A 112641-nucleotide genomic window follows, 5' to 3' on the forward strand; every position below is an offset into this window, starting at 1 on the left:
GGCGAGCACGAGTTGGAAGAACGCCTCATCGTCGATGGTGTCGAACCCGAGCCGTTCCCACGAGCCGCGAATCACGTCCACCAGCAGCTGGGAACGTTTCCCCTCGATGACCGCCACCCCGGGACGCACGCCCCGCTCGCCGGGCAACTCCAGGGCCGGCTGGTTCGCGTGCAGCTTGTCCTGGCCGATCCGCAGCAGGGCCGCCAGTTCGGCCTCATCATGTGCCGAGCCGAGGTGCTCCAAGATCGTGCGGACCCCGCTCCGTTTCTCGACGATCTGCACGGCCGTGGCCCCCGAAGCGGTCTTCACCTTCCTCAGGAACGGGCTCACCCACCCGATCCTACCGGCCCCTTTAGTGCCCCAAACCCACGAACCAAAACTCTCCGACTAGCAGTGATATCGCCCGGAACCCCAGCAATCAGCTCAAGGTGTGCAAGTCAGGTCAGCGGATCAGCCCGTCACAACCGGGTGGAAATAGTCGAAGGGTGCGGACTGAATCGGGGCCTGGAAGTGGAGCGCCATACGGACGACGTCAAGTTTGGCGCCCTTGTCGTCACGCATCTTGGTCTCTTCGGCACCCGCTGAACGCGCCTGCCCGAGGTAGTAGAACTCAGTCCCCTCAGCGTCGTCCTTCTTGACGAAGACGTGGAGCGCGACGTCGTTGTCGACAATGGCCCGGACCTCGTCGCTCTCCAGCGTTCTCCGACTCCGGGTGTACCAGGTCATTGTGGAAGGATCCACAAGCTCGTCCTCGTAGGCCGTGCTGGCGGCAACGTCATGTGCCTTGTGGAGCGTGACAAAGATCGCGCAGGTCCCGGTCTCGCGATGGACCCGGTAGCCGTACAGGGTTGACGTCCATTTGCGGGGCCAACACAAAAGTCGCGTGACCTCCTTGCGCGAATACTGCCAGCCTGGAACGAACGGCTCCCCCTCGGCGTAGCGCCGAGCCACTAGCTGCATCCCCGTCGCGACGATGTCGTCGACTGCCTCGCGGAAGTGATCGGATCCGCGGTAGGACTGCAGAACCTCGCCGTCCAATTCGATGCCATCACTGTGTACCGTTGCGATTCCGCGCCCATAGCGCTGCTGGTCAACCTCAGCGTGCTCCGCCAGGGTGAAGGTATCGGCCGCGCTGGCAAGTTGACCGCGGTCAAAAGATGCTCCCTCCCGTTCAATCGCCTCACGGAGACCATCCATGGCAATCCAGCCCGAACCGAGCAGCTCACTTAAGACCACAAACTCGTGAACGCGCTTGGCAGTCAGGACTTCGTTCGAGAGCAGGTCGAGCACCTGACGCTCCCGAGGGCTAAACCCGTAGTCAACTTGCAGAAGGTGTTCGACCAGCGCTGGGTACCCCTTGCGCCGCGTCGCCAGCACGACGGGATCGACGGAATCAAAGCGCAGGAAGTCCGACAGATGAGGGATCTTCCCCAGCCGATCCCTCAGCAGTTCGATGGCCTTCTTCAGATTGACCATGCTGTCCAGCTTGGCCGCGGTGATGGAGCGAAGGACTCGCTCCTGCGAGATCTTGTCGAAGCGGACGCTGGCCAGGCCGGGCAGGACGCCCGCTTCCTCCGCGGCGATCATGCGTTGCCGCAGGGACTCCTTGTTGAGCGACTCGTCTCCGAAGAGCGCTGTGGGGATCAGGTAGTTGTTCGTGTAGTTCCCAATGAAGTCAAGGACGATGAGGTGATCCTTGTTGGGCGCCTTTCGGAGACCGCGTCCCAACTGCTGCACGAAGACGATCGACGACTGAGTCTGGCGGAGCATGATGATCTGGTTGACAGTTGGGATATCGACGCCCTCGTTGAAGACATCCACGGTGAGGATGTAGTCGAAGTCGCCCCGCTCCAGCGCTTCAACCGCCTGCTCGCGCACACCGATGGGATCGTCTCCGGTGACCGCGCGTGTCCTCAGCGGCACACCGCGCAGTGTCCGCCGATTCAGCGCGTCGGCGAGCTTGTGCGCTTCCTCCTTGCGCGAGCAGAAGATCAGGCCTCGCGGAGGAACACTGGCCTGCCCGTACACCTCGAGCGCCCGGATCAAGTGATCCACCCGCTCGGGGGAGATCAGCTGCCGCAGGTCCGACTTCTCGGTCAGCGTCTGCCCGTCGACCAACTCCACATCAGCCACGCCGAAGTAGTGGAAGGGGGCGAGCATGTCCTCCTCGAGAGCGCGGTTCAACCTGATTTCGTACGGGACGTTGTAGTCAAACAGTCCAAAGACATTCAGCCCATCCATTCGCTCGGGTGTAGCTGTCATGCCTAGGAGGAAGTCCGGCTTGAAGTGTTCCAGCACGCGGAGATGCCCTTGGGCGGCCGCACGATGTGCTTCGTCGAACACGATGTAGTCGAACGCCTCCGGGTGAAGTTGACGGAGCACATCTGGCCGCGAGAGCGTCTGAACCGTCGCGAACAGGAACCGCGCGTCAAGGTCCTTGGCACTGCCGGAGAGCTTGCCGTAGTCCTCTGGGTCACCGCCCAGCACGCGGCGGTACTCACTGATCGTCCGATCAATGATCTGCTCGCGATGGACCACGAAGAGCATGCGCTCCGGCCCGAATGCCCGCACGTCGAGAGCCGACAGGATCGTCTTGCCCGTGCCCGTCGCCGAGATGACAATGGCTCGACGTTCGCCCGAAGCACGAACCTGAGCAATCGCACGCAACGCCTCGGCCTGCATCCGGTTCGGCTGGATCGCCTTCTCCTCGCGGATGAAGGCTTGCTCGCCACGGTCCGCGTCCAAGATCACCCGGTGAACCCTTGGACGGGCACGCCGCGGCGGCGACACATACCCCGCCTCATAGGCGGCGATCCACTCGCTCGTCAGCGGTGCCGAGTGCGCCATGTGTTGGGCCTTGAGCTCCGCGAACTGGTTCGCCAGGTCACTTCCCGTCGCTGCTGTGACCTTGAGATTCCATTCGTGGTTGGTGACGAGCGCATTCTCTGTGAGATTGGAGCTGCCCACCATGGCGGTCACTGCGCCGGCATGCTGGAAGATGTAGCCCTTGGGATGAAACGCCTCGGCCTCGTGCACGCGCACTTCGATACCCAGCTGCCCGAGGTTGAACAGCTCCTTGAATGCACCGGGGGAGTTAAAACCGAGGTAATCGGAGGTCACGATGCATCCGCTGCCGCGGTAGTCGACGAACTCCTGCTTGAGGAGGGCGATCGCTCGCGGTGACACGAAGGCGACCGAGAACAGGAAGTCAGTGCAGGTGCTCAGTTCTTCGCGGAGGATGCGTAGGACTGAATCGCCCGAGCTGTTGACCACGACGCGTGGATTCCGCTTCCTCGGAGCGGCAATGTCGTTACCCAGGTAACCAAACGCAACATCCATTCCGAGCGGCTGGCCCCAGACCAGGTCGAGCCTTGTCACGCGCAGTCCATCATGATTCTCTCCACCGCTGGGACATCGGCTGGTGCCCAGGCAAGCGTTCGCAGTTGCGACGGCTCTAACCAGACACCAGCCTGGTGCTCAGACAGCTCAGGTCGCCCCTCGACGAGCGTGCAGTAGAACGTCGTAAGTGTCACTGTTGCGAACTCGTACTCATAGGTCGTGCTCTCCACCAGCCTGCCGACACTCACCTGACAAGCAAGCTCTTCCTTGATCTCTCTTGAGAGTGCTTGCTCGGGACCCTCTCCGTCTTCCAACTTCCCGCCGGGGAACTCCCAGTACCCGCGCAGCGCTCCTGAGCCTCGCTGCGTACAGAAAATGCGCCCGTCCTCGACGATCACGGCCCCCGCGACCTCAAAGTGCTTTCGGACTACTTCCCCTGCCAACTCCATAAGGCGACCCTAGCCGAGCCTCCCGCCAATTCCGTTCCAGACCGAGCCCCTAGACATCGGCCCTTACCCGTCGTTAGGTTGCGCATGTGTAATGCCGGCGCGCTCCCGTGCACCCGGTATAGGCCCCACCGGCCGCTGCGCTCCGGGCGCGAGGCCCCAACCGGCAGCGTCTCCGGGAGAGGGTCTGGACGATCGTGCGACTGTCGTAGGTCACCACGTCCCCGTTCGTGTGCCAGATGTACACCTGGTCATTGGAGGGTCCGATCACCTGAGAGCCCACGCCGGCGTCCAGCACCTCGACCGCCGCCGCTCCCGGGGGCCGAGCGTCCAAGCCGGACGCCTACCGACCCCGAAGCCGTCAGTCCTCGTCGAGGAGGCCTTCGACGCCGTACTCCTCGTCCTCGATGCCCTTGATGATGTTGAAGCGATCGGTGTAGATCCCGCCCTTGAACTCGGCACCCAGGAAGGCGTCGGTGATGGCGAACGCCATCTCGGGAGCGACCACGAACGCGCCGAAGGCGATGATTTGGGAGCCGTTGTGCTCCCGGGTGTGGCGCGCGGTGAACGGCTCCGAGCAGACCGCGGCCCGGATGCCGCGCACCTTGTTCGCCGAGATGGAGATGCCGATGCCGGTGCCGCAGATCAGGACGCCGCGGTCGACCTTCTCGTCCCGGATGAGGTGCGCGACCTGCTTGGCGTAGTGGGCCGAGTACTCGGCCTCCCCCGTGCCGTCCCAACCCACGTCGACGACCTCGTGCCCACTCTCCTCGAGGTGGGCGACGACCTTGTTCTTCAGCTCGTGCCCGGAGGAATCACACCCGATGGCGACCTTCACGACTACTCCCCCTTCAACGCGCGGTCGGCCGCGGCGCGGATGCCGTCGGCCACGATCGTCTCGGCGAACTCGACGACCCGGTCGACGAACTCCCCGTGCGCGACCAGCGCGTTCGGCAGGAACCCGCCGCCGAGGATGGCCCGCACATGAGCGCTCACGTCCACCGCACCGGCGGTGACCTCCCGCAGCGCCTCGATCTTGGGTTCGACCATCGCGGCGGCCACCGGACCCGGGTCGAAACCGGTCGGCGGGCACACGCAGCAGATCCACGCGGCGACGGTCAGGGCCAACTGCTCGGGCATCCGGCCCTTCTCCAGCAACTCGATCGCCGGGATCGGCACCCGCTGCACCAGCTTGGTCGAGCCGTCCGACCCCACGCGAGCGGTCTTGTCGCCCAGCACGGTGTTGCTCCACCGGGCGAACAGTTGCTCGATGTAGTGGTCGGGATCGAAGCCCGACGGCAGGTCGATGCTGGGCAGGTACTCGTCCACCAGTGCCGCCCGGGCGCACTGCTCGATGAAGTCCTGGCCACGCGAATCGGGGATGGTCTCTTGACGGTCCAGGCCGCCGAGGTACGCGATGAGCGAGTGACCGCCGTTCAGCAGGCGCAGCTTCACGAGCTCGTACTTCTCCACCTCATCGCTGAAGATCGCACCGGCCGCCTCCCAGCGGGGGCGTCCGGCCGCGAACTTGTCCTCGATGACCCACATGGTGAAGAGCTCGGCCGGCACGGGGCAGGCGTCCTCGACGCCGAGCACCCGGGCGGCCACCTCGCGCGTCCCGTCGGTGGGGGCCGGGACGATCCGGTCCACCATCGCGTTCGGGAAGGTGACCGACCCGGCCAGCCATTCCATGACCTCCGGCGCGGCGCCGGCCGCCTCGAGGAACTGCGTGAGCATCGCGCGGGTCTGGTGTCCCGCCGAGAGCATGTTGTCGCACGAGAGCACCGTGATCGGCGCCCCGCCCTCGGCGTGCCGGCGGACCAGCCCGAACGCGATCTGCCCCAGCGGCGACCGCGGGTTCGCCCCGCCGTCGGCCAGGTCGGCGGCGATGTCGGGCGACTGAGTGTCCAGCCGTCCGGTCCGCGAGTCGAGGTGGTACCCGGCCTCGGAGATCGTCAGCGTGAGGATCTTGTGGTGCGGGTCGGCGATCGCGGCCAGCACCTCAGGACCGTCCTCCGCCGCGACGAGGGTGCGGCGGTGGACGTCCACGACACCGACCTCCTCGGTGCCGGGGTCGAGCGTGACCACGCTGTAGCGGTGGTCCTGCGCCTCCATGGCGTCGATGACCTTGCGCGAGCGGTTCGCGATGCCGACGATGCCCCAGTCGCCGGGCTCCTCCGCCAGGGCGAGCGCGGTGTACACCGCCGCGTGTGCCCGGTGGAAGTTGCCCAGCCCGAAGTGGACGATGCCGGTCTGCTCCGGCGCGCTGGCCCCGATCTGGTGGCCCGTGATGTCGGTGGTGCGGTTGAGTCGAGTCATGGCTCGGTGTGCTTCCTAACGGTCGACGCGGGCGGAGCCTCCGCCGGCGAGCTTGAGGACTTCGGCCTTGGTGGCCATGGACGTGTCACCGGGCGTGGTCATCGCCAGCGCTCCGTGCGCGGCGCCGTACTCGACGGCCGTCTGCAGCGGCTGGCCGTCCAGCAGCCCGAAGATCAGGCCGGACGCGAACGAGTCGCCCCCGCCCACCCGGTCGAGGATCTCCAACTCCCGGAACGTCGAGGTCACCACCCCGGTCTCCCGCGACCACGCCAGCGCACCCCACCCGTTGCGGGAGGCCGAGTGCACCGTCCGCATCGTGTTCCCGATCACCTGGAAGTTCGGGTACTCCTCCGCCGCCCGCTCGATCATCCGTGCGAAGCTGTCGGTCTCCAGGTCGGCGAGGTTGTCGTCGACACCCTCGACCTCCAGGCCCAGGCAGGCGGTGAAGTCCTCCTCATTGCCGATCATCACGTCGATGTACGGCGCGATCGCCTTGTTGACCTCCTGCGCCTTCGCGTGACCGCCGATCGCGCTCCACAGGCTGGGCCGGTAGTTCAGGTCGTAGGACACCACCGTGCCGTACTTCTTGGCCGCCTTGACCACGTCGATCACCGTCTGCGCCGACGTCTCCGACAGCGCCGCGTAGATGCCACCGGTGTGCAGCCAGCGCACCCCGAGCTCACCGAACAGGTGGTCCAGGTCGAAGTCGGACGCCCGCACCTGGCTCGCCGCCGTGTGCCCACGGTCCGACACCCCCACCGCACCCCGGACGCCGAAACCACGCTCGGTGAAGTTCAACCCGTTGCGGACCGTCCGGCCGACGCCGTCGGAGGCCACCCAGTGCACGAACCGGGTGTCGACCCCACCGGCCAGCATGAAGTTCTCCACCAGCCGACCCACCTCGTTGTCGACCAACCCGGTCAACACCGCCCCACGCAGGCCGAAGCACGCGCGCAGGCCCCGGGTGACGTTGTACTCACCGCCCCCCTCCCAGGCGGCGAACTGGCGAGCCGTCCGGATCCGACCCTCACCCGGATCCAGACGCAGCATCACCTCACCCAACGACACCGCATCGAAGGCGCACTCCTCCACCGGACGCAACGTGACGGACATGACTCAGGACTCCTCGATCGAACGGACCAGCGCGACCGCCTCGCGCGTCAGCTTCTCCAGGGCGGCGTAGTCGCCGGCCGCCAGCAGGTCACGCGGGCACATCCACGAACCCCCCACCGCCGCGACGCTGGCCACCGCCAGGTAATCGGCCAGGTTCTTCGGCCCCACCCCGCCGGTCGGCACGAAGCGGACGTCGCCGAACGGCGCCGCCAACGCCTTGATCGCCGCCACCCCACCCGACGTCTCGGCGGGGAAGAACTTCACGGTGTCCAAGCCCAACTCCGACGCCGCCTGCACCTCCGTCGCGGTCACCGCACCCGGCAACACCGGGACGCCGAGCTCCTGGCAACGCCGCACGACGGCCACCGACAAGCCCGGCGACACGATGTACTGCGCACCCGCCTCCACGGCCTGGTCGACCTGAGCCGGCGTCCGGACCGTGCCCGCGCCCACCAGCACTCCGCCATGGGCGGCCATCGCCTTGATCGCGTCCCGCGCCGCGGGCGTCCGGAACGTCACCTCCGCCACCGGCAGGCCACCGGCCATCAGGGCCTCGGCCAGACCCGTCGCCGTGCCGGCATCGTCAACCACCACCACCGGCACCAAGCGGTGCTCGAACAATGCTGCCAAGGGCGTCATCGCATGCTTTCCTGTCTGTTCGTTCGTCCGTGCTTGCGGTCAGCGCAGGTCGGTGACCGGCCTGTGGTCCATGTCGTCGAAGTCCTGGTTCTCCCCGGCCATCGCCCACACGAAGGCGTAGGCGCGGGTGCCCACACCCGAGTGGATCGACCAACTCGGGGAAATGACGCCCTGCTCGTTCGCGACGACCAGGTGCCGGGTCTCGTCCGGCTGCCCCATGAGGTGGACCACCCGGGCGTCGTCGGCGACGTCGAAGTAGAGGTAGGCCTCCATGCGCCGGTCGTGCGTGTGGGCAGGCATGGTGTTCCACATGCTGCCCTCGTGCAGGACGGTCACGCCCATCGAGATCTGGCAGCTTCGGATGCCGTCGGGGTGGATGTAGCGGTTCAGGGTCCGGCGGTTGGACGTCGCCTGCTCCCCCAACTCGCGGATGTCGCTCTCGCCCGGGTTCACGCCCACGGTGGGGAACTCGGCGTGGGCCGGCGCGGAGAACAGGTAGAACCGGCCCGGGGCGGCGAAGGTGACCTCGCGCGCACCGCGTCCGACGTAGAGGCACCCCTTGTTGCGGACGGTGTGCCCGGTGCCGTCCACGGTCACGACGGCGTCCGGGCCGACGTTGACGATGCCCAGTTCGCGACGGTCGAGGAAGTGCTCGGCGCGCAACTCGGCCGGGGCCGTGAGAGCCAGCGGCTGCGCCTCGGGGACGACGCCACCGATGATCACCCGGTCCTGGTGGCTGTAGACCAGCGTGACCTCGCCGGGCACGAACAGCTCCTCGATCAGGAAGCGCTCGCGCAGTTCGGCCGTCCTCATCTGCGCGACGTGTTCGGGCGCGGTGGCGTAGCGGCTCTCCATGGTGTCTCCTTCGTGGGGTGGGACGTCAATCCCGGGACTGGTCGATGTGACGCTGCATGGCCGCGATGTCGAGATCGCCGAGGCCGGCAGCGTTCAGGTCTTCGTAGAGCGTGCGCAGGAAGGTCGTCACCGGCATGGGTGTCTGGCTCGCCGCGCCGGCCTCGAGGGCGAAGCGCAGGTCCTTGGCCATGAACTTCGCCGGGCCGGACACCGTGTAGTCGAAGGAGGTGAACTTCTCGCGCTTCTGGTCGAGCACGGCCGAGGCCGCCAGGCCGCGGGACAGCACGTCGAACAACGTGGCGAGGTCGATGCCGGCGTCCCGGGCCAGCAGGGACGCCTCCGCCAGGGCCGCCACCTCGGCTGCCACGATCAACTGGTTGCAGGCCTTGGTGACCTGCCCGGCGCCCAACGGTCCGAGGTGGGTCGGCGTCCCGCAGGCGGACAGCACGGGCCAGACCTTCGCGACCTCGGCGTCCGTCCCGCCGACCATGATCGACAAGGTGCCGTCGACGGCCTTCATCTCCCCGCCGCTGACCGGGGCGTCCACCACGGCGACGCGGCCCCCGGATCCGGCTGCCGCCGCGCCGGCGAAGGCACGGAGGGCAGCCGGGGAGACGGTCGACGAGATGACCAGCGTGAGGTCACCGGAGACTCCCGCCCACAGCCCGTCGGGGCCATCGAGCAGGCCCTCCAACTGGGGCAGGTCGGGCAGCATCGAGATCACCACGTCGCTGGACGCCGCCACCTGCGCGGGGGTGCCCACCGCGGCGATCCCGTCCACCGCCATCGCGGCCGCCACTTCGGGACGCCTGGCCCACACCGTGACCGGGAGCCCTGCTCGAGCGATGTTGGCGGCCATCGGGCCGCCCATGATCCCCGGGCCGAGGAGTCCGACCCGAGGCGTCGGCCGCGTGTCCATCAGTAGAACTCCACGGTGTTCACGGCGTTGACCAGCGGCTCGCCGTCGAGCAGGCGGCGGGCGTTCTCGGCGAACATCTCCGCGATCGCCCGGTCCTCACCGGCGTTCAGGGCGGCCGTGTGGGGTGCGATCACCACGTTGTCGAACCCCCACAGGGGGCTGTCGGGCGCCAGCGGTTCCACCGAGGTGACGTCGAGGGCGGCGAAACCGACCTGGCCGGACTCGAGCCGACTGATCAGCGCGTCCTCGTCCAGGGACGAACCCCGGCCCACGTTGACGACGATGACACCCGGAGCCGCGGCGTCCAGTGCCTGCTCACCCACGAGTCCCTCGGTGGTGGCCGTTCCCGGCAGCGCCAGGACGATGGCGTCAGCACCACGGCACGCCTCGACCAGTTCGTCGGTGGTGTACAACTCGTCGACGTCCACGTCCTTGATCGACCGGTTGACCCCCACCACGCGGGCACCGAGCGCCTTGAACCGGCTCACGATGCCCTGCCCGATGGCTCCCAGGCCGACCACGACGACGGTCATCTCGTGGACCTGACGCATCGCCCAGCGCGTCGGCCACGAGCGTTCGGCCTTGAGTGCCTGCAGGCGGTGGAGATCCTTCGCGCCGGCGAGCACGCCGAACACCGCGAACTCGGCGAGCGGCCCCGAGTGCGGCCCGGCGGAGGTGCTCCACGCGATGCGGTCGAGGTCCTCCTGCGCCAGGCCGGCGGCCTTGATCTGGCCCCCGCCGCCGGCGGCCATGGTGTGCACCCACCGCAACCTCGGGTTGGCCGCCACGGTCCGGGCCAGCGCCCGGGGGTTCGTGTCCGGAATGCCGTACAGGGCGTCCGCGCTGTCCACGAGGGCGTCGAAGGCGGCCTGTTGGTCCGGCGTCCGGCTGAAGGTGGGGTCACCCTCGTGGTCGCCCGGCCACCGCATGGGCGGCAGCAGGTCCTGGTCGACGAGGAGTTCGATCCGCGGCTCGCGCTCGGCGAGCAGGTCACACAGTTCGGGGATCAGGGGGGTGGCGACCACGACCCGCAGCTTCTCCGTCACGTCACTGGTCCCAGACATCGATCAGGACCTTTCCGGATGCGTCGGAGTCCTTGGCGACGGCGAAGGCATCGACGGCCTGCTCGGCGTCGATGACGTGGCTGATCACGGCCTCGACGTCCGGGGAGGCGGCCAGCAGCGCGACCGCCTCATCGATCTCGTCGTCGAACCTGAAGCAGCCGCGCCACTCGAGTTCCTTGGAGACCAGCCCGGCCAGCACCAGTTCCATCGGCCGGTTGGGGAACATCCCGACCTGGGCGAGGATGCCGCGCGGCTTCAGGGCGTCGATGCAGGCGGCGATCGAGGATCGGGCGGCCGAGCACTCCATCGCCACGTCGAACTCGCCCGTGGGCAGCGGGGATTCGCCCGCCCGGTGGGTCTCGGCGAAGCCCATCTGGTTGGCCCGGGCCAGCGGGCCGGCCAGGACGTCGGACACGGCCACCCGGGCAGCCCCCCGGGCGCGGGCGGCGAAGGCGACGAGCAGCCCGATGGGGCCGGCGCCGGACACGGCCACCGAGCGGCCGGTCAGGTCCCCCGCGATCGTGCAGGCGTGCAGGGCGACCGCCAGCGGTTCGGCGAGGGCCGCCCGCTTGAGGTCGAGTTCGGGGGGCAGGACGCGGATCATGTCCCGGCCGACCAGGAGGAACTCCTGCAGGCCGCCCTGGGTGTGCGGCCACGTGGACGCGCTGCCCAGGTAGGAGCCACCCGGACGCAGGTGGCGCAAGCGCTCCATGCCGGGCCGGTCCGGCCCGAAGGTCGCCGGGTGCACCGTGACGGGGGTTCCGGGGGTCCACTCACCGCGCGGGTCCAGGTCGATGACCCCGGACAACTCGTGTCCGGGAACGAGCGGCTCCTTCACCACGAAGGCACCGTTGGCACCCTCGAAGTAGTAGTGCAGGTCGGAGCCGCAGATCCCCACGTAGCGGACGCGGATGCGCACCTGGTCGGCCGAGGGTTCCGGCGCGGTGGACACCTCGACGGAGGCGTCCTCCTTGCCCCGGATGGCGAAGGACTTCATGAAAAGCCCCTTTCTTTTGTCAGCGAGAGATTTCGCCGCGGATCAGCGGATCAGGCCGAACTGCCGCGGCAGCCAGAGCGAGAGCTCAGGCACGAACTGGACGATGAGCAACGTCACCATGAGGGCGACGAAGAAGGGCAGGAGCGGCATGATGACGTCCTCCACCTTCTTGCCGGCGACGCGGGCACCGACGAACAGCACCGGCGCCGATGGCGGAGAGATCACCGCGAGGCACATGTTGAAGACCATCATGATTCCCAGGTGCACCGGGTGGATGCCGAAGTACTGCGTCGCGATGGGCAGGAAGATCGGCGTGAAGATCAGGATGGCCGGCGTCGCGTCGAGCGGGATGCCGATGATGAGCAGGATGGCCATCATGATCAGCAGGAACACCACCTTGGAGTCGGTGACCGACACCATCCACTCGCCGATGAGCCGCGGGATGCGGGAGTAGGTCATGACGTAGCTCATGATCGAACTCAGGGCGATGAGGAAGATGACCACGGACGAGGTGCGCGTGGCGTCCAGCAGGATCTTCGGGAAGTCGTGGAGGGTGATCGTCCGGTAGACCAGCGACAGGGCCACGGCGTAGACCACGGCGATGGCCGCACCCTCGGTCGGAGTGAAGAACCCGAAGACGATGCCACCGATGACGACGATGACCAGGCCGAGGCTGGGCGTCGCGCGCCACAGCGCCACGAGGGCTTCCTTGGGCTTGGGCCAGTGGGACCCGCGCAGCTCGGGGCGCCTTCGGGCATACAGCCAGACCATCAGCATGCAGGTGAACATCCACAGGATCCCGGGGATGTAGCCGGCCAGGAACAGGGCGCCGACCGACACCTGGGAGACCAGGCCGTACACGATCAGCACGTTCGACGGCGGGATCAGCATGCCGGAGGGGGCCGAGGCGACGTTGGTGGCCGCGGCGAAGTTCATGTCGTAACGGTCCCGGCGCTGGGCGGGGGCCATGACCGCACCCACGGCGGAGGCGCCGGCGAGGGCCGATCCGGAGATGGAGCCGAACATGGCGTTCGCGATGACGTTGGTCTGCGCGAGGGCGCCGGGCATCTTGCCGGTCAGGGCTCGTGCGAGGTCGATCAGCCTGCCCGCGATGCCGCCCTGGTTCATGATCGTTCCCGCCAGGACGAAGAACGGGATGGCGAGCAGGGGGAAGGAGTCGATGCCGTTGTAGATCTTCTGGGCCGCGGTGTAGAGCCCGCGTTCGCTGCCCATCAGGATCACGGCGCAGATGGCGGAGGGGAGGCCGATGGAGACCGAGACCGACACACCGATGGCCATGAGGCCGAACATGCCGATGACCAGGATCAAGCCGACCAGGAGAGGTTCGCTCATCAGATGGACTCCTCACTCAGCTTGGAGACGTCGATGGCGTCGTCGTCGACGACTTCGACGGGGTTCACGATGGTCTGGATGATGTGGAGGATCGAGTAGAGGACGATGATGACGCCGCTGATGGTGACCGCGAGGAACAGCGCACCCGCCGAAACCGGCAGGAGCTGCACCACGTCGTCCCAACCGGCGGCCACCACGCGCATGCCGCCGTACACCATGACCCAGCCGGCGAAGAAGCCGACGATGGCGTGGGCGAGGACCTCGACGGACTTCACCACGCCCGAGGGCAGCTTGCGCACCAGGAAGTCGATGGCGACGTCGTCCTTCTCACCGATCACGTAGGCGGCGCCGATCAGGCCCTGCCAGATGAACACGGTGCGGGCCGCGACCTCCGTCCACGGGTCGCCGGACTGCAGCACCAGGCGGACGAAGACCTGCCAGACGACCAGCCCGACCAGGACGACGAACAGGATGATGCAGAACCAGCGGAGGAAGGCGTCCAAGCCCTTCTTGAATGCCGCGAGATAGCGCATGAGGGTTCCTTTCGACCCGTGCAGGGGGCCGATGCCGGCCGTGTGGCCGGCACCGGCACCGATGGGGCCGATGGCCCCGATCGCCCTTACTTGGCCGGGTAGGCGGCGTTCGCCTTCTGGACGGCGTCGAAGAGGGCCTGGCGGACCGGGTTGTTGATGGACTTCTGGACCAGCGGCTGGACGCGGGCCTTGAAGGCGGCCGTGTCGACGTCCGTGACGAACTCGGCGCCGGTGGCCTCGGAGCGGCTCTTCGACTCATCGACGAACTTGACGAAGCCCTCGTTGGCCTCCTTCACGGTCTCCGGGATGAGGTCGAGCAGGATCTTGCGATCCGCCTCGGGCATCGCGTTGAGCGTCTGGGTGCTCATGAGCAGGTAGTCGGGGATCATCAGGTGCTTGGTGTAGGAGTAGAACTTGGCGACCTCGTCGTGCTTCAGGGCGTTGAACACGGTCTCGTTGTTCTCGGCGCCGTCCAGCACGCCGCTCTGCAGGGCGGTGTAGACCTCGCCCTGGCCCATCGGGGAGGCGACGCCGCCCATGTCGTTGATCATGGCGACCTGCGAGTCGGACTGCTGGACACGGATCTTCATGCCCGCGAGGTCCTCGGGCGAGCGGACGGCCTTGGTGCCGTACACGTTGCGGACGCCGGAGTACAGCGCCGACAGGACCGTGATCTTCTTGGGACCCTCGATCGACTTCTTGAGGTCACCCATGACGGCCTCGTCCGAGAAGACCGCCTGCTGGGCCTCGACGCTGTCGAACATGTACGGCAGGTTGAAGACGATGAAGTCCTGGTTGAACGACTCCATGACCGGGCCGCCGATGTACATCATGTCGACGGAACCGTCGGAGACGTTGTTGACGACGTCGCTCTGGGTGCCGAGGGTCTCGTTGGCGTAGACCTCGATGGTGTACCGACCGGCGGTGGCGTCCTTGAGCTTCTTGCCCAGGCTCTCCGCGGCCTTGTACTGCGGGTGCTGCTCGGTCTGGTTGAAGGCCAGCCGGAGGGTCGTGGTCTTCTGGGCGGGCGCCGACCCCCCGGGCTGCGCCGCAGCGCCGCCGCAGGCGGAGAGGGCAACAGCGGTGATTCCGGCGATCAGTGCCGCACCGATGCGCTTGGCTTTCATGGTCACTCCTTTTGCTTCGTTGCAGGGACTCATCGGCGAGCCCCGGTTCGGGTCCTACTCATCGCCCGCGTGCCCGGATGACACACGGCTGGCTTGGTGGGGGACGTCCAGCACTGCGCTGTTGACGACGTTCCTGGGCTCGGCACCGGTCAGGATGCGAGCGACGTTCTCGACGGTTCGGCGCTTCAGCTCGCCGTAGCTCTCCTCGCTGTACCAGGCCATGTGCGGGGTGACCGTGACCTGGGGGAAGGACAACAGCTCGTGCTGGCGGGGCAGGGGCTCGACCTCGGTGACGTCCAGCGCCGCGGCGCGGATCGTCCCGGTGCGCAGCGCGTCCACCAGTGCCTCGGTGTCGATGACGCCGCCACGAGCCGTGTTGACCAGGACCGCGTCGGGACGCATGAGGGCGAATTCATCGGCTCCGATGAGGTGTCGCGTGACCTCGGTGAGGGGCACGTGGATCGACACCACCGAGCTGCGCATCAGCAGTTCCTGGAGGCCGACGCACGCGTAGCGGCCGCCCGACATCCCGGGCCCCAGGGGGTCGTGGTAGAGGACCTCGAAACCCAGGCCGCGGGCCTTGTCAGCCGTGGCGCGTCCGATGCGGCCCAGCCCGATGACGCCGAAGGTGCGGCCGCGCACCAGGTGCAGGGGCCGGACGGACGGGAAGTCGAAATCGCCCGCACGCACCGCCCGATCCAGCCGGGCGACCTCGCGCACGGAGCCGAGGGCCAGCGCGATGGCGTGGTCGGAGACGGCCTCGGTGCCGTAGTCGGGGACGTTGCAGACCACGACGCCCCGCTCGGTCGCGGCGGCCAGGTCAATGGTGTCGACGCCGACCCCGTACCGGCCCACGGCGCGGACCGTCGGCAGGGCATCCAGGACGGCGCCGTCGATGCGGGCGTACTGGACCACCAGGCCATCAGCGCCCTGGGCGTTCGCGATCAGCTCCTCGGTGGAGCGGGACTGGCAGACCACCAGTTCAACTCCGGCCGCTGCCGCTGCCTCGAGCTCCTGCTCGAAAGCGTCGTGATCGCACTCCGTGATGACGATCTTCAAGGTCCACCTCCCCTCGCCCCGTTGCGAACTTCGAGCATCGTGGCACAAAGATGCTACCTTTCACAAGACGTTTCAACCCAAAGATGCGATCTTTCTTCGGGATAGCATGACGGGGGAACGCATGCCCCAGGAGAATGAGATGCCGGCACCCGTGTTGCACCAGGCAGTCGTTGAGCAGATCGGCCAGGCCATCGTCAACGGAGAGCTCTCCGCGGGGACGGCGGTGATCCTCGATGACGTCATGCAACGGACGCAGTCGTCCCGGACCGTGGCCCGTGAAGCCGTCCGGGTTCTGGAGACCTTGGGGATGGTCGCCATGAAGCGCCGCATCGGCAATGTCGTGCTGTCCCGGTCGAACTGGCGGGTCAGCGATCCCCGGGTCATCCGCTGGCGCCTGAGCGGAGTCCACCGCACCGAGGAACTCGATCAGCTGATGCAGTTGCGTGCCGGCATCGAACCGATCGCCGCACGGCTCAGCGCGTGCTCGGCACCCGCCGACGTGGGCCCCCGCATGACGGAGTTGGCCGAGACGATGACCCGGATGGGGCTGCTGGGCCAAGGGATCAGCGAGGAGTTCCTGGCCGCCGACCTCGAGTTCCATCGCCTGCTGGTCACCTCGAGCGGCAACGACCACATCATGGCGTTCTCCGACACCTTGGCCGTCATCCTGACCGAGCGGAACCGACTCGGGCTGCTCGGCGACTTCCCCGATCCACGCTCCATGGCGGCCCATCGAGCCCTGGGAGAGGCGATCACCCTGCGCTCCCCCAGTGCCGCCGAGGCGGCCACCCGCACCATGGTCGACATCGTCCACGCCGAGGTGCTCGCCCCGGATCAGGACCCGGGCCAGGACAGCGGGCCCGAGGAACCTGCCCTCCTGTCCGGCTGATCCGGCCGTGGGGGCCCCTTGCGTCCCACCCCTGGTGACAGCAACTGTTCACTTCCACCCCACGTGATGGTCACCCGGCTGCACGATAGTCGGAACGTCCTGTTCGGCCACCACGAAGGATCACCATGCGCATCTCGAAGGCATGGGCGACGACCGCGATCGCGGCGCTCGCCCTGACCGCAGCGGCGGCACCCGCCCACGCGGCCCCGAACCTGCGTTCGGAACAGACCGCCCAGATCACCCTGCTCTCCACCACGGACACGCACGGGAACGTCCTCAACTGGGACTACTTCAAGAACGCTCCCTACAAGGGCAATGAGGTCGGTGTCGCCCAAGCCGGCACGGTCATCGAGCGCATCCGCGCCGAGGAGGGCGCGGACTCCGTGGTGGTCGTCGACAACGGTGACACCATCCAGGGCACGCCGCTGTCGTACTACTACGCCAAGCAGGAGCCCATCACCGAGACGGGCCTGGACCACCCCATGGCGCTGGCGTTCAACACGGTCGGCTACGACGCGGTGAACATCGGCAACCACGAGTTCAACTACGACCTGCCGATGCTGGGCGCCTACTCCGACGACCTCGACGCCCCGCTGCTCGGCGCCAACGTCGTGGACGCCACCACCGGCAAGCCGCTGCACACCCCGTTCACGGTCGTCGAGCGCAAGCCCGAGGCCAACAAGTCGGTCAAGATCGGCATCCTCGGCCTCACCACCCCGGGCTCCATGGTCTGGGACAAGGGCTACCTCGAGGGCAAGGTGCACATCGAGGACATGGTCGAGGCCGCCCAGAAGTGGGTGCCGCAGGTCAAGGCCGCCGGCGCCGACATCGTCGTCGTCCTCTCCCACTCGGGCAAGGCCGGCACCCAGTCCGTCGCAGCGGGTGCTGAGAACGCCTCCGACCTCATCGCCAAGCAGGTCCCCGGCATCGACGCCATCGTCATGGGTCACAGCCACCGGATGGTCGCGCACGAGCAGGTCACCAACGACGTGTCCGGCGAGCAGGTCGCGCTCGTCCAGCCGCGCTACTGGGCGTCGTCGGTGAACGAGCTCACCTTCGACCTCAAGAAGGTCAAGGGCCGGTGGGACGTCGTCGCCACCGCGGGCACCAACCACCCCGTCGCCGGCGAGACGCCGCTCCCCGCGCTCGCGCAGGCCATCGCGCAGTACCACGCCAAGGCCGTGGAGTACGTCAACCGGGTCATCGCCACCTCGGTCCAGGAGCTGCCGGCGTCCGAGTCGCGTTACAAGGACACCGCGATCATCGACTACATCCAGATGGTGCAGACCGACACCGTGAGCAAGGCACTGGCCGGCACCCAGTACGCCTCCCTGCCGATCGTCTCGATCGCCGCCCCGTTCAGCCGGACCGCGGTCTTCCCGCAGGGCGACATCACGATCCGCGACATGGCGGGCCTCTACATCTACGACAACACGCTGCACGCGTCGACCCTGACCGGCGCCCAGTTGGACGACTACCTCGAGTACTCCGCCGCCTACTTCAAGCAGGTCACGGACGGGACCTTCGACCCGGCGAGGGACACCAACGCCCCGGTCGACGGACGGTCGCAGCCGGATTACAACTACGACATCGCCGCGGGCCTGACCTACTCGATCGACCTGACCAAGCCGGTCGGCCAGCGCGTCACCATCACCGCCAACGCGGACGGCTCCGCGTTCGACACCGCCCAGACCTACGTGGTCGCGGTCAACAACTACCGCCGCTCCGGTGGCGGTTCCTTCCCACACATCGCCAGTGCACCGCTGGTCTACGACGAGGGCAAGGAGATCCGCCAGTTGCTGATCGACTGGGCCGTCGAGCACCAGGTCATCGACCCGGTCGATTTCTACGTCGAGAACTGGCACCTCACCCTCGGTGACACGGTCGTCAACCCATGAGCACCTGCTCCTGATGCCGGTCGCATCGGCGGCTCCCCTCGTGGGGGCCGCCGATTGCGTTCCCCCTGGGCCGTGGCCGTCTGTCCTACCTCGGCCCGGCCGCGGCGTCGTGGATCGTCCCATGCTCCGGGGTCGCGCTGGCCGGGCCCCCACCGGCCGGCGTCGTCGGCATGTCGTTCGCCCTGGCCTCCCTGCCGGCCTGGGCGTGCTGTGCGTGCCGGCCGGACGCCACCTGCTCCACCTGGCCCGGGAGTGACAGTGCCTGGTCGCGCTGGTCGCCGCCCCCCAGCCGACCGGCGGCGGCGACGATCGCGCGGCAGTCGTCGACGATGCGAACCCCCGCCGCCGTGAGGGCACCCACCCCGTCCGGCCCGCGCGTGATGAGTTCGGCACCGACCACGCTCTCCAAGCGGCGCAGGTGTTTGGAAACCGCCGAGATGGACAGGTTCAACTCCTCGGCAGCACGACCGAAGTGACGGTGGGTGTGCACGGCCAAGAACACGCGGAGAGACAACACCTCGACATCCACGCGCACTCCTGACCCGCACGAGGCAACGGCGTTTCCGATGGGGAAAGACCCATTCCACCGGAGCACGATGACGACTTAGCGTAGGTCCGCTGGCTTATGTCTGTCATCACCCCCAAGAGCCGCGGCGCAGGCCGCCCACGGCCCATTGCACCGCCCGCCTGAGAACGGCCCGGCGGTCTCCTTCATGGCATCGACCCACCCCCCGAAAGGTCACCCCATGTCCCGATTTCTGCGCGCCCTCGTGGCGCTCGCCCTGGTGGGCGGGCTCACGCTGGTCGCCCCACCGTCCGCCAACGCAGCCCCGTCCGAGCGCGTCCGCGTGATCGTCGAACTCCACAACCTCGACGCCGCGCGATCCGTGGCGCGGAGCACGCCCGCGGCGTCCGACATCAAGACCACGACCTACTCGCCGTACCTGATCATGGAAGTCCCGCGCCAAGCCCTGCAGGGCCTGCGGCGCAACCCCAACGTCCGCGCGGTCACCGAGGATTTCGCCCAGGCGCCCAGCCTGGTCAGCTCCCTTCCGGTCATCAACGGCGACGACGTGCACACGCTCGGGTTCACGGGGAGCGGCGCCACGGTGGCCGTCCTGGACACGGGCATCGACACCGACCATCCGTTCCTGGGCGCCGGCGGCAGCCGCATCGTCGCCCAGCACTGCTTCTCGACCGACAACGCCTCCAGCGACACGCTGTGTCCGGACGGGACCTCCGAGGACACCTCGGCCGATGCCACCACCGCCCAGTGCCTCAACGGCACGGCCAACCTCTGCACCCACGGCACCCACGTCGCGGGGATCGTGGCCGGCAGTCGCGGCAGCGACCCGGCCGCCGACGCCACCGTCGGCGACGGCGTGGCGCCCGCGGCCCAGGTGGTCGCGGTGCAGGTCTTCTCGCGGTTCAATGCCGCGGCGGACTGCGCCCCCGGCGCGGCACCGTGCGTGCTCACCTGGTCGTCGGACCAGATCCTCGCCCTCGACTGGGTCCGGGGACAGGCCGCCGCGCACCCGACCTGGAACCTCGTGGCGTCCAACATGAGCCTCGGGGGCGGCATGGAGACCGCGGCGTGTGACTCGGACAGCCGCAAGGCCGCCATCGACGCCAACCTGACCGCCGGCATCGCCACCGTGGTCGCGGCCGGCAACGACGGCTACCTCGACGCGGTGGGAGCGCCCGGCTGCATCTCCTCGGCCTTCACCGTGGGGGCCACCGACGACGCGGACGCCCTGGCGGGCTTCAGCAACCGCGGCCCCCAGGTGGACGTGCTCGCGCCGGGCGTCGGCATCGTGTCATCCGTCCCGGACGACACCTACGGCAGCAAGAGCGGCACCTCGATGGCCACCCCCATGGTGGCCGGCGCGCTGGCCGTCCTGCGGGCGGCCAGCCCCACCCGCCCGCTCGGCAGCCTGCTCAGCGACATCACCAGCACCGGCGTCCCGGTCACGTACGCCACCAACTCGGCGGGTACGACCACCCGGACCAGCCCGCGGCTGAACCTGCTCGCAGCACTCCAGGCAGCCGACCAGCCGCCGACCGTCGCCGTGACGCAAGCCGCCGTGACGGTGGCCGAGGGATCCCCTGCCACCAACGGCGTCACCGCCTCGGACACCGACGGAACGATCGCGTCCGTGAGCGCCAGCCTCGGCGTGCTCGCCGCCACCGGCAGCGGCACCTGGAACTGGTCCTACACGCCGCCGGACGGTCCCGCCACCGAGACCGTGACGATCACCGCCACCGACGACAAGGGCGTGTCCGCCACGACGTCGTTCACGCTGACGGTCACCAACGTGGCGCCCACCGTCACGATCGACTCGCTCAGCGGCGCCGACGAGGGCGGCCTCGTGACCCTGACCGGTCACTTCACCGATCCGGGTACCGACACCCACACGGCCGGCGTGGACTGGGGCACCACCCAGGGCACGGAGGTTTCCCTGACGGTGACCGGGACGTCGGTCATGGCCACCTACCGCTACGGCGACAACGGCAGCTACGGGCCGGTCACGCTCACCGTCACGGACAGCGACGGTGCCAGCGGCTTCGCCACCGGGGCCTCTGCCGCGGTCGCGAACGTGGCACCCACGGCCGCCATCACCGGTCCGGGCGCGACGACCTGGAACGGCCAGCAGATCATCTTCGGGACGGCCGGCACCGCGATGGACTTCACCGCGGCGTCCAGCGACCCCGGAAGTGACGACCTGACCTTCGACTGGGCGTTCGGCGACGGGGGCACGGCGAGCCACACCAGCCTCGTCAACGCTCCCGCGACCGATCCGGCCGACAGTCCGACGAACCAGCCCAGGACCGACGTCCCCGACACCGCGCCGCACACCTATTCGATCGCGTGCGCCGCGACCCTGGGCCTGACCCTCACCGACGATGACGGCGGTAGCGGCAGCGACACCGCCCAGGTCGTCGTGCTGGGCACGTCGACGGACGCCGGCACGCTGGGCGTCTGGCAGACCGACTTCCGCGACAAGCGCAGCAAGCTCCACACCGCAGCAGAGAAGGAGTGTCTGCTGTCGGTGGTCCGCGTGCTGAGCAGCGAGTTCAGCGAGGTCCGTACGTTGGACACGATCAACGACGCCGCCACCGTGCTCTACCCGAAGAACACCGCCAACCCGACCGACCAGTTCGACGCCATGCTGCTCGCGCTGTGGCTGAACGTCGCCGATGGTTCGATCAGGCTCTCCGACGGCGTCGACAGCGACAACGACGGCACCGTCGACACCACGGTCGGTGCGGTCCTCCAGTCCGGCGAGGCGCTCCGGTTGAGCCCCAGCCCGGATCGATCCGAACTGCTCCGCTACAAGAGCCTCTACGAGGCCATCAACGCGGCGCACTGACACATCGGGCCCGGATCCATCGGTGCTCCTCCGGTGGGTCCGGGCCCTCCCCTCGGCTCTCCCCAGGCAAGGTGACTCCATGACACGCCGCGGCCTCCTCGCACTGACGATCGCGCTGCTGCTCGCCGCCTGCGGCGGCCCCGGCAGCGGGGCGCCCCAGACATCCGGCGCCAGCGCGCCGAGCCCGACCGCGCCGAGTCCAGCCGCGCCGTCCGCCTCGGTCGCGGCGTCGGCACCCGCGTCGGCCGCCCTCAGCCCACCTGCACCCAGCACGGCGAAGTCCACTCCTCGGCCCACACGGAGCCCCTCGACGTCCCCGACTCCTGCCCCGCGCGACCTGGTGCGGGTGATCGTCGAGCTCGACGACGCCGCGTTCGCCGACGACGTCCTGGCGGCCTTCCCGGACGCGACCAACGTCCGCCGGACGCAGTACTCGCCCCTGATCATTCTGGAGGTGCCCGAGTCTCGGTTGCCCGCGTTGCGGCGGCAGCCCCACGTCGAGCATGTCACCATCGACGCCGCCGACCCGCCCTCCGGCTGACGCGCCGGCCCGGCCTCATCCGGTCGAAGGAGGCACCTTCGGCGTCCGGGGCGGGTGACCGGCCAGTTCGGACGCCGCCAGTCCGGCGAGCAGCAGGGTCGCGCCGAGGGGATAGGCGACGGTCCACAGGGACCGCTCGTCGGTGGGGCCGCCGAACGCGAACACGCCGATCCCACGGCCCTCACCGTTGTCGTACCGCAGGGTGAGCAGCATCATGAACGTCGCCCATCCGGCCCACCACGGCCAGCGACGATCGCGGTGGACGAAGCCCACGATCGCGGCACACAGCGGCCACCAACCGAGGATCACCAACCAGATCCAGTGGTGCTCCCAGGAGAAGGGCGCGGCGAAGGCGGACGCCACCCCGACGACCCCGGCGGCGAGGACGGGCGCCCCTCGCCGCATGAGGCGTCCGGCCAGCAGGATCGCCAGCCCGCACACGAGGGAGGCACCCACCACCCAGACCCAGCCCGGGGCGTCCGGCCAGAAGCGTGCCAGCACCCCGTCGAGGGACTGGTTGACGATCCACTCCGAGGGCGCGATGCGGGCGGTGTCGAGCATGGCGTGGGTCCAGAAGGCGACGGCGTCCCGCCAGAGGAGGACGAGCCCGAGCGCGACCGTGACCGCGAAGGTGATGAGGGCCGTGAGGGCGGCGCGCCACTGGCGGGTCCACAGGAGGAGAAGGACGAACAGCAGTGGCGTCAGCTTGATGCCCGCGGCGAGGCCGATGAGGAGACCGGCCCACTTCTTGCCGCCCTTGACGGCGACGAGGTCGGCGACGACCAGCGCCATCAGGACGATGTTGATCTGGCCGAGGAACAGGGTGTCCGCCAGCGGGAGGAGCAGGAAGGTGTAGCCGAGTCCCAGGCAGGCCGCGGTGCCACGGGTGATGATCGAACCCGCCCCGCCGGCCTCGCGCGCGATCATCGCGACGGTCCAGATGACGAGCATGAGGTTGACCGTGATCATCGCGATCGACAGGACGGTGTCGCTCATCAGGACCATGGGCGTGAAGAGCAGCGCGGCGAACGGCGGGTAGACGAAGTAGAGGGGGCCGTGGACGGGTTCGTACAGCGGACGCCCTTGGAGCATGGCTTCCACGCCGCCGCGGTAGACGAACACGTCGATGCGGAACGCCTCGTGGGGCTCGTTGAGCACCATCCCGAACCAGTAGGCGAAGGACACGACCGCGAACAGGAACGCGACCAGTTCGATGCGGCGCCGGATCGTGGGGATGTCTCCGCGGGTGGCGGTCAGGTGGCGGCGCATGCCCCCACTATGTCGGACCCGGAGGGTCGCGACGAAGGTCGGACGCCCGCCGCGAGGCCGCCGTGGCAGCCGCCGCGAGGAGGGCGACGCTACAGCCGATCGCGACCGGGACGACCACGCCGATCCAGCCGAAAGCCATCCACGAGAAGCCGACCGCCCAACCCAGCACCGCGGAACCCGAGTAGTAGAAGACGTTGTAGAGCGCGGTCGCCTGCGCTCGGGCCTGCGCGGGCGCCCGGTGCCCGGCCCAGGCGGAGGCGACCGCGTGGGCACCGAAGAAGCCGGCGGTGAAGATCAGGAGGCCCGTGATGATGACGGGCACGGGGTCGGCGAGCATGATCGCCAGGCCCGCGGCCATCACCAGGGTGGAGCCGACCAGCGAGCGGTAGCGGCCGAACCGCGGCACGAGGCGTCCGACCCAGGCGGCGCTCATGGTGCCGGCGAGGTAGGAGACGAACAGCCAGGAGACGACCGTGGTCGGGAGGTGGTACCCCGGCCCCTCGAGCCGGAACGCGAGGTAGTTGTAGACCGCCACGAATCCACCGAAGAGCATGAAGGCGGTCAGGTAGAGCGCGAGGAGCCCGGGATCCCGAAGACAGGAGATGACCCCCCGGGTGACGTCGGTCAGCGACGCCGGGCGTGCGGTGTGGCCCCGCGCCGGGGGCATGAGCGCGAAGAACGCGGCGGCGGCCCCGACACAGAGGAGGGCGACGACGGCCAGACCCGGACGCCAACCCCAGAACCCGGCGACGAAGCCGGCCACGAGGCGTCCGCTCATGCCACCGATGGAGGTGCCCGCGATGTAGACCGCGGCCGCGGACGCCGTGAACCGCGCGTCGATCTCGTCGTGCAGATAGGTGACCGCGAGGGCGGGGAGTCCGCCGAGCGCGAGCCCCTCCAGGAAGCGGGTGGCCAACAGGAACTCGAGCCCGGGGCTGAACGCGGTCAGGACGCCGAGGACGGCTGACGCGGCGATGGCCACCCGCATGGCGGCCAGGCGGCCGAACCGGTCGGCGGCCCACGACCACGGGACGACCGCGAGCGCGACGCCGAGCATGGCGAGCGACACCGTGAGCGCGACGTCGCTGGGCGCCGCCTCGAGGTCGGCGCTCAGCACCGTCAAGAGGGCTTGTGGCGAGTGGAGTTGTGCGAACGTCGCCACACCGGCCGCGCCGAGCCCGATCAGGATCCGTCGGTACTCGTGCGAGTCACGGTGGTGACCGATCCAGTGGTGGCCATCTGTTGTCAACGCTGCGCTCCTCTGGTCGCAGTCTAGGGGTGTGGGTGGGGCTGGGGTTTCGAGGAGGGCTGGTCTGCCTCGGGTTCAGCGGACGACGACCGCCTGGAGCTCCCCCACAGGGAGGTCCCGGGAGTCGTCGATGTCGAGCGGGATCGTGCCGGAGTAGCCGATCGCAGACCAGTTGATCGCCCAGTGTGCGGTCGCCGTGACCCGGTAGCTGCCCTGCGGGAGGGAGGCCTTGGAGTAGGTGTGGCCGCAGGTGGGTGAGGGGGTACCCGGCTCGACCCCGACGGGGTACGGGGTCGTGGCCGAGCACCGGACGACCGCGCCATCCCCCATGGCGAAGGACAGCCCCACGCGACGGGCGTCCATCCGGATGGTGACGCCATAGCCGGACACGTTGGTGTTCACCTGCGTGGGGCCCTCCACCCACAACCACAGGGGATGTCCCACCACGGCCATGTTCCACTCGTTCACCGACGGGTCCGGGCCGACCTGTGGCACGGCATCGGGCAGTCGCAGCCGTGCCACCAGCGAGCGCACCACGGCCTCCACCTGGGCTCGCGTGGGCGGTGCCGGGGCCGCGGCGCCGCCGGCACCCGGAGCGGTCGGGTCGCCGGGAATCGACGGGAGGCACTCCGCCAGTTCCACGCCGGCGTTCCAGCACTCGGGGATGAAGGCTCGGGAGTACAGCGCGGCCGGCGCGTTGTTCTGGAGGGGGTCGTACTCAGGAAGCGGGGCGGGGGCGCCTCCGCCAGGGCCCCTCTTGAGAGTCTGGGTTGACCCGGCCGGGATGTCAGACTGTGAGGCACCATCCTGACCCGAACGGCTTCCCGAGGAAGTCTGCTTCTTTGCCTGCCAGCGAACGGTAGCGTCCCGCAGGCCAGCGTGCCCGGAAACTTCTTCTGCAAAGAGCGCAGGAGCTCCGTAGATGGTCAGAGTTCCCATGACCACCAGCACTCCAACACTGCGGCTCAGCACGTCACAACCTTCTTGAAACTCGAAGTGACAATCTTGAGCGCGTGCCCCTCGCGCGAAAAGTAGAAGCTGTACTCGAATGCCGCTCCTGGTGTCGGGGCAGTAACAGTCTCTGTCACGTAGTCCGCCTGAGTGCCATCCATGCATGCACGGAGCGTCGCGATCGACCCATTCTTTGAATCTTGCGGGCGAGGTTTCACCCAAACTATCGGCGCCGGCCCGGTGACTCGCTTGGCCTTGTCGCGCCGATCTAGCTCGATCAACTGGCGATTGAATTCCGTAAAGTCTCCGGTTGTCGTCGCTTCGAACTCCGACGTCATCTCGCGTAGATGCCAGTCGACTTCCTGCCTCTCAACTTCTGCTTGGTAGCGACGCAAGACCTCCTCCGCCTCTTCGTACAACGCCCTCTGCTCAGCCAACGACTCGAAGTCGGCCTGCGTACAAGGGAACGGCGTCGCACCGTCGAGCGGAACACAGACAGGGACGGTCGGGGTTGGGGTGGACGCCGCAGTCGGCGGCTGAGCCGGGGAACAACCGGCGAGGATCAGGAACCCGGCGAGCGGGATGACGGAACGAACGAAGATGGGCATGGGGTGCTCCTCGTTGGGGTCACCCCCAGCTTGCCATCCCCCGGTGGGGCCCCACCGACTGTCCACAGGGCGACGAGTCCGCGGGCGAGTTCTCCACAGGCACGCCATTGCACTGACCGTCGTTGGTGAGGCAGCCGACCCCGGAGTGGCCCCCCACGCGACCCGGTCTGAGGTTGAGCAACTCTCCCATCGACAGCGCAACCACCCGGTGCGACGATTGCGCCATGAATGCGGTTGCGCGGTTCTACACCGGCCCGGGGCAGCTCGTGGCAGGCATCACCGCAGCGCTGGACGCCGCCGGCCTGGACCGGGCCACGCTGCGCACGACCGACCTGGCGCCCTTGGATGAGTTCCACATCCGGGGTCGCGCAGCGTCCTTGGAAATCGCCGAGGCACTCGACCTCTCCACCGACTCCCACGTGCTCGACCTCGGCAGCGGCCTCGGGGGCCCGGCCAGGACGCTCGCCGAGGTGTCCGGGTGCCAGGTCACCGGCGTGGACATCACCCCGGAGTTCTGCGAGGTGGCCTCCCTCCTGTCGCAGTGGACGGGCCTGTCCGATCGCACCCACTTCCAGGTGGGGGACGCCACGGCCACCGGACTGCCCGACGCCACCATGGACGCCGCGTTCACCGTGCACGTGGCCATGAACATCCCCGACAAGCCGGCCCTCTACGCCGAGGCGTTCCGGGTGTTGAAGCCGGGGGGCAGGTTCGTCGTCTATGACGTGCTCCAGGGCGAAGGCGGTCCGGTCCGTTACCCGGTGCCCTGGGCCGAGGACCCCTCCACCAGCTTCCTCGCCACACCGGACGAGACAGGCGACATGCTCTCCGCGGCAGGGTTCGACGCCATCCGTGCGGTCGATTCCTCCGACGAGGGCCTCACGTGGTTCCAGCAGGTGCGGGCCCGGATCGAGAGCGAAGGACCGCCGCCCATCACCTTCGCGGCCTTCCTCGGGGACTCGTTCGGCACCATGGCCGCCAACCAGGTGGCGAACCTCGCCGAGCGACGCATCCGGACGGTGATGTTCAGCTGCGAACGCCCCCGGACGCCGCGGGTTTGAGGTGGTCGGCGCCGGCGGCTCGCGCCGGGATCACCCCCTGCGCCCCAGCTTGGGGACGAGGACGGGTGTGGCCTTCTTGTACGCCTCGTAGTCGGCCCGACCCTCCCACCTGGCTTCGGCCTTCTTCTCCACCAAGGGGACGCCGCTGACGCGGGTCAGGAGCAGGGTGACGAGCGCTGTGCGGTCGGTGGGCTCCATCGGTCCTCTCATGACGTGGACGGGGCAAACGCAGGTCTTTAGTCAAAACGGTTTGATTTTCCATTGGCTTGAGCTTACTCTCGAGTGGTCCACGGCGAAAGGCGCACCATGGCTCCCCCTTATCAACCAGAGGCGTTCGCGATGCAGGCGATCATCTTCAAGTCGAACGAGCTCGAGCGGGAGCTGGCGCGTCTGCTCGGAGTCAACGCAACGGACTACCGCGCCCTGTCCACCCTCCTGCAAATGCCTCGTGACAAGGCCGTCACGCTCTCAGCGCTGGGGACGGCGCTGGGTACGTCGGCGGCCACGACCTCCGCCCTGGTCGACCGGCTCGAGCGCGCCGGCTACGTGGTGCGGCGCCGGGGTGATGTCGACCGCCGCCAGGTGACCCTTGAGGCCACGCCTCTGGGGTGGACCCGGATCATGACGCTGATGCGCCCGCTCATGGACGACAGCGACGACTACCTCAAGACACTCACCCCGGAGGAACTCCGCGCCGTGGGCGCGTTCCTCCGCTTCATGAGCTGGTGCCTGAACGACCGGCTCGAGGCGCTCGCCGCCCTCGAGTCCGCCGAGTGATCCCCCACCCCGCACCGCACCGCACCGCCCACCGATTCGCCCAGGAGAACCCCATGCCCACCCCTTCCCTCTTCATCGACCGTCGGCGATCGTGGTTCGTCGCGCTCTTCTTCGTCCTCGTCGCAGGCCTGTTCATCGGCTTCATCCCGGAGGCCGAGCGTGACGCTTCCCCGACCGACTCCCTCGCCCAGGGCTTCGAGAGCACGCGCGTGGTCGACCTGTCGGGGCGCTTCCCCCAGGAGGGCGACGCCACGGCCCTGATCCTGTGGACGTCGGCCGACGGGACGGAGCTGACCGACGAGCAGGTCGCAGCAGCCCGCGAGTCGCTGCTCAGCCGCCTCCCCGCGGACGCCATCCCCGCAGGCCCGCCCCCCGGCGTGGGCGGTACGGACGCCGCAGGCCCGCCCCCCGGCGTCCCACCCCTGCCGATCGTGAGCGAGGATGGGACGGCCGCCTTCGGCACCATCAGCGTCGAGGCCGACTCCGCGACCGAGAACCGCGACGCCGTCGAGACCCTGCGCGCCGAGCTCCGCGCGGAGGCCGGCGAGGGCGTGGACGTGCAGGTGACCGGCCCCGCCGGCATCCGCGCAGACCTGGGTGCCGTCTTCACCGGGGCCAACGTCCGGCTGCTGGCCGCCACCGCCGCGGTGGTCGCCCTCCTCCTGCTGCTGACCTACCGCAGCCCGGTCCTGTGGATCATCCCGCTGCTCGTCGTCGGCCTGGCCGACCGGCTCGCTGCCATCCTGGCCACGCACACCCTTCGCCTCACCGGGGTGCCGTGGGACGAATCCACCGTCGGCGTCCTGTCCGTGCTGGTGTTCGGTGCGGGCACCAACTACGCCCTGCTCCTCATCTCGCGCTACCGCGACGAACTGCGGGGCACCGCGGATCGCTTCCAGGCGATGCGCACGTCACTGCGCCACTCCGGGGAGGCCGTGCTCACGAGCGCCTCCACCGTCGTGCTGGGCGTCCTGACCCTCCTGCTGTCCGTGTTCCCGGCCACCCGCGGCCTGGGCCTGGCCAGCGCGGTCGGCATCGTCATCGCCGCCGGGTACGCCCTCGTCGTGCTGCCGTCGGTGCTGGTCCTCTTCGGCCGCTGGGTGTTCTGGCCCCTGATCCCCCGCGTGGGGGACGCCGCGCTCGTCGACAGCGGCCGGTCGGTGTGGGCGCGGGTCGGCACCCAGGTGGCGCGCCGTCCCATCGCCTTCGTCGTGGCCAGCCTCGCGCTGCTCGCGGTCCTGGGTTCCGGCCTGTTCCGCATCGAGACCGGGCTGGGCCCGTCCGACCAGTTCCTGCGGAAGCCGGAGGCCATCGTCGCGCTGGACCGCCTCGGCGAGTCCTTCCCCGCGGGCCAGTCCGACCCCGCCCTCGTCATCACCGAGGACGACGGGGAGCGCGTCGCCGAGATCGCCGAGGGCGTGCCCGGCGTCGTGTCGGCCACCGTGGCCGGGACGGCGGACGAGCTCACCCAGGTGCGCGTCGTGCTCGAGCCCGAGCCGGGCAGCAATGAGGCGCGGCAGGTGGTGCGCGACCTCAGGGCGGCGTTCGACGGCCTCGAACCCACCTTCGTGGGCGGCACCGAGGCCCAGTCCGTCGACAGCCGGGACGGCGCGGCCCAGGACCAGCGCACGATCATCCCCCTCATCCTCGCCCTGGTGCTCGGCATCCTGGTCATCCTGCTGCGATCCCTCGTGGCGCCGCTCGTGCTCGTCGCGACCGTGCTGGGGACGTACGTGGCAGCGCTCGGCGCCTCGTGGGTGTTGTTCGTCCAGGTGCTCGGCTTCGAGCGACTCGATTCCAGCGTGCCCCTGCTGACCTTCCTGTTCCTGGTGGCACTGGGCATCGACTACAACATCTTCCTGGTCACGCGGGCCAGGGAGGAGGGCCGCTCGCACGGCAGCAAGCGCGGCATGCTGAGGGCCCTGACGGCGACCGGTGGCGTCATCACCAGCGCGGGCATCCTGCTGGCCGCGGTGTTCGCCGTGCTCGGCGTGCTGCCCCTGGTGGTGCTGGCCCAGATCGGCGTGGTGATCGGCGTCGGCGTCCTGCTCGACACCCTGCTGGTGCGGACCGTCCTCGTCCCCGCCATCGCCATCCTGCTCGGCGACGCGTTCTGGTGGCCGCGCCGGAACCAGCCGCGTCACGCGGTGGTCGCCGGGGCCGGGGACACGAACCGTGAGGTCACCCCCGAGGAGCGACCGGAGCGGGAGCCGGTGGCCTGACCCCGGGGCGGTTCCGGCGGCGGATCTCCCCGGTGAGGACCGTCGCGAAACTGCACCACACCGCGTAGGGCGCCAGGGCGAACACCCCGCTGCTCCCGGTTTGCCCTGCGCGGCGGGCCAGATCCCACGAACTGGCGGCCAGGAGGCCGGCGAGCGCCGTCGCCGGGCCGAGCCTGTGTGCCTTGAAGAAGACCCAACTCCACCCCTGGTTCAGCACCAGGTTCACCACGAGGGCCTTTCGGTACCGGTCTGCGGAGGACGAGGCCCCCTCGGCCTCGAGGTCCTCGATCACCTTGGCGCTGGCCACCGCGATGCTGGAGTAGAGAGCCATCCACACCAGGGGGAACACCCAGCCGGCGGGTTTCCAACGGGGCTTGTCCAGCGCTTGGTACCACGTCGAACGGGGATCGGTGGCGAGCGACCCCGACACGGCGGTGGCGGCCGTGAGTGTGCTCGTCAACGCCAGCGGCCGCTCGAGCCATTCCCTCATCGCCATGACGATCTCCTTCCGAGCGTGTCACGGCGGTCTTCGGGTGGCGCAGCGTCGTCGCCGCCCAGCGGTACCGGCGCGGCGTCGCGGGCATCGACCCCCAACGCACCGGCCAAACGCTCGGCCAGCATGCGGACGCTCCCCGCCGCATCGGTCAGGACCGACCTGCTCGGGATTCCACTCCCGTGCACCACCGCGTTCCGCAGCCGCCACATCCGCTCGAGTTCGCGGACGTCGTCCGGGTCGAGCAGGCCAGAGCCGGCGAGCACCTCCCCCCGCAGCGGATGGGAGCCCTGGTCCAGGGGCGGCAGGACGCGTCGGAGCGTTCTCTCCAATGTGATCCACTCCGACAAGAAAGTGGCTGCGACCTCGTGGTCGTGCCGATCGGCCGGCGGGTCGGGGAGGTCCCGTCCGCTCCGAGTCTCGACGACCTCCCCGTGGCGGCTCCCGCTTTGAGCCAGGATCGCGTTGATGACCTGTTCGGCCAGGGGCCGGCGATCAATGTCGCCGTGCAACTGCTGAAGGTAGGGCGCCACCCCGTGCGGGGTGCCGAGTCCCAGGCGACTGAGGAGTTCGAAGAGCAGGTCGACCCGCCCCAGACCCTCTTCGGGCACCGAGGTCAGGTGGTGTTCATCCTCGGCGAGTTGGACGAGGTGCGCGGCGAGGTCGTAGTGGGAGCGGAAGGGGCGGTGCAACTCACCCACCCGCTCCTGTCCGGCCGCCTGCAATTGCTCCAGTGCTATCTCCCCGGCGATGACGAGCCCGTTGAGTTGGTCCAGCAAGGCCAGTTCGCGCGCGGACAACCCGCCTTGGGTCGGCTTGTAGGCCAGGTCGTGCTCAACCTCGGCCCACCCGTGCATGAGGACGGAGGCCACCTGGATCTCGATGGTGGCGCCCGCCCGGCGCCCCGCCGGATCCTCCTCATCGCCGGGCAGGCGGACCCGGTAGTGCGTGGCGGCATAGCCGGAGAACTTCTTCAGGGCTGATGGCTGCCTCGCACTCGGGAACTCCCGTTCCGGTTCCACCTCCACGAAGTTCCGCTTGATGATGCTTCCGACCAACTCCCGGTCCCCGGGAAAGTACAGCGCCACGCGGACACCGGCCAGGTCGACCACGTCCTCGTACATGTCGTCGACGCACTGGTAGTCCTTGTCGAGCACACGCTTCCTCAGCTTCTCCTCGAGCCTGACGGGACTCTTGGCGCGGTGAGTGACGATGGCGCGCACACCGGCTTCCGCCAGGCTGCCCTCCAGGCGCGTCGCGGCCAGACGGGCCACCTCGGCGAAGAGGTCGAGTTCTTTCGTGTAGCGCTCGACGCACTGACGGATCAGGTCCATGTGACAGTCCCCTCATCGGGAGTTCCGCGAGACGTGAACAGAGTCGACGTGGGTACGACCATACCGGGGAGCCGAGAGGCGGTCTCCCCTGCCCGAGGGGCTGCCCTGGCCACCTCTCGCCCAGGACTGCCGGTGTGCACATCTCCGCGATCCTGGCGAAGATGGCGAGCAAGAAGTACGCGATCGAGTTCGCCGAGGACGCTGCCTGACTCGACACCCGCGGTCGACCGAGCGGATGGGCCCCGGCCGGATCGGCAAGCGCAGCCGGACGCCACCACCGGGTGAAGGGACACGGAGCCGGGGACCCATGCGTTGGGTGGGCCCCCGGCTCCCGAGCGGATGGGTTAGACGAGCGTGTAGCCGCCGTCGACCACCACGTCACTCCCGGTCGTGTACGAGGCAGCAGGGCTGGTCAAGTACAGCAAGGCGGGGACCAGCTCGTTGGGATCGGCCATGCGTCCCATGGGAAACAGGGGCTCCCAAGCCGCGCGGAGGTCGTCGGGCGTGTCCGTCGACATTGGCGTGGCGACGTACCCGGGGCTCAGCGCGTTCACCCGGATGCCCGTGCCCACCAACTCGTAGGCGAGCGAACGTGAGAGATGGATCAAGCCGGCCTTGGAGGCGTTGTAGGACGCCTGCATCTGCGGCGTGTTCACGATCGTGCCCGAGATGGAGGCGACATTGATGATGGAGCCCGGCGTACCTGCGGCCTTCATGCTGGCCGCCACCACGCGAGCGGTGATGAACGGACCGGTCAGGTTGGTGTCGACGACGCTCCGGAAGTCGGCCACCGTCCCCTCGAAGGAGGTCTGATGGATGCAGGTGCCAGCGTTGTTGACCAGGACACGGATCGGGCCGAGCCTGCGCTCCACTTCGGCGACCGCCCCCTTCACCGACTCCTCATCGGTCACGTCACAGGGAACCCAGACCCCGCGGCGTCCGGCCGCCTCGACGAGGGCGACCGTGTCCTCGGCCGAGCCCCGGGACAGGATGGCGACATCGCTGCCGGCCTTCGCCAAGGCCTCGGCGAGCACCTGCCCGATTCCCCGGCCACCGCCCGTGACGATCGACACCGCCTCGTCGAGGCCGAACAACTGGTTGAGGTACACGATCGGGCTCCTCAGCGCCCACCCAGGCCGCGCGCGCCCGGCACCACGACGCGCTTGAGACCGCCGTCCGCGACTGGGGCAGCGAGCGCTGTCTCCACCTCGTCCAATCCGTAGCGCTCGGTGACGAGGGCATCGAGTTCGATGAGACCGGCTTCGAGCATCCGGATGGCCACAGGCCAGGTCTGCGTGTAGCGGAAGATGCCGGTAACGCTCAATTCCCGCATCGTCACGGCCCCGACGGGCAGGGGGAGGGTGTCAGCACCCATGCCGACCAGCACCACGACGCCGTCGGGTCTGGTGCGGTTGATGCCGTCCACGATGGCCGGTGTGGCGCCCGAGCAATCGATGAAATTGTCGAACGTGCGGCCCCCCAGCGCGGCCGGGTCGAGCGACTCGGTCGCGTAACGGGCGGCGATGTCGCGGCGGGTCAGGTTGGTGTCGGTGATCACGATCTCCGTGGCGCCATACACCCTGGCCACCTGCGCCGTGATGATGCCGATGGGCCCTCCGCCGGCGATGAGGAGCGACGAACCTGGCGTCACCTTGGCCTTGCGGATCGAGGCGATGCCCACGCTGAGCGGCTCGATGAGCCCCGCGGCGTCGTCGCTGATGGAATCGGACACGGTGAAGGCGAAGTCGGCTTGGATCGTCACGTACTCGCAGAACGCGCCGTCGATCGGGGGGGTGGCGTAGAACTCCATGGACGGGCACAGGTTGTAGCGGCCGCTGCGGCAGTACTCACACACGCGGCAGCAGCGTTGAGGCTCGATCGCGACGCGCTCACCAACACGATCGGCGGGGACACCCTCGCCAACAGCCACGATGGTGCCGCCTGCCTCGTGGCCCAGGATGAGAGGCGCCTCGACGACGAAGTCACCGATGCGTCCCTCCTTGTAGTAGTGCACGTCGGAGCCGCAAACCCCGACGCTGCCCACCTTGATGAGTACCTCGTCGGCGGCGGGCTTGGGCGTCTGGCGCTCTTCGAGCACGATGCGACGATCCGGCGTCAGGACGCTGGCCCACATCGTCTCCGGGTACTGCTGGGACATTCTCATTCCGTTCGTTCGAGTCAGGTTTGGGGGATGGGGCGTGGCGGGCGGCACCACGAAGCGGATGCCGCCCGCCTCGGGCGGCCCTACTTGAGCAGGCCGGCCTTCTTGTACATGTCGATGTACTGGTCGACGTTGGTGGCATCGATGACCGGGTTGTCGATGTTGTCGTCGACCTGGGTCTCCTTGCCGGTGAGCAGGTCATGCACCGCCTTGATGTTGAGCTGTGCGAGGGTGCCTGCGGCTTGCAGGGTCGTGGCCTTCATCTTGCCGCTCTTGATCAGCAGGGTGGCCTCGGGGGTGCCGTCAACGCCGTAGGCGAGGATGCCGCCCAGGTCACCCTTCGTCCCCGCCGCCTCGAGTGCGCCAGCTGCCATGTTGTCGTTCATCGAGATGATGGCGTCGATCTTGCCGTTGGCGACGATCCAGTCCTCCATCATGCGCATCGCCTCGTCCTTGTTCCAGTTGGCGATGTTCTCGGCGACGATCTGCACGTCGGGGCGCTTGGCGAAGAACTCGCTCGCCCATGCCTTGCGACGCTCAGTCGCGTGGAAGTTGCCGGCCGGACCGTTGAGTACGACCACCCGAGCGTTCTGGGGCACGTCGTTCACGGCACGCTGGGCGACGACCGCGCCCTGGTCGTACGGGTTGGCGTCCACCGAGGAGGCACCCTGGATGTCCGAGACGCGGGGGTTGGTGGTGATCGTCTTGATGTTCGCGGCGACGACCTTCTCGATGTAGGGCCGCTGGGCCTCGCCGTTGTTGGGCTGCACGATGACGGCGTCAAAGCGGTTCGCGATCGCGTTCTCGATCATGGTGTTCTGCTTCTCGTCGTTGGCCTCGCCATCGAAAACCTCGAGCTTCATGTCGGGGTACTTCGCCGCTTCGGCCTTCATCTCGTTGGCGAGCCACGCCGCGAACGAGTCAGCCTGGGCCCGGGCGATGTACGCGACCCGGTACTGCTTGGCTCCGCTGGAGGCGTTGGACGCGGCCGGGGTTCCGGAGGCGGCGCACGAGGTGAGCGCCAGGGCCGCTGCGATGGTTGTGACGAGGCCGGCGACCATGCGACGGTGCTTGAACATGTTGGGTTCCTTCGTGGTTGTGGGTTGCTGGAGTGGCAGGCGCGCCCTTCGGGTGCTCTGCTCTAGGCATTGCGGGATGGAGCTTCTCAGCCCTTCACTGGACTGACAGATGCCCCTGTAGGCGGGCTGCCGTCCACACTTGAGGACGTCTGGTGCGGAGGCCCCTCCTTGAGGATGACCCGGGTCTTCTTGCCCTTCTTGCTGGCGATGTCGTAGATGACCGCGATCGCGATGATCGCGCCCTTGGTGATCTGTTGGACGTACGAGTCGACACCGGTCAGATTCATGATGTTGTTCAGCAGGCCGATGATGAAGGAACCCGCGAGGGTACCCATCGTCGTGCCGATGCCGCCGGTGAAGCTGGTGCCGCCGACGATGGCGGACGTCAGGCCCTCCATCTCGTAGCCGACCGCGCCGTTCGGCAGACCGGCGTTGACACGCGACATGAACAGGACTCCCGCCAGGCCCACCAGCAGGCCGTTCAGGATGTAGGCCTGATACTTCGTCCTGATCACGTTGATGCCGGACGCCCGGGCAGCGGCCTCGTTGCCTCCGATGGCGTAAAGGGCACGGCCGTACTTGGTCTGGGTCATCAGGTACCAGACGATGGCGGTGACACCAACGAGGAAGAGGACGGGGATCGGGATGGGACCGAGGGACCCTTGGCCGAGCTTCGTGTAGTCACCCAGCTGCAGGATGTTCTGGCCCTTGGTGTAGAGGAGCACCGCACCGCGAGCCACCATCGCCATGGCAAGCGTCGCGATGAAGGGAGGCGTGTTGAAGTTGGCCACCATGACGGCATTGATGATGTTGCACGCCACCCCGATCAGCAGGGCGACGGCGACCGCCAGCCACATGCTGCCCGTGGCTTTGAACGTGACCACCGACAGCACACCCGCCAGGGCCAGGACCGATCCGGCAGAGAGGTCGATCATCCCGCAGACGATGAGCATCATCGCGCCGAAGGCCAGGATGGTGGTCACCGCCAGCTGGCGCGGGATGTTGACGAGGTTCGCCTCGGTGAGGAAGTTCGGGCTCAGGAACGATGATGCAACAATCATCAGGAACAGGATGATGTAGATCGAGTAGCGCTGCAGGTCGATCTTTTCGCGCAGTGAACGCATTGTTTTCACCTCCTCCCCTTCAGTCGATCTCTGCCATGGCGAGCCTCAGGATGCGCTCCTGGCTGAACTCGCCTCGCGCGAGTTCGCCGGTGAGGCGCCCTTGGCTCATCACGTAGATGCGGTCACACATCCCGATGAGTTCGGGGAGTTCGGATGAGATCATCAGGATGCCTTTCCCTTGGCTGGCCAGATCGGTCATGAGTCGGTAGATCTCGAACTTGGCGCCGACGTCGACGCCGCGGGTCGGTTCATCGAGGAGCAGCACGTGGGGGTCGGTCAGCATCCATTTGGCGAGAAGCACCTTCTGCTGGTTGCCTCCCGACAGCGAGGCGATCGCGGTCTCGAGGCTGGGGGTCTTGACGTTCATGCGCTTGAAGTAGCTCGCGACGATGTCGCGCTCGACCTTCGGGTGGTTGAGCCCACGGAAGATGACCTTCCCGAGGCTCGACAGGGTCGCGTTGAGCTTGACGCTCAGCATCGGGATGATGCCCGCCAGCCGCCTGTCCTCCGGCAGCATGGCGACCCCCCTCTTGATCGCCTTGGCGGGAGTGGCCCCGTTCAGGATTTCGCCACGGACGAGCACCTCGCCGCTGTCGTGGCCGGCCAAGCCGAACATCGTCTCGACGAGCTCGCTGCGTCCGGCTCCCACGAGGCCGGCCAGACCGACGATCTCCCCTTCGCGCACGTGCAGGTTGACGTCCGTGAACGTGTCTGCCCGGTGCAGGTCACGCACCTCCAGAACCACGTCCCCGAGCGGGAGTTCCTCCTTGGGGAACTGGTTGTCGAGCCGGCGCCCCACCATGCGGGCGATGACGGTGTCGAGGTCCAGGTCCTTGGCGCGATCGGTGCTCACGACCTCGCCGTCTCGCAGGACCGTGATGTCGTCAGCGATCTGGAAGACCTCGTCCATCTTGTGGGAGATGTAGATGATCGACACCCCCCGCTCTCGCAGGGTGGCGATCTTCTCGAACAGCGCGACGACCTCGCGGTGGGCGATGGCCGACGTGGGCTCGTCCATGATGATGACGTCGGCCTTGTGGTAGACCGCGCGCAGGATCTCCAGCATCTGGATGTCGGACACGGTGAGCGTGTTGAGCTTCTGGTCCGGCGAGTAGGGCAGCCCCTCGGCGGCGAGCAGCTCGCGCGTTTCACGCCGGACGCGGCCCCAGTCGATGCGACCCGCCTTCAGGGGCAGGCGTCCGAGGAACAGGTTCTCCGCCACAGTGATGTGGGGGACGTAATTGAGCTCCTGGGCGATCATCGCGATGCCCAAGTCGTGTGCCTGAATCGGATTCCTGATGGTCACCTGGTGGCCGTCGAGGTAGATGCGGCCAGCATCGGGCTGGTACAGCCCGTTGATGATCTTCATGAGTGTCGACTTGCCGGCCCCGTTCTCCCCGCAGAGCGCGTGGACGGTGCCGCGACGCACCTCGAAGCTCACGTTGCTGAGGGCCCGGACGCCCGGGAACGACTTCTCGATGTTCTCGACGCGCAGCTTGGTGTCAGTCATGTGACTCTCCTCCTTCGGTCACGCGCGCTCGGACACCAGGGGGCAGACCTCCTGGTATCGCTCCTGGATGAAGGGGAGGTGCTCCCCCACGAACTGTGACGAGAGACGGGGCACCCAGGCGGGCGGCTGCTCCGCGCCTGACAGCACCCAGGCCGCTTGGCGGGCAGCGCCGTCAGCGACGTACTCGCCGTGCTCCGGCACGGTCACGGGCAGGTCGAGGACCAGCGGCGCGATGCGCCGGACGGCGTCGCTGCGCGCCCCGCCCCCGATCAGACGGACACACGAGACCGGGACACCCAGGGCCCGCATGGCGCGGATGCCCTCGCCGACGCCGCAGAGCATGCCCTCCACAGCCGCCCGGGCCAGGTTGGCGGGGCTCATGTTCCCCAGCCGGACGCCATGAATCGCCCCCGCCGCGTTCGGCAGATTCGGCGTCCGCTCCCCCTCGAGGTAGGGGATGACGACCAAGCCCTCGGCGCCGGGTGGCGCCGACAGCGCCAACTCGCTGAAGCCGCGGTGGTCGACGCCCAGCAGGTCGGCGAAGACGTCGACGACGCGCGAAGCGTTCAGGGTGCAGACGAGGGGCAGGTACTGACCAGCCGCGTCGGCGAACCCTGCCACCAGCCCGGAAGGGTCGTGCGTGGGCGCTGCCGAGACAAGGGACACCACTCCGGACGTTCCGATCGACATGGCCACGTCGCCCGGACGCAGATCGAGCCCGAGTGCCGCACCGGCGTTGTCCCCCGCCCCGGCACCCAGGACCATCTCACGGCCGTCGATGACGACCCGGCCCGCCTCCTCGCGGTGGCCGACCACGGCCGGTAGCGTCAACTGCTGTTTCGACCCCATGGCCAGCTCGAGGATGTCGGGGCAGTAGGTGTTCGTGACGGGGTCGAAGTAGCCGGTTCCCGAGGCGTCCGAACGATCGGTGACGAGTGCGTCGATCGGGGCGTCACCCCTGAGGCGCCAGCTGAGCCAGTCGTGCGGCAGCGCGATGGCGGCTGTTCGCTTCATGTTGGCCGGTTCGTGGCGAGCCATCCACCGCAGCTTCGTGACGGTGAAGGAGGCAACCGGCACGACGCAGACGCGATCCGCCCACTGCTGGGCCCCGCGGTCGGCGTCCCCCGCACCGAGGTCGTTGATCAGGTCGTCGGCGTCCTGCCCGGACCGGGTGTCGTTCCACAGGATGGCATCGCGGACAACCTTGCCCGCCTCGTCGAGGGCCACCATGCCGTGCTGCTGACCCGCCACCGCGATGGCGGAGACGTCCGAGAGGCCGCCGGCCTGCCGGGATGCCTCCTTGAAGGCACGCCACCACACCTCAGGGTCGATCTCCGTCCCTGCTGTGTGACGCGCGACGCCGGAGCGCACCAGCGCACCCGTGTCGGCATCGTGGATCATCACCTTGCACGACTGAGTCGAGGAATCGACACCAGCCACCAACGTCCGCCCCATCGCAGAACCTCTCGTACAATCCAACTAGTTTGTTGCTGGCCACAACTTACGACGCGACGTAGGACGTGTCAAGACTGAGCGTAGATCAGGCCCCACCACCCCTCGAACCCGCACTCAGCGGTCGTGACGGCTAAGCCAAAGAGGAGCGTATTCTGCGTACCGCACAACTAAGATGGGTGGCCGGCCAAACGGTTGGGGTCGATACACTCGCTAACCAAGGAGGAGACACTGATGTTTCCAGCGCTGATCGTCGACACCGGCACGACCGACGCCGGTGCGCCCCGTGGAGGAGGCGTGCGGACCGAAATGGTGCGCCGCCACAACCTCGCACTCCTCGCCGCCGCGGCCGTGACGTCCGTAGATCCGCGCTGCAGGGCCGACTTGGCGCAGGCGACAGGGTTGAATCGCTCAACCGTCACGCGCCTCATCGAACACCTGATCACCCACGGCATCCTCGTGGAAAGGGGAACGCGGAGCCAGGGGAGCGGGCGTCCGTCGGTGCCGCTGCACCCTGCCCCGCACACACACGTGGCCATCGGGGCCGAGATCACCTCGGACGCATTCGAGGTGTGCGTCGTCGACTTGACCGGCGCCATCCTGAGCGAACACTACGAAGAGCTTCCCCAGAGCCGTCGAGGCTCAGAGTCGGTCCTCGACCACGTCGGAGCCACGTTCGCCCGCCTTGCGCAACAGATCAAGGCGGCCCAGATGAATCTGGTGGGCATCGCATGCGGTATCCCCGGGCTGCTCAACCGAGCGCAGGGCAAGCTACTGGCGGCGCCCAATCTGGGGTGGTGGGATGTCGACGTCCTCAGCCAAGTCCGACCGCACGTCGCCCCAGATGTCTCGTTGGTGTTCGACAACTCGGCCACACTCGCTGCCTTCGCCGAGCGCATGGCCAGGCGCCGGTCCGATCGGCCCATCGACGACTTCGTCTACGTCACGGGGTCCACCGGCCTCGGCTCGGCCTTGGTACGGAACGGCGAGATCGTCACCGGCTCGCGCGGATGGGCTGGCGAGTTGGGCCACATCGTGGTGACCGACTCACACGCACCGTGCTCTTGTGGCGCGACCGGCTGCCTTGAAACCGTAGTCGGGCGGCAGGCACTCTTGACGGCCGCCGGGCTCGATGCCAGGACTCCCGTAGGAAAGCTGTTTGCAGCGCTGCACCGCAATGATCGGCGCGCACTGCAGGCGGTGCACAATGCGGGCGTCCACCTCGGTCGCGGGTTGGCCGCTTACCTCAACCTGTGCGACAGCCCCGCCGTCGTCCTCGGCGGCTTGCTGGAACAGTTGTTCCCGCACATCGAGGAACCACTCCGCCGCGAGTTGGCCAGTCGCCAACTGAGCAGTCGATGGGCGCCCACCGAGATCAGCCGCGCCATTGCCGGACCGCACGCGGTCAGCGTCGGGGCGGGGTGGCGGGTCCTGCTCAGCTTCCTGAACGATCCCGACCGGTGGCGTGAACCCGCCCCCGAAGCACTGGCCTACTACTCGGTGACCGAGACCCCAGAAACCGTCATCACCTGAATGAGCAAGTGCCGGGACGGGCAGTCGAACGGGTGGGCGGGCCACGCTTCAGGACGCCACACACTCGACCCGTCCACGTACGTGACGGATCTGAAGGATGGTCCGCCCCCCGTCGCGCCGGCGTCCTTCGCCGCCCACTCCCACGGGTGGTGGATGGATCGCCGGGGTTGATGAGGCTCAGGGTCGCCCAAGCTGGCCAAGTCGTTGATGCATCTCTCGGGGGAGGCCCACGGCTGCGTCCAGAATCGCCCGGACCTTCAGCTGACCCGGCCGCCCCGGGCCCACTGCGCGACCGAGACCCAGCAGGAAGCCAGCGGCGCAAAAAGCCCCCCAGGCTGTCACCTGGGGGGCTATCGCGCGCTTGGAGGGACTCGAACCCCCAACCTTCTGATCCGTAGTCAGATGCTCTATCCATTAAGCTACAAGCGCATCGGCCAGCGACCGAGTCGTTACTTTACCCTCTCCGGCCGCCGACCGCCAATCCGGACCACGCGTACGGCAACAATCCCCTCCCCGTGAGCCCCCACGCCTCCCCCGAGGCCCGCTCGCGCCGGCAGCCGGCGACCCCGCTCGAGGCGTCCGGACCCGCCACGCCTTCGGCGAAGCCGACGCCGGCCTGGCAACCTGACGCAACCAAGCTTATTAGTTATTTAAACCACTTGACCTAGGGGGCTGGCCAGTGTAGTGCCCGGTCACATCGTTTGTGTGAAAAGCGCGCAGTTGGTGCACGATGAAGGCAGAGGAACTTGGTCAAAGAAGCCCCGGAGTCTCTCCGTCGGCCGCACGCAAAGGAGCACTATGACCGTCGAGACCATCCCGAACAACGCGCCCGCCCACGCCCCGGCAGACCTCGTCGCCTGGGTCGAGGACGTCGCCGCTCTCACCAAGCCGGACGCCATCCACTGGGTCGACGGCTCCGAGGCTGAGCGCGACCGCCTGAACCAGCAGCTCGTCGACTCCGGGGTGTTCATCAAGCTGAACGAGGAGAAGCGTCCGAACTCCTACCTCGCTCGTTCCGCCCCCTCCGACGTCGCACGTGTCGAGTCGCGCACCTACATCTGCTCCGAGAAGGAGGAGGACGCCGGCCCCACAAACAACTGGGCCGAACCGAACCAGATGCGCGCCATCCTCAACGAACGCTTCGACGGCGCGATGCGTGGCCGCACGATGTTCGTCATCCCCTTCTCGATGGGCCCCCTCGACGGCGACATCTCGCAGCTGGGCGTCGAGATCTCCGACTCCGAGTACGTCGTCCTCAACATGCGCATCATGACTCGCATGGGCTCCGAGGCGCTCGACCGGATCGCCAAGGGTGCCCCGTGGGTCAAGGCCCTGCACTCGGTCGGGTACCCGCTGGTGGACGCCCTGGGCAACCAGCGCGACGACGTCGCCTGGCCGTGCAACGACGACAAGTACATCACCCACTTCCCCGAGACCAACGAGATCATCTCCTACGGCTCCGGCTACGGCGGCAACGCGCTGCTGGGCAAGAAGTGCTTCGCCCTCCGCATCGCGTCGACGATGGCCCGCCGCGATGGCTGGATGGCCGAGCACATGCTCATCCTCAAGCTCACCCGCGAGGCCGACAACAAGGAGCTCTACCTGACCGCGGCGTTCCCGAGCGCCTGCGGCAAGACCAACCTGGCCATGCTCCAGCCCACGATCCCCGGCCTGAAGGTCGAGACGGTCGGCGACGACATCGCCTGGATGCGCCCCGGTTCCGACGGCCGCCTCTACGCCATCAACCCCGAGGCCGGCTTCTTCGGCGTCGCCCCCGGCACCTCCATGAAGACCAACCCGATCGCGCTGAAGTCGCTCGCCCACGACGTGATCTTCACCAACGTGGCGCTGACCGACGACGGCGACGTCTGGTGGGAGGGCATGACCGACGAGAAGCCGGCGCACCTCATCGACTGGAAGGGCCGCGACTGGACCCCCGAGTCCACCGAGCCCGCCGCGCACCCGAACTCGCGCTTCACCGTCAGCGCCGACCAGGCCGAGACCATCGCCCCGAACTGGGAGGACCCGGCCGGCGTCCCCGTCGACATCATCCTGTTCGGCGGACGCCGCGCGTCCAACGTGCCGCTGGTCGCCGAGGCCTACGACTGGGAGCACGGCGTCTTCATCGGCGCCACCGTCTCCTCGGAACAGACGGCCGCCGCTGAGGGTTCGGTCGGCTCGCTGCGCCGCGACCCCTTCGCGATGCTCCCCTTCTGCGGCTACAACATGGCCGACTACTGGCAGCACTGGCTCGACATGGGCAAGGTCCTCGGCGACAAGGCCCCGAAGATCTTCCAGGTCAACTGGTTCCGCAAGGACGAGAACGGCAAGTTCCTGTGGCCGGGCTTCGGCGACAACAGCCGTCCCATCGAGTGGGCGATCAAGCGCGTGCTCGGCGAGGTCGAAGCCGTCCCGGCGATCTCCGGCCAGCTGCCCAAGAAGGGTGACCTCAACGTCGACGGCCTCGCCATCGACGAGACCAGCCTGGACAAGATCTTCACCCTCGACGCCGAGGCGTGGGCGAAGGAGGCCGACCTGACCGAGGAGTACTTCAAGCAGTTCGGTCACAAGCTGCCCCAAGCCCTCAAGGACCAGCTCGACCACCTGCGCGATCGGATCGACCCCTCCTCCGACGCCGCTCGCTGATCCACCGGCTGATCAACCGAAGGCCCGGCCCCCTGTGTGGGGCCGGGCCTTCGGCGTCCGGCGCGGGGCGGGCCGTGCTGTCAGCTCTCGGGTCGCTTCTTCGCCTTGTGCAGCGCCCGGGCCAGGGCCCGGGCACGAATACCGCTGGCGGTCATGGGCTCCGCCGCGGCCGCGCCCATCGCCGAGCGGTCCACCGGCTTGGGTACCGGCCCGGGCGACGGGGACGCCGCCAGCCGCGATGCGCGCGGCGGCTGCCCCGGGAACGCTGCCGGGGGCTCACCGAACGCCCGCTGGGCCTGGGCGACGACGGCGCGCGCCTGGATCGACTCACCACCGGCCGCCAGCACCACCGCCAGACCGGTGTCGACGGCGGCACCGACGAGCCGGCCGACCAGCGGGTTCCCCACCCTCGGCAGCGACACCAACCGGCGCGCCCACGCCGCCCCCGATCCGGAGCCGACCACCGCCGAGGTGGCCAGCCGGGCCCCCTCATCGCCGAGCAGCACCGCCACGAGCAGCGCCTTGCGGCGATCGGGGTCGTCCAGGTTCACGCCGTGGAGGCGTGCCAACGCCAGCAGATAGACCATCGTGCGGTCGAGCGATGCCATCGGCTCCGGGCGCAGCGCCCCGACGACGCCTCCCACTCGTCCCGGCACGGCACGCACTCCCGCATCCGTCGCCTGCTGGCGCAGGTACCAGCCGTTCAACACCCGGATCGCCTCCGCGGGCGTCCGGTCCTCCCCGGACGACCCTCCGCGCACCACGCGGACGACGTCCGCGACGGCGTCCGCGTGTTCGGTGGCGACCCGCGTCAGCGTGCGGTCGAGCTCGTCGTAGCTGGCCATGGGGTCACGCTATCGGGCGTTGCCCGACATCGGCCGCCGAGAGCCGATGCTCCATGAGCACCACCTGGTAGGGATTCCACGTCGACAACGTGTAACGCAGCACGAGGTCGTCGCCGTCCAGGCGTGCGCCGTAGAAGTACGGGGCATAGGCGGCGCCGGTGGCGTCCCGCTGGCCGCGGAAGATGCGGTCCCCGACGGGGTCCGTGCCGTCGGCAACTGCCTTGATGAACCGCGCATAGGGGTCGTCGAACCACATGCCGCGGGCGACCCAGTCCAGGAGCCGCCGCCGCGGCGACCACGGGCCCCAGGGGTTCTGGGCCGTCCGCAACGTGACGGCGAGCCCGATCGGGTCCCCCGGGCCGGAGGCCGCGAGCAGCAGGAACCTCCCCACCTCGGGGACCCACCTCACCGACAACTCGCCGAACGCCCCCGGCTGGAGCAGCGGGCGGGCGTCCGCCTCGCGCTCCGACCACACGGGCTCGCCGTCGGTCAGGCCGGCGAAGTAGCGGACGCCCTCGGTGATGGTCCGGCGGTCGAGGCGTCCGAGCAGGGGGAACACGCGTCCCGGCCACGCCGCGACGCCCCGGCCCCCCGCGAGGGTGGCACGCACCGCGTCCGATCGGGGGTCGAGGACGGCCAGGCGCAGGTCGCCCGCGCGGTACGGGCCGGAACCGAACACCAGCAGAACCTCACCCTCCCCGCCGTAGCCGGGCAGGGACGCCGCGGGTACCGGCTGCACGGACACGTTGAGGAAGTACCGCCTGGAGAAGGTCCCCAGGTGGTCGAAGGCGACACCCCGCAGCCGTGCCCGCGGATTGATCGTGAGCGCCGGGTCGGCGGCCCGGGTGAGGACCGAGCGCCCCATCACCTGCCCGCCGGCGAAGTGGTTCGAGGTGAAGAACGCGTGGAAGTCCCCGTCGAGGGAGAACCCGTCCAGCGGGACGTCGTACTCACGCATCGTCACGCCCCCGCCGCGCACCACCAGCGGTGCGCCGTGGAACACCACCCGTGGCAGCCCGGGCACGCTCCCCTCCTCGGAGAGGACCTCCGCGATCGAGTCGCGCGTCGTGAGCCACGGGCGGCGGTCCCAGTGGGTGTCGCCGAACAGCAGGAAGTCGCGCCCGCGGTGGTGCACGTGCACGCCGAGGTCGGTCCCGAGCACGCCGGACGTCGTCCGGGACCGGCTGAGCGTCGACCGCCGCCCGCCCTCGCGGACCGGCTGGCTGTCCGCCTCCCCCGAGACCTGGGCGAGCTTGGTGGAGTCCCGGGGATCGACCACGAAGGGTTGGGTGTCGTGCAGCCGCAGGCAGTTCACGCGCAACCACCCGTTCGTGGGAGTCCGGCGGTGCTGGAACACCGATCCCTCCTCCGCGGTCACGGCCTGCACCCCACCGCGTGATCCGGCCACCAGCGCGACCCCGTCGATGCGGCCGGCTCCCCAGGTGAGCGTCGCGTGCGGCGCCCCCTCCCGCCCCCGGACGCGGTACGTCGCCACCACGCCCGCGCGCGGCACGGCGACCAGCCAAGCGGCGCCGTCCGCGACCAGGGCGGCGGGGGCACTGGGGACACCCAGGAGGCGGACGCCCCGGCGCCACGCCCCGGAGCGGGTGCGCTCCCAGAGGTGGAGCCCGGGGTCGCCCCCTTCACCCACCTGGACCAGCAACCCCACCGAGCCTCCCCGAACGGCCAGCGCCGGCGCAGAAGCACCCTCGACGGCGTGGTCCACCTGCCAGCGACCCTCCCGCAGTCGCCACACGGTCACGCCCCCCGCGTCCGCCACGGCCAGGACGACGTCACCGCGCACCGCGACGGCGCTGACCACGCGGCCCGGGACGGCCCATCCGCGCGACCCCCAGGTGGCGGGGTCGAGGGTGTGACCGTCCTCGGTCGCCCGGCGCGGGGCCGCGGATCGGATGTGGTGGGCGATGCCGCCGGGCTCGGGCACGAACGCGTTGAGGGCAGCTCCGGTGACCACGATCGCGCCGGGAGCCGTGGCGTCCGGACTGACGAGGTCACCGCGCGCCCAGCCGCGGTCGGGGCGGTCCTGGGCGCGCTCGTAGTGGCGGACGCCGCCGTCGGGGTCGCGGACGAGGGCGTGGAGCAGGCCGGGCGCGAGGAGACCGGTGACCCCGGACCGCCCGGGCCGCGGCGCGACGGCGAGTGCGGTGGGTCCGATCGCGGGGGGCAGGGCGTCGAGGGGCACGGGTCGCACTGTAGTGAGTCCCCCAGACAGGACGAGGGCCCGGACGCGACGAACGCCCGGACCACGGATCCGGGCGTTCACGCGGCGGAGGTGGCGGGATTTGAACCCGCGATGGGGTTAACCCCCAAACCCGCTTAGCAGGCGGGCGCCATAGACCGGACTAGGCGACACCTCCTCGACCGATCCGCAAGCCTACCGGTCGCCCAGCCGCTCGGCAAAAGGGCACACCGGCGACGAGTATGCTCGCGGGATAAACGCTGGGATGGAGGCACCCCCGATGACCGGGCCCAACGACCGCGAGCACCCCCACGAGGCGGTGTACGCAGCCGCGCGCGGCTCCTCCCCCGCCAGCGGACGCCCTGGCTCCGAGCGACCCCATCGCCCGCGGCGGGTGGTGATGGCCCGCACCTTCGGGGGCTCGCTCGGCTGGGCCGCCGCTGGCACGATCGTGCCGGGGTTGGGGCTGCTGCGGACGCGCGCCCGCCCGGTGGGGATCGTCCTGCTCTCCATCGCCCTCCTCGCCACCGCCTTCGTGATCGTGGGGGCCCTCTTCGCCCGCACTGAGGCGCTGTCGTTCCTGGTCATGCCGGGAGTCCTGACGGCCGTGTGGGTGGGGGTGGCCGTCTTCGCCGTTCTGTGGGCCGGCAGCATCGCCGCCACCCACCTCATGCTGCGCCCCTCGAACCCGACCTGGGGGCAGCGCCTGGTGGGCTCGCTGGCCATCGGGCTCCTCGCCCTGGGCGTCACCGCGCCGTCGTTCTTCGCGGCCCGGTCGATCCGCGACACCGCGGTCATGGTCGACAGCGTGTTCGGCAGCGAGGGAGCCACGCCCGCGGGTGGGGACGACCAACCGTTCGGCACCGTGACCGACCCGTGGGCCCGCAAGCAGCGCCTGAACCTGCTCATCCTCGGCGGTGATGCGGGCGCCGACCGCACCGGGACCCGCACCGACACCGTGATCCTCGCCTCGATCGACACCGCCACGGGCAACACGGTGCTGTTCTCGCTGCCCCGGCAGACGGCGCGCATGCCGTTCCCACCCGGATCCCCGCTGGCCAAGAAGTTCCCCCACGGATTCACCGCCGGTGACCCGCTCGACCAGAACTACGCGCTCAATGCGATCTACGACGCCGTCCCCCGGCTCGCCGACCCGGGCACGTTCGACAAGGCCGAGGATCCGGGCGCGGAGGCCCTCAAGCAGTCGGTGGGTGAGGCCCTGGGCCTCCCGGTCGACTACTACGCGATGGTCAACATGGAAGGGTTCGTCGAGTTCGTGGACGCCCTCGGTGGCATCACGGTGAACGTGAACGTCCCGATCCCGGTGGGGGGCAAGAACCCCACCCACCTCGGGGGCAACGACGGCTTCCCGCCGGACCGCTGGCTCGTCCCCGGTCCCTACCAGCACCTCAACGGCCAGGACGCCCTCTGGTTCGCGCGCGGCCGCTACCAGACCGACGACTACGCCCGGATGTCCCGGCAGCGCTGCGTGATCCAGGCCGTGGTCCAGCAGGCCCAGCCGACCAAGGTGCTGGCCAACTACGAGGCGCTCACCAGGGCCGGCAGCAACATCGTCGCCACGGACATGCCCAACAAGCAACTCCCCGCCATGGTCATGCTCGGCCTGCGCGTCAAGGACGCGACGATGACGTCGGTGTCCTTCCAGAACGACAAGGACGGCTTCTCCACGACCAGCCCCGACTGGACCCTGGTGCGGGAGCGCGTCCAATCGGCGATCAAGCCGCCGACGCCGGCCCCGACCGCCGCGCCCGGGACGACCGCCCCCGGGGCCACAGCCACGCCGGCCCCCTCCCCCACGGCCGCGGTCAGGCCGGGACCCAGCACGTCCACCCCGGCGTCCGCGTCACCCGAACCCTCGGCTCCGGCCTCGGTCGTGGACGAGTGCGCCTACAACCCCCAGCCGTTCCCGGAGGGCAACGGCTGATCGGGGGCCTTGGCCGAGCCTTCGCTCAGCCTTGCCAGACGTGGTAGCCGCGGTTGTCGTCCAAGCGCCTGCTGATCGCCGAGGCGATCGCGTGGAGCTGGGGCGTCTGGCCACCCGGCGCCACCAGGTGGACGCGCGCGTCGTCGCCCTGGTGCAGCGTGATGCGGCCCGGGGAGGCGGTCACGCGGGTCACGTCCTCCCACGTGCCGGTCCGGACGCCCGACGGGCCGTCCACCCGGTAGCCGGACCGGGTCAGTGCCACCAGCACCCGCTGGCGACGGGACGCGGTGAGCGCAGCCACCACGAGGACGACGGCACCCACGATGAACACGAGTCCGAGGATGATGAGCAGGGTCTGCCACTGCGCGGGCGCCGGGATCACCGCCACGATCGCTCCGACGACCGCGAGGGCCGCCGCCACCGCGAAGGCCCGCACCGGCGGGCGGGAGGTGATGACGAACTGGTCCGTTTCCTCTGCTGCCACGCGGCGAGAGTGGGATTCGAACCCACGGAGGGTTGCCCCTCGGCCGCTTTCAAGGCGGCTGCACTAGTCCACTATGCGATCTCGCCAGATCGGGTTCATCCTACCCAAGGTGCCCCGTCCCGCTGGGTTTGACCGCGGCCCACCCAACCCGTGCTGCATTTTGTGTCGGCAGAACTGGTCATGATGGGGGTACTTCGCCCACACAAAATGCAACACATTAGGGTGGGGCCATGCGCGCCGTGACCACCACCGAAGCCGGAGGGCCCGAGGTCCTCCTGATCAGCGACGTCGAGGCCCCCGTGGCCGGGCGGGGTGAATTGCTCATCCGCACCGTGGCCGCGGGCGTGAACCGTGCGGACGTCCTGCAGCGACAGGGGCACTACCCGCCCCCGAAGGGCATCAGCGACATCATCGGGCTGGAGGTCTCCGGGCACGTCGAGGCCGTCGGCGACGCCGTGGAGGGGTGGAGAGTCGGTGACCCCTGCGTCGCCCTGCTCGCCGGCGGCGGCTACGCCGAGTTGGTGGTCGTGCCCGCCGGCCAGGCCATCGCTCCGCCGCGGGGCGTCGACCTGATCACCGCGGCCGGCCTCATCGAGGTGGCCGCGACCGTGGTGTCGAACGCCACCCATGCGCACCTGCACCCGGGCGAGACGATCCTCGTCCACGGCGGCACGGGCGGGATCGGCTCGTTCGCCATCCAGTACGCCAAGTCCATCGGCTGCCGCGTCGCGACCACGGCCGGCTCGAGCGAGAAACTGCAGCTCTGCCGTGAACTCGGTGCCGACATCGCGCTGGACTACCACGACGACTGGGCCACCCAGCTCAGGGAGGCGACGCAGGGCAAGGGTGTCGACGTGATCCTCGACATCATGGGCGCCAAGTACCTCGAGCCCAACGTCCGGTCGCTCGCCCGTGGCGGACGCCTCGTCGTCATCGGCCTGCAGGGTGGCGTCAAGGGTGAGCTCAACCTCAACGCCCTGCTCACCAAGGGGGCGACCGTCACCGCGACCTCGCTCCGGTTCCGCCCCGTGAACGAGAAGTGCGCGATCGTGGCGCGGGTCGCCGCCGAGGTGTGGCCGCTCATCAACGAGGGCACGATCAGGCTGGCGCGCGAGACCCGGTTCCCGGTCGACCAGGTCCGCGAGGCCCACGAATTACTGGCCAGCGGCAACAATGTGGGGAAGATCATCCTGACCTTCTAGTCTTCTGCGGTGAACTTCACTGCGTATGCCGACATCTGGCGCCTGCCGGCCGTGCGGCAGGCGGTCCTGTTGGGCGCACTCGGGAAGGCGCCGTGGTTCGGTGCGGGAGTGGTGCTCACCCTGCACGTCGTCGGGTCGCTCGGCCAGACGTACGCCAGCGCGGGGCTGCTCACCGCCGTGTTCACCCTCGCGATCGCGCTCGCCTCGCCGCTGCGCGGTCGCCTCCTCGACACCGTGGGGCTGCGCCGGACGCTCGCTCCCAGCATCGCGCTGCTCCCGGTGGCCTTCCTGGCCGCGCCGTTCCTCTCGTACTGGCCCCTTCTCTTCGTCATGGGCGGGGTCGGCCTGCTCGCGGTGCCGTGGTTCGTCCTCACCCGGCAACTCATGCTCGCGGCCGTCCCGCCGACGCAACGGCGCGCGGCCCTCGCGCTCGACTCGGTGGTCACCGAGATGGCGTTCATGGCGGGGCCCACGATCGGCATCCTGCTCGCCACCTCGTGGGACACCGGCTGGACCCTCGCGATCCTCGCCCTCCTCTCCGTCGCCGCGGCGGCGCTCTTGGCGTTCCTGAACCCGGCGCTCGTCTCCGAGAAGCCGGACGCCTCCGCCCAGATCGGGGCCCCCGACGGGGATTCCCCCGCGGACCCCACCCGTGGGGGCATGCGGTCCTGGCTGACGGGACCGGTCATCGCCACCTTCGTGGCGACCCTGGCCACGTCGTTCATGCTGGCCGGCACCGACCTCGCGATGGTCGCGGCGGCGCGCTCGCTCGAGGCGGCCTCCGCCCTGGCGATCCTGATCGTGGTGTGGGGTTTCGGCTCCCTGGTCGGCGGCCTGCTCTTCGGCGGCCTCCCCCACGGGAGGCTCGGCATCACCCACCTGATCATCGGGTTGGCCGCCACGACCACGCTCGCGGCCCTGGGCACCAACCTCTGGCTGCTGGCCGCCCTCCTCGGCCTCGCCGGGCTCTTCTGCGCGCCCACCCTCGCCGCCACCGGCGAGCGGCTCGGCGACCTCGTGCCGGACACGTCGCGCGGCGAGGCGTTCGGTTGGTCCGGGACGATGGCCACCGCCGGGAACGCCATCGCCCCACCGGTCGTCGGCTACGTGCTCGACACGTGGGGCTGGCAGCTGGGCTTCATCACCACCGGGTTGTGCGGCCTCGCCCTGGCTGCGCTCGGCTGGGTGGCGCTCCAGGTCGGACGCCGGGGCGTCCGGCGTGTGCGGGCCCGGCGGGAGGACGCCGCGGTCTGAGGCCCGCCGGGCCGCACCGGTCGCCTCAGCGCAGGAAGAGCTGCCGCAGCCGCAGGGAGGCGGCGGTGATGCCGACGATGCTCATCACGACGAAGTACGCCACGTGCACCAGCGTCGCCCCGTCGAACCACCCCACGGACAGCTGGCGCATGAGTTCCACGCCGTGCCACAGCGGCATCGCCATGATCGCCCACTGCAGGGGCTCGGGGTACACCGTGATCGGGAACAGCGTGGCCGACAGCAGGAACATCGGCAGCAGCACCAGCGGCACCAGGTCGAGCTGCTGGAAGCTCCTCATGAAGCTCGTCACGGCCATGCCCAGCGAGGCGAAACCCAGTGCGATCAGCAGGGCCACCGGGATCATCGCCACCGCCCACCACGAGGTGACCAGCCCCATCGCGGTGATCACGCCCAGGAACCCGATCGCGTACAACAGGCCCCGGAACAGCGCCATGAAGATCTCGCCGATGGCCACATCCATGGGGCCCAGCGACGTCTGGAGCATGCCCTCGTACAGCTTGCTGTGGCGCAGCTTGAAGAAGACGTTGTTGACCGAGTCGTAGATCGCGCCGTTCATGGCCGACGTCGCCAGCAGTGCAGGGGCGATGTACATCGCATAGGTGATCGGCCGGCCGTCCGGCCCCGGGACCGCGCCGACGAGCGCACCCATGCCCATGCCCATGGCGAGCAGGTAGAACACGGGCTCGAAGAAGCCGGTGGCGATCACGCCCCAGTTCTGGTTGCGGATCACCCGGAAGCCCCGCTCGATCACCGCCCGTGCGTTGCCCGCATACAGGCCGCGACCGAACGCCGGACGCCGCTGCAGCCGCTCGTGGACCGGCGTCATCACGCTCATCGGACCAGCCTCCGCGAGAAGGTGCGGGCGGCGAGCAGGAGGCCCGTCACGGTGCAGCCCAGGAGGAAGACCACGTGCACGAGCGTCAGCCACCCCGGGTTCGCCATGCCGTACGAGACGATCCGTGCCAACTGCGTGCCGTGCCACATGGGCGAGAGCCAGCCGATCCACTGCAGGTACAGGGGCATGGAGGCCAGCGGGAAGAAGGTGCCCGCGAACAGGAACATCGGCATCACGATGAGCCGCTGCACGAAGTTGAACTGGAGGCCCTCCTCCTCGAGCGTCGCGGAGTACGCCATCAGCGGGGCGAACATCGCCATCGCGGCCAGCATCGCGATCGGCACGCACAGCAGGGACCCCGTGCTCGGCCACGCGCCGAACGCCAGCCCGACCAGCCAGAACAGGAAGGCCTGGACGAACAGGCGGACCGAGATCGCGACGCCCTCACCCACGGCCATCTGCCATGGCGCGATGGGGGTGGCCTGGGCGGCGAGGTAGTTCTTCATCCACTTGAAGCCCCCGAAGATCGGCCAGGTGCCGAACATGGCACCCGTCGCGACCACGGTGGCCACGAGCAGGCCGGGTGCGACGAAGGACAGGTAGCGGACGCCGTCGACCGGGACGTCCACGATCGACCCCAGGCCCATGCCCATCGCGACGAGGTACAGGACGGGGTTGCCGAGGGCGGTGACGAACGCCGTCCAGAAGAACGGCCGCTCGGCGGCCTGCCGGTAGGCGGCGTACTGGAGCCAGCCCCAGCGGCGCGTGCGGCGGGCCAGCGCGGCGTGGTCGAGTCCGGTGAAGGTGACGTCAGTCAATGAGTGACCTCCCGGTGAGGCGGAGGAACACGTCCTCCAGCGAGCTGCGCCGCACCAGCGAGGTGAGCGGGGGCGCACCGCGCCGGTTGATCTCCTCCAGCAGCGCCTCCCCGGAGTCGTCGTAGAGCAGGATGCGATCGGGCAGCACCTCGATGCGGTCGGTGACCTCGCGCAGGAGCGGCTCCATCTCGGCGTTGCGGGCCGACCCGTAGCGCACCTCGACGACCTCGCGCGTCGCGTACTGCCGGATCAACGCCTGCGGGGCGCCTTCGGCGACGATCCTGCCCTTGTCGATCACGACGAGCCGGTCGCACAACTGCTCCGCCTCGTCCATGAAGTGCGTGGTCAGCACGAGGGTGACCCCCTGCTCCTTGAGCCGGAAGAGCCGGTCCCACAGGATGTGGCGCGCCTGGGGGTCGAGGCCCGTGGTCGGCTCGTCCAGCAGCAGGATGCGCGGCTCGTTGACCAGGCCACGGGCGATGGTGAGGCGTCGCTTCATGCCCCCGGACAGCGCGTTCACCTTGGCGTTGGCCTTGTCGGTGAGTTGGGCGAACTCGAGGAGCTCGTCCGCCTTCGGCTTGAGGTAGCTCAACGGCAGGCCGAAGTAGCGGCCGTACACGATGAGGTTGTCGCGGGCGCGCAGCTCCTCGTCCAGGGAGTCCTGCTGCGGGACGACGCCCAGCGAGGCGCGCACCTCGGGGCCGTGGGTCTCGGGGTCGAGACCCAGCACGTCCAGCCTGCCGGACGTGCGCAGGGAGGTGCCCCCGATCATGCGCATCGTGGTCGACTTGCCGGCGCCGTTGGGGCCGAGCAGCCCGAACGACTCACCGGGTGCGACCTCGAACGAGATGGCGTCGACGGCGGTGAAGTCGCCGTACTTCTTGGTGAGGTCGCGGGCTTGGATCACGGGCACGGCGTGAACCCTACAAGCCGTCACCAACAGGATGGAACCCCTTGCCAAAGGACTGTCAGCGGCTCACGTGCGGCACCCTGCTGACCCGAACGGCCGGGTGCCCCACCTCAATGGGCGGAACGCCCGTACCGCAACGAGTTCGGACGGCAGGGCGCCTCGAACGCGATCTTGAGCGAGTCGGCGATCCTGCGCTCGTTGCGCAGCGCGAACAGCCGGTCCACCACCCGGTCGCGCAGCATGGTCGGTTCGATGGTGTTGAGGTAGATCTTCGTCGCACCCTCGAAGCCGGCCAACGTCGAGACGCGCCACTTCAGCATGACCCGCCACGGCATGGCGAGATCCACGTCGATCGGGCGGTGGTGCCACTCCTCGTTGCAGGGGACGTCGGTGCCCGTCGCTGCGTGCATGGCCTGGATCATGTCGCTCATGGCGCGCACCTCCTCGCGGGACTGCTGCCAGGGGTCCGACTCCTCGGACTTGCTGTAGATCTCGATCGTCGGGAACCGGTGCCCGAACCCCGCGAACGCCATGGCGTGGTCGTTCTCGGCGATCACGAGGTTCTTGTAGGAGGCGTAGTTCGTGGCGACCTCATTGAACAGGTTGGTGTTGACGCGCAGCTTCGCCAGGGTCGCCTCGTGTTGGACGCCCCGCTCGTCGATCGCGACCAGTTGCTTGTGCAGGTGGTCGAAGGACGCGCCCGCCGGCTTCAGCCAGTTCTGGAAGACGGTGACGTAGCGGGCGTAGCGGTTGAGGTCGTACATCCCCCTCACCGACTCGAGCGTGTACGCGATGAACTGCTCGTGCTCGTCCGGGGTGAGCGTGCCCGAGCCGGCGAGCTCGTCGTCGGCGGTGGCTCCGTCCACGAAGTGGCGCCGGGCGATGATCAGGTCGTGACCTCCTCCGAAGAAGCCGGACGCCGCGGCGATCCGCTCCTCCTCGCTCATCGCCGCCACCTCGGTGGCCGTCCGCCCGGACGCACGGAGCTTCATGCCGATCACGCCCAGCACGTGCTCGCGGCCCGCCGGTGAGGCGAGGTAGGCCGCCCGGCGGGCGGCGACCTGGGTCGGCAGGGTGTAGCCGTAGTTGAGGTTCCAGTACTCATAACTGAGGATCTCGAACAGGTTCGGTACGCGCCGGAAGTCCGCCACCGTGTGGAACATCTCCTCCGCCGGCGTCCGGTAGTGCGTCTCCCACACCGTGTTGCCGCGATGGACGACCCGCGACTTCTCCGGCGGAGTTTCCGTGTAGCGCTTCTCGCAGAAGGAGCAGTGCGCTCCGTGCGCGGCCGGGTCGAGGGGCGCCGGTTCGGCCTTCCTGACGCCCAGCGGACGGTTCCCGCGGCCCGGGACCGTCCACACCTCCGTCCCGGTGAAGGGGTTCAGCTGCTTCACGGTCCCGTCCGCCAACCTGGTCAGGTACTCGGGTTCACGGCTGTACGGCTCCATGGTGACCACCCTGCCCCACGTGGGCCCCGGTCAGAACCAACGCGCCAGTTCCGTGACCAAACCGCCTTGTTGGAAGGTGCCGGTCACCGCGTCCGCCACGGCGAGCAGCTCGGCGGGAGCGCCGCCGATGGCGACGCCACGGCCGGCCCACTGGACCATCTCGACGTCGTTGCGGCCGTCCCCCACCGCGAGCACGCCACGGGGGTCGACACCCATGCGGCCGCACACGCGGGCCAGTCCGTGCGCCTTGTCGACGCCCTCGGGCGCGATGTCCAGCCAGGCGGTGTAGCCGATGGCGTAGGAGACACCCTCCAGGCCGAGGCGCTCGGCCAGCTGGATGAACTGGTGCTCGGACGCGTTCGGGTCGCGGACGATGACGCGCGTGACGTCCTGACCGGCCAGCTCGGCGATGTCGACGACCTCGATCTCGCCGTGCAGTTCCCCGGTGGGGAACTCGTCCGAGACCCGGTAACCGCGTCCGACCACCTCGACCGCCAGCAGCGCGGCCGGGTGCTCGTCCAGGATGCGCTCGACCACGGGTCGCGGGTCGAACGTGAGGACGTCGACCACCTCGAACGGTGGGTACCGCACCGTCACCGCACCGTTCGAGCACACGTGCTCGACGTGCTCCAGCGGCAGTTGGTCGACCACCGTCCGGGCGGACGCCCAGGACCGACCCGTCGACAGGAGCACGGGGACGCCTGCGTCCACCACGCGCCCGACCGCCGCCCGGACCTCGGGGAGGACGATGTTCGACTCGTCGACCAGGGTGCCGTCGATGTCGAGGGCCACGAGTTCAGGCTTCCAGCTCACGTCGGGCAAGCCTAGGCGTCCGCCCCCGGTCACGGCGCCGGCTCGAGACCCTGCATCGCCTTCACGACGGTGACGTTGCGGGTGATCCACTCGTGGGGATCGTCGAGACCGCCGCCGGCGGGGGCACCCGGGGCGGCGGCCCAGCCCAGGTTCAGCATGCAGCGGACGACCACCCAGTCGCGGGCACGGCGCTCGTCGAGTTCAGCGGTGTCGACGATCGCGTAGAACCGTTCGCGCAGGGCATCGCCGACGTCCCCCATCGCGGCGAGGTCGTCCCAGCGGTTGAAGAGCAGCGGGGCGGGCTCGAAGCAGGGGTCGGCGTTGAAGCCCTTGGGATCGATGGCCACCCACGCACCATCCCGGTCGAACACGTTGTGGAAGTGCAGGTCGCCGTGCACCACGTGGGTGCCCGGCCCCGCGGTCAGCTCACGCCCGGCACGCAGCGCCCACTCGACGAACCGCGGCGGGCCGGGGACCACTCGCCCCAGCCCGGCCAGCTCACCCAGCCACGTGCGGACGACCGCGTGCCCGTCCGGCAGCTGCGGCGCGGCGCGGCGGTGCAGGCGCGGGTACAGCCCGGCCACGATGCGGGTCGCCTCGTCGGCGTCCGGGTGGTCCTCGAGGGAGTCACCCAGCCACTCCATGAGGTGGACGCCCCGGCGTGGGTCCGCCCGCAGGAGCTCCACCGCGCCGTTCCCCCGCCACAGCTGGAGGGTCGGGATCTCACCGGCGTTGTCCTCCTCGACGAAGGAGAACTTGCAGGCCCGACGGACACCGTCCGCGTCCCGCACCGGCCAGACGACCGCGGTGTAGCCCGACACCGGGGCGCCGTCGGGCGTGAGGTGCCACCGGCGGGCGACGTCCTCGACGACGGCGGGCAGGCGTTCGAACCACGCCAGCCACGCCTCGCTGCGTGCGTGCTGCATCGCGACCGACGCCGGAATCTCCCAGTTCACCGGGGACCGACTCACGCCACCGGGGTGAGGAACTCCTTGCCACCGAAGTGCGGGCGCAGTGCCTGGGGGATGCGCACCGAGCCGTCCGCCTGCTGGTGGTTCTCCAGGATCATGATGATCGTCCGGGTCATGGCGCACAGCGTGCCGTTCAACGTGGCCAGGGGCTTGGTGCCGTCCGCGTCGCGCATGCGGGTGTTGAGGCGGCGGGCCTGGAACTCCGTGCAGTTCGAGGTCGACGTGATCTCCCGGTAGCGCTCCTGGGTCGGCAGCCACGCGTAGCAGTCGAACTTGCGCGCCGCTGACGAGCCGAGGTCACCCGAGGCGACGTCCAGCACCTGGTAGGGGATCTCCAGCGACTCGATGAACGCCTTCTCGTAGCCGAGCAGCCGCTGGTGCTCCGCCTCGGCATCGGCAGGGTCGCAGTAGACGAACAACTCGGCCTTGTCGAACCAGTGCACGCGGAAGATGCCGCGGGTGTCCTTGCCGTACGCGCCCGCCTCACGGCGGTAGCAGCTCGACCAGCCGACGTAGTGCCGCGGCAGGGTCTCGGCGGGCAGGATCTCGTCGGAGTGGTAGGCGGCCAGCGCGACTTCGGAGGTACCGACCAGGTACAGGTCGTCCTTCTCGAGGTGGTAGACGTCCTCGGCGGCCTGGCCCAGGAAGCCCGTGCCCGCCATCGCCTCGGGGCGCACCAGCGAGGGCACGATCATCGGGATGAAGCCCCAGGAGGAGGCCATCGTCATCGCGTGCTGCAGCAGGGCGAACTCCAGTTGGGCGACCTGGCCCTTGAGGAAGTAGAACCGCGAGCCGGACACCTTCGCCCCACGCTCCATGTCGATGCCGTCGAGCATCTCGCCGATTTCCAGGTGATCGCGCGGGGTGAAGCCCTCGGCCGCGAAGTCGCGCGGGGTGCCCCACGTCTCCAGGACGAAGAGGTCGTCCTCGCCGCCCTCGGGCACGCCGTCGATGACGATGTTCCCCAGCTGCATCATCAGCTCGTCGAAGGTCGCGTTCGCGGCCTCGGTCTGCGCCTGCGCCTCCTTGACGGACGCCGCGAGCTCCTTGGTGCGGGCCAGGAGGGCCTGCCTCTCCTCGGGACCGGCTTTCGGGATCTGCGCCGACAACGCCTTCTGCTCGGCCCGGGCCGACTCGGACGTCGCCATCAGGGAGCGGCGGCGCTCGTCGGCCGCGACCAGTTGGTCGACGAGCTCGACGGACTCACCGCGGGCAGCCTGGCTGCGGCGGACACGGTCGGGGTCGGTGCGCAGAATCTTCGGGTCGATCACGGCAGCATCCTAGCCGTGGGCCGGGCCGTGACCCCCGGCCCGCACAGCGCCGTCCCCCTCCCCTCGTGCGGGCCTGCGCGGTCCGGGGCCGTGCAAGACTGGACGGGTGAGGACTCGCTGGGGGCTCGCGCACGTCGCAGCGGCGGTGCTGGCCGCGGCGTTCGCCCTGTGGACCTGGCTCGCCCTGTCCACCGGCGTGTTCGCGAGGCCCGATGCCGCTGCGAACACCCCCGGGGTCGACCCCGCCTCCCCCGCCGGTCAGGTGCTCGCCGCCATCGCCGTGGTCACCACACCCGTCGTGTCCTACTGCGGGCTGGCCGTCCTCACCCTGTGGGCGGCGCGTCGGCACCTCCACAACCTGGCCTGGGCGATCGGTCTGAGCATCCCGCTGGCGTGGGGCGGCAGCCAACTGGCGAAGGTGCTGGTGCACCGCCCGGGACCGCCCACGGCCGCGGCGCTCATCACCGCTGAGGGGTGGTCCTACCCGAGCGGCCACCTGACCGCGGTGACGGTGTTGGTGATCATGATCGTCGCCTCGATGGTCGTGACCCGGCGGCGGCGCTCCACCGTGGTGTTCGTGGCGTCGGTGCTGCTCCTTCTGTGGTGGGTGGTGCTGACCGACCGGTGGCTGCTGCGCGCCCACTGGTTCTCCGACCTCATCGCGGGCGGGTTCTTCGGCGGCTTCGTGGCCGCGCTGGCGCTCGCCCTGGCCGGGGTGAGCGTGGTCCGGTTCGGCGCCGTGCGCCGCGTGCGCGAGGGGACCCGTCGGGCCGCCGTCGTGTACAACCCGACCAAGGTGCCGGACTTCCTCGTGCTCCGCAGGCAGGTGGAGGGCGAGTGCGCCGAGCGCGGCTGGGAGCCGCCGCTCTGGCTCGAGACCGACATCGACGACGCCGGGAGGCGTGTGGCACGGGTGGCCCGCAAGCGCAGGGTCGACCTCGTCCTGGTGGGGGGTGGCGACGGGACGGTCCGGACGGTCAGTTCCGTCCTGGCCGAGACCGGCATCCCCATCGGCATCCTGCCCGTCGGCACGGGCAACCTGCTGGCCCGCAACCTCGGCGTCCCCCTGGACCTCGCCGACGCCCTCGACGTCGCCTTCGACGGCCGCGCGCAGCCCGTCGACATCGTCCGCCTACGGGCGGACGGCGAGGACGAGGACTTCTCCCTGGTCATGGCCGGCATGGGCATCGACGCCCGCATCATGAGCGAGACCAACTCCGACCTGAAGAAGGTCGTGGGGCCGGCGGCCTACGCAGCCGCCGCGCTCACCAACCTGAACTCGCCGCCGTTCCGGGCCCTGGTCACGCTCGACGGCGGCGCTCCCGTCGAGCGGACGCCGGCGCTCGTCCTGGCCGCCAACGTGGGCAGCGTGCAGGGACAGATCTGGCTCGCCCCGGACGCCCTCCCCGACGACGGGCTCGTCGACGTCCTGCTGGCCTCGCCCGAGCGCCCGACGGACTGGGGCGCCATCGCCGGGCGCGTGCTCACCCGCCTGACCGACCACCCCGGCGTCGAGCGCGCCCAGGTCCGCACGATGGTCATCGAGACGGACGAACCCGTGGCCTACCAGGTCGACGGCGACACGATCGGCACGTGCCGGCGCCTGGAGTTCTCCGTGCTGCCGCGCGCCGTGCTGGTGATGGTGCCCTAGCTCGACCCCTGGCCCCGGGTGCGGGGGGCGCGCCCGAGCAACGCGTCCATCCACTCCTCGGCGGCCTGGTACTCGGCGTCGGTGAAGCCGCGCGCGATCTTCGGACGCACCGCGTCCGCCCGCGGGTACGACCCGAGGAACGTCACCTCCCGGCAGACCCGGTGCAGGCCCTTCAGCGTGCCGCGCAGGCGGGGCTCACCGATGTGGCCCTCGGCGTCGATCGAGAAGCAGTACTCGCCGAACGCCTTCTTGGTCGGACGGCTCTCGATGCGGGTCAGGTTCACACCCCGCATCGCGAACTGCTGGAGGATCTCGAGCAGCGCCCCCGCGTGGTCGGCGTGCATCCAGGCGACGAGCGTGGTCTTGTCGGCACCCGTCGGCGCGGGGATCTCCCCGTGCCGACGAACGAGGACGAAGCGGGTGACGGCGTCCGGGTTGTCGGCGATGTCGGTGGCGACGCAGTCGAGGCCGTACAGGTCGGCCGCGACGCGGGCACAGATGGCGCCGTCGTACCTCGAGTCCGGGTCGGCGACCTCCGCGGCGGCCGCGGCGGTCGAGCCGCCCTCGGTCACGACGGCGTCGGGCAGGGTCTTGCGCACCCAGTCGCGGGTCTGGGCGTGGGCGTGCGGGTGGGTGATGATCCGCCGGACGTCCGCGAGCGGGTGGCCCGGCCGCACCGCGAGCACGAACGACACCGGCAGCAGCACCTCGCGGACGATCACGAGGGGCACCTCGCCCTGGGCCAGGTTGTCGAGGGTCGCGGTGACGCCGCCCTCGACGGAGTTCTCGATCGGGACGAACGCGGCCTCCACCTCGCCGGCACGCACGGCATCCAGCACACCCGGAACGGTGGCGTACGGCTGCGCCTGTTCGTCCGAGATCGTGAGGAGCGCCTGGTGGGTGAAGGTTCCGGCAGGTCCGAAGTATCCGATCACCCGGCCGAGTCTAGGGTCGACCGCCGCTCAGGGGCGGGGTTGCCTGCCTCCCGGACGCCGCCACCGCCGCACCACCGGCCGATCGGACGCCACCGCCGCCACCTTCTCGGCGCGCAGGGCACTGAACAACAGCTGGGAGGCGCCCTGCTTCACGAAGGACCACGTGGGCCACGTGCGGTTGGTCGACCACCACCAGTGGACGAGGGCGCCCAGCACGAACCACTGGACGGCCGAGCTCACGACGTCACGGATCCCGAAGGAGACGACGCCGACCATGAAGTCGGAGAACCCGACCGTCCGTCCGGTGACGTAGGCCACCGAGAGGGCCGTGCCACGCAGGGCCATCAGCCAGTCGAGGCGTGTCCGGTGGAGCAGGGCGAGCGGTGCCCACACGATGAGGTCGTACCAGGCCAGCGTGTACGGCGAGGTGACGAGCCACGCCGTGCAGAGGGCGACGGCGGTGCGGACGGTGATCGTCAGCGGATCACGCTCGGCCGGCAGCTTCGCGCCGGGGACGGCCCGCCATGGCAGGACGCGCGACAGCATCCAGGCGATGAGGATCATGCCGACCCACCCGAGGGTGCCGGTGAGGGAACGCGCCATGTGCGCGGGCAGGATCCAGCCGAGCGCTGAGTCGACCCAGGGAGCCCAGGAGCCACCGGAGACGTAGCCGGTGTTCCGGGCGGCGGCGAACAGGGCGTGGGGCGCGAACACCCCGTAGAGCACCCCGATCGGGAGCATCGCGCCGATGCCCAACTGCAGCACCTTGCGCCAGTCGTGACGGTAGCCCCAGACCATGGCGAGGCCATAGAACACCAGCGACACCTTCACCGAGCCGGCGAGGCCGATGAAGATGCCCGTGACGAACGCGCTGCGGCGCATGAACCACAGGGCGACGATGGCGAAGACGAGCGTGAGCGCCTCGTTGTGACCGCCGGCGACGACCGCCCAGATGAGCAGCGGGTTCAGGATCGTGAAGAGCACCGAGCGCGTCTGCAGGGCCGCGTCGCCGTGGGCGAGCTTGATCATGACCGCGCACACGACGAGGAACGCCGTCACGTGGATGAGCTGCAACCAGAACACCACGTCGTGCATGGAGTCGCCGCCCAGGACGTTGGCGAGCCACTGCGTGAAGGACGCGATGGGGCCGTACACGGACGGGGTGTCCTGCCAAGGGCGTTCGGTCCAGACGAGGACGGGATCGTACGTCTGCCGGAAGATCTCCGCCGGCGTGATGCTGTACGGGTCGCGGCCCTGGTGCTGGAGGCGTCCGTACGCGGCGTACATGAGCACGTCCGCGCTGGTCAGCGGCGGGACGGCCGCGGTGGCCACGTTGAGGGCGACGCCGAGGCGGAACATGCGGTGGATGCTCGGGCGCCAGCCCGCCGTCACCGCGCGCCAGGCGATCAACAGCCCGATGGCGCCGACGGTGATGCCGACCCACAGGACCGGGACGACCACCCACTCCGACAGCGGCAGGCCGACCTGCCGGCCCACCTCGACGGGGACGAACCACGGCGGCAGCAGGCTGCCCTCGGCCGGGCCCACGTTGAGGGTGACGCTGGACGGGCCCAGGGCGGCGATGACGATGGTCGTCAGACAACTCGCGATGATGAGCCAGAACCCGAGGCGCCCGTTCTTGGTCCACGGACGATCGAGGAAGCCGTACCACGCTTCGACGATCGCGCTCATGGGTGCCTCCAGAGGTCGGGTAGGCCCAAGGCTACTGTGAACGCGCGCCCTCCCCCGAACGGGGTTGCGACCGGTTGCCGGTCACGATTCGGCCACGCCGGGTCCGTCCGGGCTCCCGCGCGGGGCTCACTTGAGCAGCTTGGACATCCTGCGGTCGGCAAGCAGCTTGCCGCCGGTCTGGCAGCCGGGGCAGTAGTTGAGGAACGAGTCGGCGAAGCTGACCTCGGCGATCGGGGTGCCGCACGCGGGGCACGGTTCACCCTTCCTGCCGTGGACCCGCATGGTGGTGCGCTTGCCGTCCTTGAGGGCGACCGGCCTCTCCCCCACCGCGCGGGCGATGGCTGCTCCGAGGTCGGTGCGGACGGCCCTGAAGAGCGCGTCCACCTCGGCATCGGTCAGGCTGCCGGCGAGCTTGAAGGGGCTCAGCCGGGCGGCCTGGAGGATCTCGTCGGAGTACGCGTTGCCGATGCCCGCGAGGACGGACTGGTCCCGCAGCAGACCTTTGACCTGTGTGCGACCGTGCTCGGCGAGGATGGCGGCGAGGTCGTCACGGGTGAAACCCTCGGCGAGGGGGTCGGGGCCCAGCCGGCCGATCCCCGGCACCTCGGCGAGGTCGGCGACGACGTACACCGCGAGGTGCTTCTGCGTGCCGGCCTCGGTGAGGCTGAAGCCGACCGTGCGGGTCGCGCCGGGCTCACCCGGCTCGGCCTCGAACGCCACCCGCAGCGCGAGCGGCCCCTTGCCCGGACGCACAGGCGTGGCCGGGACCGGGTCGTGCCACGTCAGCCAGCCCGCCCGCGCCAGATGGAAGGCGAGCCAGGTGCCGTCCACGTCGATCGCGAGGAACTTGCCGCGCCGCTCGACGCCGGTGACCTCCAGGCCATGGAGCGCGCCGAGCGGGATCGCGAAGGTCTTCAACGCCGAGATGGCAGCCAGGTCGGCCCGGACGACGGTGCGTCCGACCAGGTTCGCGGCCAGGAAGGCGCGGAGGCCCTCCACCTCGGGCAGTTCGGGCATGGGCCCATGCTAAGCGGGGCGCGCGAGGACCCGGCAGGGGGTGGTGGGGCGTCCGTCATAGAATCGGGCCATGCCCGAGATCGAGCGCCACCGGCGACTCCGCGCCAGCGACGCGGATCGCGATGCCGTGCTCGCCGTCCTGCACGAGGCGTACGCCGCCGGACGCCTCGACCTCGACGACCTGGCCGTCCGCCAGGAGACCGCCCTCTCGGCGCGCTTCATCGACCAGCTCCCGGAGCTCGTGGCCGACGTGCCGGAGGGCCGCGACCTCGACTCACGGTGGAACCTCGGACGCCGCCGTCGCCGCGGGCCCTCCGGCGCGACGGCCCCGTGGACCTCCACGATCCTCACGGGACGGCGGATCGACCTCGCGCCGGGGGCGGGGCTCCGCAACTTCGCCTTCCTGGGGGGCGACGACATCTACCTCCGGGACGCGCTGGGCCCCGGCATCGTCCTCACCCTCGAGTTGCCGGCCATCTTGGGGGGCCACCACCTCCATGTGCCGCGGGGCGTCCGCGTGGTCGAGGAGACCGAGGCGGTCGCCGGCCGCATCAGCATCCGCCGGTCGGCGCAGGGGGACGGCTCGAACGGCACCTTGGTGCTGCGCGGCAAGATCGTGCTGGGCGGCCACACGGTGAGGCTCGACAAGCGCGACCGCTGAGCGCTCCGCGCTCACTCCGACATGCCGCGCCAGTCCGGAGCCGGCAACTCCAGCGCCTCGCCGAGCAACCGGAGGTAATCCGTGCGGTCGATCGCCACCGCGCCCAACGTCGCCAGGTGGTCGGTGACCCACTGCACGTCGAGCAGGCGTCCCTCGACCCCGTCGTCCAGCTTCTCCACCAGGCCGAGCAGCGCCACCTTGGACGCATCACGTCCGATCGCCGGGTCGTGGAACATGGACTCGCCCGCGAACAGACCTCCGACGGAGACGCCGTAGAGGCCCCCGGCGAGGTCGCCGGCGGGCGTCCAGGCCTCGACGGAGTGCACGATGCTCTCCCGATGGAGTTCGGTGAAGACCTCGACGATCGCCGGCGAGATCCACCCGGACTCACGTCGCGGATGGGCGCACTGGCTCAGCACCTCGTCGAACGCACGGTCGAACGTCACCCGGTACTTCTTGGCGGACTTCCGCAGCGATCGGGTGACCCGCACGTCGTCCAGCGGCAGGATGCCGCGATGGACCGGTGACCACCACCCCATCCCGTCCGAGTCCGCGAAGTCGAGGAGCGGCATGGGGAACACACCCGACCTGTACGCCGCGAGCACCAGGTCGGCGTCGAACTCCAAGGACATGGCGACGAGGTCCTGATCCGGCCAGGACGACTCCGGCCCGAACACAGTCGACAACACCATGCGGTGCAGTCTGGCACGCGCCGCCCACCGTCAGGGGAGGACCGGGGAGCCCCCGCTGGGGCGAACGGCTCCAGCGACCTACCCTGAACGCATGGCACCCGAGTCGCGCGACATCAGCAAGAACCCGGTCGCCCGTGCCCCCGAGGTCGGCGGAAACCTGCTGCGCACCCTGCTGGAAACGGCGGTCAACGGCACCTCCACCCTGCCCGGGGCGAAGGCCGCGGCCGCGAAACACCTCGTCAAGCGCGACTCGGTCGAGGACGCGCTCGAATCCCTCGTCCTGACCCACGTGGGCCTGGCCGGCGCCCAGGGCTTCCTGACCAGCCTCGGCGGACTCCCCACCCTCGCCGTCACCCTTCCCGCCAACATCGCCGGGCTGGCGGTGGTCCAGATCCGTCTCATCGCGTCGATCGCCCACCTGCGCGGCTACGACATCGACTCCCGCCAGGTCCGCTCGGCCATGACGCTGTGCCTCCTGGGGCGGGACGGTACCCAGCGGCTCATCGACGACGGCGCCCTGCCGACCACCGCGCTGGCCATCGCGACCGCCCCCGTCTTCGACGACTCGCTCGACAAGCTCATCAGCGAGAAGGTGCTCGGGGAACTCGTCGCCCGCATCGGCGGACGCCGTGCGTCGCTGCTGTTCGCGCGGCGGATCCCGCTGCTGGGCGGCGGCGTCGGCGCCACCATGGACGGCCTCTCGACGATCGAGATCGGCTCCTACGCCCGCGAGGTCTTCGTGAGCCGCCGGCGCCTCACCCGTGGCGACGCGCCGCAGCACGCCTAGTCGACCGGACGCCGCAGGTCCCGCCGCGTGGCCGGGTGGACGCCGAAGTAAGCCGTCGGACCGCCGGCGCGGAGCATCGGCTCCGCACCCACCGTGTCGAAGATGCCGTCCACCAGCAGGCTGTCGTCGATGTGCACCACCACGACCTCCCCGATGGTGAGCACCGCGCCGGTGGGCCGACCGTCCGCCCCCGTGAGGTCGATCTGTTGGCTCACCCGGCACTCGAACGTCACCTTGGCGTCCGCCACCCGCGGCGCCGAGATCAGGTCGGACGCCGCGGCCGCCAGTCCGGCGCGCTCGAACTCGTCGACGTCGGCCGGGGTCGACGAGGCGTTCATGGCGTCGAGCAGGCCGGCCGAGACGAGGTTCCAGGTGAACTCGCCCGTGTCGGCGCAGTTCCGAGCCGTGTGCTTCCACGCGGTGCTGGAGAAGCCGACCAGCGGCGGCGTGTAGTTGAGCGCGTTGAAGAACGAGTACGGCGCGAGGTTGCGGCGTCCGTCGGCCGAGAGCGTGCCGATCCAGCCGATGGGACGCGGTGCGACGATGGCGTTGAAGGGGTCGTGGGGAAGCCCGTGGCCGTCCATCGGCCGGTACGTGTAGGTGCCCATCAGGCCTTGACCGCCCCACGGATGAGCGCCCCCAGCCACGCGGCCTCGCCGGACGGCACCTCCTGCGCCACCGAACGGAGCAACGCCTCGTTGAGCGCGTAGATCCGTCTCGTGGCGTCCGGGGTCGCCGTCGCCACGCCGACCTCGGTGAGTCGCTGCATGTGGTGGCTCACCGTGGGCGCGGTCAGGCCCAGGGCGTCCGCCAGCTCGCGGCCACTGTGGGGCCGGTCCGCGAGCAGGCCCAGGATGCGCAGGCGCGTCGCGTCCGCGATGGTCTTCAACAGGCGCACCTGCTGCTCCAGGTCATTCGACATGCATCAACGTTAGATGTCCGTCGAACGCCGCGCAAACTCAGTGCGGGAACGTGAACTCGCCCACCACGAAGTAGAGCGCGAACAGCGCGGGCAGGACGGTCCCGAGCACGAGCCACGACCGCTCCTTCCCGGTGAACCACGCGACCAACCCCACGACCCCGCCGGCGACCATCGCCAGGAACGCGGGTCCGGTGATCGCGAACAGGGGCACCGGCAGCGCATCGGGTCCGCCCGGGCCGGCGCTCCGGAGCGCGCCCAGGGCGATCGACACCCCCACGAGCAGGGCGAACGCCGCGAGGATCAGCCCCACCGCCCACCAGCCCATCTTCGTGGTGGGCAGGAGCGCGACCCGCTCGTGCCGCAGGTGCAGGTTGTCACCGGCGGCCAGGGCGATGGCGACCAGGGCGACCCCGAAAGCAGCCGTGAAGACCCATGCCCGGATCTCGATGGGCCGGACGAAGAAGGTGCCGATGAGCATCACCACCGCGAGAACACCGACCGCCAGGGCGACTGCGCTGAGCTTGGACCTCACCAGGGTCGACATCGTTCCCACCTCCTCGGGGAACCGCGGTGTCCGGCGCTGCCGGGCACCCGGCGCGCCCATCCTACGCCGCCCAGTAGCGCCCTGACAGGGGAGAACACTCCCCCCGGCTCATGCTTCGGCGACCACCCGGCGGGCGACTCGCGCCGCGATCAGGCACGTCACCTCGTAGGGGATCGTGCCCATGACGTCGGCGAGTTCCTGGACCGCGATCAGGTGTCCTGCCCGGCGTCCGACCAGCACCACCTCGTCGCCGACCGCCACGTCGGCGTCCGGACCGAGGTCGACCATCGACTGGTCCATGCAGACGCGGCCCACCACCGGGCACGAGCGTCCGCCGACCAGGACCCTCCCCCGGTTCGACAGCAGACGCGAGTAGCCGTCCCCGTAGCCGACCGGGATCGTCCCGATGGTCGTGTCGCGTGGCGCCGTCCAGGTTCGGCCATAGCCGACGGTCTCCCCCGCGGCCACGGTCTTCACGAACGAGACCCGTGTGGCCCACTCGAGACCGGGCAGCAGCGGCACGGTGGGATCGGTGTCCGGGTCGGGCAGGGAGCCGTACGCCATGATGCCCGGCCGGACCATGTCGAACCACGACTGGGGGTGCATCAACACACCGCCCGAGTTGGCCAGGTGGGCGATCTCGACGGGCCCGCGGGCCGCGGCCACGGCGTCCACGACCCCGCGGAACCGCTCGACCTGCGCCTGCGTGAACCCACGGCCCGCCTCCGTGTCCGCCACGGGCAGGTGGCTGAACAGCCCGCGCAGGCGCAGGCCCGCGGCGTCCGCCCGTTGCGCCAGCGCCGGGGCGTCGGCGGGCTCGCACCCGATGCGCCGCATGCCGGTGTCCACCTTGAGGTGCACGGACGCCGTGCGTCCCGCCCCGGACGCGATGCGCGCCACTTGGTCGATGGTCGCCGCGGACACCACGGTGAGGTCCACGTCGCGCTCGACGCAGGCCGCGACCTCGGCGTCCGACAGGGCGTGGCTCAGCTTGAGCACCGGCAACCGGACGCCGGCGTCCCGGATCGCGACGGCCTCGTCGGTGGTGGCCACCCCGAGCCAGTCCGCGGCACCGGCCCGCTCGGCCATCCGGGACACCTCGATCGCCCCGTGTCCATAGGCGTCGGCCTTCACCGCGAGCAGGATGAGCCGCTCCCCCACCCGGGCGCGGATGGCGTCGAGGTTGGCGCGGATGTGGTCCAGCCGGGTCGTGGCCGTCGTCGCGTTGAGCACGGTGTCCATTGTCGCGGCCGGTGGCCCGCTCAGAACAGCAGCGAGAGGCCGGGATCGGTCAGGATCGCCGCCACGTCACCCAGGAACCGCGAGGCCTGCTCGCCGTCGAGCACCCGGTGGTCGATGGTGAGCGTGAGCTTGGCCACCGAGCGGATCTCGAGGCGCTCGTCCGCGCCCTCGCCCACCACCCACGGCTTCCGGTTGAACGTGCCCAGGAGCAGGATCGCCGACTCGTGGGGGTTGAGGATCGGGGTACCGCCCTCCACACCGAACACACCCACGTTGGTGATCGTGAACGTGCCATGGGATGCGTCCGCGGGCGTGATCTGCCCCTCGCGCACCTTGGTGACGAGGGCGTTGAGCGCCTGGGCCAGCTCGAGCAGGTTCATCTCGTTGGCCCGCTTGATGTTCGGCACGACGAGTCCGCGCTGGGTCGCCGCGGCGATACCGAGGTTCACGTCGGGGTTGACGATGATCTCCTGGCGCTCCAGGTCCAGCGACGAGTTGACCTCGGGGTGGCGCTCCATCGCGAGGCAGACGGCCTTGGCGAGCACGACGATCGGGCTGATCCGTAGCCCCGCGAACTCGCGGCGGTCCTTGAGCTGCTCGATGAGCTCGACCGTCTTGGTGACGTCGACGTCCATCCAGACCGACGACTGGGGCACCTGCAGCGACGCCTGCATCGCCTGCAGCATCTGCCGCCGGACGCCGCGGACCGGGATCCGCGTGGGGCCGCGCCGTCCGGACGCCTCCCCCACCGCCGCCTGCGCGACATCCATGGGCGAGATGGAACCGTTCGGACCGGTGCCGGCGACCGTGGACAGGTCGAGGCCGAGGTCGCGCGCGAGCCGACGGACGGCCGGCTTGGCGAGCGGACGCCCGGACGGGTCGGTGGGCGCGAGGCCGGTGGCACGCTGCACCCTGCCCGCCTCGGGGCGCGGCAGCGGCGGCTCGAGGGGTTCGTGCTCGATCACGTTGACCCGGTGGTCGCCCTCGGTGCGGTGCCCGGGAGTGTCCCCCAGTCCGTAGCTCTCGTGCACCTGGTCGGTCTGGGGCCCCGGGGTGACCACGCCGCCCTTGCGGGCCCGACGCGCCACGGGCGCGGCCGAGGTGCCGTAGCCGACCAGGATGGAGCCGGAGCCTTCGGACGCCTCGGGTTCCTCCCCATCGCGCTCGCCAGGGGGCGCCGTCGTCGCGGAACCATCGTCGATCCGCGCGATCACGGACCCGATGGGCAGGACGTCACCCTCCGCGGCGAGCAGCTCGGCGATGGTGCCGGCCACCGGGGCCGGCAGCTCGACGAGCGACTTCGCGGTCTCGATCTCGACCACGACCTGGTTCACGACCACCTCGTCGCCGGGCTGGACGAGCCAGGTGACGACCTCGGCCTCCTGCAACCCCTCACCGGGGTCGGGCAGCTTCATCTCGAACATGGGACTCCTAGTGGGCGAGTGATCGGTCGACAGCATCCAGGATGCGGTCGAGGTCGGGCAGATACTTCTTCTCCACACGGCTGGGCGGGTAGGGCAGGTCGTAGCCGCTCACGCGCAGCACGGGCGCCTCGAGTGAATAGAAGCACGACTCCTGGATCCGGGCGGCGATCTCGGCGCCGAGCCCGCCCGACCGGGCGGCCTCGTGCACCACGATGGCGCGTCCGGTCTTCTCCACCGAGGCGCGGATGGCGGCGTCATCCAGCGGGGACAGCGAGCGCAGGTCGATGACCTCCAGCGAGCGGCCCTCGGCGGACGCCGCCAGCGCGGCCTCCACGGACGTCTTCACCATGGGCCCGTAAGCCAGGATGGTGGCGTCGGTGCCCTCCAGGACGACGCGCGCCTCGCCCATCGGCAGCGGCGGTTCGGCCAGGTCGACCTCGCCCTTCTCGTGGTAGCGCCGCTTGGGCTCGAGGAAGACGACGGGGTCGTCCATGGCGATGGCCTGCTGGATCATCCAGTAGGCGTCCAACGGCGTGGACGGCGAGACGACGATCAGGCCGGGGGTCTGGGTGAAGTAGGCCTCGGGGGACTCCGAGTGGTGCTCGATCGCACCGATGGCGCCGCCGTACGGGATCCGGATGACCATCGGCACCGACAGCCGACCCATCGACCGGAACCGCATGCGGGACACCTGCGAGGTGATCTGGTCGAAGGCGGGCCACACGAAACCGTCGAACTGGATCTCGACGACGGGCCGGTAGCCGCGCAGCGCCAACCCGAGTGCGGCGCCGACGATGCCCGACTCGGCGAGGGGTGTGTCGACCACGCGGTGGGTGCCGAAGTCGCGCTGCAGGTGCTCGGTGATCCGGAACACGCCGCCGAGCTTGCCGATGTCCTCCCCGGCGAGCAGCACCTTGGAATCCGCCTCCAGCGCCCGACGCAGGCCCGCATTCAGGGCCTTGGCCATGGTCATCTCCGCCATCAGGACTCCTCGAAGCCGGCCTCGTAGGCCAGGTACTCGTCGCGTTGTTCGGCCAGCCCCGGCGGCAGGGTCGCATAGAGATTGCCCCAGAGGTCCTCCAGTCGGGGCTCAGGCAGGTCCAGAGCGCCCTCCCGCACCCGGACGCCGAACTCCTCGGCCTCGGCATCCAGCGCGTCGAGCCAGGCCTGGTCGATCGCACCGCGTCCGAGCAGGTACTTCTTGACACGTTCGATGGGGTCCTTGGCGCGCCACTCGGCCTCCTCCTCGCGGCGGCGGTACTTGGTGGGGTCGTCGGAGGTGGTGTGCGCCCCCATGCGATACGTGAACGCCTCGATGAAGGCCGGCCCCTCGCCGCGGCGGGCGCGGTCGAGCGCCCACTCGGTCACGGCCTGGACGGCGAGCACGTCGTTGCCGTCGACCCGGACACCCGGGATGCCGAAGCCGAACGCGCGTTGGTACAGCGGGATCCTCGACTGCACCTCGATCGGCTCGGAGATCGCCCACTGGTTGTTCTGGACCAGGAACACCACCGGCGCCTGATAGCTGGAGGCGAACACGAGCGCCTCGCTCACGTCCCCCTGGCTGGTGGCGCCGTCGCCGAAGTAGACCAGCACGGCCCCGTTCTTGTCCCCGTCGTCGTTGCCGACCAGGCCGTCGTAGAGCAGGCCCAGCGCGTAACCCACCGCATGGAGCGCCTGGGTGCCGATGACGAACGAGTAGAGGTGGAAGCGCGTCTCCCGAGGGTCCCAGTCCACCATCGCTGTGCCGCGGAAGGTCTTGAGGAGGTCCAGCGGCTCCACGCCGTGCATCAGGGCCAGCGAGTGCTCGCGATAGGACGGGAACACGTGGTCCAGGGGCGCCACCGCGGCACCCGAGCCCACCTGGGCCGCCTCCTGCCCGAGGCTGGGCGCCCAGAGGCCGAGCTGCCCCTTGCGCTGCAGCGCGGTCGCCTCGGTGTCCAGACGCCGGCCCAGCACCATGGACCGCAGGTTGGCCGCGACGACGGTGTCGTCGTGCGTGAAGGGAAAGGTGTCGTTGTCGAGGCGCTCGCCGGCCGGCGTGAGCAGTTGGATGAATTCCTCACTGCGCTCGATGCGCGTGCCGCCGGGCGTCACCACCGTCTCGGACGCGTCTGGGTTCTCCATGGTCACACCCTCCATCGTACAGTTACGTAACCGTAGGTAAAGTCGCGCGGCCGGGGACGGGCACCGCCCAGGAGTGCAGTGATCATGACGGTGCGGACCCGCGGGCGCCTCCAGGGGACGACACGCCGCCATGGGGGCCTGGCCGCCGGCTCCGCGATGAACGTGTTCACCGGCACGCTGCTGACGCTGCGCCGGCGGTCCGCGTCCGTGTCCATCCGTCTCCTTGGCGTGTCTGGCAACCGGACAGAGGGTGCGCGCCCCCGCTTCCCCACGTCGGCCGCCGAGGCCCGATGCCCCAGTGTCCACCGCCGCCCCGACTGTGTCGAGGCCCGGGCCGCACACCCACCCGTCCGAAGACGCCCCACGACCCGCCGATCCTGCAGACTGGTGACCATGATCCGTGCGGTGGTGTTCGACCTGGGTGGGGTGTTGGCGTCCGGAGAGGGCGTGATCAGCGAGCCGGCCAAGCTGTTGGGGGTCGACGCGGAGCGCTTCGAGGAGCTGTACTGGGCCGGGCGCGACGCGTACGACGCTGGCGCGTCCGACTCCGAATACTGGAAGCCCATCCTCCAGGGCCTCGGCAAGCCGGCCGCCCTGGAGACCGTGCAGCAACTGGCGAGGATGGACGCCGAGGCCTGGCTCCGCATCCGTCCCGAGGCTCGCCGGCTGGTCGCGGACGTGCGGGCCACGGGCCGGACGACCGCCGTCCTGAGCAACGCCCCGTTCAACATCGACAACGCCCTGCTGGACAGCGACTTCGCCGACGACGTCGACTTCTGGTTCATCTCGGCCGCCATGGGGGTCCGCAAACCCGACCAGGGCACCTACCTGCGCGTGGGTGAGGTCCTCGAACTGGAGCCGCACGAGATCTTCTTCGTCGACGACCGCCCCGACAACGTGGCCGGCGCGGAGAGGGCCGGCTGGGTCGCCCACCTGTGGTCCTCGGACGGGGCCACGCGCGGCTGGTTGGAGCAGATCGGCGTCCTCCACCCGTGAACTCCGGCACGCCCTCCTCGTCGGCCTCCCCTCAGGGTGACCCCTGAGAGGAGCTCCCGCATTTCAGGGAGAGTGCCTGTATCGGGGACGCGAATCGCGGTGACAAGCTGGTTTCAACGCCGAACACCAGTTCGGCACTGTCGACAGCAAAGGGGAACACCATGGTCACCCTCGGACTGATCCTGCTCATCATCGGCCTCATCGTGAACACGGGGCTGCCGCTCACCACGATCGGCATCATCCTCATCGTGGTCGGGCTGATCCTCAACCTGGTCCCGCTGGGCGGAAAGCGCATTCGAGTCTGGTGACGACCTCACCCCTGCCGAGCGGGCGGACTCCTTCGGGAGCCGCCCGCTCTTGGCTTGCTCCGACGCCGACCCTCAGCTGCAGGTGGCGACCAGGACCGCCTTGATCGAGTGGAGACGGTTCTCGGCCTGCTCGAACACGATGGACGCCTCGGACTCGAACACCTCGTCGGTGACCTCGAGCTCCTTCATGCCGGTGATGTCGTGCACGAGCCGGGCGGTCGAGGTCTCGAGGTCGTGGAACGCGGGCAGGCAGTGCATGAACTTCGCGTGCGTCCCTGCCAGGCCCATCACCTGCTTGGTCACCCGGTAGGGGGCCAGGACGCGGCAGCGCTCGGCCCACACGCCCTTGGGTTCGCCCATCGAGACCCAGACGTCGGTGTGGACGAAGTCGACACCCCGGGCGTCCTCGATGTCCTCGCTGATCGTGATGCGGGCGCCGGTCTCGCGGGCGATGTCCCGGGCGCCGGCGACCAGATCGGGCGGGGGCGCGAACGCGGCCGGGGAGATCATCCTGACGTCCATGCCCATCATCGCGCCCATGGTCATGAGCGAGTTGCCCGTGTTGAAGCGGGCGTCCCCGAAGTAGGCGAAGGACAGGTCGGACGCAGCGCGCCCGGACGCCTCGAGCATGGTGAACGCGTCGCACAGCGCCTGGGTGGGGTGCCACTCGTCGGTGAGCCCGTTCCAGACCGGGACCGGGGAGAACTCGGCCAGCGTCTCCACGGTGTCCTGCTTGGCTCCGCGGAACTGGATGCCGTCGTACATCCGCGACAGGACGCGCGCGGTGTCGGCGGCCGATTCCTTCGAACCGATGTGCGACCCGGTGGGGTCCAGGAAAGTGGTGGCGGCGCCCTGGTGCCGGGCAGCCACCTCGAAGGCCGCCCGTGTCCGGGTGGAGCCCTTCTCGAAGATCAGCGCGTAGTTCTGGCCCTCCAGGCGTCGCTCCTCGCGTCCTTCCCGTCGGGCGGCCTTCAGCTCGCCGGTCAGGGACACCAGGTGTCCCCACTCGTCGGGGGTGAAATCCACCTCCTTGAGGAAGTCTCGTCCGGTCAACTCGCCCACGCCAAGGTGCCTTTCTGCGAACCGGGGCAGCCTTCGGTCAGGGAGGAGCCCGGGGTCGCCATTCTGCCCCACGTGGGAGGATGATCCCGTGATCATTCGATTCTTGGTCAGCGCCCTGGCCCTGGCCTTCGCCACCTGGCTGCTCCCCGGCATCCGACTGGACCACACCGGCTCACCGACGGACGCCGCCCTCACGATGCTCATCGTCGCCGCGATCTTCGGGCTCGTGAACACGCTGATCAAGCCGCTGTTCGTGTTCTTCACCTCACCGCTGCTGCTCGTCACGCTCGGGCTGTTCCTGCTGGTCATCAACGCCGCACTGCTCATGCTCACGTCGTGGGTCTGCGCCCAGCTCGGCGTGCCGTGGGGCGTCGACGGGTTCTGGAACGCCGTGTGGGGAGCCCTCATCGTGTCCATCGTCAGCTTCATCCTGAACTCGTTCGTCGGTCGTCGCGGCCAGGTCCACAACTGATGAGACCTTCCAGAGGCTCGGGGATCGAGGTCGTCTTCATCTGCTGGGGCAACATCTGCCGCTCCCCCATGGCCGAGCGCGTGGCCCGCGGCTGGGCCGAGCGCGAGGGGCTGGAGGGCGTCCGGTTCACCTCGGCAGGGGTGAGCTCGGAGGAGATCGGCAACCCGATCGATCGCCGTGCGCGTCGGGTCCTGGACGGGGCCGGTTACGACTCCGCGGGGCACCGCGCTCAGCCCATCACGGCGTCCGGGATCAGGGAGGCCGACCTCGTCATCGGACTGGAGGAGCTGCACCTCGACCGGATGCGCCGCTTGGTCCCGGACGCCACGAACCTCCACCTGCTCACCGACTTCGATCCCGACGCGGAGCCCGGCTCCGGCATCGACGATCCGTGGTACGGGGACGCCGAGGGCTTCCTCGACACCCTCGCGGCCGTCGAGGCCGCCATGCCCGGCGTGCTCGGACGGGTACGGCAGTTGCAGCGACGTTAGGATGGCCTCATGCACATCCTCGTGGTGGACGACGACCAGGCCGTCCGTGACTCGCTGAAGCGCTCGCTCCAGTACAGCGGGTACGAGGTTGCGTCCGCCAACGACGGCATCGAGGCCCTCGCCCACCTGTCCGCGCACAAGGTCGACGCGGTGGTGATGGACGTCATGATGCCCCGCCTCGACGGGCTCGAGACCACGCGCATGCTGCGCGGTCAGGGCAACGACGTGCCGATCCTCGTCCTCACGGCACGCGACGCCGTGGGCGACCGGGTCGACGGCCTGGACGCCGGCGCCGACGACTACATGGCCAAGCCGTTCGCGCTCGACGAGCTGATGGCCCGCCTGCGCGCCCTCACCCGGCGCAGCCGCCCCGAGAGCGAGGACGCCTCCGCCCCCACCGAGAGCCAACTGCTCACGTTCGAGGACCTCCGCGTCGACCTGAACACCCGCGAGGTCACCCGGGGCGGACGCCGCATCTCCCTGACGCGAACCGAGTTCGCGCTCCTCCAGACGTTCATGGAGCACCCGCGCAAGGTGCTCGAGCGCTCCTGGCTGCTGAACGAGGTCTGGGGCTTCGAGTTCCCGACGACGGCGAACTCCCTGGAGGTCTACATCGGCTACCTGCGCCGCAAGACCGAGGGTGAGGGCGCCTCCCGCCTCATCCACACCGTCCGCGGCATCGGGTACGTGCTGCGCGAGACGGCCCCGTGAGCCGCCTGCGCAACCTCTTCTCCGCCGCTCACCGCCCCCTGCAGGACCGGCTCGCCATCCTGATCGCCTCGGCGGTGGCCGCGGCCGTGGCCGCCACGGGCCTGGCCGCCTACGCCATGACGCTGCTGACCGTCTACGACCAGCTCGACAACGAGCTCGTGGACGTGGCCTCCATCACGTCCGGCACCGTGTCGGAGGACCTGGAGAACATGGGGGGCATCGACACCACCACCTGGCGCGCCGCGAACGTCATCATCATGTTGATCCGGGCCGACACCCACCAGATCACGCAGCCCGGCCGGCAGACCACGCTCGTCCTCGGCCCCGGGGAACTGGCGATCGCGAAGACCTCGCAGGGCTGGTCGTCCCGCACGGGCGTGGACTCCACCGGTGTCCCCACGCGCATCGTCGCCGTTCCCCTCGTCCACCAGAACGAGCACTGGGCGCTGGTGCTCGGGCGCCCGCTGTCGACCACGAGTGCCGTCCTGCAGTCGACCGGCCTGTCCCTGCTCCTGTTCGGTGGACTGGGGGCGGCTGTCGCCGCGGCGGTCGGCTACGTCATCGCCAAGTCCGGGATGGCGCCGATCCGCCACCTCTCCGACGCCGTGCTCAACATCACCGCGACCAACAAGCTGATCCCGATCGACGTGTCCGGTGAGGACGAGGTCGCCGACCTCGGCCGGTCGTTCAACCGCATGCTCAACGCGCTGGAGAGCTCACGCGAGCGCCAGAAGCGCCTCATCGCCGACGCGGGACACGAACTCCGGACGCCGCTCACCTCGATGCGCACCAACGTCGAGCTGCTGGTCGCGGACGAGCGCCAGCACATGCTGCCCGAGGGAGCCCGGGCCGAGATCCTGCGCGACGTCGCCGCCCAGCTCGGCGAGTTCACCCAACTGGTGGGTGACCTCGTGCAGTTGAGCCGTGAGGACGCCGTCCAGCCCGCCCCCGAGCCGGTCGACCTGCGCGACATCATCGAGAGCGCCCTGGCACGGGTGAAGCGGCGCGGCCCGGGGATCACCTGGAACGTGAAGCTCGAGCCGCTGTACCTCGTCGGTGAGCCGGACGCTCTGGAGCGGGCCTACACGAACCTGTTGGACAACGCGGTCAAGTTCTCCCCACCCGACGGCACGATCACGGTGGAACTGATCGGCGACCGGTTCCGGGTGGCCGACCAGGGCGAGGGGATCGCCGAGGAGGACCTCCCCCACGTCTTCGAACGATTCTTCCGCTCCGACCACGCCCGGACGACACCCGGTTCCGGCCTGGGGCTGTCGATCGTCGCGCAGACCATCCAGGCCCACGGCGGCTGGGTCAAGGCGGGCCGTGCCCCCGAAGGGGGCGCGGAGTTCATCACGCGCCTGCCGGGGTCACCCGTCCCCCTCGACGAGGAGTTGGACGAAGAAGAACTGGAGTCTCCCTACACCGACTGACCGGACCCTGTGCACAAGTCCGTGGATGAAGGACGCCCTTCACTTTAACTTCCTCTTGACTAGGGGGTTCCTTGCCACTCTCGGCAGGACAGGGAAGGACAGGGTGCCCTTACCCCGGGGTTGTGCACAAGCTGTGCACACCTGCCCGGAGTCGATCAGCCCAGCGGGAATCGACCCAGCACGCGGCAGGCCCCCGTCTCCCACCAGGTCAGGACGAGTTCCTCGACGAGCACACGGGCCGGCAGCGCTCCGGCGACAGCGCCGGCGGTCGACTCGAGCGTGACCCCCGGCCCCAGCCGGTCGAGTGTCATGTGCGGGACCGGCTCGAACCGCCCCCAATAGGGCACCACATCCGGCAGCATCTCCCGAGCCGTTCGGGTCAGGGCCGCCAGGGATTCCGCCGGCTCGGGGACGAGATGGATCGTGCCGTCGGCGAACACCCCCACCCGTTCCAGTGCGAAGGAGAAGGGAGTGGCGGTCGCGGCCACGGCGGCGGCGACGTGGACGTCGTCGGGGAAAGGGGCCAGCACGGTCACGTGCGCGTGCGGGAAGCCGGGATCCACAGCAAGGAAGCCCGGGTCGTAGTGGGCCGTCCGCCCCCGGACCCACGGCTCGAGGGCGGGGACGGCCAGCGCCAGGACGCCGTGGCCCCGCCACATCCCCCCGGAAAAGCCGGACGCCGCGGCTCGCATGAGCCGCGGCGTCCAGTGGGAGTCGTTGTCAGCCAACCGTGATGTTGGTCGCCTGGAGGCCCTTGGGGCCCTGCTCGGTGTCGAACTCCACCTTGTCGCCCTCGTTGAGCGAGCGGAACCCGCGCGAGTTGATGGCGGTGTAGTGGGCGAAGACGTCGGCGGAGCCGTCGTCGGGAGAGATGAAGCCGTAGCCCTTGTCAGCGTTGAACCACTTGACGGTTCCGGTGGCCATGTTTCCTGCTTTCGTGATGTGATGCCTGCCCCCGGGGCCGGGAGCGCTTGGGGTGACGCTCGAACTTCTGCAACACGGGGACCGTACGCGAGAACTACCAACCTCAACCGCAACCAACCCTACACGCCTCCACCCCCCCGACGTCCATCGGAGCGACCCTTCTCGGCCGAGTTGCACCCACTGCCGCCCATGTGTTCCCCCAGAACCTCTGGACAATGCGCACAAGAGGCATAGAGTCGGAAGTGACCACCTCCGCACCGGGGCGATGCTTCCCCCGTCCCGGCCAACACGAGGGATTCTGATGCAGCGCGTTCAGGGCGACCCCCCGCCGTTCGGGCCACGACGTCCCCGGGGACGTCACCCTCGGCTGCTGGTCGCCCTGATGACGGCCGCCTGCGTCACCGTGCCCCTCGCCGGCGTGTCCGGCCAGGGCGCGAACGCGGCGCCTGTGCCCTCCACGGGCGAGTCCCCCGCCGAGGCAGAGCTGCGGAGCACGGCCGGCGCGTGGTGGTCCAGCGAGCGCACGTCACGGGCCGAGACCGCCCTGCGCCACAGCATGATCAGCTTCGGCGGCGGCGATGACCCCGACGAGGTGCCGACGGTGGTGCTGCCCGGAGAGGGCTCGTTCCTCATCCCCCCGATGAACGTGAACCTGCCGTTCGGTGTCCAGTACCCCGACGCGACCACGCGCGCGCTGCCGGCCCCATCGCGCTTCGTGTCCCCTGTGCCCGGCCCGGTGACGTCACCCTTCGGCCCCCGGTTCCACCCGATCCTGCACTACGTCCGCAACCACAACGGGGTGGACATGACCGCCGCCTGCGGCACGCCGGTCGTCGCGATGACCGACGGCACCATCACCCGTTCCGCCGAAGCAGGTGGCTACGGCCTCCTCGTCGAGGTCGACCATGGGACGGTCGATGAGGACAGGATGAGCAGCCGCTACGCGCACCTGTCGGTCCTGGGAGTCCAGGTCGGCCAGCGCGTCGCCAAGGGCCAACAGATCGGCCTCGCCGGGACGACCGGCCTGTCCACCGGATGCCACCTGCACTTCGAGGTGCTCGTCAACGGCGCCTTCGTCGACCCGGTCTCGGTGCTCAGCGGTTCGCCCTATGCCCGGCTCGACACCCCGATGGTGCCGTGGACGCCGGATTCTCTCCCCCGCCGGACCCCCACCGAGCGCGGCCCCCTCCCCAGTCTGGACGAGGTGCCCCTGGTGCCTGCCGCGTCGGCGCTGCAGCCCGTCCCGGCTCCCGAGCCCACACCGGAGCCGACCGCCACACCAGAGCCGACGGCCACACCCGGGCCGTCCGCCACTCCAGACCCCACCGCGACGGCGGATCCCACACCGGGCAGCGAGCCGACCCCGACGCCGGACCCCACGGCGACGCCCGACCCCACACCCACGCCCGACCCCACGGCGACCCCAACACCGGAACCGGAACCCACGCCGGACCCCACGGTGACGCCGGACCCCACACCCACGCCCGACCCCACGGCCAGCTCGACCCCCGAGGCGACCCCGACAGCGACATCCACTCCGACCGCGGAACCCACGCCGACCCCGACCCCCGAGGCGACCCCGACCCCCGAGGCGACCCCGACAGCGACATCCACGGCGACCGCGGAACCCACGCCGAGGCCGGCGAGCGAGCCGACCCCCACCCCGAGCGCGACCCCCGCTCCGTCGGCGTCCCCGACCCGTGAGCCCGGCCTCGGCGAGTCGACCGAGACCCCCACCCCTTCCGCGACTCCGGAGCCCTGAAACCCGCGCTGACCTCGGCCTGGCCGGGAGTAGCATGCGCCCATGGCGGAGACACGCAAGCATCGCGTCGAGGTTCGTGACGAACTGGACAAGGCGATCCAGGCGGCTCTCGGGGCCCCCGTGCGACCGCAGGAGCCGGGCGCCCGGGCCGAGCCGGAGGCCAGCGGGGCCGCCGAGCCCACGGCGTCCGACACCGTGAAGCCCCACACCACCCCGTTCATCACCCCCGGCAGCACCATGGGCGGATTCACCTTCGCTACGCCCACCCCGACGAAGAAGAACTGAGGCCATCCGTGCAGGTCGAGTGGTGGAGCATCATCCCGTTCGTCTTCTTGCTGCTGTCGATCGCGATCCTGCCCCTGGTTCCCGCCACGGCGCACGCCTGGGAACGCAACTCCACCAAACTGGCCGTCGCCCTGGCCTGTGGCCTCCCGGTGGCCGCGTGGTTCGTGCTGGCCGGCCACGGCGGTGAGGTCGTCCACGCGCTCTGGGAGTACGTCCAGTTCATCTGCCTGTTGTTCGCCCTGTTCGTGGTCTCCGGCGGCATCTTCCTGGCCGGCGACATCCGCGCGACGCCGCGCAACAACACGATCTTCCTCGCGGTGGGCGGGGCGATCGCCTCCTTCATCGGGACGACCGGCGCCGCCATGCTCCTCATCCGGCCGCTGCTCAACACCAACCGCGAGCGCAAGAACAAGGTCCACACCGTGGTGTTCACGATCTTCATCGTGGCCAACTGCGGCGGCCTGCTGACACCGTTGGGGGATCCGCCCCTGTTCCTCGGCTTCCTGCGAGGGGTCCCGTTCCAGTGGACCTTCTCCCTGTGGCCGATGTGGCTGGTGGTCAACCTCCTGCTCCTGGCCACCTATCACGGCCTGGACCGCCGGGCCTACGCCCGCGAGGACGAGGCCTCGATCACGTGGGACGACACCTCCCAGTCGCCGCTGCGCATCGTCGGGAAGGTGCACTTCCTGTTCTTCGCCGTGGTGATCCTGGCCGTCGCGTTCGTCCCCTCGCTGGATCTCCACGCCCTCGAGGAGGGCAGCGCCACCTGGGCGCAGGTGGTCCCGTGGCGTGAACTGGTGTTCCTGGGCGCCGCGGCCGCTTCCCACCTCGTGGGCGATCGCGAGGTGCGCTTCGTCAACAACCAGTTCTCCTGGACCCCCATCGCCGAGGTCGCCGCGTTGTTCATCGGCATCTTCCTGGCGATGATCCCGGCGCTGAACTACCTCGGCCAGATCGCTCCGCGCCTGCCGCTCGGCGAAGTCACGTTCTTCCTGTTCTCGGGTGGTCTCTCGGCGTTCCTCGACAACGCACCGACCTATGCCACGTTCTACGAGATGGCGTCCCAGCTGCCCGGCGACCCGCGGGTCGGCTTCGCCCCGGGCATCCCCGAGGCCTACCTGGCATCGATCTCGCTGGGTTCGGTGCTCTGCGGCGCCGTCACCTACATCGGCAACGGACCGAACTTCATGGTCAAGGCCGTGGCGGACGACGCCGGCGTCATGATGCCGTCCTTCGGTGGGTACATCGGCTGGTCAGTCCGCCACCTCGTCCCCACCCTCGCCGCCATGGCGCTGATCTTCCTCGCCGACGGCCCCCTCTGGATCGCGCTCGGCCTCGCCCTCGCCGTGGGCATCGTCGTCCGCGCCTTCCTGCCGGTCCGCACCCCTTCGGTGCTCGCGCCTTCCCCCACGCGCTGAGGCGCGCCGCCGCCACCACACGATCGGCACGACGACCAGGGCGGCGACCGCCGCGAAGGGCAGCACGGCGGCCACGACGGTGACGAGGATCGCCACCGACTCCAGGAATGCCGTCCACCCGCGGGCCCAACCGGTCTGGAGCGGGTTGGTCGTGGTCGACTGGGTGGGGGTGAGGAGGGAGACCGTCAGCGTGGACCGTTCCACCGCCCCCGCGAGCTGGAGGCGCTGGGACTTCAACGACTCGAGCTCGGCCTGACGGTTGGAGAGCTCGCGCTCGACCGCCGCGATGTCCGCGACACTGCCCGCCCGGCCGACGAGCTCCTGCAGTCGCGCCACCGACGCCTCAAGGGATCGGATGCGGGCGTCCACGTCCACGACCACCTGGGTGACGTCCTCGGCGGAGGTACCCCGATTCCGGACGACGCCGAGCGCCGCGACGCGCTCGGTCGCCGCGTCGAGCCGACTGGCCGGAACCGAGATGGTCACCAGCGAGCCGGAGGGAAGGGAGGCGTCGGACGCCTGGGCGTCCACCTGCAGGGACTCGTAGGCCACCCAGCCCTCCAGGGACTGGGCCACCCCGCGGATCTGGTCCGCCGTGGCGCGGACGTCCTGGACCACCAGGGTCAAGGAGGCCGTACGCGCGATCTGGCGACCGGCACCGACGGTGAGCGGGGTCCCTGCCTTGTCTGCGGCGGGCTCGACCTGCCGTGGGGCGCCCACGTTCCCCTCGGGTGCGCCGACCTGAGCCGGACCCGGAGCCACGGCGGGTTGCGAGGAGACACTGGTCGAGCCGCCCGACCCACAGCCCGTGAGCAGGACGACGGAGGTGGTCAGGACGGCGAGGGCTGCGGCCACGCGGTGACCGACACGGTGGACTGTGTGCATTCCCATACCCGATCCACGCCGCGAGCGGCTCATGCGTTGCGGCGTCGGGACACGATTCGGTCACGGAACGCGAAACCGGCCGGCCCCGTCGGGGCCGGCCGGCTCAGCTGTGTCAGGCGCGTCAGGCGCCGACGACCTGCACGGGCAGGTGCGCGACGACGGCGTCGGTCAGCTTCACGCCGACCTTGTGCTCGCCGACGGTCTTGATCGGCTTGGCGATCTGGACCGAGCGCTTGTCGACGGCCGGGCCGCCGGCCTTCTTGATCGCGGAGGCGATGTCGGCAGCCGTGATGGCGCCGAACAGTCGACCCTCGCCGCCGGCACGGGCCGGAACCTCGACGGTGAGACCCTCGAGCTGCGCGCGCAGCTCGGAGGCGTGCTCGTTGTCGCGGACCGTACGGGCCTGGCGGGCGCGGCTGATGCCCTCGATCTGCTTCTCCGCACCGCGGGTCCACTTGATCGCGAAACCGCGGGGCAGGAGGTAGTTGCGGCCGTAGCCGTCCTTCACCTCGACGACGTCACCGGCGATGCCGAGGTGGTCAACGGCAGCAGTCAGGATGAGCTTCATCTGTTCGTCTTCCTTTCTCAGCGGGCGGTGGACGCGTAGGGCAGCAGCGCGACCTCGCGGGCGTTCTTGATCGCGATGGCGACCTTGCGCTGCTCCTGGACGGACAGACCGGTGACACGACGGGCGCGGATCTTCCCGCGCTCGGAAATGAACTTCCGCAGGGTCGCGGTGTCCTTGTAGTCGATGTTGCCGATCTTGATGGACTTCGCCGGAGCGATCTTCTTCTTGTTCACAGGCTTGCGCTGTGGGGCCATTGTGGTGCTCTCTCTCGTGAGCCCGGCAGGTGCCGGAATGACGTGTTGGTGGACGGGTGGTGGTCGATCAGAACGGCGGGTCGTCGTTCTGGGCGGTGGCCCAGGGGTCGTTCACCGGCTGCTGCTGGCGGTCTCCGCCGCCGTAGCCGCCGCCGCCGTAGTTGCCGCCGCCACCCTGACCCTGGTTCGACGACCACTGGTCGCCGCGACCGGAACCGCCGCCTTGAGGGGCGTTGTTCCAGTTGCCACCACCGCCGCCACCCGACGAGCGGGTGACCTTCGCGGTGGCGAAACGAAGGGTGGGACCGACTTCGTCGACGTCGACCTCGAACACCGTGCGGCGTTCGCCCTCGCGGGTCTCGTACGAGCGGCTCTTCAGCTTGCCCTGCACGATGACCTGCATGCCCTTGGTCAGCGACTCAGCCACGTTTTCCGCGTACTGGCGCCAGACGGAGCAATTGAGGAACATGGCGTCCCCGTCCTTCCACTCACCGGAGGCCCGGTCGAAGGTGCGGGGGGTCGAGGCAACGGTGAAGTTGGCCACCGGGGCCCCGGACGGGGTGAAGCGGAGCTCGGGGTCAGCCGTCAGGTTGCCCACGAGCGTGATGATGGTGTCGCCAGCCATGTCTTTGGTCTCCGATTCAGTCGGACGTGGTGGATGAGTTCATCTCCCAGCGTCTCAGGCCGCACTGACACTTTGGAAGTGCCGGCCCGAACTCTGGGGACGGGCTCACTTGTGCAGGTCGGGGCGGATGACCTTCGTCCGCATGATCTGCTCGTTCAGCGTGTACTGGCGATCGAGCTCCTTGACGACATCCGACTCAGCGGTCACGTTGAGCACCGCGTAGATGCCTTCGGACTTCTTCTGGATCTCGTACGCCAGGCGACGACGGCCCCAGTGGTCGATGTTGTCGACGGTGCCACCCTGGGCCTTGAAGGCCTCCAGCGGCTTCTCCACGACGCCGGCGACCTGACGGTCGTCCACATCGGGGTTCACGATCACCATGATCTCGTAGCTGCGCATGTTGGTGTCCCCACCTCCTCTGGTCTTGACGGCCACGGGTATCTCCCGGGGCAGGAGGGTTCTCATGCATCGGCGCGCGCAGGGCACGCACCGAACCGCCAGTGTAACGGACGCCCGGCCGCGGCCCCGAATCCCCCGGCCCGTGACGCCCGGGCCACCCGCTGCTAGCTTGGGAGCCCATGCAGGCACCCACCGAACCCACGGCCCCGTCGACCTTCTTCTCCGAGCAGTTGGCGAAGGACACGGTGGCCCGCCTCGCCTCCGCCCCGTCGCCGGCCTCGGGCCACGCCGGCGCGTCCGAGGAGCTCCACCGGGCGGTGGAGGACGCCGTGGCGTCCGTGCACCGGCCCGTCTCCGACCTCGCTCTGGCGTTGCACGCCGCGCCCGAGACCGCCTTCGAGGAGCACGCGGCCGCACGAAGGATCGTGGACCTGCTGGCGGCGGAGGGGATCGTGGCCACCCTCGGCGTCCACGGGCTCGCCACAGCCGTCCGGGCCGAGTTCACCGCGGGCCGCGGTGGGCGCACCGTGGCCATCATGGCCGAGTACGACGCGCTGCCGGAGATCGGTCACGCGTGCGGCCACAACGTCATCTGCGCGTCCGGGGTGGGCGCCTTCCTGTCCCTGCACCGCGTCGTTCGGGAGCAACCCGGGGCGTTCGACGGCCGCGTCGTCCTGCTCGGCACGCCGGGCGAGGAGGGGCACACGGGCAAGGAGTACATGGCCCGAGCGGGCGCGCTCGAGGGCGTGGACGCCGCCCTCATGCTCCACCCGTACGGGTACGACCTCGCCGACCAGGTGTGGCTGGGTCGCCGCACCCTGCGGGTGACCTTCACCGGCCGCACCGCGCACGCGAGCGCCGAGCCGTTCATGGGCCGCAACGCGCTGGACGCCGCCACACTCTTCTACCAGGGCATCGGGCTGATGCGGCAGCAGATGATCCCGGTCGACCGGGTCCACGCCATCATCACCGAGGGCGGCACGCGGGCGTCCATCATTCCGGAGACCGCGGTCGTCGACCTCTACGTTCGTTCCAAGTACGCGCAGACCCTGGTGGACCTCAGCCGCAGGATCCAGGACATGGCGCACGGCGCGGCACTGATGGCGGGCGTGGGGGTCCACATCGACTGGGACCAGCACCCGCCGTCACTGCCGGTGCGGACCAACGGCCCCCTGACCGAGCGTTGGGCCACTGCCCAGGGGCGGCGCGGACGCGCGAGCATGCCGCTGGGCGTCGTCTCGGAGACCCTCGCGGCGTCCACCGATTTCGGCAACGTCAGCTTCCGGGTCCCCGGCATCCATCCCCTGCTGAAGATCGCCGACGAGAACGTCGCACTGCACACCCGCGCCTTCGCGGACGCCGCGGCGTCCGACATCGCCCTGCAGGGCATCGCCGACGGCGCTTACGGCCTGGCCGCCACCGCGTTGGACTTCCTCGTCGACGAGGAGCTCGCCCGGGCCGTCTGGGACGATTTCCTGGCCGCCGGCGGCCCCACCGATGTCGAGCACCTGTTCGACGACCTCACCTGACCGAACCCCCACAAAAAACCCGCCGGTCCGCCGGCGCACTTTCAGAAGGGAGGGCCCATCGTGTCTGATGCGCCCGTTGTGGCACCGAGCCCGTCGTTGGGCGACCGACTCCTGACCGGCATCGAGAGGGCCGGCAACAAGCTCCCCGCCCCGTTCAACCTGTTCGTGTGGCTCTTCCTCATCGTGGGCGTGATCGGCACCCTGGCGTCCTGGGCCGGCGTGTCCATCCAGGTGCCCGGCGCCGAGAAGCCGACCGCGATCAGGGGCCTCTTCACCGGCGAGGGGATGGCCTGGTTCACGTCGAACCTGGGCCAGAACTACCTTGGCTTCCCGCCCCTGGTCACGGTTCTGCCGATCCTGCTGGCGATCGGCATCGCCGAGAAGACCGGCTTCCTCTCGGCCTCGATCCGCGCGGCGATCGGCTCGGCCCCCCGCTGGTTGCTGCCCTACATGGTCGGATTCCTCGGCGTCGTCGGCTCGATCATGGCCGACTCGGTGTTCGTCGTCCTGCCGCCGCTGGCCGCGCTGGCGTTCCGCGCGGTCGGACGCCACCCCGTCGCCGGCCTGCTCGGCGGGTTCGCAGCGGCGGGCGCCGGCTACTCCACGTCGATCTTCCCCACGTCGCTGGACGCCCTCTTCGCCGGCATCACCAACGCGGTCCTGCCCACCGTGCCGACGGTCATGGCGGCGGCCGCCCCCGTCAACCCGGTCTCGAACTACTACTTCAACGTGGTGTCGGCGATCGTGCTCTCCATCGCGGCGGGCTTCATCATCGAGCGTGTCATCGAACCGCGACTCACCCGCGAGAACGTCCCCACGGAGGAGCAAGCGCCGCTCGAGGAGGGCGACGTCGTGACGATCAGCGACGACGGGGTGGACGTGACGGTGGACACCCGCACCGTGGAGCACGCGGTCACCGAGGACGAGCGCCGCGGCCTGCGTGCCGGTGGCATCGCGGTGGCGGTGACGGTCCTGGCGATCGTGATCGCGCTCGTGATCCCGGCCTCGCCGTGGCGCAACGAGCAGGGCGCCTTCCTGCCGCGCTCGCCGCTGCTCAACTCGATCGTGTTCATCATCTTCCTCTTGTTCGCGGTCGGTGGCTTCGCCTACGGCAAGGCGGCGAAGAAGATCACCAGCGTCAACCAAGTCCCCGACCTCATGGGGCAGGCGCTTCGGGACATGATCCCGTTCCTGGTGCTCGCCTTCGCGATGGGCCAGTTCATCGCCCTGTTCAACTGGTCGGGCATCGGCTCGTGGATCGCCGTCGGAGGCGCCGAGGTGCTCCAGGCGACCGGCTTCACGGGGTTCGGCGTGATCCTGCTGTTCATCCTGCTGTGCTCGCTGCTGAACCTGTTCATCATCTCGGGCTCGGCGATGTGGACGATCATGGCGGCCGTGTTCGTACCGATGTTCGGCCTCGTCGGGCTCGAGCCCGCCTTCGTCCAGGCGGCCTTCCGCGTGGGCGACTCGGCCACCCAGGTCATCACGCCGATGAACCCCTACATGATCGTGCTGCTCGCCTACCTGCGGAAGTACCAGCCCCACGCGGGCTTCGGCAACCTGGCCGCCGGCATGGTCCCCTTCGTCGTCCCGTTCTGGCTGTTGTGGGCCGCGCTGGTCGCGGTGTTCTACTTCGGCGGCATCCCCCTCGGGCCGGGCAACGACATCTTCATCGCCGAACTGCGTCCCTGACGCGACGGCGGCAGACGGGGGCCCGGGATCATTCCCGGGCCCCCGTCGTCTGCGGACCTGCCACCATGGAGGCGTGACCAGCTTCTACGACCGGGTGGGCGGAGCCGAGACGTTCCGCCGGCTGGTGGACCGCTTCTACGAGGGCGTCGCCGAGGACCCTCCGCTGCGGGGGATGTACCCCGAGGAGGACCTCGGGCCCGCGGCCGACCGGCTCCGGCTGTTCCTGGAGCAGTACTGGGGCGGCCCCAAGACCTACGGCGACACCCGCGGGCACCCGCGACTGCGCATGCGACACGCCCCGTTCGTGGTGACGCCCGCCCAGCGTGACCGCTGGCTGCACCACATGCTGGCGGCCGTGGACACCCTCGACCTCCCCGCAGCCGAGGATGCCGAGCTGCGCGAGTACCTCGTCCGGGCCGCCCAGTTCATGGTCAACGCACAGGAGGATCCCGGCGACCGCTGACGGGCCCCTCAGCCGCACACCAAGGCGGTGGCCTCTGCCCCCACCAGGCGCACTTCGCGGACGCCCCCATCGAACCGCAGGAGCACCGCCTCGGTGCCCGGGGAGCAGGTCAGCGAGACGCCGGACGCGAACCGGCCGGCCCGCAGCGCCTCGAGGACGCGCCGGGCGTCCGACCCGGCGAGCCGGGACGAACCCACCAGTGCCCGGCCACCGGCTCCGTACTGGCACACCACCACCTCGGACGCCGTGGGTGCCCCCTCGACGGAAGGGGGTGAGGCCCCCACGTCAGGGAGGCTCGCCGGGCATGCCCGGGCATCGGCCTCGGGCCCGGAGGCCGCCTGCATTCCCGGACCGGCAGCCGACTGGTCCCGGGCCGGCGGTGCCGGAACCGGGGCCGGCGCCCCCGCGGTCACGGCCCCTCCCCCACGCTGGCCGAGCCACACCCCGGCCATCGGCAGCCCCACCACCAGGACCACGGCGGCCGCCACGAGCGCGAGCCACGGACGGCGCCCCCGCCCGCCGAGCGCGCCGGCGGGCTCCTCCACCCGATCGCGCGCCAGCCCGGCCAGCGCCTCCGGATCCAAGGGCGTGAACCCGTGCTCGTCCGCGTGCTCGGTGAAAGCTCGCGCGAAGGCGCGCTCGGCGCGGTCGTCAGCCATCGGAATCCTCCACCAACTGGGTGCGGAGCCGTGTCAGCGCGCGGTGCACGTGGCTCCGGGCCGTGGCCTCGGCGCAGCCGAGCACCTCGGCGATCTCGGCGAAGGTCGCGTCCGACCAGAACCGCAGCACCAGGGCCGCTCGCTGGTCGGGGCTGAGGGTGGCACACAGCCGCCAGGCGGCGTCCGCGTCGGCCAACTCGTCCTCGAAGCCGGACGCCGTGGCCGGCAACCGCTGGGGTTCGGCCACGGGCACCATCCGATGGTTCTTGCGCCACCGGGACACGGACGCGTTGACGATCGAGCGGTGGACGTAGGCGTCCACGCTCCCCCCGGCACGCACCTCGTCGAAGCGCGGCCACAGCGCGATGAGCGCGTCCTGGACCACGTCGCGGGCGTCCTCGGGATGCCGGGTGACGAGGTGGGCGAAGCGCTGGAGCGCGACGGAGCGCTCGCGCACGTACTCCTCGAACGTGCGCGCGCCCTCGGCCGCCTCCGTCACGGGCCTCTCCTCCAGCAGGATCACACCATCATCCACGCGCGGGGCGGCCCGCGCGTTGCAGGTCACTCCTCGCGTTGCTTGCGATGCTCCTGGACCTTGGCGTACATGTCCTCGATGAGCGCGTGGAACCGCTCCTCGACCTGGCGTCGCTTGACCTTCAGGGTCGGGGTGAGGAGCCCGTTGTCCATGGTGAACTCCTCGAGCATCACCCGGAAGTCCTTGATCTTCTCCTGACTGGGCAGCCGCTCGGTGAGCTTCTCGACCCGCCGGCGGATCTCCTCCTGGATCTCAGGGCGGGTCGGCAGCTCACGGGCGTCGGCGACCTTCACCTGCAACTGGGCGGCGAGCTCCTCCAGGTGCGGGAGCGAGGGGCGGACCAACAGGGTCACGAACGGACGGTTGTTGCCCAGCACCACCGCGTGCTCGAAGAGCGGGTCGGCGAGGATCATGCCCTCGATGGGCGCCGGGGCGATGTTCTTCCCGCCGGAGGTGACGATGATGTCCTTGATCCGGTCGGTGATGACGAGGTAGCCGTCGGTGTCGACGTAACCGACATCGCCGGTGTGCAGCCAGCCGTCGGCGTCGATCGCAGCCGCGGTCGCCTCCGGATTGTTCCAATAACCCTTCATCACGTTGGGGCCACGGAAGCAGATTTCCCCCTCGTCGGCGATCTTGATCTCGCCGCCCTCGATCACGCGCCCGGCGGTGCCGAACTTGAACGCGGCCGGCGCGTTGAACGACACGAGCGGGGCGGCCTCGGTGAGGCCGTACCCCTGGCACAGCAACATGCCGGCCGCGGAGAAGAACTCCTCGATCTCCTTGCGCAGCGGGGCGCCGCCGCAGGCCATGACGCTCTTCTGGCCGCCGAGCGCCTCGCGGATCGCCTTGAAGACCAGCCGGTCCGCGACCGGGAGCTGGGCCCGCAGCGCGGCCGAGGGCCGGCGTCCCTTCCGGTAGGCGTGCTGCGCCTGCGCTCCCACGCCCATCGCCCAACGGAAGATCGCCTTCTTCGCCGGTGAGGACGCCACCTTCTGGTGGACGGTCGTGAACACCTTCTCGTACAGGCGTGGCACCGAGACGAACATGGAGGGCTGGGCCTCCACGAGCGCCTCGGCGACGGTGCGGGCGTCGGCGACGTAGGTGTTGAGGCAGCCCTTCATCAGCACCTTGAAGGTCCAGGCGCGCTCGAGGGCGTGCGACAGGGGCAGGAACGCCAGCGAGGTGTCCTCCGGCGTGATCTCGAAGAAGGCGTCGAGCGAGTCGAGTTCGGACGTGAAGGCCCGGTGCGTCAGCATCGCACCCCGCGGCTCGCCCGTGGTGCCCGAGGTGTAGATGATCGAGGCCAGGTCCTCCCCGGACGCCTCCTCCAGCCTCGTCCGGGCGGCCGCGGCGGCGTCCGGATCGAGCGGGTCGGCCAGCACGGCGGCCACATCACGGACGCGATCGTCCCGCGAGGCCGTGGGTTCGAACGTCCACACACCCCGGAGGTCGGGTAGTTGATCCCAGACGGGGACGATCCGGTCGAGCAGGGTGTCGTTCTCGACGATGCCGAACACCGCGCCGGAGTCGGCCGCCATGTGGCGCACCTGGTCGGGGGTGCTCGTCGGGTAGATGGGGACGGGGATCGCCCGCACCGACAACAACGCGAAGTCGGCGACGGTCCACTCGGGCCGGTTGTTCGACAGGAGGAGCACGCGGTCACCCGCCCGGACGCCCTGGCCCACCAGGTGAGCGGCCAGCGTGGTGACCTGCTCTCCCAACTCCCGGTACGTCTGCACCTTCCAGCCGTCGCCGGACTTGATCCGGGTCGCCGGGCGCGGGCCGTGGCGCGCGATCGTGTCGGCGAGGCGGACGGAGAGATGTGCGTGGTCCATGGGGAACGTCCTTGTCCTTGACTGGCTCCAACTTGCCACACCGGCCAAGAGAACCGCAGGAAGAGCGACGTTCATCAAGTTGAGCCTCCCGCACTCAACTTTTGTAGGTGCGCGTGGTACGCTCAACTACACACGGTCAGCACTCACACGAAAGGAAACCGACATGGCTGGCTTTGACCCGTTCCGCGATTTCGACCGCCTCCTGGGTGACGTGACCCGCACCCCGGCGTCCGTGGCGATGCCCATGGACCTGTACCGCACCGGCGACACGTTCGTCGCTCGCGTGGACCTCCCCGGCGTCGACCCGACCAGCATCGACATCGACATGGATGGCGCCACCGTGACCATCCGCGCCGAGCGCAAGTCCCCGGCCGAGGAGGACGCCCAGTGGCTCGCCCGTGAGCGCGCCTCCGGCACGTTCGCGCGGCAGCTCACGCTCGGCCGCGGCCTGGCGACCGACCAGATCAGCGCCGACTACTCCGATGGCGTCCTGACGCTGACCATCCCGGTCGCGGAGGCCGCGAAGCCCCGCAAGATCGAGGTCCGCCACACCAACACCGCCACCCAGATCGAGGGCTCCGTCGAGGACGCCCCGACCGAGGGCTGAGGCACCGGGTCCGCGCCACGACGCGCACCCGCATCGCCACGAGGGGCGGCCCGTCCGGCCGCCCCTCGTGCATGACAACCGCCGGCCGGACCCCGTGGGGGGCGAGCCCCTTCCCTACACTGCTCTCATGGCCGGACTGACCAATCTGCACGAGATCCTCGGCGCACTGCGCCCGAGCGTGCGCCAGGGCTCCTTCGTGTACGTGACATCACCCACCCCGCCGGAGGTGGACGCCCACGCCCGCATCGTCGAGGACGAAGGGGTCACCCTGGTGCTCGACCAGGCCGTCGCGGACGACCACGGCCTGGAGTACGAGGGCGTCTTCGGCTGGATCACCCTGCAGGCGCACACGTCACTCGAAGCCGTCGGCATCACCGCCGCGGTCTCCACCGCACTGGCCCGCGTCGGCATCTCCTGCAACGTCCTGGCCGGCTTCTACCACGACCACCTGCTGGTGCCCGTCGACCACGTCGACGAGGCCGTCGACGTGCTGGGCGGCTTGGAGTGAAGTTCGAGGTCGGCGCCCACGCGGACGCCGCACCGCTCGCCCACGCCGCGGCGGGGGGCTTCGGCATCGTCCAGACCTTCATCGGTGACCCCCAGGCCTGGAAGGGCCACGCGGTCGACCACCCGGACGGCGCGACCGGGCTGAAGCGGGACGCCGAGGCGGCGGGGGTCGGCCTCTACATCCACGCGCCGTACGTCATCAACGTGGCGACCACGAACAATCGCATCCGCATCCCGTCCCGGCAGATCCTCGCGCGTCAGGTGAAACTGGCCACCGAGGTCGGGGCGCGCGCCGTCATCGTCCACGGCGGCCACGTCAGCGCCGACGACGACCCGGCCGTCGGTTTCGACAACTGGCGCAAGGCGGTCGAGGGCCTCGACCTCACCGTGCCCATCCTCATCGAGAACACGGCGGGCGGCGCCAACGCGATGGCGCGCCACCTCGACCGCATCGGCATGCTCTGGGACGCCCTGAGCAGGGCCGAGGGCTTCGAGAACGTCGGCTTCTGCCTGGACACCTGTCACGCCCATGCCGGCGGGCTCGACCCGACCGACCTCGTCGATGCCATCAGGGGCATCACCGGACGCATCGACCTGGTGCACCTGAACGACTCCCGGGACGCCGCGGGTTCGGGCGCCGACCGCCACGAGGTGCTGGGCCTGGGCCAGGTGGACCCCGAGTTCCTGGTGCAGGTGGTGAGGGACGCCGACACCGCGACGATCCTGGAGACGCCCGGCGACGCGGCGTCGCACGCGGCGCAGGCGGGGTGGCTGCGCGCGCTGCTCTGACCGTGAGGATGGCGTCGCAGCCGCAGCTGTTCAGCCCAGCGGCGCGACGTGGGGCGAGTCGGCGGGGACGAGCGCCTCGGCGAGCCGATACAGCAGGTCCGTCCGCGTCGAGCCGCGCCGCCACACCAGGGCGAGCTCGCGGCTGGGTACGGGATCGGTCACCGGACGCGCCACCATCGACGACCCCAGGGGCCCCGGGTCGCGCAGCGCCAGGGCCGGGAGCAGGGTCGCGCCGGCGCCCGCGGCGACCATCGAGCGCAGGCTCTCCAGGCTCGAGGCGCGGTAGTCGAGACGCGGGCGTCCGCCGACCTCCGCGAGCCACGAGGTGACCTGGTCGGCCAGGCAGTGCCCGTCCGACAGCAGGATGATCTCGGTGTCGAGCACGTCGGCGGCCCTCACGGGGCCGTCACCGGCCAGTTCGTGGTCGCGCGGGACGACGAGGAGGAAGTCCTCGCGGAACAGCGGGCGCACCTCGAGGTCGGGACGTTCCATCGGCAGGGCCACGACGATGGCGTCCAGGTCGCCCGCGTCGAGCAGGCGGACCAAGGAGGTGGTCTTCCTCTCCGTCAGCAGGAGGTCGACCTGCGGGAACTGCTCGCGGACACCCGCCAGCACGGTCGGCAGCAGGTAGGCGCCCAGCGTCGGGAAGACACCCAGGCGCAGCTTGCTCGCCTCGGAGGCCGGACGCTGGCGGGCGGCCTCCCGGATCTCGTCGACATCCTGCAGGAGGCGCCGGGCGCGGGCCACCACGTCCTCGCCGACCGGCGTGAGGCCGGACGGCGTGGTGGTGCGGTCGAGCAGGTCGGCGCCCAGTTCGACCTCGAGCCTCTTGAGCTGCGCCGACAGGGTCGGCTGCGAGACGCCGGCGGCCACGGCAGCCTTGCGCAGGCTGCCGTGGTCGGCGACGGCGACGAGGTACTCGAGGTCGCGGAGGTTCACGCGGCCCTCAACACGCTCGCCCTGATCAGGTGGTCGAAGGAGCTGAGCGAAGCCGTGGCCCCGGCGCCCATGGCGATCAGGATCTGCTTGAACGGCACGTCCGTGCAGTCGCCGGCCGCGAACACGCCACGGAGGGACGTCGCGCCACGGCTGTCGATCTCGACCTCCTTCCGGCCGGTGAGCTTCACCACCCCATCCAACCACTCGGTGTTCGGGAGGAGGCCGATCTGGACGAACACGCCGTTGACGTCGAGGCGGCGGGACTCCCCCGTCGTGCGGTCCGTCCAGGCCAGAGCGGTGACCTGCTTGCCGTCGCCCAGCACCTCGGTGGTGGCCGCGCTCTTGATGACGTCCACATTGGGCAGGCTCTTCAGCTTGGCGATGAGGACGTCGTCCGCGGCGAGGCGGTCGGTGAACTCGAGCACGGTGACGTGGCCGACGACGCCGGCCAGGTCGATGGCCGCCTCGATGCCGGAGTTGCCGCCGCCGATGACGGCGACGCGCTTGCCCTTGAACAGCGGGCCGTCGCAGTGGGGGCAGAAGGTGACGCCCTTGTTGCGGTACTCCTCTTCACCCGGGACGCCCATCGTGCGCCAGCGCGCACCGGTGGCCACGATGACGGAGCGGCCCTTCAGCGCGCCGCCGCCGGCGAACCGGACGGTGAACAGGCCGTCGGCGTCCGCCTGCTCGAGGCCGGTGGCCCGGACGCCCTTGATGATCTCGACGGCTTCGTGCTGGGCGACGTGCTCCTCGAGCTGCGCGGCAAAGCGGGGCCCCTCGGTGTGGGGGACGGAGACGAAGTTCTCGATCGACATGGTGTCGAGCACCTGGCCGCCGAAACGGTCGGCGGCGACGGCCGTCCTGATGCCCTTGCGGGCGGCGTAGATCGCCGCGGTCGCGCCGGCGGGGCCGCCGCCGACGACCAGCACCTCGTAGGGCTCACGCTCGTTCAGGTCCTCGGCCACGCGGGCCTCGGCGCCGTCGTCGAGCTTGGCGAGGAACTCGGGGATGTCCATCCGGCCGCTGCCGAAGAGCTCACCCTCGGAGTAGACGGTCGGGACGGCGAGGATGTTGCGCTCGGCGATCTCGTCGGGGAAGGCGCCGCCCTCCACGACGGTGTGCTTGATACCGGGATTCAGGACGGCCATGGCGTTGAGCGCCTGGACGACGGTCGGGCAGTTCTGGCAGGTGAGCGACATGTAGGTCGTGAACTCGCGCGCCGGCAGCGCCTTGACGGCGGCCGCGGTCGCGTCGTCCACCTTCACGGGGTGGCCGCCGACCTGGAGGAGCGCGAGCACCAACGACGTGAACTCGTGGCCCAGCGGCAGGCCGGCGAAGCGGACGGCGATGTCGGTGCCGACGCGACGGATCGCGAAGGACGGCGTCCGCCCATCGGCCTCCTCGATGACCGTGACCTTGTCCGACAGGGCGGCGATCTCCTCGAGCAACTCACGCATGTCGCGGGACTTCGGCGCGTCGTCGAGGCTTGCGGCGAGCTCGATGGGCTCGCGGAGCAGCCCGAGGTACTGCTTCAGCTGGGCGGTGAGGGTGGCATCAAGCATGCGTGTTCTCTTCCTGCGCTCTGGAATTGGTGGGGCTGGGTGGGTGCGGGGTGCCGGCGGCGGGCTGGCGGTTGACTCCCGATGCATTTCCGGGTGGCGTTCCCCCCTCCGGGGAAGGGGGTCTGCCACCCGGAAATGCATCATGGGCCAGGTGTTGGTCAGATCTTGCCGACGAGGTCGAGCGACGGGGTCAGGGTCTCCGCGCCCTCCTCCCAGGCAGCGGGGCAGACCTCACCCGGGTTGTTGCGCACGTACTGGGCGGCGCGGACCTTGCGAACCAGCTCGGTGGCGTTGCGGCCGATGCCCTCGGCGGTGGTCTCGAGGAACTGGATGACGCCGTCCGGGTCGACCAGGAAGGTGGAACGGTCGGCCAGGCCCGACTCGCGCAGGGTCTCGAAGTTGCGGCTGATCTGGCCGTTCGGGTCGCCGATCATCGCGTACTGCACCTTGCCGACCTCGTGGCTGGAGGCGTGCCACGCCTTGTGCGTGAAGTGCGTGTCGGTGCTCACCGAGAAGACCTCGACGCCGAGGCCCCGAAGCTCCTCGTAGTGGTCGGCGAGGTCGGACAGCTCGGTCGGGCACACGAAGGTGAAGTCGGCCGGGTAGAACAGGAAGATCGCCCACTTGCCGGCCAGGTCGTCGCTGGTGACGTCGACGAACTCGCCGTTCTTGAACGCGGTGGCCTCGAACGGGACGATCTTGGTGTTGATCAGGGACATGCGACTGCCTCTCGTCTGATGGGTAGCGATAGTCAAAACCTATCATGTTTCCCAACTTGAAAGACGCAGACTATCGTTGAATCCTGAAGGATCACCTCGGTGCACGAATGGCTGCAACGCCCAGTACCCTGACCCCGTGACTCGGAGCATCTATGTGATGGCGCCTGAGGGCCAGACAGGGAAGTCGGTCGTCGCCCTCGGTATCGTTGACGCGCTCACGCGCGAGGTCGAATCGGTCGGGGTGTTCCGGCCCCTCATCAAGGCGGGCGAACAGGATGCGATCCTGTCGGCCCTGATCAGGCAGCCCGCTGTCGACCAGGAGTACGAGGAGTCGTACGGCGTCACCTATGACGACGTCCGCGCCGACACGGAGGAGGCGCTCGCCACGATCGTGCGCCGCTACGGCGAGATCGCCCGACACTTCGATGCCATGGTCATCCTGGGCTCCGACTACCGGGACGCCCTGGGCGCGACCGAGCTCGGCCTCAACGCGCGCATCGCCGCCAACCTGAACGCGCCCGTCGCGTTCGCGGTCTCGGCCCGGACGCGCACGCCGGAAGAGGTCGTCCAGTTCACCCGCAGCTCGCTGGACGAGCTGGCCAAGCACCACGCGGCCGCGATCGCGATCATCCCGACCCGGGTCGCCGAGGCGGATGCGTCCGCCTATGCGCAAGCCGTCCGGGACGCCTTCCCGGACGTGGTCGCGGGCACGATCCCTGATCACCGCGTGCTGTCCGCCACGACCGTGGCCGCCCAGGTCGCGGCCGTGGGCGGACGCCTCGTGTCCGGCCGCGAGGAGCTCCTGCAGCACGAGAGCCAGACGGTGATCGTCGGCGCGATGACGCTGCCGAACCTGCTGTCGCGCCTGGAGCCCGAGTGCACGGTCCTCCTCCCGGGCGACCGCACGGAGATGATCCCCGGCCTGCTCCTGGCCCAGGCGTCCGGCGCGTTCCCGCAGCTCGCCGGCCTGATCCTGACCGGCGGCTACGAGATCCCCGAGACCATCGAGCGCCTGATCACCTCGATCCACCACGAACTGCCGATCGTCATCACCGAACTCGGCACCTTCCGGTCGGCCGAGCGTGTCTTCCACCTCGAGGGCACGATGACCAGTTCCGACCGCAAAACCGAGCTGGGCCGGCGCCTGTTCTCCGAGCACGTGGACGAGGCGGCCCTCCTGCAGGCCATGCACGTGGACCGGGCTGCGATCCGCACGCCCGTCATGTTCGAGTACCAGCTCAACGAGATGGCCCGCAAGGCCAAGCGCCGCATCGTCCTGCCGGAGTCGGGCGACGACCGCATCCTGGAGGCCGCGTCGATCGTGCTGCGCCGCGGAACCGCGGACATCATCCTCCTCGGGGACCCCACCGACGTGAAGGCCCGCGCACTGGCCTCCGGCTACTCGTTGGAGGGCGCGGAGATCGTCGACATGCAGACCCCCGACCTGGTCCAGCGGTTCTCCGAGGAGTACGCGCGCCTGCGCTCCGCCAAGGGCGTCACACTCGAGCAGGCCCGCGAGAAGATGACCGACCCCAGCTACTTCGGCACGATGATGGTCCACCTGGGCCTGGCCGACGGCATGGTCTCGGGGGCGGTGAACACGACGGCGAACACCATCCGCCCGAGCCTGGAGTTCGTGAAGACCAAGCCGGGCGTCTCGGTGGTCAGCTCCAGCTTCCTCATGTGCATGTCGGATCGCGTGGACGTCTACGGCGACTGCGCGGTGAACCCCGACCCGACCGCCGAGCAGCTGGCCGACATCGCCATCAGCTCCGCCCAGACGGCCGTGGCGTTCGGCATCGAGCCCCGCATCGCGATGCTATCCTACTCCACCGGCTCGTCCGGCGCGGGCGCCGACGTCGACAAGGTGCGCGAGGCGACCGAGATCGTCAAGCAGCGTGCGCCGGAACTCAAGGTCGAGGGTCCGATCCAGTTCGACGCGGCCGTCGACCCGACGGTCGGCTCGAAGAAGATGCCGGGTTCGGAGGTGGCCGGCCAGGCGACCGTGTTCATCTTCCCGGACCTCAACACGGGCAACAACACCTACAAGGCCGTTCAGCGGTCGGCGGGCGCGCTGGCCGTGGGCCCTGTCCTGCAGGGCCTCAACAAGCCGGTGAACGACCTGTCGCGCGGCGCGCTCGTCGACGACATCGTCAACACCATCGCCATCACCGCGATCCAGGCCCAGAACGCCTGAGGAAGAGAGACCATGGCCACACCCATCCTGCTGCTGAACTGCGGTTCGAGCTCCATCAAGTACCAGGTCATCGACGCCGACAGCGAGGACGTGCTCGCGTCCGGCCTGATCGAGCGCATCGGCCTGGACGAGGGCGTGTTGACCCACAAGCGGGACGGTGAGGAGTTCGTCGCCCGCGAGGAGTTCATGAACCACACCCTCGCGCTGAACCACATGGTGCACATGTTCGAGGAGCACGGGCCGTCGCTGGCCGACGTCGTGGCCGTGGGCCACCGCACGGTGCACGGTGGCGACAAGCTGACCCGCACCACCGTCATCGACGAGGGCGTCGTCGCGACGCTGGAGGAGCTCTCTCCCCTGGCGCCGCTGCACAACCCGCCGGGCATCGCAGGCATCCGTGGCGCGCAGCGGGCCCTGCCGAACGTCCCGCACGTGGCGATCTTCGACACGGCCTTCTTCTCGTCCCTGCCCCCCGAGGCGTACACCTACGCGATCAACGCCGAGGTGGCCGAGAAGTACTCGATCCGGCGCTACGGCTTCCATGGCACGTCGCACGATTACGTGTCGCACCGGGCTGCCGAGTACCTGGGCAAGCCGTACGAGGAGGTCACCCAGATCGTGTGCCACCTCGGCAACGGTGCCTCGATCTCCGCGATCAAGAACGGCGTCGCCGTCGACACCTCGATGGGCCTGACCCCGCTCGAGGGCCTCGTCATGGGGACCCGATCCGGCGACATCGATCCGGGCATCATCGCCTACCTGCACCGCGAGGCCGGCCTCTCCACCGACGCGATCGACACGCTGCTGAACAAGAACTCCGGCATGGTCGGCCTGTGCGGCATGAGCGACATGCGCGACGTCGAGGCGGCCATGGTCAACGGCGACGAGGCGGCCACCACGGCCTGGGGCGTCTACACCCGTCGGATCACCGGCTACATCGGCCGCTACATCGCGATCCTGGGCGGCGTCGACGTGGTGTCCTTCACCGCCGGTGTCGGTGAGAACTCGGTGGCCCTGCGCCGCGACGTCCTCCAGGACCTGGCCCCCCTCGGCCTGGTCCAAGACGCCGAACGCAACGCCCAGCGCTCGCGCGAGATCCGCCCGATCTCGACCGACGACTCCCCCGTGACCGTCCTGGTGATCCCGACCAACGAGGAGCTCCAGATGGCACGGGAGGTCAAGGCCGCCATCGCCTGATCCCGCCGGTCCTCCGCCGAGGGCCCGCGTCCCACGTCCGGGACGCGGGCCCTCGGCGAGTTCGGGGCAGGCCCTCGGCGGGTGGGTAGGTTGGGGGCATGACCACCGCCCTCGTCACCGGCGCCACCGCCGGCATCGGCGCCGAGTTCGCCCGCCAACTGGCGGCCCGCGGCCACGACCTCGTCCTCGTCGCCCGCAACGCCGACCGCCTCACCAGCACCGCGGACGCCCTGCGCGCCCGCCACGGCGTCCAGGTGGAGGTGCTGGCGGCCGACCTCGGTGTCCGGGGCGACGTCGCACGCGTCGCAGAGCGGTTGTCGGACCCGGGGCGTCCGATCGACGTGCTCGTCAACAACGCCGGCTTCGGCGATTCGACGCGCCTGCTGGACGCGGACACCTCCCCCCACGAGCGCGCCCTCGACGTGATGGCGACCGCGGTACTGGTCCTGGGCAACACGGCTGCGCGCGCGATGGTGGCGCGCGGGCACGGCCGGGTCATCACCGTGGCGTCGCTGTCGGCGTGGATCACGCAGGGGAGCTATTCGGCGGTGAAGTCGTTCGCGAAGCTCTACTCGGAGGCGTTGAGCAACGAGCTCCACGGCACCGGCGTCACCGCGACGGCGTTGTGCCCCGGCTGGGTCCGGACGGAGTTCCACCAGCGGGCAGCGATGGATGCGAGCAAGATCCCCACCCCCGTGTGGGTGAGCGCCGAGCGCTGCGTCCGGGAGTGCCTCGCCGACGCGGACGCCGGCAAGCCGATCTCGCTGCCCACCAAGCGCTGGAAGGTCGCGGCCCTCGTGCTGCAGCACCTGCCGCGCGGTGCCGTGCGGGCCATCACACGTCAGGTCGACCGCGCCCGGACCTGAGGGTCGCACGGGTGGTGCAGAATGGAACGGTGACCAGTGACCGCGGCGAGGCCAAGGCGAAGGACCTCGCGAAGTACTCCGACACCCCGCAGGCTGTCGCGCGCTTCGTGGCCCAGCAGCTCGTCATGAAGCCGTACGTGTGGTCGGCCCTGTCGATCCACGTGCACGGCGAGCGCCACCTGACCGACCTGAATGCTCCCTTCATCGCGATCGCGAACCACTCCAGCCACGTGGACACCACGGTGATCTACGGGGCGCTCCCCCGGCGCCTGTCGCGGAACCTGGCTGCCGGCGCCGCCGCCGACTACTTCTTCAAGAAGAAGACCTCGGCGCTGGGCACCCGCCTGTTCTTCAACGCCTATCCCGTGGACCGCGGCGGGATGAAGGGTCACGCCGGCCTGTCCGGCCGCCTGCTGGACGACGGAGTCCCGCTGCTGATCTTCCCCGAGGGCACGCGCAGCCGCACCGGCGCGATGGCGAAGTTCAAGATGGGCGTCTCGTCCCTCTCGATCCAGCACGGGGTACCGGTCCTGCCCATCGCCCTCGTCGGCGCCTATGCCGCCATGCCCTACGGCCAGAAGCTGCCGGTACCGGGGCGTCCGACGGTGCACATCGTGTTCGGCAACCCCCTGCGTGCCCACCCGGGCGAGACGGTGCCCCGGTTCAACGACCGGCTCTACAACCGCGTCCTGGAGCTGCACGACACCACCGCCCGCGCGTACGGCATGCCCACGCAGGCGGACTTCCACCGGTCCGTGGCGCTGAAGGCAGCGGCGAAGAAGGCTCAAGAGGCCGCCAAGAAGGCCCAGGACGGGGACGACGAGTCCTGAGCCCCACGGGCAAGGGCCGCGCACGCTCGTCCGTCCGTCGTCCGAACAACGCCGCGCGTGGGGGGAACCCAATCCCCCCACGCGCGGCGTGTCCGACCGGCGACTGGAGTCAGTCGGCCTTCTTGTCGGCCGCCAGGCCCTTCCGCGCGGCATCCCTGCCGGACTTGGCGCCGTCGGTGGCGAGCTGGCCGTCGTCGTCCATCAGGTGGGCGCGGACGAACCACTGGTACTTCTCGAGCTCGGACACCTGCCCGATCAGCAGGTCCTGGGTGACGAGGTCGACCTCCTCGAGCTCGTCGATCAGCGCGCGGTGATCCTCGATGACGCCGGCATAGACCAGGTCGAGGGCGCCGAGGTGCTCGGCGGCCTGGCCGAGGCCGATCGGGTAGTCCTCCCAGGTGCGACGCGCCACGAGGTCGCCGGGGCAGCCGTTCGGCGCGATGCCGAGGGTCGCCATGCGCTCGGCGAGCTCGTCGACCATGGCGCGGACGCCGTCGACCTGGGGGTCGAGCATCGTGTGGATGCCGATGAACTTGGGGCCGACGACGTTCCAGTGGGCGTGCTTGAGGGTCAACTGCAGGTCGTTGAGGGCGTGGAGACGCAACTGGAGCTTGTCGCCCATGCCGTGGACCTGCTCGACCTCGACACCGGGAACGGTGAACCCGAGCTTCTTCGGCGTCGTACCGGACTGCTGCTTGGTCTGGGTCTTGTTCTGCGTTGCCATGTCGTCCACCCTGCTCCGGGCCGGCTGCGCGGGGCAAGAGATCTCAGGGCCGAGACAGGGTTTCCAAGGACGGCACGGGGCCGGGATTCAGGGATGGCACGGGGGTCAACTGGCCCACCTCCCCGTGAAGTACAGCCACGCCCACACGCCCTGGACGCCCAGCGCCACGATGCCCACGAGCACGCCGACCACCTTCCAGCCGGTCGTGTTCGGGCGGGTCGCGACGAACTCGCCCACCTGACGCCACAACGGGAACCAGAGCAGCACCGCGCGGTTCACGCTCATCAGCCAGTAGCTCAGCGAGAGCGCGAGCAGCTGGACGCCGACCCATGCGGCCTCGGCGACGCGCCTGCGGGCGAGGGCCACCACCGTGACGACGACGCCGACCACCCAGGAGACCAGTTCGGCACGGAACAGCCACACCCACTCCGGATGGTCGGGAGTCGGTCGCTGGACGACCTCCCAGTGGTTCATCAGCGACTCCCAGGGCCAGTGGAGACCCCGGTTCCAACCGGCCTCCTGCGCGGAGAACCAGGCCGTCCACGTGCCGGTGAGTCCATACAGGTACACGACGTGGGCGCCCAGCACCGCCGTCGGCAGGATGAGCCAGGCCAGTCGCGCACCGAGTCCGCCGTCACGGACGCCGCGGCGACGGGAGGGGTTGCGACCCTGGGTGAAGGCGAGGATGACGAGCGCCCCGACGAGGAACAACCCGGACACCCGCAGGGTGCACGCGAGAGCGGCGAGCAGGGCGGCCTGGCCCCAACGACGTCCGGACGCCCGCTCCCACGCCCAGAAGGCGGCGGCGCAGAACGGTGCCTCCGTGTAGGGAACGGCGGTGAAGATGGCGGTCGGGGCCAGCAGCCACGCGATCGCCCCCCAGGCGCCCGCGATGCGCTTGAGGGCGAAGGCAGCCGCGAGGGAGCACACCAGGGCGAACGCGGTCCCCGCCAGGACGGCGGAGAGGCCCGCCTCGCTGAAGCCACGCAGGAGCAGGGGCCAGCCGGGGAAGAAGGCCATCTCCTCAGGGTCGGCATAGCCCTCGCGGGAGATCTTGAGGAAGTGGCCGACGTCCCACTGCGCCAGGACGGCGTCGAGCGACCGGTGACCGGCCACCGCGAGCGTGACCGCGATGACCGCGAACAGCAGCCTGCTGACGAGCCACACCTGCACGATCAGCAGGTACTCGTCCGCCAGCTTGGCAGGTCTGCGCGCCATCGTCCCCCCTCGTCTCCGGGGGGATCCTCTCAGGTCAGCCCTCGTTCTTGCCCGGTGGAGTCGGCTTCGGCACGTCCTGACCCGGCGGCAGCAACCCCTCCGACGGCGTCGGGTCGGGCTTGGGAGCCTTGGTGGGCTGCGGTTCTGGCGTGGGTTCCGGCGTGGGCTGGGGCTCCGGCGTGGGCTCGGGGGTGGTGGGTTCGGGCGTCGGCTGCGGCGCCACCGTGGGGCGCGGGGACGTGGGGGGCGTCGTCGGGGCCGGGACTGGCGGCGCCGAGAACTTGCCCGACACGACCTGCTTGGTCGGGCCGGGGAACCGGATCTTCTCCTTGCCGTCCATCGCGACGCGCATGAACTCCAGCCACGCCGGGGCCGGGTAGGTCGAGCCGTACGTCTGACCGATGTCGCTGTAGCCGTGCTCGCCGCCGGTGAGGACGACGGCGGTGGCGATCTGCCGGGTCGCCCCGACGAACCACGTCGCCTTGGTCTCCTTCGTCCCGGAGTCGTAGTAGGTGCCGGTCTTGCCGGCGACCTGGTAGCCCAGCCGGGAGATGGAGCGTGCCGTGCCGGTGGTGTCCTCCACGACGCGCGTGAGCGCCGCCACCGCGTCCTGCGCCACGTCCGGCTCGATGGTCTGGTCCTGCGCGAGCGTCGGCTTGTAGATCACGCTCCCCTTGGCGTCCCGCACCTCGGCCACGACGTGCGGGTTCGTCCGCTTGCCCTCGTTGACGAGGGTGGCGAAGCCGCGCGCCGCATCGAGGGGGGAGACCTCGGAGTAGCCCAAGGGGATGGTCGCCTGGGGGTCGAAGTTCGTGTTCCTCAGGCCGGCGTCCTCCGCCGCCTTGATGACCTTCTGGGGGCCGTCCTTCATCTGCGCGACGAGGTCGACGAACGCGGTGTTGATCGAGCTCGTCGTGGCCTTCTCCAGCGTGACCGGGCCGTAGCTGACACCACCGGCGTTGCTGACCTCCTTGTCAGTCCCCTTGATCTTGTACTTGTTGTTCCCGTCGAAACGGTCGTTCAGGGTCGCTCCGTCGCGAAGGCCGGCCACGAGGGCCCACGGCTTGAAGGTGGATCCCGTCGCCCGCGGGGTCGCGGCCCAGTCGGGCTCCTCGAGGGCGTCGGTACCGGAGTAGTACGCCAGGATCGCACCCGTGCTCGTGTCGATCGACGCCAGGGCCGGGTGGTAGAACATCGGGTCGCGATCGGGATTGGCCTTGCTGGAGAGACCTGCTGTGACCCTGTCCCGCATGTCCTGCATGGTCTTGACGGCGGCCTCCTGCAGTCGCTTGTCGACCGTGGTGATGATGCGCAGGCCCCCGCCGTCGATCCGCGACTCGTCGAAGCCGGCGTTCTTCAACTCTTCCCGCACCCTGTTCATGACGTAGCCGTTGGGCCCGCCGAGTCGATTGCCCCGCGCCAGGGCGGGGAAGTCGGGGAGTCGGTGATAGATGGCGTCCTTCTCGGATTCGGTCAGGTAGCCGACCTTCACCATCTGGTTGATCGTGTACTGGTAGCGCTCCAACAGGTCCGCCGCCTGCTTCTCGCCACGGCGCGGGTCGAGGCGGCCCGGGTCGTTGATCATCGCCGTCAGGGCGACGGCCTGCGGCGTACTGAGGTCCTTGGCGTCCACGTCGAAGAACGCGCGCGAGGCGGCCTGGATGCCGTACGCACCGCGTCCGAAGTAGACCGTGTTGAGGTAGCCCTCGAGCACCTGCTCCTTGGGCAGGTCACGCCCCATCTTCAGGGCCAGGACGATCTCGGTCAGCTTGCGCGTGACCGTCTTGTCCTGCGTGAGGTACAGCACCTTGACGTACTGCTGGGTGATGGTGGATCCGCCCACGGTGTCGACGCCCGGCGTCAGGGCGGTCCGGACGGCACGGGCGAGACCGGCGACCGAGATGCCCGGATCGTTCCAGAAGTCCTCGTTCTCGCCGGCGACGATCGCCTTCTTGGCGTTCTCCGGCATCTCCGAGAGCGGGATCGACACCCGGTTCTGCACTTCGAAGGTGCTGATGGGTTGCTGCCCGTCGGCGAAGAAGACGGTGGAGACGTTGGTCTGGAAGTCCTTGTTCGGATCCGGGATCCTCGTGTTCGCGTACGCGAACGCGAACACGCCCGAGCCGATGACGGCCGCGACGAGCGCCCCGATGCCGATCCACTTGAAGACACCCAGCGCCACCTGCCCCGGGGTCCTCCTGCCGCGTCGGCTCGCCCCCGCACCGCGCGGGCTCAGCTGGGCGCGGGACGTGGCGCGCTTGGGTTCACTCATGCGAATTCCTCAAGGTTCTCCGGGGCGAGTTGCGTGGCGTCGTGCACTTACCACAGCTTCATAGGGTAGTTCCCCCGCAGCCCAGAAACGAAGCGGGGTTGCATGCGGCCGCCCCACCGCGCCCTGCGGAGCCCGGGCCGTCACGACGGTTCCGGTTGGTCGCGGGCCGATGTCGTGACGTACACTGTTCGCTCACCGGGCCCATGGCGCAATTGGTAGCGCACCTGCTTTGCAAGCAGGGGGTTAGGGGTTCGAGTCCCCTTGGGTCCACCGGAGTGTCGGGCCCTCCCGACGCCGTGGGCCTTGGCGCCAGCCTTCCCGGGAACGGCGGTCACGTACACTGACGCCACGCTGAGCCGGAGGTCGTACCCCATGACCGGGATGTCCACCCAGAAGAAGAGGCCGCTGTCCCGCGCCCTGATCGGCGCCCTGGCGGTGGTGCTCATCGCCGTGCTGGGTCTGGGTGGGTTCTACGCGTGGTCGGTGAACCAGGCGCTCACAGCGATGCCGCGTGAGGACCTCATGCCGGACGACTCTCCCCTGCCGGTGGACGCCGACGTGGACCAGACGCCCAACCTGGGCGTTCCCGAGGGTGGCGAGGCCCCCACAACGGAGGGCGACATCCCGCCCACGAACGAGGACTTCCCCAGCATCGAGGGCGGCGTCGCCGACCCGGGCGGCAGCATCAACCCGGGGCGTCCGGCCCTCGGCGCCCCCGGTTCGCTCAACTACCTGCTCCTGGGCTCGGACTCCCGCGGCTCCGACCGCGGTCGCAGCGACGTGATGATCCTCGCCCACGTGCCCCCGGGCCACGACAAGGTGTACCTGATCTCCTTCACCCGCGACATGTGGGTCACGATCCCGGGCCGGGGGGCGGCCAAGATCAACGCCGGCTACGCGTACGGCGGGGTCCCGCTGGCCGTCCGGACCGTCGAGAATCTGATCAAGACCCGCATCGACCACGCGGTCATGATCAACTTCACCGGTTTCTCGGGCCTGACCAAGGCCTTGGGCGGCGTGACGGTCACCAACAAGCACGCGACTCCCGGCTACCCCCAGGGCCGGATCACGGTCTCGGGTGACGAGGCCCTCAAGTACGTGCGCGAGCGGTACAACGTGCCCGGGGGCGACCTCGGGCGCGCCGAGCGCCAGCGCGCGGTCGTCCAAGCCATCCTGGGCAAGATGCTGTCCGCCGATGTGCTGGCCAACCCGGCGAAGTTCAACCGGGTCGTGGGTCAGCTGGGTCAGTTCTTCACCGTGGACGCCGGGCTCACCAACGACAAGATCGTCTCGACCGCCACCAGCATGCGGATCGGTGGGACCAGCGACATCGTGAGCCTGCAGGCTCCCGTCGCCGGGTTCGGACGCAGCCGCGGGGGCCAGTCCATCAACCTCGTCGACTGGCCCAGGATGCGCGCCCTGGCGGACGCGATCCGTACCGGGGCGATGGGGTCGTACGCGCGGTGAGGGGCGGCCGGGTGCCGGCACTCACCGCCGCATGATCTGCTCCGCTCACGAGTGCTTGGGCTCGAACCTGGCCTGGAAGAAGCGCAGATACCTGGGTTCGTGCACCATCGTGAGCCCCTTCACGGATCCGCGGTGGTCCCAGCACTCCTTCACCGACTCGGCGACGACGTCCATGTGCGCCTGGGTGTAGACCCGCCGCGGGATCGTCAACCGGACGAGTTCCAGCTTGGGGTGGTGGTTCTCACCGGTCACCACGTCGCGTCCGGCCGAGACGATGCCCCGCTCCATCGAGCGGACGCCCGACTCCAGGTAGAGCTGTGCGGCGAGCATCTGCGCCGGGAACTCCTCCTGGTCGAGGTGGGGATAGAAGCCGCGGGCGTCCAGGAAGATCCCGTGGCCGCCGACGGGCCGCACGAACGGGATCCCCCACTGCTCGAGCAGCATGCCGAGGTAGCGCACCTGCCCGACGCGCGACTTCATGTGGTCGTCGTCGAGCGACTCGCGGATGCCGATCGCCATGGCCTCCATGTCGCGTCCGGCCATGCCGCCGTAGGTGTGGAGGCCCTCGAACACGACGACCAGGTTGCGGGCCTCCTCGAAGACGTCGGGGTCGTTCGTCGAGAGCCAGCCACCGATGTTGACCAGCGGGTCCTTCTTCCCGGACATGGTCGCACCGTCGGAGTAGGAGCAGAACTCCTTCAGGATCGCGGCGATGGGCCTGTCGGCGTACCCCTCCTCGCGCTCCTGGATGAACAGGGCGTTCTCGACGGCGCGGGTGGCGTCGAGGTAGATCGGGATGCCGTGGCGGGCCGCGAGCTCCCGGACGGCCCTCATGTTGCCCATCGAGATCGGCTGCCCGCCGGCCATGTTGACGGTCGCGGCGACGCACACGTACGGGATGGCGTCCGCCCCCACCTCGTCGATGAGCCGCTGCAGCTTGTCGAGGTCGACGTTGCCCTTGAACTCGAACAGCGACGAGGTGTCGTGCGCCTCGTCGACGATGATGTCGTGGAACGTGGCCCCGTTGCGCTCCTGGTGGAACCGGGTGGTCGTGAAGTACATGTTCCCGGGCACATGGTGGCCCGGGCGGATCAGCACCGACGAGAGGATGTTCTCCGCGCCGCGCCCCTGGTGGGTGGGGACGAGGTGCTCATAGCCGTAGCACTCCCGGACCGTCTGCTCGAGGTGGTAGAAGTTCTCGCTCCCCGCGTAGGCCTCGTCGCCCATCATCATCCCGGCCCACTGGCGGTCGCTCATCGCGTTGGTTCCCGAGTCGGTCAGCAGGTCGATGTAGACGTCCCTGCTGGGCAGGAGGAAGGTGTTCCAGCCGGCCTCCGCCAGCGCCTGTTCCCGCTGCTCGCGGGTGGTCATGGACAGGGGCTCGACGACCTTGATCTTGTAGGGCTCGGCCCAACTGCGGCGATCCTGCTGCTGGCCCATCGTGTGCAGCGAGGAGGGGCGACGGTGCTCATCCATGGCCCGACACTAGGACGCACCCGGTCACGCCGGGGAGGGCGGCGTCCGCCTCAACAGTTCAGTTGACGGGCCGGACGCCCCGCGGTCGCCTACTTGCCCCCGGTGAACGGCTGGTCGCGGTACTTGGCGGCGTAGTCGGCCATCGAGCCGGTGCGGATCGCCTTGCCCATCTCCTCCAACTGCGCGTCGTTGACGACGTCGATCGACTGTCCGTCGGCGGAGGTACCGAAGCCGGAGATCGGCGCCTGCAGGATCACGATGTCGTTGCCGGAGCTCACCTTCAGGCTCGTCGCGGTGCTGAAGAGCACGTCGTTGGTGAGCCCGGCATCCACCGTGAAGTACTGGCCGAGCTTCCCCATCACGTTGTTGAAGGTGACCGGATTGGCCAGCACGTTGGCCGACATCATCTTCATCAGGATCGCCTTGACCACGGCCCGCTGGCGCTCGGCCCGGTCGAGGTCACCGCCCGGGAGCCCGTGACGCTGCCGGACGTAGGTCAGCGCCTCGTCGCCCTGGATCGTGATCTCGCCCTTGGGCCAGCTGTACTGACCCACGCTGGAGGCGACCCGGTTGTTGACGGTCACGCCGCCCAGTTCCTCCGTCAGGCCCATGAACCCCTCGAAGTCGATCTTGGCCGCGTGGTCCATCCGGACGCCGACGAGCGACTCCAGCGTCCGCGTGGCGAGGGCGTCCCCGCCGTACGCGTACGCGGCGTTGATCTTGGCATGCCCCCGGCCCGGGATGTCGACCCACATGTCACGGGGGAACGAGACGACGTAGACCTTGTCACGTCCCGGTGGCACGTGCGCCAGCATCAGCACGTCGCTGCGGCCCCGGTCACCCTCGGCGCGCGAGTCGCTGCCCATCAGCACGTAGTTGAACGACCCGGCCGCGGTGGCGCTCGCCGCGGGGCGGCTGGGGTCGTCGCCCGGCAGGAGCGAGCCCGACCGATCCATGTCATTGGCGGTCGACCACAGGCGCCAGACGTAGAACCCGGCCACGATCAGGGCCAGTGCCACCACGATGCCGACGATGGTGAAGAACCAGCCGACGAGGCCGTGCTTCTTCGCGCTCGGCACTTCCACCGCCCGGCGGGCGGCGGTCATGCGGGACCACCGGTGGAGCGGACGACCAGGGCGTCCGTCGCGGCCGACCACGTGTTCGCGTTCTGGTCGCGCTCCCGGCGGCTGCGCTGCAGCACTGCGGCCGCACCCAACACCAACGCCGACGCCATGACTGCTGCAAGTCTCACGGCGGCCAGTGTATGCGCGACCTAGGCTTGACCCTGATGAGCATGGTGGATGTCGTCTTTCCGCCGGGCGCCTCCCAACGCGATTGGGTGGCGGACGGCATCCTCGCCGTGTCCTTGACCTTCGTCTCGGTCGTCCCCTACATCGTGGGGCTCGAGGAACCCATCGACTACGCGGGCCTCGTGGCCCTCTCCGCGTCCATGACCATGCCGCTCGCGCTCCGGCGGCACGCCCCGTTGGCGATGCTCGCCCTGTGCACGCTCGCCGGCATCTTCCAACTCCTGCTGGTGTCGGTGCCGACCGTCTCCCTGGCCGCGGTGCCGGTCGTCGCCTACAGCGTCGCGCGCTGGGTGCCCGGCCCGTCGGCCCGATCCGTCATCGTCGTCGGCGCGTTCGCGTCCGTGCTGGGGCCGATGCGCTGGGTACCGGGCTCGAATTCCAACCCGAGCGCGGACATCCTGTTCTGGGGCGCCTGCCTCGGTGCCGTCCTGACGCCCTATGCCATCGGACGCCGCGCCCGCGAGGTGGCCGAATCACGGGCCCACCAACTGCAGGCCTCCGAGGAGCGCTACCAGCTGCTGCTCGCCGAGCGGGAGCAGCAGACCAAACTGGCCGAGGCATCCACGCGTGCGATGATCGCGCGCGAGCTCCACGACATCGTCGCGCACTCCCTGTCGGTGATGATCGTTCAGGCCGAGGGCGGGCGGGCCGCGGCCACCCGCAGGCCCGAGGTGGCCGCCGAGGCGCTCGACACGATCGCCGAGACCGGGCGTGAGGCCCTTCATGAGATGCGCCGGATCGTCGGGGTGCTCCGCTCCGACCCGCACTCCCCGGAGCCCGCCAACTTCGCCCCCATGCCGACGCTGCGCGACATCCCCGACCTCGTGGCCCGCACATCGGACCGCGCACGGCTCGTGGCCCACGGCACGCCCTACCCGGTGCCCCAGGCGCTCGCGCTCACGCTGTACCGCGTGGCCCAGGAGGCGCTGACGAACTTCCTCAAGCACGCCGGCCCGGACGCCCACGCCACCGTGACGCTGACGTGGGGCAAGGGGTCCATCACGGTGGACGTGGTGGACGACGGCGAGGGCATCGAGCACCCGACCGACGGCGGAGGCAACGGCCTGCGCGGCATGTACGAGCGCGTGACGTCGATGGGTGGCACGCTGACGGCGGGGCCTCGTGCCGGGCGCCCCGGGTTCCGGGTCACCGCGACCATTCCCGTCCACGGAAACGGCACCCCACCTCCCCGAAGGAGCTGACCCATGACCATCCGCGTCTTCCTCGCCGATGACCAGGCGCTGGTGCGCAGCGGCTTCCGCATGCTCATCGACTCGGAGGACGACCTCGAGGTGGTCGGCGAGGCGCCCGACGGGGCGGAGGCCCTTCGCGCCCTGGTGGCCGATCCCGCCGACGTGGTGCTCATGGACATCCGGATGCCCGTCATGGACGGCGTCGAGGCGACCCGGCGCATCATGGAGGCCCACCTCGGCACGAAGGTGCTCGTCCTGACCACCTTCGACCTGGACGAGTACGCGTTCGCGGCGCTGAAGGCGGGGGCCTCCGGCTTCCTCCTGAAGGACGCCCGTCCGGCGGACCTGCTCAACGCCATCCGCAACGTCGCCGCCGGCGATGCGGTGGTCGCTCCCTCGACGACGCGAAGGCTGCTGGATCACGTCGCACCCACCCTGTCGCCCACCCCGGGCGAGCACGATCCACGCCTGGCACTGCTGACGGAGCGCGAGCGCGAGGTGCTGCTGGAGGTGGCGAGCGGAGCGACCAACGCCGAGATCGCCCGGAACCTGTACATGGCCGAGGGCACGGTGAAGACGCACATCGGCCGCCTGCTGACCAAGCTGCAGGCCCGCGACCGTGTCGGACTGGTGCTGTTCGCGTACGAGAACGGGCTGGTCGGCCGCTGAGTCACGCGGCGAGTTCGTCGACCAGGTCATCGGCCACCGCGCGGAGCGCCCTGACGCCCCGCGAGCAACGCCAGCGCACGGCGTCCGGTGACGTGCCGAGCACCCCCGCTGCCTCGCCGCTGGAGCGACCGCCGATGTAGACCACCTC

General features: G+C 69.7%; 106 protein-coding genes, 4 tRNA genes and 2 pseudogenes (1 of these 112 only partly in view). 38 read left to right on the forward strand and 74 right to left on the reverse strand.

The window, feature by feature from the left end; translation table 11 throughout:
* The 15 genes and pseudogenes from AC5YDA_RS06420 to AC5YDA_RS06490 form a co-directional block, all read right to left on the reverse strand.
* A pseudogene (locus AC5YDA_RS06420) lies at nucleotides 1-330 on the reverse strand (IS1634 family transposase); the annotation flags it as partial.
* A 120-nt stretch (nucleotides 331-450) separates the two neighbouring features.
* Nucleotides 451-3378, reverse strand: a complete 2928-nt coding sequence (locus tag AC5YDA_RS06425; RefSeq protein ID WP_496189748.1) for a DUF3427 domain-containing protein — start codon at nucleotides 3376-3378, stop codon at nucleotides 451-453.
* Complete coding sequence (locus AC5YDA_RS06430; RefSeq protein ID WP_496189749.1) at nucleotides 3375-3788, reverse strand: (deoxy)nucleoside triphosphate pyrophosphohydrolase; 414 nt, start codon at nucleotides 3786-3788, stop codon at nucleotides 3375-3377. Before AC5YDA_RS06430 ends, AC5YDA_RS06425 begins: the two co-directional genes overlap by 4 nt.
* Before the next feature lie 358 nt (nucleotides 3789-4146).
* The gene (gene rpiB / locus AC5YDA_RS06435) at nucleotides 4147-4623 is read right to left on the reverse strand and encodes a ribose 5-phosphate isomerase B (RefSeq protein WP_496189750.1); all 477 of its coding nucleotides are present in this window, start codon (nucleotides 4621-4623) and stop codon (nucleotides 4147-4149) included.
* A gap of 2 nt (nucleotides 4624-4625) precedes the next feature.
* Entirely contained in the window at nucleotides 4626-6104 is a 1479-nt protein-coding gene (locus tag AC5YDA_RS06440; protein ID WP_496189751.1) for a mannitol dehydrogenase family protein, read from the reverse strand.
* A gap of 15 nt (nucleotides 6105-6119) precedes the next feature.
* Entirely contained in the window at nucleotides 6120-7217 is a 1098-nt protein-coding gene (locus AC5YDA_RS06445; protein ID WP_496189752.1) for a sugar kinase, read from the reverse strand.
* Between the two features lie 3 nt (nucleotides 7218-7220).
* Nucleotides 7221-7847 carry a bifunctional 4-hydroxy-2-oxoglutarate aldolase/2-dehydro-3-deoxy-phosphogluconate aldolase gene (eda, locus tag AC5YDA_RS06450; protein WP_496189753.1) on the reverse strand — a complete coding sequence of 209 codons (627 nt, stop codon included), beginning with the start codon at nucleotides 7845-7847 and terminating at the stop codon, nucleotides 7221-7223.
* 48 nt (nucleotides 7848-7895) lie between these two features.
* On the reverse strand, nucleotides 7896-8711 hold the full coding sequence (kduI, locus tag AC5YDA_RS06455) for a 5-dehydro-4-deoxy-D-glucuronate isomerase (protein ID WP_496189754.1): 816 nt from the start codon (nucleotides 8709-8711) through the stop codon (nucleotides 7896-7898).
* A 25-nt stretch (nucleotides 8712-8736) separates the two neighbouring features.
* A complete protein-coding gene (locus AC5YDA_RS06460; protein WP_496189755.1) occupies nucleotides 8737-9630 on the reverse strand; it encodes an NAD(P)-dependent oxidoreductase in 894 nt (297 codons plus the stop codon).
* The gene (locus AC5YDA_RS06465; protein ID WP_496189756.1) at nucleotides 9630-10694 is read right to left on the reverse strand and encodes a D-2-hydroxyacid dehydrogenase; all 1065 of its coding nucleotides are present in this window, start codon (nucleotides 10692-10694) and stop codon (nucleotides 9630-9632) included. Before AC5YDA_RS06465 ends, AC5YDA_RS06460 begins: the two co-directional genes overlap by 1 nt.
* Nucleotides 10678-11691 (reverse strand): zinc-binding dehydrogenase, encoded by a 1014-nt coding sequence (locus AC5YDA_RS06470; protein ID WP_496189757.1) that lies wholly within the window; start codon nucleotides 11689-11691, stop codon nucleotides 10678-10680. Before AC5YDA_RS06470 ends, AC5YDA_RS06465 begins: the two co-directional genes overlap by 17 nt.
* A gap of 42 nt (nucleotides 11692-11733) precedes the next feature.
* On the reverse strand, nucleotides 11734-13044 hold the full coding sequence (locus AC5YDA_RS06475; protein WP_496189758.1) for a TRAP transporter large permease: 1311 nt from the start codon (nucleotides 13042-13044) through the stop codon (nucleotides 11734-11736).
* Nucleotides 13044-13577 carry a TRAP transporter small permease gene (locus tag AC5YDA_RS06480; RefSeq protein WP_496189759.1) on the reverse strand — a complete coding sequence of 178 codons (534 nt, stop codon included), beginning with the start codon at nucleotides 13575-13577 and terminating at the stop codon, nucleotides 13044-13046. Before AC5YDA_RS06480 ends, AC5YDA_RS06475 begins: the two co-directional genes overlap by 1 nt.
* A gap of 86 nt (nucleotides 13578-13663) precedes the next feature.
* Complete coding sequence (locus tag AC5YDA_RS06485; RefSeq protein ID WP_496189760.1) at nucleotides 13664-14704, reverse strand: TRAP transporter substrate-binding protein; 1041 nt, start codon at nucleotides 14702-14704, stop codon at nucleotides 13664-13666.
* Between the two features lie 54 nt (nucleotides 14705-14758).
* Complete coding sequence (locus AC5YDA_RS06490; RefSeq protein ID WP_496189761.1) at nucleotides 14759-15763, reverse strand: C-terminal binding protein; 1005 nt, start codon at nucleotides 15761-15763, stop codon at nucleotides 14759-14761.
* 121 nt (nucleotides 15764-15884) lie between these two features.
* Between AC5YDA_RS06490 and AC5YDA_RS06495 the strand changes: the two genes are divergently transcribed.
* Together AC5YDA_RS06495 and AC5YDA_RS06500 are read left to right on the forward strand one after the other, a co-directional pair.
* Nucleotides 15885-16652 carry a FadR/GntR family transcriptional regulator gene (locus AC5YDA_RS06495; protein WP_496189762.1) on the forward strand — a complete coding sequence of 256 codons (768 nt, stop codon included), beginning with the start codon at nucleotides 15885-15887 and terminating at the stop codon, nucleotides 16650-16652.
* A 125-nt stretch (nucleotides 16653-16777) separates the two neighbouring features.
* Nucleotides 16778-18550, forward strand: coding sequence for a bifunctional metallophosphatase/5'-nucleotidase (locus AC5YDA_RS06500; RefSeq protein ID WP_496189763.1), 1773 nt, complete (start codon nucleotides 16778-16780; stop codon nucleotides 18548-18550).
* An 85-nt stretch (nucleotides 18551-18635) separates the two neighbouring features.
* Here the strand turns inward: AC5YDA_RS06500 and AC5YDA_RS06505 are convergent, their stop codons facing one another.
* Complete coding sequence (locus tag AC5YDA_RS06505) at nucleotides 18636-19079, reverse strand: LysR family transcriptional regulator (protein WP_496189764.1); 444 nt, start codon at nucleotides 19077-19079, stop codon at nucleotides 18636-18638.
* 217 nt (nucleotides 19080-19296) lie between these two features.
* On the opposite strand from AC5YDA_RS06505, the gene AC5YDA_RS06510 reads away from it, so the two are divergent.
* Together AC5YDA_RS06510 and AC5YDA_RS06515 are read left to right on the forward strand one after the other, a co-directional pair.
* The gene (locus AC5YDA_RS06510) at nucleotides 19297-21921 is read left to right on the forward strand and encodes a S8 family peptidase (RefSeq protein WP_496189765.1); all 2625 of its coding nucleotides are present in this window, start codon (nucleotides 19297-19299) and stop codon (nucleotides 21919-21921) included.
* 79 nt (nucleotides 21922-22000) lie between these two features.
* Nucleotides 22001-22462 carry a hypothetical protein gene (locus AC5YDA_RS06515; protein WP_496189766.1) on the forward strand — a complete coding sequence of 154 codons (462 nt, stop codon included), beginning with the start codon at nucleotides 22001-22003 and terminating at the stop codon, nucleotides 22460-22462.
* 15 nt (nucleotides 22463-22477) lie between these two features.
* Here the strand turns inward: AC5YDA_RS06515 and AC5YDA_RS06520 are convergent, their stop codons facing one another.
* From AC5YDA_RS06520 to AC5YDA_RS06535, 4 genes are all read right to left on the reverse strand, one after another.
* The gene (locus AC5YDA_RS06520; protein ID WP_496189767.1) at nucleotides 22478-23731 is read right to left on the reverse strand and encodes a glycosyltransferase 87 family protein; all 1254 of its coding nucleotides are present in this window, start codon (nucleotides 23729-23731) and stop codon (nucleotides 22478-22480) included.
* A 7-nt stretch (nucleotides 23732-23738) separates the two neighbouring features.
* Nucleotides 23739-24980, reverse strand: coding sequence for an MFS transporter (locus AC5YDA_RS06525; RefSeq protein ID WP_496189768.1), 1242 nt, complete (start codon nucleotides 24978-24980; stop codon nucleotides 23739-23741).
* Nucleotides 24981-25055: 75 nt separating this feature from the next.
* Nucleotides 25056-25622 carry a hypothetical protein gene (locus AC5YDA_RS06530; protein WP_496189769.1) on the reverse strand — a complete coding sequence of 189 codons (567 nt, stop codon included), beginning with the start codon at nucleotides 25620-25622 and terminating at the stop codon, nucleotides 25056-25058.
* Between the two features lie 323 nt (nucleotides 25623-25945).
* On the reverse strand, nucleotides 25946-26539 hold the full coding sequence (locus AC5YDA_RS06535) for a hypothetical protein (RefSeq protein WP_496189770.1): 594 nt from the start codon (nucleotides 26537-26539) through the stop codon (nucleotides 25946-25948).
* A gap of 224 nt (nucleotides 26540-26763) precedes the next feature.
* Here AC5YDA_RS06535 and AC5YDA_RS06540 point away from each other — a divergent pair, with 224 nt between their 5' ends.
* The gene (locus tag AC5YDA_RS06540) at nucleotides 26764-27600 is read left to right on the forward strand and encodes a class I SAM-dependent methyltransferase (RefSeq protein ID WP_496189771.1); all 837 of its coding nucleotides are present in this window, start codon (nucleotides 26764-26766) and stop codon (nucleotides 27598-27600) included.
* A gap of 30 nt (nucleotides 27601-27630) precedes the next feature.
* Here the strand turns inward: AC5YDA_RS06540 and AC5YDA_RS06545 are convergent, their stop codons facing one another.
* Complete coding sequence (locus AC5YDA_RS06545; protein ID WP_496189772.1) at nucleotides 27631-27798, reverse strand: DUF1295 domain-containing protein; 168 nt, start codon at nucleotides 27796-27798, stop codon at nucleotides 27631-27633.
* Between the two features lie 108 nt (nucleotides 27799-27906).
* Here AC5YDA_RS06545 and AC5YDA_RS06550 point away from each other — a divergent pair, with 108 nt between their 5' ends.
* The gene (locus tag AC5YDA_RS06550; RefSeq protein WP_496189773.1) at nucleotides 27907-28377 is read left to right on the forward strand and encodes a MarR family winged helix-turn-helix transcriptional regulator; all 471 of its coding nucleotides are present in this window, start codon (nucleotides 27907-27909) and stop codon (nucleotides 28375-28377) included.
* Between the two features lie 53 nt (nucleotides 28378-28430).
* Nucleotides 28431-30599 carry an MMPL family transporter gene (locus AC5YDA_RS06555; RefSeq protein WP_496189774.1) on the forward strand — a complete coding sequence of 723 codons (2169 nt, stop codon included), beginning with the start codon at nucleotides 28431-28433 and terminating at the stop codon, nucleotides 30597-30599.
* Here AC5YDA_RS06555 and AC5YDA_RS06560 read toward each other — a convergent pair.
* The 8 genes from AC5YDA_RS06560 to xylB form a co-directional block, all read right to left on the reverse strand.
* Nucleotides 30559-31095: a TspO/MBR family protein gene (locus AC5YDA_RS06560; protein ID WP_496189775.1), complete on the reverse strand. Its 537-nt coding sequence runs from the start codon at nucleotides 31093-31095 to the stop codon at nucleotides 30559-30561. The two genes, AC5YDA_RS06555 and AC5YDA_RS06560, sit on opposite strands and share 41 nt — an antisense overlap.
* Complete coding sequence (locus tag AC5YDA_RS06565) at nucleotides 31086-32426, reverse strand: GTP pyrophosphokinase (protein ID WP_496189776.1); 1341 nt, start codon at nucleotides 32424-32426, stop codon at nucleotides 31086-31088. Before AC5YDA_RS06565 ends, AC5YDA_RS06560 begins: the two co-directional genes overlap by 10 nt.
* A gap of 344 nt (nucleotides 32427-32770) precedes the next feature.
* A complete protein-coding gene (locus AC5YDA_RS06570; RefSeq protein WP_496189777.1) occupies nucleotides 32771-33535 on the reverse strand; it encodes an SDR family oxidoreductase in 765 nt (254 codons plus the stop codon).
* 11 nt (nucleotides 33536-33546) lie between these two features.
* Entirely contained in the window at nucleotides 33547-34584 is a 1038-nt protein-coding gene (locus tag AC5YDA_RS06575) for an NAD(P)-dependent alcohol dehydrogenase (protein WP_496189778.1), read from the reverse strand.
* Between the two features lie 86 nt (nucleotides 34585-34670).
* Complete coding sequence (locus AC5YDA_RS06580; protein WP_496189779.1) at nucleotides 34671-35666, reverse strand: sugar ABC transporter substrate-binding protein; 996 nt, start codon at nucleotides 35664-35666, stop codon at nucleotides 34671-34673.
* Between the two features lie 86 nt (nucleotides 35667-35752).
* On the reverse strand, nucleotides 35753-36790 hold the full coding sequence (locus AC5YDA_RS06585; RefSeq protein ID WP_496189780.1) for an ABC transporter permease: 1038 nt from the start codon (nucleotides 36788-36790) through the stop codon (nucleotides 35753-35755).
* Between the two features lie 19 nt (nucleotides 36791-36809).
* Nucleotides 36810-38300 (reverse strand): sugar ABC transporter ATP-binding protein, encoded by a 1491-nt coding sequence (locus tag AC5YDA_RS06590; protein ID WP_496189781.1) that lies wholly within the window; start codon nucleotides 38298-38300, stop codon nucleotides 36810-36812.
* A gap of 18 nt (nucleotides 38301-38318) precedes the next feature.
* Nucleotides 38319-39755 carry a xylulokinase gene (xylB, locus tag AC5YDA_RS06595; protein ID WP_496189782.1) on the reverse strand — a complete coding sequence of 479 codons (1437 nt, stop codon included), beginning with the start codon at nucleotides 39753-39755 and terminating at the stop codon, nucleotides 38319-38321.
* Nucleotides 39756-40061: 306 nt separating this feature from the next.
* On the opposite strand from xylB, the gene AC5YDA_RS06600 reads away from it, so the two are divergent.
* A complete protein-coding gene (locus AC5YDA_RS06600; RefSeq protein WP_496192911.1) occupies nucleotides 40062-41285 on the forward strand; it encodes an ROK family protein in 1224 nt (407 codons plus the stop codon).
* 356 nt (nucleotides 41286-41641) lie between these two features.
* Here the strand turns inward: AC5YDA_RS06600 and AC5YDA_RS06605 are convergent.
* Nucleotides 41642-41714: transfer RNA gene (locus AC5YDA_RS06605), tRNA-Arg, on the reverse strand.
* 369 nt (nucleotides 41715-42083) lie between these two features.
* Here AC5YDA_RS06605 and AC5YDA_RS06610 point away from each other — a divergent pair.
* A complete protein-coding gene (locus AC5YDA_RS06610; protein WP_496189784.1) occupies nucleotides 42084-43931 on the forward strand; it encodes a phosphoenolpyruvate carboxykinase (GTP) in 1848 nt (615 codons plus the stop codon).
* 80 nt (nucleotides 43932-44011) lie between these two features.
* Here the strand turns inward: AC5YDA_RS06610 and AC5YDA_RS06615 are convergent, their stop codons facing one another.
* The 3 genes from AC5YDA_RS06615 to AC5YDA_RS06625 form a co-directional block, all read right to left on the reverse strand.
* The gene (locus tag AC5YDA_RS06615; protein ID WP_496189785.1) at nucleotides 44012-44776 is read right to left on the reverse strand and encodes a hypothetical protein; all 765 of its coding nucleotides are present in this window, start codon (nucleotides 44774-44776) and stop codon (nucleotides 44012-44014) included.
* A 4-nt stretch (nucleotides 44777-44780) separates the two neighbouring features.
* Nucleotides 44781-46979, reverse strand: coding sequence for a DUF4185 domain-containing protein (locus AC5YDA_RS06620; RefSeq protein WP_496189786.1), 2199 nt, complete (start codon nucleotides 46977-46979; stop codon nucleotides 44781-44783).
* A gap of 85 nt (nucleotides 46980-47064) precedes the next feature.
* Nucleotides 47065-47154, reverse strand: a tRNA-Ser gene (locus AC5YDA_RS06625).
* Between the two features lie 102 nt (nucleotides 47155-47256).
* Here AC5YDA_RS06625 and AC5YDA_RS06630 point away from each other — a divergent pair.
* Nucleotides 47257-48921, forward strand: a complete 1665-nt coding sequence (locus AC5YDA_RS06630; RefSeq protein WP_496189787.1) for an LCP family protein — start codon at nucleotides 47257-47259, stop codon at nucleotides 48919-48921.
* 25 nt (nucleotides 48922-48946) lie between these two features.
* On the opposite strand, the gene AC5YDA_RS06635 is transcribed toward AC5YDA_RS06630, so the two are convergent.
* The gene (locus tag AC5YDA_RS06635) at nucleotides 48947-49405 is read right to left on the reverse strand and encodes a hypothetical protein (protein WP_496189788.1); all 459 of its coding nucleotides are present in this window, start codon (nucleotides 49403-49405) and stop codon (nucleotides 48947-48949) included.
* 1 nt (nucleotide 49406) lies between these two features.
* Nucleotides 49407-49491: transfer RNA gene (locus AC5YDA_RS06640), tRNA-Ser, on the reverse strand.
* 144 nt (nucleotides 49492-49635) lie between these two features.
* Between AC5YDA_RS06640 and AC5YDA_RS06645 the strand changes: the two genes are divergently transcribed.
* Nucleotides 49636-50607: an NAD(P)H-quinone oxidoreductase gene (locus AC5YDA_RS06645; RefSeq protein WP_496189789.1), complete on the forward strand. Its 972-nt coding sequence runs from the start codon at nucleotides 49636-49638 to the stop codon at nucleotides 50605-50607.
* 9 nt (nucleotides 50608-50616) lie between these two features.
* Entirely contained in the window at nucleotides 50617-51861 is a 1245-nt protein-coding gene (locus tag AC5YDA_RS06650; protein WP_496189790.1) for an MFS transporter, read from the forward strand.
* A 25-nt stretch (nucleotides 51862-51886) separates the two neighbouring features.
* Here the strand turns inward: AC5YDA_RS06650 and AC5YDA_RS06655 are convergent, their stop codons facing one another.
* From AC5YDA_RS06655 to serS, 7 genes are all read right to left on the reverse strand, one after another.
* Nucleotides 51887-52717: an ABC transporter permease gene (locus AC5YDA_RS06655; protein ID WP_496189791.1), complete on the reverse strand. Its 831-nt coding sequence runs from the start codon at nucleotides 52715-52717 to the stop codon at nucleotides 51887-51889.
* A complete protein-coding gene (locus tag AC5YDA_RS06660; protein WP_496189792.1) occupies nucleotides 52714-53535 on the reverse strand; it encodes an ABC transporter permease in 822 nt (273 codons plus the stop codon). Before AC5YDA_RS06660 ends, AC5YDA_RS06655 begins: the two co-directional genes overlap by 4 nt.
* Nucleotides 53528-54448 (reverse strand): ABC transporter ATP-binding protein, encoded by a 921-nt coding sequence (locus AC5YDA_RS06665; protein ID WP_496189793.1) that lies wholly within the window; start codon nucleotides 54446-54448, stop codon nucleotides 53528-53530. The genes AC5YDA_RS06660 and AC5YDA_RS06665 overlap by 8 nt, the downstream gene beginning before the upstream one ends.
* 107 nt (nucleotides 54449-54555) lie before the next feature.
* Nucleotides 54556-55893: a DUF4921 family protein gene (locus AC5YDA_RS06670; RefSeq protein WP_496189794.1), complete on the reverse strand. Its 1338-nt coding sequence runs from the start codon at nucleotides 55891-55893 to the stop codon at nucleotides 54556-54558.
* Nucleotides 55894-55923: 30 nt separating this feature from the next.
* Nucleotides 55924-56706 (reverse strand): HAD family hydrolase, encoded by a 783-nt coding sequence (locus tag AC5YDA_RS06675; protein WP_496189795.1) that lies wholly within the window; start codon nucleotides 56704-56706, stop codon nucleotides 55924-55926.
* 29 nt (nucleotides 56707-56735) lie between these two features.
* A complete protein-coding gene (locus AC5YDA_RS06680; protein ID WP_496192912.1) occupies nucleotides 56736-57677 on the reverse strand; it encodes an aminoglycoside phosphotransferase family protein in 942 nt (313 codons plus the stop codon).
* Nucleotides 57674-58948 carry a serine--tRNA ligase gene (gene serS, locus AC5YDA_RS06685; protein ID WP_496189797.1) on the reverse strand — a complete coding sequence of 425 codons (1275 nt, stop codon included), beginning with the start codon at nucleotides 58946-58948 and terminating at the stop codon, nucleotides 57674-57676. The genes AC5YDA_RS06680 and serS overlap by 4 nt, the downstream gene beginning before the upstream one ends.
* Before the next feature lie 106 nt (nucleotides 58949-59054).
* Between serS and AC5YDA_RS06690 the strand changes: the two genes are divergently transcribed.
* Nucleotides 59055-60599: a bifunctional phosphatase PAP2/diacylglycerol kinase family protein gene (locus AC5YDA_RS06690; protein WP_496189798.1), complete on the forward strand. Its 1545-nt coding sequence runs from the start codon at nucleotides 59055-59057 to the stop codon at nucleotides 60597-60599.
* On the opposite strand, the gene pheA is transcribed toward AC5YDA_RS06690, so the two are convergent.
* The 3 genes from pheA to AC5YDA_RS06705 all read right to left on the reverse strand — a co-directional run bounded on the left by pheA (nucleotide 60596) and on the right by AC5YDA_RS06705 (nucleotide 64243).
* Nucleotides 60596-61534, reverse strand: a complete 939-nt coding sequence (pheA, locus tag AC5YDA_RS06695) for a prephenate dehydratase (RefSeq protein ID WP_496189799.1) — start codon at nucleotides 61532-61534, stop codon at nucleotides 60596-60598. The genes AC5YDA_RS06690 and pheA overlap by 4 nt on opposite strands.
* A 27-nt stretch (nucleotides 61535-61561) precedes the next feature.
* A complete protein-coding gene (mptB, locus tag AC5YDA_RS06700; protein ID WP_496189800.1) occupies nucleotides 61562-63226 on the reverse strand; it encodes a polyprenol phosphomannose-dependent alpha 1,6 mannosyltransferase MptB in 1665 nt (554 codons plus the stop codon).
* 126 nt (nucleotides 63227-63352) lie between these two features.
* The gene (locus tag AC5YDA_RS06705) at nucleotides 63353-64243 is read right to left on the reverse strand and encodes an Fpg/Nei family DNA glycosylase (RefSeq protein ID WP_496189801.1); all 891 of its coding nucleotides are present in this window, start codon (nucleotides 64241-64243) and stop codon (nucleotides 63353-63355) included.
* 70 nt (nucleotides 64244-64313) lie between these two features.
* Here AC5YDA_RS06705 and AC5YDA_RS06710 point away from each other — a divergent pair, with 70 nt between their 5' ends.
* Complete coding sequence (locus AC5YDA_RS06710; RefSeq protein ID WP_496189802.1) at nucleotides 64314-64904, forward strand: DUF1707 SHOCT-like domain-containing protein; 591 nt, start codon at nucleotides 64314-64316, stop codon at nucleotides 64902-64904.
* Nucleotides 64905-64915: 11 nt separating this feature from the next.
* Here the strand turns inward: AC5YDA_RS06710 and aat are convergent, their stop codons facing one another.
* Complete coding sequence (aat, locus tag AC5YDA_RS06715) at nucleotides 64916-65596, reverse strand: leucyl/phenylalanyl-tRNA--protein transferase (protein WP_496189803.1); 681 nt, start codon at nucleotides 65594-65596, stop codon at nucleotides 64916-64918.
* A 91-nt stretch (nucleotides 65597-65687) separates the two neighbouring features.
* Here aat and AC5YDA_RS06720 point away from each other — a divergent pair, with 91 nt between their 5' ends.
* Nucleotides 65688-66383, forward strand: a complete 696-nt coding sequence (locus AC5YDA_RS06720) for a hypothetical protein (protein ID WP_496189804.1) — start codon at nucleotides 65688-65690, stop codon at nucleotides 66381-66383.
* Here AC5YDA_RS06720 and AC5YDA_RS06725 read toward each other — a convergent pair.
* The 7 genes from AC5YDA_RS06725 to pdhA form a co-directional block, all read right to left on the reverse strand.
* On the reverse strand, nucleotides 66380-66991 hold the full coding sequence (locus AC5YDA_RS06725; RefSeq protein ID WP_496189805.1) for a flavin reductase family protein: 612 nt from the start codon (nucleotides 66989-66991) through the stop codon (nucleotides 66380-66382). The two genes, AC5YDA_RS06720 and AC5YDA_RS06725, sit on opposite strands and share 4 nt — an antisense overlap.
* Complete coding sequence (locus AC5YDA_RS06730) at nucleotides 66991-67305, reverse strand: ArsR/SmtB family transcription factor (protein WP_496189806.1); 315 nt, start codon at nucleotides 67303-67305, stop codon at nucleotides 66991-66993. The genes AC5YDA_RS06725 and AC5YDA_RS06730 overlap by 1 nt, the downstream gene beginning before the upstream one ends.
* Nucleotides 67306-67342: 37 nt before the next feature.
* Nucleotides 67343-67849, reverse strand: coding sequence for a hypothetical protein (locus tag AC5YDA_RS06735; RefSeq protein ID WP_496189807.1), 507 nt, complete (start codon nucleotides 67847-67849; stop codon nucleotides 67343-67345).
* A gap of 108 nt (nucleotides 67850-67957) precedes the next feature.
* Nucleotides 67958-69091, reverse strand: a complete 1134-nt coding sequence (gene alr, locus AC5YDA_RS06740) for an alanine racemase (RefSeq protein WP_496189808.1) — start codon at nucleotides 69089-69091, stop codon at nucleotides 67958-67960.
* Nucleotides 69092-69111: 20 nt separating this feature from the next.
* On the reverse strand, nucleotides 69112-70515 hold the full coding sequence (locus AC5YDA_RS06745) for a dihydrolipoamide acetyltransferase family protein (RefSeq protein WP_496189809.1): 1404 nt from the start codon (nucleotides 70513-70515) through the stop codon (nucleotides 69112-69114).
* A 7-nt stretch (nucleotides 70516-70522) separates the two neighbouring features.
* Nucleotides 70523-71497 carry an alpha-ketoacid dehydrogenase subunit beta gene (locus AC5YDA_RS06750; protein ID WP_496189810.1) on the reverse strand — a complete coding sequence of 325 codons (975 nt, stop codon included), beginning with the start codon at nucleotides 71495-71497 and terminating at the stop codon, nucleotides 70523-70525.
* The gene (gene pdhA / locus AC5YDA_RS06755) at nucleotides 71497-72642 is read right to left on the reverse strand and encodes a pyruvate dehydrogenase (acetyl-transferring) E1 component subunit alpha (protein ID WP_496189811.1); all 1146 of its coding nucleotides are present in this window, start codon (nucleotides 72640-72642) and stop codon (nucleotides 71497-71499) included. Before pdhA ends, AC5YDA_RS06750 begins: the two co-directional genes overlap by 1 nt.
* 393 nt (nucleotides 72643-73035) lie before the next feature.
* Between pdhA and AC5YDA_RS06760 the strand changes: the two genes are divergently transcribed.
* Nucleotides 73036-73638: an HAD family hydrolase gene (locus tag AC5YDA_RS06760; RefSeq protein ID WP_496189812.1), complete on the forward strand. Its 603-nt coding sequence runs from the start codon at nucleotides 73036-73038 to the stop codon at nucleotides 73636-73638.
* Between the two features lie 161 nt (nucleotides 73639-73799).
* On the forward strand, nucleotides 73800-73946 hold the full coding sequence (locus AC5YDA_RS06765; RefSeq protein ID WP_496189813.1) for a hypothetical protein: 147 nt from the start codon (nucleotides 73800-73802) through the stop codon (nucleotides 73944-73946).
* A 72-nt stretch (nucleotides 73947-74018) separates the two neighbouring features.
* Here AC5YDA_RS06765 and argF read toward each other — a convergent pair whose 3' ends face one another.
* The gene (gene argF / locus AC5YDA_RS06770; protein WP_496189814.1) at nucleotides 74019-75008 is read right to left on the reverse strand and encodes an ornithine carbamoyltransferase; all 990 of its coding nucleotides are present in this window, start codon (nucleotides 75006-75008) and stop codon (nucleotides 74019-74021) included.
* Nucleotides 75009-75096: 88 nt separating this feature from the next.
* Here argF and AC5YDA_RS06775 point away from each other — a divergent pair, with 88 nt between their 5' ends.
* The 4 genes from AC5YDA_RS06775 to AC5YDA_RS06790 are packed head-to-tail and all read left to right on the forward strand — an operon-like array spanning nucleotide 75097 to nucleotide 78115.
* The gene (locus AC5YDA_RS06775) at nucleotides 75097-75480 is read left to right on the forward strand and encodes a phage holin family protein (protein ID WP_496192913.1); all 384 of its coding nucleotides are present in this window, start codon (nucleotides 75097-75099) and stop codon (nucleotides 75478-75480) included.
* Nucleotides 75480-75971 (forward strand): low molecular weight protein-tyrosine-phosphatase, encoded by a 492-nt coding sequence (locus tag AC5YDA_RS06780; protein WP_496189816.1) that lies wholly within the window; start codon nucleotides 75480-75482, stop codon nucleotides 75969-75971. The genes AC5YDA_RS06775 and AC5YDA_RS06780 overlap by 1 nt, the downstream gene beginning before the upstream one ends.
* A 9-nt stretch (nucleotides 75972-75980) precedes the next feature.
* A complete protein-coding gene (locus AC5YDA_RS06785) occupies nucleotides 75981-76682 on the forward strand; it encodes a response regulator transcription factor (protein WP_496189817.1) in 702 nt (233 codons plus the stop codon).
* Complete coding sequence (locus AC5YDA_RS06790) at nucleotides 76679-78115, forward strand: sensor histidine kinase (RefSeq protein ID WP_496189818.1); 1437 nt, start codon at nucleotides 76679-76681, stop codon at nucleotides 78113-78115. Before AC5YDA_RS06785 ends, AC5YDA_RS06790 begins: the two co-directional genes overlap by 4 nt.
* A 155-nt stretch (nucleotides 78116-78270) precedes the next feature.
* On the opposite strand, the gene AC5YDA_RS06795 is transcribed toward AC5YDA_RS06790, so the two are convergent.
* On the reverse strand, nucleotides 78271-78843 hold the full coding sequence (locus AC5YDA_RS06795; protein WP_496192914.1) for a 2'-5' RNA ligase family protein: 573 nt from the start codon (nucleotides 78841-78843) through the stop codon (nucleotides 78271-78273).
* Entirely contained in the window at nucleotides 78836-79039 is a 204-nt protein-coding gene (locus AC5YDA_RS06800) for a cold-shock protein (RefSeq protein WP_496189820.1), read from the reverse strand. Before AC5YDA_RS06800 ends, AC5YDA_RS06795 begins: the two co-directional genes overlap by 8 nt.
* Nucleotides 79040-79340: 301 nt before the next feature.
* Here AC5YDA_RS06800 and AC5YDA_RS06805 point away from each other — a divergent pair, with 301 nt between their 5' ends.
* The 3 genes from AC5YDA_RS06805 to AC5YDA_RS06815 are packed head-to-tail and all read left to right on the forward strand — an operon-like array spanning nucleotide 79341 to nucleotide 82504.
* The gene (locus AC5YDA_RS06805) at nucleotides 79341-80801 is read left to right on the forward strand and encodes a M23 family metallopeptidase (RefSeq protein ID WP_496189821.1); all 1461 of its coding nucleotides are present in this window, start codon (nucleotides 79341-79343) and stop codon (nucleotides 80799-80801) included.
* A 42-nt stretch (nucleotides 80802-80843) separates the two neighbouring features.
* Entirely contained in the window at nucleotides 80844-81086 is a 243-nt protein-coding gene (locus tag AC5YDA_RS06810) for a hypothetical protein (protein ID WP_496189822.1), read from the forward strand.
* An 8-nt stretch (nucleotides 81087-81094) separates the two neighbouring features.
* Nucleotides 81095-82504 (forward strand): sodium:proton antiporter, encoded by a 1410-nt coding sequence (locus AC5YDA_RS06815; RefSeq protein WP_496189823.1) that lies wholly within the window; start codon nucleotides 81095-81097, stop codon nucleotides 82502-82504.
* Nucleotides 82505-82531: 27 nt separating this feature from the next.
* Here AC5YDA_RS06815 and AC5YDA_RS06820 read toward each other — a convergent pair.
* The 5 genes and pseudogenes from AC5YDA_RS06820 to rpsF form a co-directional block, all read right to left on the reverse strand.
* Nucleotides 82532-83422: pseudogene (locus tag AC5YDA_RS06820) on the reverse strand (DUF4349 domain-containing protein); the annotation flags it as partial.
* Nucleotides 83423-83510: 88 nt separating this feature from the next.
* A complete protein-coding gene (rplI, locus tag AC5YDA_RS06825; protein WP_496189824.1) occupies nucleotides 83511-83957 on the reverse strand; it encodes a 50S ribosomal protein L9 in 447 nt (148 codons plus the stop codon).
* Between the two features lie 17 nt (nucleotides 83958-83974).
* Nucleotides 83975-84211, reverse strand: a complete 237-nt coding sequence (rpsR, locus tag AC5YDA_RS06830; RefSeq protein ID WP_131167624.1) for a 30S ribosomal protein S18 — start codon at nucleotides 84209-84211, stop codon at nucleotides 83975-83977.
* 67 nt (nucleotides 84212-84278) lie between these two features.
* Nucleotides 84279-84836 (reverse strand): single-stranded DNA-binding protein, encoded by a 558-nt coding sequence (locus AC5YDA_RS06835; protein ID WP_496189825.1) that lies wholly within the window; start codon nucleotides 84834-84836, stop codon nucleotides 84279-84281.
* Between the two features lie 105 nt (nucleotides 84837-84941).
* Nucleotides 84942-85235 (reverse strand): 30S ribosomal protein S6, encoded by a 294-nt coding sequence (rpsF, locus tag AC5YDA_RS06840; protein ID WP_496189866.1) that lies wholly within the window; start codon nucleotides 85233-85235, stop codon nucleotides 84942-84944.
* A gap of 179 nt (nucleotides 85236-85414) precedes the next feature.
* Here rpsF and AC5YDA_RS06845 point away from each other — a divergent pair, with 179 nt between their 5' ends.
* The 3 genes from AC5YDA_RS06845 to AC5YDA_RS06855 all read left to right on the forward strand — a co-directional run bounded on the left by AC5YDA_RS06845 (nucleotide 85415) and on the right by AC5YDA_RS06855 (nucleotide 88919).
* Nucleotides 85415-86764 (forward strand): amidohydrolase, encoded by a 1350-nt coding sequence (locus AC5YDA_RS06845; RefSeq protein WP_496189826.1) that lies wholly within the window; start codon nucleotides 85415-85417, stop codon nucleotides 86762-86764.
* Nucleotides 86765-86824: 60 nt separating this feature from the next.
* A complete protein-coding gene (locus tag AC5YDA_RS06850; protein ID WP_496189827.1) occupies nucleotides 86825-88456 on the forward strand; it encodes an AbgT family transporter in 1632 nt (543 codons plus the stop codon).
* Nucleotides 88457-88529: 73 nt separating this feature from the next.
* Entirely contained in the window at nucleotides 88530-88919 is a 390-nt protein-coding gene (locus AC5YDA_RS06855) for a globin (RefSeq protein ID WP_496189828.1), read from the forward strand.
* Nucleotides 88920-88927: 8 nt separating this feature from the next.
* Here the strand turns inward: AC5YDA_RS06855 and AC5YDA_RS06860 are convergent, their stop codons facing one another.
* The 3 genes from AC5YDA_RS06860 to AC5YDA_RS06870 all read right to left on the reverse strand — a co-directional run bounded on the left by AC5YDA_RS06860 (nucleotide 88928) and on the right by AC5YDA_RS06870 (nucleotide 91951).
* Entirely contained in the window at nucleotides 88928-89578 is a 651-nt protein-coding gene (locus tag AC5YDA_RS06860; RefSeq protein WP_496189829.1) for a hypothetical protein, read from the reverse strand.
* Nucleotides 89571-90077 (reverse strand): RNA polymerase sigma factor, encoded by a 507-nt coding sequence (locus tag AC5YDA_RS06865; RefSeq protein ID WP_496189830.1) that lies wholly within the window; start codon nucleotides 90075-90077, stop codon nucleotides 89571-89573. The genes AC5YDA_RS06860 and AC5YDA_RS06865 overlap by 8 nt, the downstream gene beginning before the upstream one ends.
* Before the next feature lie 62 nt (nucleotides 90078-90139).
* Nucleotides 90140-91951 carry an AMP-dependent synthetase/ligase gene (locus tag AC5YDA_RS06870; protein ID WP_496189831.1) on the reverse strand — a complete coding sequence of 604 codons (1812 nt, stop codon included), beginning with the start codon at nucleotides 91949-91951 and terminating at the stop codon, nucleotides 90140-90142.
* A gap of 163 nt (nucleotides 91952-92114) precedes the next feature.
* Between AC5YDA_RS06870 and AC5YDA_RS06875 the strand changes: the two genes are divergently transcribed.
* From AC5YDA_RS06875 to AC5YDA_RS06885, 3 genes are all read left to right on the forward strand, one after another.
* The gene (locus tag AC5YDA_RS06875) at nucleotides 92115-92558 is read left to right on the forward strand and encodes an Hsp20/alpha crystallin family protein (RefSeq protein ID WP_496189832.1); all 444 of its coding nucleotides are present in this window, start codon (nucleotides 92115-92117) and stop codon (nucleotides 92556-92558) included.
* Between the two features lie 127 nt (nucleotides 92559-92685).
* The gene (locus AC5YDA_RS06880; protein WP_496189833.1) at nucleotides 92686-93066 is read left to right on the forward strand and encodes an ACT domain-containing protein; all 381 of its coding nucleotides are present in this window, start codon (nucleotides 92686-92688) and stop codon (nucleotides 93064-93066) included.
* Complete coding sequence (locus AC5YDA_RS06885) at nucleotides 93063-93854, forward strand: deoxyribonuclease IV (protein WP_496189834.1); 792 nt, start codon at nucleotides 93063-93065, stop codon at nucleotides 93852-93854. Before AC5YDA_RS06880 ends, AC5YDA_RS06885 begins: the two co-directional genes overlap by 4 nt.
* A gap of 30 nt (nucleotides 93855-93884) precedes the next feature.
* On the opposite strand, the gene AC5YDA_RS06890 is transcribed toward AC5YDA_RS06885, so the two are convergent.
* The 3 genes from AC5YDA_RS06890 to ahpC form a co-directional block, all read right to left on the reverse strand.
* On the reverse strand, nucleotides 93885-94793 hold the full coding sequence (locus AC5YDA_RS06890; RefSeq protein WP_496189835.1) for a LysR substrate-binding domain-containing protein: 909 nt from the start codon (nucleotides 94791-94793) through the stop codon (nucleotides 93885-93887).
* Entirely contained in the window at nucleotides 94790-96355 is a 1566-nt protein-coding gene (gene ahpF / locus AC5YDA_RS06895) for an alkyl hydroperoxide reductase subunit F (protein WP_496189836.1), read from the reverse strand. The genes AC5YDA_RS06890 and ahpF overlap by 4 nt, the downstream gene beginning before the upstream one ends.
* A 158-nt stretch (nucleotides 96356-96513) precedes the next feature.
* Complete coding sequence (gene ahpC / locus AC5YDA_RS06900) at nucleotides 96514-97074, reverse strand: alkyl hydroperoxide reductase subunit C (protein WP_496189837.1); 561 nt, start codon at nucleotides 97072-97074, stop codon at nucleotides 96514-96516.
* A gap of 136 nt (nucleotides 97075-97210) precedes the next feature.
* On the opposite strand from ahpC, the gene pta reads away from it, so the two are divergent.
* The 4 genes from pta (at nucleotide 97211) to AC5YDA_RS06920 (ending at nucleotide 102164) form a co-directional block, all read left to right on the forward strand.
* Nucleotides 97211-99271, forward strand: a complete 2061-nt coding sequence (pta, locus tag AC5YDA_RS06905; RefSeq protein WP_496189838.1) for a phosphate acetyltransferase — start codon at nucleotides 97211-97213, stop codon at nucleotides 99269-99271.
* Nucleotides 99272-99283: 12 nt separating this feature from the next.
* A complete protein-coding gene (locus AC5YDA_RS06910) occupies nucleotides 99284-100468 on the forward strand; it encodes an acetate/propionate family kinase (protein WP_496189839.1) in 1185 nt (394 codons plus the stop codon).
* A 98-nt stretch (nucleotides 100469-100566) separates the two neighbouring features.
* Nucleotides 100567-101334 carry an SDR family NAD(P)-dependent oxidoreductase gene (locus AC5YDA_RS06915; RefSeq protein ID WP_496189840.1) on the forward strand — a complete coding sequence of 256 codons (768 nt, stop codon included), beginning with the start codon at nucleotides 100567-100569 and terminating at the stop codon, nucleotides 101332-101334.
* A 29-nt stretch (nucleotides 101335-101363) separates the two neighbouring features.
* Nucleotides 101364-102164 carry a lysophospholipid acyltransferase family protein gene (locus AC5YDA_RS06920; protein ID WP_496189841.1) on the forward strand — a complete coding sequence of 267 codons (801 nt, stop codon included), beginning with the start codon at nucleotides 101364-101366 and terminating at the stop codon, nucleotides 102162-102164.
* A gap of 109 nt (nucleotides 102165-102273) precedes the next feature.
* Here AC5YDA_RS06920 and AC5YDA_RS06925 read toward each other — a convergent pair whose 3' ends face one another.
* The 3 genes from AC5YDA_RS06925 to AC5YDA_RS06935 all read right to left on the reverse strand — a co-directional run bounded on the left by AC5YDA_RS06925 (nucleotide 102274) and on the right by AC5YDA_RS06935 (nucleotide 106378).
* A complete protein-coding gene (locus tag AC5YDA_RS06925) occupies nucleotides 102274-102888 on the reverse strand; it encodes a Dps family protein (protein WP_496189842.1) in 615 nt (204 codons plus the stop codon).
* 105 nt (nucleotides 102889-102993) lie between these two features.
* Nucleotides 102994-104106, reverse strand: coding sequence for a mannosyltransferase family protein (locus tag AC5YDA_RS06930; protein ID WP_496189843.1), 1113 nt, complete (start codon nucleotides 104104-104106; stop codon nucleotides 102994-102996).
* 34 nt (nucleotides 104107-104140) lie between these two features.
* Nucleotides 104141-106378 (reverse strand): transglycosylase domain-containing protein, encoded by a 2238-nt coding sequence (locus tag AC5YDA_RS06935; protein ID WP_496189844.1) that lies wholly within the window; start codon nucleotides 106376-106378, stop codon nucleotides 104141-104143.
* Between the two features lie 197 nt (nucleotides 106379-106575).
* Between AC5YDA_RS06935 and AC5YDA_RS06940 the strand changes: the two genes are divergently transcribed.
* Both AC5YDA_RS06940 and AC5YDA_RS06945 read left to right on the forward strand, forming a co-directional pair.
* Nucleotides 106576-106648 (forward strand) — tRNA-Ala (locus AC5YDA_RS06940).
* Between the two features lie 102 nt (nucleotides 106649-106750).
* The gene (locus AC5YDA_RS06945) at nucleotides 106751-107845 is read left to right on the forward strand and encodes an LCP family protein (RefSeq protein ID WP_496189845.1); all 1095 of its coding nucleotides are present in this window, start codon (nucleotides 106751-106753) and stop codon (nucleotides 107843-107845) included.
* Nucleotides 107846-107890: 45 nt separating this feature from the next.
* Here AC5YDA_RS06945 and AC5YDA_RS06950 read toward each other — a convergent pair whose 3' ends face one another.
* From AC5YDA_RS06950 to AC5YDA_RS06960, 3 genes are all read right to left on the reverse strand, one after another.
* Complete coding sequence (locus tag AC5YDA_RS06950) at nucleotides 107891-109321, reverse strand: tyrosine phenol-lyase (protein WP_496189846.1); 1431 nt, start codon at nucleotides 109319-109321, stop codon at nucleotides 107891-107893.
* Nucleotides 109322-109410: 89 nt separating this feature from the next.
* Nucleotides 109411-110427 carry an LCP family protein gene (locus AC5YDA_RS06955; RefSeq protein WP_496189847.1) on the reverse strand — a complete coding sequence of 339 codons (1017 nt, stop codon included), beginning with the start codon at nucleotides 110425-110427 and terminating at the stop codon, nucleotides 109411-109413.
* Nucleotides 110424-110573, reverse strand: a complete 150-nt coding sequence (locus AC5YDA_RS06960) for a hypothetical protein (protein WP_496189848.1) — start codon at nucleotides 110571-110573, stop codon at nucleotides 110424-110426. Before AC5YDA_RS06960 ends, AC5YDA_RS06955 begins: the two co-directional genes overlap by 4 nt.
* A 36-nt stretch (nucleotides 110574-110609) precedes the next feature.
* Here AC5YDA_RS06960 and AC5YDA_RS06965 point away from each other — a divergent pair, with 36 nt between their 5' ends.
* Both AC5YDA_RS06965 and AC5YDA_RS06970 read left to right on the forward strand, forming a co-directional pair.
* The gene (locus AC5YDA_RS06965) at nucleotides 110610-111833 is read left to right on the forward strand and encodes a sensor histidine kinase (protein ID WP_496189849.1); all 1224 of its coding nucleotides are present in this window, start codon (nucleotides 110610-110612) and stop codon (nucleotides 111831-111833) included.
* A gap of 3 nt (nucleotides 111834-111836) precedes the next feature.
* Nucleotides 111837-112493, forward strand: coding sequence for a response regulator transcription factor (locus AC5YDA_RS06970; protein ID WP_496189850.1), 657 nt, complete (start codon nucleotides 111837-111839; stop codon nucleotides 112491-112493).
* Between the two features lies 1 nt (nucleotide 112494).
* On the opposite strand, the gene AC5YDA_RS06975 is transcribed toward AC5YDA_RS06970, so the two are convergent.
* Nucleotides 112495-112641, reverse strand: the end of a protein-coding gene (locus AC5YDA_RS06975; protein ID WP_496189851.1) for an RNA polymerase sigma factor. 519 nt of this gene lie beyond the right edge of the window; only the last 147 of its 666 coding nucleotides appear in the window; its start codon lies beyond the right edge, outside the window; its stop codon occupies nucleotides 112495-112497.

The sequence above is a fragment of the Propioniciclava sp. LT294 genome (assembly GCF_059516005.1).

What these genes read in the sequence shown, in the direction of transcription:
- AC5YDA_RS06520 (WP_496189767.1), bottom strand. Translation starts at nt 23,731, where the DNA reads ATGCGCCGCCACCTGACCGCCACCCGCGGAGACATCCCCACGATCCGG.
- mptB (WP_496189800.1), bottom strand. Translation starts at nt 63,226, where the DNA reads ATGAGCGCGATCGTCGAAGCGTGGTACGGCTTCCTCGATCGTCCGTGG.
- AC5YDA_RS06465 (WP_496189756.1), bottom strand. Translation starts at nt 10,694, where the DNA reads ATGTCTGGGACCAGTGACGTGACGGAGAAGCTGCGGGTCGTGGTCGCC.
- AC5YDA_RS06910 (WP_496189839.1), top strand. Translation starts at nt 99,284, where the DNA reads ATGGCCACACCCATCCTGCTGCTGAACTGCGGTTCGAGCTCCATCAAG.
- AC5YDA_RS06860 (WP_496189829.1), bottom strand. Translation starts at nt 89,578, where the DNA reads ATGGCTGACGACCGCGCCGAGCGCGCCTTCGCGCGAGCTTTCACCGAG.
- AC5YDA_RS06925 (WP_496189842.1), bottom strand. Translation starts at nt 102,888, where the DNA reads ATGGCAACGCAGAACAAGACCCAGACCAAGCAGCAGTCCGGTACGACG.
- AC5YDA_RS06760 (WP_496189812.1), top strand. Translation starts at nt 73,036, where the DNA reads ATGATCCGTGCGGTGGTGTTCGACCTGGGTGGGGTGTTGGCGTCCGGA.
- AC5YDA_RS06970 (WP_496189850.1), top strand. Translation starts at nt 111,837, where the DNA reads ATGACCATCCGCGTCTTCCTCGCCGATGACCAGGCGCTGGTGCGCAGC.
- AC5YDA_RS06670 (WP_496189794.1), bottom strand. Translation starts at nt 55,893, where the DNA reads ATGGAGCCGTACAGCCGTGAACCCGAGTACCTGACCAGGTTGGCGGAC.
- AC5YDA_RS06445 (WP_496189752.1), bottom strand. Translation starts at nt 7,217, where the DNA reads ATGTCCGTCACGTTGCGTCCGGTGGAGGAGTGCGCCTTCGATGCGGTG.
- AC5YDA_RS06610 (WP_496189784.1), top strand. Translation starts at nt 42,084, where the DNA reads ATGACCGTCGAGACCATCCCGAACAACGCGCCCGCCCACGCCCCGGCA.
- AC5YDA_RS06950 (WP_496189846.1), bottom strand. Translation starts at nt 109,321, where the DNA reads ATGGATGAGCACCGTCGCCCCTCCTCGCTGCACACGATGGGCCAGCAG.
- AC5YDA_RS06575 (WP_496189778.1), bottom strand. Translation starts at nt 34,584, where the DNA reads ATGTCCCAGCAGTACCCGGAGACGATGTGGGCCAGCGTCCTGACGCCG.
- AC5YDA_RS06560 (WP_496189775.1), bottom strand. Translation starts at nt 31,095, where the DNA reads ATGGCGATGAGGGAATGGCTCGAGCGGCCGCTGGCGTTGACGAGCACA.
- rpsR (WP_131167624.1), bottom strand. Translation starts at nt 84,211, where the DNA reads ATGGCCCCACAGCGCAAGCCTGTGAACAAGAAGAAGATCGCTCCGGCG.
- kduI (WP_496189754.1), bottom strand. Translation starts at nt 8,711, where the DNA reads ATGGAGAGCCGCTACGCCACCGCGCCCGAACACGTCGCGCAGATGAGG.
- AC5YDA_RS06705 (WP_496189801.1), bottom strand. Translation starts at nt 64,243, where the DNA reads ATGCCCGAACTGCCCGAGGTGGAGGGCCTCCGCGCCTTCCTGGCCGCG.
- AC5YDA_RS06735 (WP_496189807.1), bottom strand. Translation starts at nt 67,849, where the DNA reads ATGTCGACCCTGGTGAGGTCCAAGCTCAGCGCAGTCGCCCTGGCGGTC.
- xylB (WP_496189782.1), bottom strand. Translation starts at nt 39,755, where the DNA reads ATGGGGCGGACGTTGGTGGCTGGTGTCGATTCCTCGACTCAGTCGTGC.
- ahpC (WP_496189837.1), bottom strand. Translation starts at nt 97,074, where the DNA reads ATGTCCCTGATCAACACCAAGATCGTCCCGTTCGAGGCCACCGCGTTC.
- AC5YDA_RS06535 (WP_496189770.1), bottom strand. Translation starts at nt 26,539, where the DNA reads ATGCCCATCTTCGTTCGTTCCGTCATCCCGCTCGCCGGGTTCCTGATC.
- AC5YDA_RS06515 (WP_496189766.1), top strand. Translation starts at nt 22,001, where the DNA reads ATGACACGCCGCGGCCTCCTCGCACTGACGATCGCGCTGCTGCTCGCC.
- AC5YDA_RS06655 (WP_496189791.1), bottom strand. Translation starts at nt 52,717, where the DNA reads ATGAGCGTGATGACGCCGGTCCACGAGCGGCTGCAGCGGCGTCCGGCG.
- AC5YDA_RS06510 (WP_496189765.1), top strand. Translation starts at nt 19,297, where the DNA reads ATGTCCCGATTTCTGCGCGCCCTCGTGGCGCTCGCCCTGGTGGGCGGG.
- AC5YDA_RS06440 (WP_496189751.1), bottom strand. Translation starts at nt 6,104, where the DNA reads ATGACTCGACTCAACCGCACCACCGACATCACGGGCCACCAGATCGGG.
- AC5YDA_RS06590 (WP_496189781.1), bottom strand. Translation starts at nt 38,300, where the DNA reads ATGACTGACACCAAGCTGCGCGTCGAGAACATCGAGAAGTCGTTCCCG.
- AC5YDA_RS06870 (WP_496189831.1), bottom strand. Translation starts at nt 91,951, where the DNA reads ATGGACCACGCACATCTCTCCGTCCGCCTCGCCGACACGATCGCGCGC.
- AC5YDA_RS06430 (WP_496189749.1), bottom strand. Translation starts at nt 3,788, where the DNA reads ATGGAGTTGGCAGGGGAAGTAGTCCGAAAGCACTTTGAGGTCGCGGGG.
- AC5YDA_RS06475 (WP_496189758.1), bottom strand. Translation starts at nt 13,044, where the DNA reads ATGAGCGAACCTCTCCTGGTCGGCTTGATCCTGGTCATCGGCATGTTC.
- rpsF (WP_496189866.1), bottom strand. Translation starts at nt 85,235, where the DNA reads ATGCGCAGCTACGAGATCATGGTGATCGTGAACCCCGATGTGGACGAC.
- AC5YDA_RS06780 (WP_496189816.1), top strand. Translation starts at nt 75,480, where the DNA reads ATGAGACCTTCCAGAGGCTCGGGGATCGAGGTCGTCTTCATCTGCTGG.
- AC5YDA_RS06555 (WP_496189774.1), top strand. Translation starts at nt 28,431, where the DNA reads ATGCCCACCCCTTCCCTCTTCATCGACCGTCGGCGATCGTGGTTCGTC.
- AC5YDA_RS06845 (WP_496189826.1), top strand. Translation starts at nt 85,415, where the DNA reads ATGCAGGCACCCACCGAACCCACGGCCCCGTCGACCTTCTTCTCCGAG.
- AC5YDA_RS06585 (WP_496189780.1), bottom strand. Translation starts at nt 36,790, where the DNA reads ATGCGTTCACTGCGCGAAAAGATCGACCTGCAGCGCTACTCGATCTAC.
- AC5YDA_RS06460 (WP_496189755.1), bottom strand. Translation starts at nt 9,630, where the DNA reads ATGGACACGCGGCCGACGCCTCGGGTCGGACTCCTCGGCCCGGGGATC.
- AC5YDA_RS06495 (WP_496189762.1), top strand. Translation starts at nt 15,885, where the DNA reads ATGCCCCAGGAGAATGAGATGCCGGCACCCGTGTTGCACCAGGCAGTC.
- AC5YDA_RS06480 (WP_496189759.1), bottom strand. Translation starts at nt 13,577, where the DNA reads ATGCGCTATCTCGCGGCATTCAAGAAGGGCTTGGACGCCTTCCTCCGC.
- AC5YDA_RS06945 (WP_496189845.1), top strand. Translation starts at nt 106,751, where the DNA reads ATGACCGGGATGTCCACCCAGAAGAAGAGGCCGCTGTCCCGCGCCCTG.
- AC5YDA_RS06565 (WP_496189776.1), bottom strand. Translation starts at nt 32,426, where the DNA reads ATGGACCTGATCCGTCAGTGCGTCGAGCGCTACACGAAAGAACTCGAC.
- AC5YDA_RS06485 (WP_496189760.1), bottom strand. Translation starts at nt 14,704, where the DNA reads ATGAAAGCCAAGCGCATCGGTGCGGCACTGATCGCCGGAATCACCGCT.
- AC5YDA_RS06915 (WP_496189840.1), top strand. Translation starts at nt 100,567, where the DNA reads ATGACCACCGCCCTCGTCACCGGCGCCACCGCCGGCATCGGCGCCGAG.
- AC5YDA_RS06720 (WP_496189804.1), top strand. Translation starts at nt 65,688, where the DNA reads ATGGCACCCGAGTCGCGCGACATCAGCAAGAACCCGGTCGCCCGTGCC.
- AC5YDA_RS06835 (WP_496189825.1), bottom strand. Translation starts at nt 84,836, where the DNA reads ATGGCTGGCGACACCATCATCACGCTCGTGGGCAACCTGACGGCTGAC.
- AC5YDA_RS06800 (WP_496189820.1), bottom strand. Translation starts at nt 79,039, where the DNA reads ATGGCCACCGGAACCGTCAAGTGGTTCAACGCTGACAAGGGCTACGGC.
- AC5YDA_RS06600 (WP_496192911.1), top strand. Translation starts at nt 40,062, where the DNA reads ATGGTGCGCCGCCACAACCTCGCACTCCTCGCCGCCGCGGCCGTGACG.
- AC5YDA_RS06470 (WP_496189757.1), bottom strand. Translation starts at nt 11,691, where the DNA reads ATGAAGTCCTTCGCCATCCGGGGCAAGGAGGACGCCTCCGTCGAGGTG.
- ahpF (WP_496189836.1), bottom strand. Translation starts at nt 96,355, where the DNA reads ATGCTTGATGCCACCCTCACCGCCCAGCTGAAGCAGTACCTCGGGCTG.
- AC5YDA_RS06730 (WP_496189806.1), bottom strand. Translation starts at nt 67,305, where the DNA reads ATGTCGAATGACCTGGAGCAGCAGGTGCGCCTGTTGAAGACCATCGCG.
- AC5YDA_RS06710 (WP_496189802.1), top strand. Translation starts at nt 64,314, where the DNA reads ATGCCCGAGATCGAGCGCCACCGGCGACTCCGCGCCAGCGACGCGGAT.
- AC5YDA_RS06785 (WP_496189817.1), top strand. Translation starts at nt 75,981, where the DNA reads ATGCACATCCTCGTGGTGGACGACGACCAGGCCGTCCGTGACTCGCTG.
- AC5YDA_RS06630 (WP_496189787.1), top strand. Translation starts at nt 47,257, where the DNA reads ATGACCGGGCCCAACGACCGCGAGCACCCCCACGAGGCGGTGTACGCA.
- AC5YDA_RS06875 (WP_496189832.1), top strand. Translation starts at nt 92,115, where the DNA reads ATGGCTGGCTTTGACCCGTTCCGCGATTTCGACCGCCTCCTGGGTGAC.
- alr (WP_496189808.1), bottom strand. Translation starts at nt 69,091, where the DNA reads ATGGACACCGTGCTCAACGCGACGACGGCCACGACCCGGCTGGACCAC.
- rplI (WP_496189824.1), bottom strand. Translation starts at nt 83,957, where the DNA reads ATGAAGCTCATCCTGACTGCTGCCGTTGACCACCTCGGCATCGCCGGT.
- AC5YDA_RS06810 (WP_496189822.1), top strand. Translation starts at nt 80,844, where the DNA reads ATGGCGGAGACACGCAAGCATCGCGTCGAGGTTCGTGACGAACTGGAC.
- AC5YDA_RS06880 (WP_496189833.1), top strand. Translation starts at nt 92,686, where the DNA reads ATGGCCGGACTGACCAATCTGCACGAGATCCTCGGCGCACTGCGCCCG.
- AC5YDA_RS06930 (WP_496189843.1), bottom strand. Translation starts at nt 104,106, where the DNA reads ATGGCGCGCAGACCTGCCAAGCTGGCGGACGAGTACCTGCTGATCGTG.
- aat (WP_496189803.1), bottom strand. Translation starts at nt 65,596, where the DNA reads ATGGTGTTGTCGACTGTGTTCGGGCCGGAGTCGTCCTGGCCGGATCAG.
- AC5YDA_RS06500 (WP_496189763.1), top strand. Translation starts at nt 16,778, where the DNA reads ATGCGCATCTCGAAGGCATGGGCGACGACCGCGATCGCGGCGCTCGCC.
- AC5YDA_RS06615 (WP_496189785.1), bottom strand. Translation starts at nt 44,776, where the DNA reads ATGGCCAGCTACGACGAGCTCGACCGCACGCTGACGCGGGTCGCCACC.
- AC5YDA_RS06645 (WP_496189789.1), top strand. Translation starts at nt 49,636, where the DNA reads ATGCGCGCCGTGACCACCACCGAAGCCGGAGGGCCCGAGGTCCTCCTG.
- AC5YDA_RS06745 (WP_496189809.1), bottom strand. Translation starts at nt 70,515, where the DNA reads ATGTTCGAGATGAAGCTGCCCGACCCCGGTGAGGGGTTGCAGGAGGCC.
- AC5YDA_RS06965 (WP_496189849.1), top strand. Translation starts at nt 110,610, where the DNA reads ATGAGCATGGTGGATGTCGTCTTTCCGCCGGGCGCCTCCCAACGCGAT.
- AC5YDA_RS06580 (WP_496189779.1), bottom strand. Translation starts at nt 35,666, where the DNA reads ATGTTCAAGCACCGTCGCATGGTCGCCGGCCTCGTCACAACCATCGCA.
- AC5YDA_RS06935 (WP_496189844.1), bottom strand. Translation starts at nt 106,378, where the DNA reads ATGAGTGAACCCAAGCGCGCCACGTCCCGCGCCCAGCTGAGCCCGCGC.
- AC5YDA_RS06805 (WP_496189821.1), top strand. Translation starts at nt 79,341, where the DNA reads ATGCAGCGCGTTCAGGGCGACCCCCCGCCGTTCGGGCCACGACGTCCC.
- AC5YDA_RS06725 (WP_496189805.1), bottom strand. Translation starts at nt 66,991, where the DNA reads ATGGGCACCTACACGTACCGGCCGATGGACGGCCACGGGCTTCCCCAC.
- AC5YDA_RS06545 (WP_496189772.1), bottom strand. Translation starts at nt 27,798, where the DNA reads ATGGAGCCCACCGACCGCACAGCGCTCGTCACCCTGCTCCTGACCCGC.
- pdhA (WP_496189811.1), bottom strand. Translation starts at nt 72,642, where the DNA reads ATGGAGAACCCAGACGCGTCCGAGACGGTGGTGACGCCCGGCGGCACG.
- AC5YDA_RS06550 (WP_496189773.1), top strand. Translation starts at nt 27,907, where the DNA reads ATGGCTCCCCCTTATCAACCAGAGGCGTTCGCGATGCAGGCGATCATC.
- AC5YDA_RS06750 (WP_496189810.1), bottom strand. Translation starts at nt 71,497, where the DNA reads ATGGCGGAGATGACCATGGCCAAGGCCCTGAATGCGGGCCTGCGTCGG.
- AC5YDA_RS06955 (WP_496189847.1), bottom strand. Translation starts at nt 110,427, where the DNA reads ATGACCGCCGCCCGCCGGGCGGTGGAAGTGCCGAGCGCGAAGAAGCAC.
- AC5YDA_RS06540 (WP_496189771.1), top strand. Translation starts at nt 26,764, where the DNA reads ATGAATGCGGTTGCGCGGTTCTACACCGGCCCGGGGCAGCTCGTGGCA.
- AC5YDA_RS06765 (WP_496189813.1), top strand. Translation starts at nt 73,800, where the DNA reads ATGGTCACCCTCGGACTGATCCTGCTCATCATCGGCCTCATCGTGAAC.